This window comes from Vibrio sp. B1FIG11 (assembly GCF_905175335.1).
Lineage (GTDB): Bacteria > Pseudomonadota > Gammaproteobacteria > Enterobacterales > Vibrionaceae > Vibrio > Vibrio campbellii.
In genome coordinates this window covers 922,328-1,037,670 of the sequence record NZ_HG992752.1, presented here as the reverse complement: position 1 = coordinate 1,037,670, position 115,343 = coordinate 922,328, and the positions used below count along the sequence as shown (strand labels likewise).

Below are 115,343 nucleotides of genomic sequence, written 5' to 3'. Positions count from 1 at the left end.
AATATTCATACCGCTTAGGGTATCAACCAACTGTTGTTCAATGCCAAGATCAGCGAAATTAACGGACATGATAAACCTCATAATTTTTGGAGCGCAGAGTTTACCAGAGCGCCTTTGGTCATACTACCTTTAGCAGACAAGGCGCTATGAAATTATTGAGTTATGAATGAATTCACTAACTGTTGATGGAATTGGCTGGATTGCTCCAGAACATCTTGATAAAGCGCCGAAAACTTCCCTTCCAATTGTTCATATTCGCGATCGAGAACTTCAAATGTCGTAGTGAGGTCGGCCATACGAGGGCTTCTTTGTGACATTCGATGAAGCGCAAACTCGATGTTCTCCAAGTCTCGATAAGACTGCAGCCACCCTCCACTCCACATTCGACTGTGAAGCAATAAAAATCGTGGTGGTAACTCATCAGAAATTTGGTTATTCACTTGCTGATACGCGTCTCGGACAAACGAATCTAAAGACTGGTGACTAAATGCATGCCAGTGCTTCGCTAAGCAATGGTCCCAAAACATATCCAATGCAATTGGCGCAAAGCGACGTGATACGCCCGTAAAATGCGGTTTGCACTCTTCAACAATGGAATGGTGATCGGTGATACGATCGACAAAACGGTGGAGTTTTATGCCATTGGAAATATCAGTCTGATACTGCTTGCTTGGATCTCCCTTTACGAAATCTCCAAGCAAGTTTCCCATTAAGTGGCTATTACAGTGATCTGCAATATGCAGGTGGGCTAGAAAGTTCATTAGACGCTGTGAGTGGCCTTTTGGCTCGTCTTACATGAACTTAAGTATAACGTCTGTTGTGACGCGGTGAGAGTACTAATTGTACTTATTCGGCTTCGTCTTCTGAGCCAATGTAGTCCGACAAGATAATACCGATTTCAAGTGCATCAAGCATCTCTAGGCATTCGTCGTTGTGGTATTGGTCGCTCATTGTGACCTCCTTTGTGTTACATCTCCTGAAGCAATCTTGCTTCAATCTTTACTGCCATTTCTTTTCTTCATCGATGACAGCAACTCCTTTTTATAGCCTTTATATGACACATTCATGACAGCGAGAAGTAAAGATTTAGAAAGCTATGACAGAAATCATAAGTAAACGTTTGCGCAACATCTCTCCTAACCTACTGACTTTTAGTCAGATTTGCCGCTAATTCATATGCAGTTCATTGTTAAAATTAATCAATGTAATTGTCATTAATAGATATAACATACCGTTAGATGTGATCACAGTTCTCATAATTTGAAATCAATCAACTGCTCGTTACATATTTTGCTGATTACCATCTCATATTTTGTTTCGATAGTTCTCTAATTTAGTTCACCCCTTTTCATCTCAAATGGAGCGATTAATGAGAGAAGTTGAGTTTAGAACGATAGATAAGCTATTTATTAAAATGTCTATCAACGACAAAATCTGGGTCATTTTTCTTCTATTCCTAGTGACTCTTACTTCAGTGGCAGGAAGCCGATATTTCAATGATATTCAGCAGTTTGAAGACCAGTCTATCCTTACTGTAGAAGCCAAACTTGCGGGTATTATCCAAGCGCAGCCTCAAAGCTTGGCGAACCTAAATGGTGTGGTGAGTACAAGTAACGCCGGTGATACGACGTTCAACAATGGAACGGTAACGGCTTACGCGAAGCTGAATTCCGGTCAGGCAATCCAACTGACAGAAAACCTTTCACGCCAATTTGAGCAAGCTAAATCTGACGCCCTGACCTCTTTTCTTCTGAGCTTTCTTTGGGTGGTGCCGTTTGCCCTGTTCAATTACTGGGTTGCCACTTTCCTTGGCGGCGCACTTTGGGTGCTTTACACCACCACACAAAAGATTGGTGAAGGAGACTTAACCTCTCGTCTTGGTTTCCATCCGGGGCGAGATGAGTTTGGTACGATTGGCTGTGCGCTCGATAAATCAATGGATACGCTAACTGAATTAGTAAACAGCGTAAAAGACAATGCCAATACAATGAGCGAAACTTCTGCCGCGTTCGAACAAGACATGAAGTTGAGTGAAACTCAAATTGCGCATCAATATCAAACGCTGGATTCTGTCGCCACGGCAATGGAAGAGATGACGGCGTCAGCAAAAGAGGTGTCGAGTATTTCTCAACAAGCGACACTTCAATCAGACCAAGATGCCCAGCAGATTGAAAATAGCCGCACTCGCGTCCAAAGCGTCATTTCAGAGATTGAAACCCTTTCAAGTTACATCGAACAGGCGTCAACGTCAGTAAGCAGTTTGAATGAAAACACGACGCAGATTAATGATGTCATCACGACGATCAACGCCATCTCGGAGCAAACTAATCTGCTCGCATTAAATGCTGCTATTGAAGCCGCTCGTGCCGGTGAGCAAGGCCGTGGGTTTGCCGTAGTTGCAGACGAAGTCCGCACCCTTGCAAGCCGTACCCAGCAAGCGACGGTTGAGATCCAAGCCATGATTGAAAAGCTTCAATCTGAGAGCCGAAACATTGCATCAATTACTGAGCGTACCGTTCAGCAAGCTCAAACCAGTAGTCAATTGATCGATGAAATTGGAGGGGACGTGACTGCTATCGCTGATTCTGCACGATCTTTGATGGACATGAGTATTCAGATCTCGACGTCAGCAGAAGAACAAAGTGCGGTTGCAAATGACATTGCATCTGAGCTGTCAGATATTCGCTCACAATCCAACACCATTCGTGAAGTGGCACAGCAATCGACAGTTGGCGTAACCAATTTAACCCACGCTTCTGTTTCACTTGGCGAAGTATTGAAACGCTACCGAACGGCTTAAATACCGTTTCGCCATCAGGTAAGTAGGTTCAAATCGATACAATCTAAGGGATACCAAATGCAAAGGGCTCCGTTTTTGGAGCCCTTTTTCAGTAGGTGTTTTAACGTTGCCTAGGAAAGCACCATAGAGTTTTCCCGACTTGTAAACAAACGTGTATTTATTTAATCAAGTATGAACTGAGTAGCAAATTAATTTACTTTGAAGTGAATCGAAATAATCTTCGGAATTTGATGAAAGAATGTTCAAAGGATAGGTGTTCAGCTATTCTAGATCTTGCCAATTTAATTTTGCTGCTGGTGAACAATATGAATAATTACAAAACAAAAGACACTGAAGATCTTCAGTGTCCACTCTGCCAATGCGATGAATATATGATTTCATCCGACGGTGAGAAATTCACATGCGCCTCTTGCGGGTTCCACACGAAAAACTTCTCTTCCATCCAATGTTTACACCAAACTCCGTTTCTACAAGCCAAATTCAAACATATCCATAGCTTGAGTAACGTTTGTCATTAGACTGAGCAGCCTAAGAGCTGCTCTTTTAGTTCGTCGAGATGATGAATTCGGATAACGCGCTCGTCTTCCACTCGGTTGATTGGCGCGCCGTTGTAAAGCTGCACTGTTTTCACACCTGCGTTTAATCCAGCCTCAACGCCCTTTGGGGTGTCATCAATATACAAACAATCGCTTGGCAGAAAACCCATATTCATCGCGCTGTACATAATCAAATCAGGCTCTGGCTTCCAGCTATTCGCGTCGAAAGCAGAAAAGACTTTTCCTTTAAACGCATCTAGCAGCCCTGTTAGCTCAAGCGAGTATTCGATCTTGTCTTTCGGCCCATTAGAAGCCACACAATACTCGATGTTGTGTGAATCCAAGAATTGAATAAGACGCTTTGCGCCATCCATTGGTTTTAGGTGGCGGACAAACAGTTTCTGTAACTCCTCACGGTATTGTGGTTCAAGAACATCAATAGACACATTAACGTTCATGAGCGCTTTGGCATCACGCAGGATATCGGCCAACTTGCCACCTTTGAAATGTGCGACGCACTCTTCAAAGCTCATCTCTACGCCGTATTGCTCAAACACATTAACCAATGCCTGACAGCACAAGCTTTCGCTGTCGACCAGCGTACCGTCACAATCGAATATGACGCACTTAATATTGTTGATAGCCATACGCCTTCCCCCGCCAACAAATATCTCAAACCATTCGTTGAACAATTAACGTTGTTCTTATTAACTTATTTATTTGTACTAAATATGTATCAACATAATAGGTAAGTTTTGAAATGTTTAAACGACAGACTTGGCATTTCGTAGAAATGAGAAAAGGGAATTAACGTTTTTCTAAGCAAGATCACCGAATGAAGCCCCATAAGTTAGAAATATGAAACTTCACTCGGCAATGATAGATTGAATTAAATATCGTTATCTGGATACATAAAGCGCACTTCTATAAAGTCATCTAAATTATCCAGTAGTAATTGACTCAGGGCTGGGTCAAAGTGTTTGCCTTGCTCACGCTTGAAAAGTTCAACCACTTCCTCGATTGTCCAAGCACGTTTATAGCAACGCTCACTTAGCAAAGCATCAAACACATCCGCAATCGCCACAATACGTGCAAAGAGATGAATCTCTTCCCCCTTCAATCCATTTGGGTAGCCGGTACCGTCCCAGCGCTCATGGTGTTCATGTGCGACAACCGCAGCCAATTTGGCAATTTCGCCCTCGCGATTGCTCAGCAGTTCATAACCTTTGACGGTATGACGCTTCATGATCTCCCATTCTTCTGCGTTCAACTGACCGTTCTTATCGAGAATGGACTCCGGAACCGAGATTTTGCCCACATCATGCATTGGGCTGATCACTTCTATCATTTCGACTTCTCGGTGACTCAATCCGCAAAACTCAGCCAAAGTTGCCGAGAGTCTCGCGACGCGCTTAACGTGTTGACCGGTTTCACCGGAGCGCGACTCTATGGCTTCACCGAGAACGTGAATCATCTCCTTCTGCACATTCAAAGTACGCTTTTGCAAGGTGACGATTTTACGGTTTTTCTGATCGATGACTTTACGTTGTCTAATCGTCATGAACTGGCTAACAATCACCAAAGACAGTAAAACAATCAATGCACACGCGAACAAGAGTAATTTAATGTTCACTTGAATCGCAGGTGGTGGCGAATTGATGATGTGCGCGCTTCTTGGCACGTCGAATCGACTAATGCCGTAATGCTCCAACGCGTTGTAGTCTAATACCGCCTCAGAAATCAGTTCGTCCCCGACCTTAGTCATTGAGAGACCAAGCTTGCTCGCCATTAGCTCTGACGCAGAGTATCCATATTGTTCAGAGCGATTAACGAATCCCCCAAGAATGCCGGGCTCATCCAAATACATTTCCCACAACACAAATACCGGTGCGGCACTTTTCTTACCGACCACATGAGCCACTTCTTGGTATGAATGATACGCCCCTTTTTCCAGCTCAGTATTAAAGTGAGTCAGTAATACTGCATCGTTAGGGTCAATATTTTTTAATCGGTTGGACGCATCCGCCAAAGTCTCATCGCGAAGCTCAATTACGTTTATGCGCGGATACTTTGCCATCTCCGCAATGACACGCTTATGAATAAGCTCTGATGTCATACTACGATCAGCTAGGTAATACAGGTTTTTAATACCTGGTCGCAATTGATTAATGAGTTTGATGTTTTCTTCTACGCGGTCCTGCTCGTAGAGAATACTGCCATCTGTACTGAGGCTATCTAACGTGGCTTGTGTATTGTTTATGCCCACAGCAACAAGAGGTGTGGAACGATTTTCATTGGAGAGGTATCGCTTGGCAAACTGCAAGGCCGCATCATCTGAAATGATGACGCCATCAAAAGTATAGTCAGCATATTTGAGCTGTAAGTAGTTCGCCATACGCTCAAAGTAACCATCAGAATGCACACGCTTGGCATCCAGATATTCGATGGATAATTTTACTTCATTGTTGGTTTGCTCAAACCCTTCTTCGATCCCGTTTTGAATGTCATTCGTCCATTGGTAGGACGGTTCATACGAGTGAAGTACCAATATTCTTTTGATTTCCCAATCAGATTCATCAGCATTGACTGCGGCCGTCCCTAAGCACATTAATAGAGCCAATAAACGCGTCAAACGCTTAGTCATTTTTTACCCAGCCGAGAAAGGAGTTGTGCTTATATTAAATGTCGAAGCCCAAGCGAGCCTCGACTTGAATCAATTTTCTAAAACTATTGTTTCATACAATTTTTGATCGGCGTTCAATTTTTTCGCTAAATCTGAGACAAACTGAGTCTTATCTAAATTTTGAGAAACCACAGTGTCAGAAATAACGGTATTGCCTTCATATTGACTTACAATCGCGGCGCCAACGGCTTCGCCCTCAGCAAAACCAACGTAAAGTTCAAATTCCGGTGAGAGTATGATTTGAGTAAGGTACTCGACAATCATTTCTTGTTCATGCTTATCAGACCAACGTTGCGACTGCAAAATAGAAAACATGACCGTAAGTCGATGAAAATCGACAAGAAAGATATCTTCAGCGGTTAAACGCTGCTCTTTATCTAGTAGTAAAGACTTTTCGACAACTTGGTACGATTGCTCTTCAAGCATTCGTGTGTAGATTGCGCGGCCTTCCAAACTCTCTTTTGTTGGAAACTCAACTTCCACCAAATCATGCAACCACGCGTTTTTTCTTTTAATGCTTTCTAACTGTTGTTCGTTCATTTTCTTACCTTAAGCGCTGCTAATGATGAAACTTACAGCGAGTAAAAGACAGGACTTTGATTAGAAATGTAGTGCTCACCTGTTCTGGAGCGGTACATTAGCATGAAGCCTCTTACAAACCTAGCTAAAGTCCTGAGGTAACGCCAAATTTTGTTTTAACCGTGCACGTCTGATAAATTGAGTTAATAAATTAGCCTATTTAAGGGAAGAAAAATGAAAAAGAGCTTGCTTGCGCTTGGATTGATCACTGTATTAGCTAGCTGTAGCGACAATGAAGTCGGTGACGTGTCGCTTGGTATGTTCACAATGAAAGACATTAAAATCGGTCACCTACAAGATGAAGTGGTGACAGGTGTTACTTGTCACATCGCCTCTATCGAAGCAAACCTGAGCTTGTCCGATCCAAGTGACAGCTCTATCTCTTGTCGCCAAACTGGTGACATTACCCAGAAATGATTGCAAAAATCGATAAGAGCAAGTCTGGTGAAGTGGTCTTTAAGAAGTCGAAGAGTATCTTCTTCAAAACCATGAAAGTGCGTCGTATCTACGATCCTGAAAACCAAACATTGCTTTACTTGTCTTACACAACGAAAGAGACAGAAGGCAGCTTTAAGCACAGCCTATCAACGGTCCCATTGTACGGAACCAAAGCTTACGTCGAACCGACTGTAACTCCTACAAATTAACCCCAAATCGCTTGTAAAAACATCAGCCCGCTGCATTTTTCAGCGGGCAAATTTCTTTGTAATAAAACGCAACGAATTTCAAAATTTTGTGATACAATCCCGCCTCTTTTTTTCTCACTCAAGAACAAGCATGAAGTTTCCTGGTCAGCGAAAATCTAAACACTACTTTCCAACTCACGCTCGAGATCCATTAGTCAACCAAATCCGACAGGCGCCTAAGCTGTACCGCCCAACGATTGTCGGTGTTGGTCAAACCATCGTTGATATCGAAGCGCGCGTAGACGATGCGTTTTTAGAAAAATACAACCTTAGTAAAGGTCATTCTCTCGTTCTTGAAGAGAGCAAAGCAGACGCATTGTATGAAGAGTTAGTAGAACAAGGCCTGATTACTCACCAATACCCTGGTGATACTATCGGCAACACACTACATAACTACTCTGTTTTGGCTGATAGTAAATCAGTACTCTTAGGCGTAATGTCGAAGAACATCCAAGTGGGTTCTTTTGCATACCGCTACCTATGCCGCACCTCTTCTCGCATGAACCTTAACCACCTGCAAACGGTAGATGGTCCTATTGGTCGTTGCTACACGCTAATTTCTCAAGACGGCGAGCGTACCTTCGCAATTAACGAAGGCCACATGAACAAGCTGTCTCCGGAAAGCATCCCTGAAGAAGTCTTTACTAAAGCATCAGCTCTTGTGGTTTCTTCTTACCTTATGCGTGGTAAGAAAGAAGACCAAATGCCTCAAGCGGTTCAGCGCGCAATCGAATTTGCTAAGAAGCACGAAGTCCCTGTAGTACTAACTCTAGGTACAAAATACGTGATTGAAGGCAATGCAGAATGGTGGCAAGAGTACATTCGCGACAACGTATCTGTCGTTGCGATGAACGAAGAAGAAGGTGCTGCACTAACAGGTGAAACCGACCCTCTTGCGGCTGCAGATAAAGCACTTGAGTGGGTAGACCTTGTACTTTGTACTGCTGGCCCAGATGGTCTTTACATGGCGGGTTACACGGAAGAGAAAGTAAAACGTGAAACCACACATGACATTCTTGAAGGCTCTATCGAAGAGTTCAACAAGTTTGAATTTAGCCGTGCAATGCGCAAAGACGACTGTAAAGCACCAATGAAAGTGTATTCTCATATTGGTCCTTACCTTGGTGGCCCTCTTGAAATCAAGAACACCAATGGCGCAGGTGATGCGGCACTGTCTGCACTTCTGCACGATATGGCGGCTAACTCTTTCCACCAGAAAGAAGTGCCAGGTTCAGAGAAACACGAAGTACGTTGCCTAACTTACTCTTCTCTATCTCAGATTTGTAAGTACGCAAACCGCGTAAGCTACGAAGTGTTAACTCAGCACTCTCCTCGCCTATCTCGCGCACTGCCAGAGCGTGAAGACAGCCTAGAAGAGACATACTGGGATCGCTAAGAACCAAGCACTTAGAGCAAAAAACACGCAAAGGTCACCATTAGGTGGCCTTTTTGTTTTGATCTAGCGCAGTATTTAGTGTTTTTTGTTATGATGTAGCACGCTAAGGCGCACGAACTGCTTTACACCTCTTATTTTACCAGTATTATTCTCGCGCAAACGTTTGCGCAACACTAAACAAGCTTTTACTTGTCTAGTGTTGAACGCCACGTGTTAGCCATTTTTTGGGAGTATCCATGCTGTCTGATATTGAAATTTGCCGAAACACACCGTTGTCTTCTATCGCTACTGTCGCCGCAAACGCAGGTCTTTTGCCGCACGAACTCGATACGCACGGAAAACACAAAGCTAAAGTTCATCCCCAATGTCTTGAGCGTCTAACTGACAATCAAGATGGTAAATTGGTGTTGGTCACTGCAATTACGCCTACCCCACTGGGTGAAGGCAAAACGGTTACCACAATCGGTCTATCTCAAGGTCTATCCAAGATTAACCAATCTGTGATGGCGTGTATTCGTCAGCCTTCTATGGGGCCTGTCTTTGGTGTCAAAGGAGGCGCTGGTGGTGGTGGTTACTCTCAAGTGGCGCCAATGGATGAGCTCAACCTTCATTTAACTGGCGATATCCATGCTGTCACGGCCGCGCATAACCTAGCGTCAGCAGCACTTGATGCACGTCTCTACCATGAACAACGTGAAGGTTACGATGCATTTGAAGCTCGTACGGGTTTAAAAGCGCTGAAAATCGATGTTGAGCGAATCACATGGAAACGTGTGATGGACCACAACGACCGAGCACTGCGCATGGTAAAAATAGGCTTGAATGAAGAAGGTAAGAACATCAACGGCTTCGAACGTGAAGAAGGTTTTGATATTTCTGCCGCGTCCGAGCTCATGGCTATCCTTGCGCTAGCAAATGACCTTAAAGATCTTCGTAAGCGTATTGGTCGCATCGTCGTTGCTTATGATTTGAATGGTAAACCAGTGACGACTGAAGATTTGCAAGTTGCCGGTGCCATGGCGGTCACATTGAAAGAGACCATTGCCCCTACTCTAATGCAAACGCTTGAAGGCGTACCTACTCTGATCCACGCAGGTCCATTTGCCAACATCGCTCACGGTAACTCTTCCATCATTGCAGACCAGATTGCGTTAAAACTTTCTGGTTACGTTGTCACTGAGGCAGGATTTGGCTCAGACATGGGCTTTGAGAAAGCGTGTAACATTAAAGCATCAGCCGCTGACCGTGCACCAGATTGTGTGGTAATTGTCGCGACCCTTCGTGGTTTGAAAGCAAACTCAGGTCACTACGACTTACGACCAGGTATGGCGATTCCAGACTCTATTTTCAATCCAGACCAAGCCGCACTTGAAGCCGGATTCGAAAACCTGAAATGGCACATTAATAACGTGCATAAATACGGAATCCCTGCAGTTGTTGCCATCAACCAGTTCCCACAAGATTCAGAACAAGAATTGGCAGAGCTGAAAGCATTGATTGAGCGCTTTAACCCTAAAGTAAAAGTGGCAGTAAGCACCGCATTTGCACAAGGTGGCGAAGGCGCTATTGAACTCGCACAGCACGTTGTTGAAACTTGTGAGCAAGGCGCTCAATTCCACCCTCTTTACACCAAAAAGCAATCCTTGAAAGAAAAGCTGATGGCAGTATGTGAAGTGGGCTATGGTGCATCAAACATCGAAATGAGCGAGCTAGCGAAACAACAACTGGCACACTTTGAGAAATTAGGCTTTGATGACTTAGCGGTGTGCATTGCGAAAACCCCGCTTTCAATCACAACGGATTCAGCCATAAAAGGCGCGCCAAGTGGTTTTACCGTACCAATTCGTGAGCTGCGTTTATGTGCTGGCGCGGGCTTTGTTTACGCACTGTCTGGGAACGTAATGACTATGCCAGGCCTGCCAGACAAACCTGCATTTATGAACTTAGATCTTGATGATCAAGGCAATATTATCGGCCTTTCATAAAAACAAGAAGATTGACGAGAAACGGGAGCCATTTGGCTCCCGTTTTGCTATGAACATGCTCTAACATACTGTTTTTGAATTCCTTTACATTGTAAATCGGCTTTTGTAACTTGGAGTACTTACACCACTCTCACCACTATAGTGCACGGTCTATTTTTCCACTCCCTAATATAGTGCATCGACAACACCCTCTTCTACTGAGTGCATTGATTTTGTTGACAAAATTCTATGGCTCGAATCTTGTACTACGTTATATAGCATTACCATTTATAAGTTCAAAGGACACTCAACAACGTCACTCGAAAGCCTCCTGCAGTTGGCTAACTCCTCGGGCTTTAAGTTGCTTTCGAAGTACGTAATACAAGGGAAAGGGAACATTATGCAAGACGCACTCGCTGTAATTTTAGCTGGCGGTATGGGATCAAGATTGAGCCCTCTTACCGATGATAGAGCCAAACCAGCCGTCCCATTTGGTGGTAAATATCGTATTATCGATTTCACTCTAACTAACTGTCTTCATTCAGGTTTGAGGAAGATATTGGTTTTAACTCAATACAAATCACACTCGCTACAAAAACATTTACGAGATGGTTGGTCGATCTTTAATCCCGAACTTGGTGAATACATCACAGCCGTTCCACCCCAAATGCGCAAAGGTGGTGCATGGTATGAAGGCACAGCAGATGCCATCTACCACAACATGTGGTTACTCTCTCGCAATGATGCCAAGTATGTGGTTGTTCTTTCTGGTGACCATATCTACCGCATGGATTATGCTGCGATGCTGGAAGAGCACAAAGAAAACGGCGCAAAACTCACCGTTGCTTGTATGGATGTCCCGGTAGAGGATGCCACGGCTTTTGGCGTAATGGGCATCAAAGAAAACGGCTTAGTTGAATCCTTCATCGAGAAACCGGAGAACCCACCTACCCTGCCAGATGACCCAACTCAGAGCCTTGCCTCTATGGGCATTTATATCTTTGATATGGACGTTCTGCAAGATGTACTAGAAGAAGATGCAAAGCTTGAAGACTCAAGCCATGACTTTGGAAAAGACATCATTCCTAAGCTGATCGACACTCAATCCGTTTACGCTTATAAGTTCTGCGGTAGTAAAGGTCGTGTAGACAAAGATTGTTACTGGCGCGATGTAGGGACGATCGATTCTTTCTACGAGGCCAACATGGATTTGTTAGAACCCGTTCCACCAATGAACTTGTATCAGCCAAATTGGGCAGTGCGTACTTATGAAGCACAATTTCCACCAGCAAGAACCGTATCATCGGCGACAGGTAATGAAGGGATTTTTATTAACTCCATCATTGCCAATGGCGTCATTAACTCCGGAGGTTCCGTTCAGCACTCTGTTATCGCGTCCAACGTGCGTATTCAAGACAGCGCAACCGTCGTCGATAGTATTATTTTCGATGATGTTGAGGTGGGTGAAGGCAGCCAGCTCGTCAGTTGCATTATTGATAAACACGTTCGTATTCCACCGCACACACAAATTGGTATCAACAAAATCGAAGACGCCAAACGATTTCATGTATCAGAAAAAGGGATCGTGGTTATTCCTGAAGGTTATGAGTTCTGATCGTTTACTCAAGCGTCTATTTGCAATAATCCAAAGCAACAAAATCATATTCCCCCCACAATAAAAAAGCGCGCGATTTAAATCGCGCGCTTTTGTTATCCATTCAATCTGGATTAAACGTTACATACTGTCGACCAGCTACCGTCACTACCCGGCTCTGATGCTGTCCACCAGTTTGCTTGGTATACCACACCATTGTGAATCACTTTATCACCTTGGTTAGCGTGGCTTGGGTTACCTTGCCAGTCCGTTTGTGGGAAGTCAGGGTAAGTCACAAGGCCTGTTGTGTCACAAGTACCAGGCTCAGTACCACCGCCGCCACCAGTGCCAGAGTTTAAGTCACCGATCGGTAGGTCTGGTTGCTCAAACTTGAACGCGAACTCTTTACCACCAGAAATCACCGTGTAGTTAGCAGGGCCAGAGATTGGTAGGTAGTAAACCATGTCAAGCTCGTAAGTGCCGCCCGCTGGTAGGTCTTTCCATGCTGGTAGCGAGAAAGATACACGGTGCATTACACCATCCAAACCACCAATGTTGTTCGCACGAGTATGTCCAGAAGCAATCACGCTTAGGCCACCACCAGACTGATCTTTCGCGTTATCCGGTGCCGATACAGGAATGTCGAACTGGAATTCAGTACCGCCAGGAATCGCTTGACCTGTGTTGTTTGTAAACGTGATCTTAGGGTTGATTGGGTAGTTTTGGTCACCCACTTTAAAGCCACCAACGCTCACTGCGATATCAACAGCTTCAGTTGGGATAGCACCTGTCGCAATCTTGTTACCGTAAGGTGTTGCAGACTTAAACTTGTCGTAAATCGCTTTAGTCATAGTGTTACCCATGTGGTACTCACCATTACCCGCTGCACAAGCCTGTTCAGTTGCATCAATCGTAGTACGGTTACCATTCGCGTCTAGTACGTAACAGTTGTAGTCACCTGCTAGCTCCCAGAACATGATACCGCCGATCTCTTTATCGATAACGTAGTCCGCCTTCACTTCAACAGACGCTTTGTCTTCTGTTGATAGGAATACACTCTTCTCTGCGTTCCATAGCCATGGTGCTACTGCAACATCATCGTAGTTACGCGTGTACGTACCCACCAATTGGTCTGATGGATCGTTCACAGGATCTAGACCGTAAGCTTGAGCGTAAGAACCCCAAATACCCTTCTCTAGGTTCTTCGCGTGCCACATTGGGTTAGAGCCTGCCCCCATTTCGTTACCTTTAGGGTCAGTATCGTGCCACATGTTATCGATACCTAGAGCACCGTGACCACAGTTGTTCTTCTCACCTTCACCAGTACCTGGTGCACACTCTGATTGGTTAGGTAGTGCAGCGCGGCCCCAAAGACCATTTTCGCCACCTGTTACACCTTGCCAACCACGGGTGTAGTAAGGCACACCAATATTGATACGACCAGCAGGCATTGAACCACGGAAGTAATGGTAAGCCCAGTCAGTGTTCAAGTAACCGATACCGCCGTAAGCAGCCGTGCCGTAAACGTTCCATTGAGCAAGCTCAGAGTCTTTACCTGTATCAAACAGTGCCGCGTTGTGACCAACGTGATCGTTCCAAGCACCGTGCAAGTCGTAAGACATGATGTTCACGTAATCGAGGTACTTAGTAACATCAAAGGTTTCCATACCACGCAGTAGGTAACCCGACGAAGGCGCTGCGATAGTCAGCATGTAGTGGATGCCATCTTGTGCAGATGCTGCGTCCAGTTTCTCACGTAGGACCTTCATTAGCTCTTGGTATGAAGCCCATAGGTATGGACGACGTGGTTCCATGAAGTCTTTATCGTAAGGGTTACCTGCACCCGCCATAGACGTTGGGTACTCGTAGTCGATGTCTAGACCATCGAATTTGTATGTACGCATCATTTCAACTGCAGAAGTCGCGAACTTCTCGATACCTGCGTGGTTGATTGAACCGTCTGCGTTGGTTGTCATCGTGTAGAAGCCACCATCCGCAACACGATTACCGTCTGCGCCGAAGTGGCCACCTGTTTCAGCCCAACCACCGATCGAGATCAGCGTTTTAACGTCATGCTTTTGCTTGTAAGTAGCAAGTGCACCGAAGTGACCTTTAAAGCCTAGTGCTGGGTCTACTTCTACACCCGGCCAAGTTTTACCAGTTGCAGGGTTAGTTGGATCAGTCACGTCACCAACGTTCACTTTACCGTCTGAACCGATGCTCACAAACGCGTAGTTAATGTGAGTTAGCTGATCCCAAGGAATGTCTTTCACAAGGTAAGCCGCTTGTGGGTCATCACCACTACGCCAGCTTGTGAAGTAACCAATCACTCGACGTGGGTGATCGGCACCCATCAATTCACGGCCGTCTTTGTCGTAAATCGTACAGTAAGGTACATCCACACCAGCAGTTTGGTACAGGCCATCAGGACGACAGTTTGAAGTTACTGCACCACCATTTACTGATAGTGATACAAGGGAAGAATCTGTTGTTGCGCCAGCATCGTCAGTCGCTTTAGCATAAATCGATACCGAGCCAGCCGCTGCTGGAGTGAAATCAACAGCGTAAGGCGCAGCGGTCGCTGTACCAATCAAAGCTCCTGCGGCAAAGAACTCAACTTTAGCAACCGTACCATCCGCGTCTGCCGCAGTAGCAGAAACCGTTACCGTACCGCCAAGCTCAACAGAAGTGGTTGATAGCGCTACGTCTACCGTTGGTGCTTCGTTACCAGGTTGACCAGCAGCAACTGTAAGCGTAACAGCACTCACAGTGCTCGCTGCGTTTTTGTCGTCGTAAGCTTTAGTTGAGAACTCGTGAACACCCTCTGTCGCCGTCCATGAAGCAGTAAAAGGTGCTGCGGTTGATGTGCCAACCAATGCGCCATCAACAAAGAATTCAACTTTGCTGATTGTGCCATCAGTGTCTGCAGCGTCTGCTGCAAGGTTAACGATGTCACCAGCTGTAATAGAAGCAGACGCAGAAGGAGAAGTTAGTGAAACAGTCGGTACTTCGTTAAGTGGTGGATCAACAGGGCCGCCATCACAAGCGCCAAGGTTTTCCCACTCACCCCATTCACCTGACTGAGCAGGGTTGTTGTTTTGCGTCCAGTAGCGCGCTTTATATGCGCTATTTTCGTGCTGAACTTGGTCACCACCATTATAAACTTTCGATGAATCCCAAGCTTCTAGAGGTGTACAGTCAACGGCTGCGTAGCTGTTGAATGCCATTAGACAAGATGCAGTCAAAGTACTGAGTGTGAATACACTCTTTCCTGCTTTCCCGTTTCTAAGGTACATATTGCTCTTCCTTAAGTTATTGTTAATACAATACAAAATACGCTTTATTGTTGCGTACCTTTTACTTTTGTTTCGACGTAAAATAACTTAAGTACAAGTGCAGAATTTCACACTACTTATTTATAAATTTTCAGCAACACCTCTCAAGAATCCACTCATAGATTGCAAGAATTGACATCTTATTTTGCACCAACAACTAATTTCACTACTCAAATAAATATATCGATCGCAAATTAATAAAAAAGAGAAAAAAAGTCCTAATATTGAAATAAAGATCACTAAGCCTTTGTTGATCTGGGTGTTTCATTAAAATGTCTTTTATATTCGCGACTGAACTGTGACGGACTGCTGTAGCCTACTAGCCTCGCAGCATCATTCACTCTGCGCCCTTCTACTTGGATAAGTTCACGCGCTTTGTTGAGACGCACCTTTTTTATGTATTGCAAAGGCGACTCTAGAGTGACACTTCTGAAGGCTTGATGAAACGCAGATACGCTCATGTTCGCCTCCTCCGCCAAGGATTGTACATTCAGTTGTTCATGATATTCCTGATGAACACGATTGAGAGCTTTAGCTACGCGAGCATAAGAGCCTTCTTGATGCGCCAATTCAAAGAGAACATGGCCAGATTCGCTTACCAATGCTCGGTAAACTATCTCTTCTAAAAGCATCTCACCGAGCATGGCAACCTCGAGCTCGTCACATAACGTCGTCATCAGGCGTTTACAAGCATCAAGCATTTGCTCGTTCATTTGTACCGACTTTAACCCGCAGCGAGTGGCGTCTTCACACACATTAGTAAAACGTTGTGATTCCAGCTTCTTCACGAGTTTTTGTAGCAGTGCTGGAGAAATATCGATAGAGATACCTAGCAAGGGTTCATTGTCGACGGCAATCGCTTCACACTCGAGCGGCATCGGGACGCCAACCACCAAATAATCATCGGGTCCATAACGTACCGGACTTTGGCCAATATGGATGTTCTTGTACCCTTGCCCTAACACGATAATGCCAGATTGGTACACGAAAGGTTGGCGATTATTCCCTTTACTACTACGGTAAAACCACACCCCATCAATGGCGGTTTCTTTAATCCCTTCGAGATCGTCTAAGCCGAATTTCGTCGCGTATTGCTGCATGCTCTCAGCAAGTGTCTTCATTTTGTCACTCCATTCATTTGCCACGCACTATACTTGGAGTTCGTCACTCAGTTCCAGAGCAATGAACACAATTATGTAGGAATAGGCAACAAATTTGCAGAAATCGGCCTACTCAGCCACTCCAGCACGTACTAATATGCACATATTCACTCTCCTCACATTGGAAGCAAGAGGTATAATAATGAACTTTTCATACGTCAACCCAACTCAAATCTTCTTCGGCCAAGGCCAAATCGCTGCAATCAAAGACGCAATTCCTGCCGACCAAAAAGTACTTGTGATCTACGGCGGCGGCTCGATCAAGAAGAACGGTGTTTACGATCAAGTAGCGCAAGCATTGGAAGGCCGAGAGTGGCTTGAGTTTTCGGGTGTTGAGCCAAACCCAACCAAAGAAACACTAGATAAAGCGGTAGCTATCGTAAAAGAACAAAACGTTGATTTTATCCTAGCTGTAGGTGGTGGTTCAGTTATCGATGGTTCTAAGTACGTCGCAGCATCAGCAAAATACGACGGTGACGGTTGGGACATCATGGTAGGCAAGCATCAAGTAACCGAAGCAACACCACTTGCTGCCATTCTTACTTTGCCTGCGACAGGTTCTGAGTCAAACATGGGCGCGGTAATCACTAAGAAAGAAACGCAAGATAAATTGGCGTTCTTAGCACCTGCAGTTCAACCGAAGTTTGCAGTTCTTGACCCAGACGTAATGAAAACCCTACCAGAGCGTCAGCTTATCAATGGTCTGGTGGATGCATGGGTTCACGTTTGTGAGCAATATCTAACACTACCAACAGGCGCAATGGTTCAAGACGGTTACGCAGAAGCACTACTGAAAAACCTTAAAGTACTGGGCGATCAGTTCGCAGAGCGCGACAACGACCAATGGCGTGCCAACCTAATGTGGACAGCAAACCAAGCATTGAACGGCCTTATCGGTAGCGGTGTTCCTCAAGACTGGGCAACACACATGATTGGTCACGAGCTAACGGCGCTTTGGCACGTAGACCACGCACGTTCACTAGCAATCATCCAACCATCACTACTTCGTAACCAAATGCAGTTCAAACGCCCTAAACTTGAGCAAATGGGTCGCAACGTATTTGGCTTATCAGAAGGTGAAGATTTGGCAGAGCGCACGATTCAAGCGATCGAAGCTTTCTACCATCAGCTAGACGTCGCAACTCAACTTGAAGGTTACGGTGATGATCGTGAAGCCGCTATTGACTCAGTCATTGCACAGCTATCAAAGCATGGCATGACCGTTCTTGGCGAGAACCAAGCGATTGACCTAGAAAACAGTCGAAAAATTCTTGATCTAGCGGTCGCATAACGACTCGATCTATCAAATTACTGCCTTTTAACGGTATTGTGTCCGCGCAGACACAATACCGTTTTTTTATGGTAATTTAGCCGCACACTGACAAAACGATATAAATTGAACTTTTCTGCTAAAAAACTAACAAACAGGCGATAGTTCGATGTTGTTGTGTAAGCCGATGACCAAAAACAAACCAAGTGCTTACCAATCGAAGTGTCACTTTTTTGCTTGCTCATAAAAAATGAGCGTTTAGTCGTCTATTCAAGAGTTATTCGTATGTGGCTGATTGTCGTAGCTTGCGCGCTCATACATATCATCAGCATTAAGACTGGCCCTAAGTGGTTATTCTTTTTGACCAAACCGCTTCCAATCACTGCAATGATTGGGATGTTAATGCTGTCTCCAGCAAGTCACCTTCCCTACACCCAGTGGATCATTGGCGGGCTCTCATTGTCACTCATGGGTGACTTAATTTTGATGCACCCAAAAGACAAATTTGTTGCGGGTATTAAACTGTTTTGCCTTGCTCAAATTAGCTATGCCTTGGGTTTCATTAATATGGCGGCTTGGCATTTTACTCCATGGATTCCCTTTGCCGTATTTGGCGCAGGGCTGTGTGCCTATTTCTTTTTTAAGCCCGATTTAGGGAAAGAAAAGTGGTCGGTAGCTAGCTACATCTTTGTTTTGATGAGCATGCTTTGGATGGCATTGGAATACTACGCCAGTGGTAAAACCCAATCGTCGGCGTTCGCCGTACTAGGCAGCTTCATCTTCACCATGTCTGGTGTTGTCCTCGCCTTCGAACGATTTGGCAGTACATCGGTATTTTCTCGCCAAGTGGTGATGACAACTTATTACTCTGCACAGTTTCTTATCACCATGTCTGTCTTCGCAATTGTGATCCGTTTTCTTTAAAACTGACTATATTATCGGTTAGTTTTGTCATGAGTTATTTGCTCACCAGTTGGACAGTTTACCTCTGATAAACAGGTGCAATACGGTTAATAACTTGTTATTGTAGAAAGAAATTTATTCTAAAAGTTGGCAGCATTGAAAGAGAAAAATATCGTCGTAGAGTTTAACGGCGTAAACAAGTGGTATGGCGAATACCACGCCCTTAAAGACATTAATTTTTCAGTACACACCGGTGAAATCGTGGTCGTTTGTGGCCCTTCCGGCTCAGGTAAATCCACACTAATTCGTTGCATCAACCACTTAGAATCCATCCAAGAGGGCGAGCTCAGCGTCTTTGAGCATCCTGCAAATTCCAAAGCACAAAAACCGGGTAAAGTCGGAATGGTGTTTCAGCACTTTCATCTTTTTCCGCACCTCACGGTTTTAGAAAACCTAACTCTTGCCCCAATCCGCACTCTGAAGCTGTCGAAGCAGGAAGCAGAAGAGCGTGCAATGCATTATCTCAAGCGCGTTAACATCGAAGAGCAAGCCAACAAATACCCAATTCAACTGTCTGGTGGTCAGCAACAACGTGTGGCTATCGCACGCTCGCTCTGTATGGAGCCAGATTTATTGCTGTTTGACGAGCCAACCTCGGCGCTCGATCCTGAAATGATCAACGAAGTGTTGGACGTGATGGTGGAGTTAGCACAAAGCGGCATGACCATGATTTGTGTGACTCACGAAATGGGTTTTGCGAAAAAAGTAGCGAATCGAGTGGTATTTATGGACGAAGGTGAAATCATCGAAATGAACTCACCCGTTGCACTGTTTGAAACCCCTCAACACCCTCGTACACAAGCGTTTTTGAATCAGATTCTGAGCTACTAGCCAATGGTATTTCGAATCCTAAAACCCATTTTACAAGCCCTACTCCAAATCGCCATTCTTTTGATTGCGATCGTTTGGGTGCTTGATTCCGGCGCACAAGCGATGGGTTATCAATGGCAGTGGGAACGTGTGCCTGACTACATCGCGTTTTACGAAGATGGTGAATGGTGGCCAGCCGAGTTAATAGAAGGCCTCATCGTTACACTAAAAATCTCTGCCATTAGCCTGTTCTTCACATTAGTAATTGGTTTGGTTACCGCACTGCTGCGTCTAAGCAACTCCAAAGTTGGTAATGCGATCGGCACTACTTACGTAGAGTTAATTCGTAATACGCCATTGTTGGTGCAAATCTACCTACTCTATTTCGTGTTTGGCCCTGTCATCGGGCTAGATAGATTCAGTACCGCCGTTTTAGCGCTGTCCCTTTTCCAAGGGGCGTACACCGCGGAGATCTTCCGTGCAGGCTTAAACAGCATTCCCAAAGGTCAATTTGAGGCAGCGAAAAGCTTGGGGCTGTCCCCTCTCTTTGCGTACAAAGATGTGATTCTTCCTCAGGTACTCCAACGTACCTTGCCACCATTGACCAACGAAGTCGTGTCACTGATTAAAAACTCTTCGATTGTGAGTGTTATGGCGATCTTCGACCTCACCACCGAAGCGAGAAACATCGTTTCTGAAACGGCGATGCCTTTTGAAATCTGGTTTACTGTGGCAGCAATCTACCTTGCTCTCACATTATCACTTTCTGGCTTATCCGCTTGGCTGGAACACAAACTAGGAGCCAGTTGGCGCAAATTATAAGGAGATAACATGAAGTTATTCAAAGCGACCATTACTGCATTATTGGGGCTTGCGATTGCTTTACCTTCATTAGCCAATGAAGAAGCCGCAACACCGAACGTAGATCAAATCAAAGATCGTGGCACGTTGCGCGTTGGTATGTCGACATTCGTGCCTTGGGCAATGCGTAACAAACAAGGTGAACTGATTGGTTTTGAAATAGACGTGGCAAAACGCTTAGCCGCAGATTCAGGCCTCAAAGTCGAGTTTGTCCCAACCGCGTGGGACGGCATCATCCCTGCTCTATTAGCGAAAAAGTTTGACGTAATCATCGGTGGCATGTCGATTACTCCAGAGCGTTCAAAAAGCGTACTTTTCACTGAACCTTATTCACACTCTGGCGTACAAGTTGCCGCAAACAAAGAACTAGCAGAAGGTTTTAGCGAGTTTTCAGATTTTGACTCTCGCCGTGTGAAGATTGCCGCTCGTCGTGGGGCGTTCACAGTGCAAGTCGCGCGTGAGACTTTCCCTAAAGCGAAGATCCTTCAGTTCGATGACGACGCTCAAGCATTCCAAGAAGTACTAAACGGCAATGCACACGCAGTGATTGCATCAAGCCCGAAACCAGAGCACGAAGCGATCAAGCACGCAGACAAATTGTTCATTCCATTTTCAGAGCGTCTGTCAAAAGGCAATGAAGCCTTCGCCGTTCGCCTAGGTGAGGAAGACAAAAAGGCCTTCTTCAACCAATGGATTGAAGCTCGTACGCAAGACGGTTGGCTAGATGAACGTTACGAGTACTGGTTCTCAACGTTAGATTGGCAAGACCAAGTTGCACAAGGCCAATAGCCCTCGCAGTTACTCATAAAGTCATAAGCTGTCGCGGTTGCTCATAGCGTCAGAATAATGAGCACTTTCACAGCCATTGCAACTTTTACAATAAATACAATGACCGACTCGTTTAACGGGTCGGTATCTATCTTTACTACCGGAGTCAAACCTTGAGCGGACAAACCACCACTCGCGTTGCACCAACCAAAACCAATTCAGGCTTTTTCTTAAGTCGTTTTAACATACTTGATTGGGTGCTGCTGGCCATCTGTGCATTGGCTGGTGTTTGGCTTTATCATCGCTCTACCGTTGGCGTAAATTACATCTGGCATTGGAAAGAAGCCATTGACCTGTTGTTCACACCAAGAGCAGACGGCGGCTTACCGTATTTCTTTCAAGGCTTAATTTCAACGCTACGCCTTAGCGTCTGGGGCATCGTATTCGCGTTGGTACTAGGTACCTTGCTAGGATTAGCTCGCTTTTCTGATTCGGCATGGCTGCGCACACCAGCCAATGCGTTTATTCAATTGGTACGAAACATTCCGCCTTTGGTGTTCGTCTTCATCTTCTACTTCTTCATCTCTAACCAGTTAATCCCACTACTTGGGCTAGAAGACATTTTACGCAACTACCGCGGCGAACCTAACGCAGTTCAAAGCTTCTTCTTTGGTCCTGCTAACCTTTGGGAAAACTTAGCCTCTGGTGTCCTTTGTGTTGGTCTACTTTCCTCGGCTTACATCGCAGAAGTCGTGCGTGCTGGGTTGCAAAGCGTCGATAAAGGCCAATGGGAAGCCGCAGATTCGCTCGGATTATCATCTTGGGTTAAATACCGCTTTGTCATTGCGCCGCAAGTATTGAAAGCCATTACACCAGCACTGGCAGGTCAGACCATCTCTCTGGTTAAAGACACCTCCATCGTATCTCTTATCTCGATTCAAGAAATGACCTTTGTCGGCACAGAAATGGCGAACTCATCTGGCTACATTTTCGAAATTTGGCTAATTGTTGGCTTCGTTTACTTCCTGATTTGTTTCGGTCTATCAATGTTTTTCAGATACATCGAGAAAAAATCGGAATCTAATTCAAATTAACTCAATAGGCTTCAAAATAAGCCAGCGTAGCGCTTCAAATCGGAATTCCATCCTGTTACAGTCCTTCGCATGCTATTATTTTGGCGTTTTTCATGGAGTTAAAGAAGCAGTCCGATTACGAGCAGTACATAAGGCAGGACAGCCTTGGTGAATACTACGTTGTACTCAATCAATACACTTTTCACAGTGTTTATCAGCCTATCTTTGATAAACACCAGAAAATGATCGGTATGGAAGCCCTACTGCGCATTCGTGGTGCTGATGGTGCCTACATACGTCCCGATCTGTTCTTTACTGATAGCAGCATTGATACCCACTTTCGACTTTGCATCGAGTTCCTATCCCGAGCAATTCACATCCGCAACTTCGCTCGTCACTTTGCGGGCTCGCCGATCAAATTGTTTCTCAACGTAATGCCCCAAACGTTATTAACGCTTACCAATGACATGGGCTTTAAAGATAACGGATTACTCTACAAGCGATTATCTGAATTGGGTATGGCACCTTCTGATGTCGTCTTTGAAGTGGTAGAAGAAGCCTGTGGCGATACAGAGCTTTTGAGCCAAGCCGTAAAACTCATGCGCGCCAATGGCTTCTTGTTTGCGATTGATGACTTTGGCTCTCACCATTCTGATATGCCACGAGTGAAGCAGCTTTGCCCTGATATCATCAAGATCGACCGCTCTTACCTACTCGACTATTGCTCTGGTGACACGCTCGCGATAGCCAATGCAGTCGAACTCGCCGATCAGATGAACGCTAAAGTCGTGATTGAAGGCGTGGAAGAGAACAGCCAGCTATCCGCGATGCAAGCGCTCGACTTGGATTACTACCAAGGTTTTTATCTGGCGAAACCAAACTCGATTCACCATTGGACTGAGCAAAAAGCCCCAGCTAAGGTACTGCATTAAAAGCGATAACACAGAGACGAATTAAGTCGTTTTAGATACAAAAGCGCCGCCTAGGTTACTCACCAAGGCGGCGCTTTTCTGTTTATGTCGACTCTAATATCGAAATGAGACGTTTAGAAGAAGTCGATAGAGTTGCGGCCACTCTTAGGATCGCGAACCGCTTGAGGCTTGTCGTCTTTCTTGCCTTTCTTAGCAGATTGAGACAACGCTTCTTTCTGGGCTTTACGCTCTTTGTGTGCAGCTTTACGACCAGTCGACTTAGGGCCCTTAACGTTCGCTTTCTCGGTCTTTTTCGAGCGAGACTTTTCTTTACGAGCCGTTTGCGCTTCTTTCTTCGCCTTCTTCTCTGCTTTTTGCTCTGCAGTTTCTGGCTCAGTCACTGGCGCATCACACACAACAACATAATATTCTTGGTTGAACTCAAAGAAATCGCCGTCATACATTTTGCGACGCTTACGTGTTTCAAGCTCGCCGTTTACCGCAACGTAACCTTCTTCGATGATGTGTTTTGCCTCACCACCGCCACTCACCAAGTTTGCGATTTTGAAAAGCTTGTACAGCTCAATTGGGTGCGCGTCAACGTCGATACCGATCGCTTCGATCTCAATCTCTTCGCCTTCTAAATACTCTTCGTGTTCGTAATCTTGGGTCATGTTCGTTACTCATTTTTCTTGATGAACGGAGTTTAAACGGAATGCGTACAAATAGAAACGTGATCTTCACTCAACTTGTCCAATTGGGTATATACTCACCCAATAACTCCTTGAACGAGCGATATTTTGTCTAATAAGAACCACATTACCTTTGCCACCGCCAACCTATTGAACTTTGTCGCACCTCCTGGCGCATATTATGATTTCGAGAACATTTACTCCCTCGACGATTGGCAGGACAAACTCACTTGGACCAAATCGCAGTTCGATCAACTCAATCCAGACATCATCGGCTTGCAAGAAGTGTTCAGTATTGTAGAAACCAAAGCCTTCTTTGCAGAGATCGGTTACCAATACTTTGCCTGTGTCGATACACCGCATATCGAGGGCGACTACATATACTCTCGTCCTGTTGTTGCCGTGGCCTCTCGTTTTCCCATAGAGAGCTTTGAAGCGGTCACGTTCGATAAAGATACGCTCAATGCGTTTGGCGATATCGACGCACCGCCGTTCAGCCGCAAACCCGTTCGGGCAACCATTATTCACCCAATCATTGGGCATATCTGCGTGTACGTCACGCACTTGAAGTCACAACGCCCTGCAGACTCAGAGACACCAGAACAGGCCAGCAGACCCATTGCCCGCTGGCTATCAACACAACAACGGGGTTGGGAAGCTGCAATGCTGCGCGATGCAATGCAAAAGCACTATGCGAATAACCCGATGCCGACATTGTTGATGGGTGACATGAACCAAGCCATCACTAAAACGAGCGTTAATAACGTTTTGGTTGAACAATATAGTGACAGCGTCACTGACTTACGACTTTGTGATGGCTGGGAATTGCAAGTGGCACCATCGTTAGAATCAAGACCAGCAACACACTACCACTTCGCGAAAGGAAACGTCTTGGATTACATACTACTGTCGCAGGAGTTTGATGCGCACGCCGATGTATCCATAGCAGAAGTGACGAATTATCAAGTGCTGGATACACACCTAATTAACCCGTCTTTTGAGAGAGATAATAACGCCAGCGACCACGCCTTTGTGGCGCTGACAGTAGAAATTAAGCTTTAGCGTCGTTGTGACGTTTCACGATCTTACGCGGAATCAACTCCACCCCAGCCTTATAGCGTTTTGCTGAAGCATTGAGAGCCAGCTCCATAGCGCTGTCGGCAATCAGCTCAAATTGCTGTGGTAGCGAGTTGATTTTGATTGGCAGAAAGTCGAGTAAGCGGTTATCACCAAAGGTAGCCAAACGCACCTTACCCATCAGTTCAGGCTTTTCTAACATTACGTCCAACACGCCTTCTAGCAAGGTGTATGACATGGTCACTACCGCATCAGGTAGCTGGCCTTTTGCAATCCAACCTTCCAGTACCTTCTTCCCTTCTTCACGGGAGAAGTGCTGGCCATAGCCTACCAAAGCCTCGTTACCTTCTTGCTGGCAAGCAGAGCGGAAGCCCAGTTCACGCTCTTTAGAAACTTGAAGTTCTTCTAATGCGCCAATCAGACCGATGGACTCAATCTCCGAAGACAGTACTGATTCTGTCAGCTCAAATGCCGCATCGAAATCTTCACTGATCACACAGCAAAAGTGTTCATCATCCATAGGACGGTCGAGTGCGATTACGGGTGTGCCCGAGTTTTGCAGCTTTAAGTAATACTCACTGGCGGCAGGCATACTACTGGCGACAAACAACGCATCAATACGGCGGCTAACCAGCGCCTCTGCCACCTTCTCTTCGGTTTGCGGATTGTCGTCTGAGCAACCAATCAAAATTTGGTAGCCTGCTTTACGAGAGTTCTGCTCAATCAGTTTTGCTAAACGTGCGTAACTGGTGTTTTCTAAGTCTGGAATGATCAAACCAAACGAGCGAGAGTTGCCCGCTCTCAAAGAAGAAGCGGCGTGATCCGGTTTGTAATTGTAATGCTCAACCACCGCCATGACTTTCTTTTGAGTCTTTTCGCTGATGCGGTATTTCTGCGCTTTACCGTTAATCACATAGCTTGCCGTGGTCTTGGAAACCCCAGCTAATTTTGCTATTTCATCCAGTGTCATATTCTAAGCCCTGTTCTGTGCGCGGGATCATATTAATACATCAACGATCCTTCGATAAGTTGAATTATATGCTGAACCGATTCAGTATAAAAGCTGAAAGGATTCAGCAAAACTTAAAAATTGACGAGAGTCACCAAAATCAAGCAACACATACACGCTTTACTAGGCTATAAAAATAATAAAGCCGTGAACGGTTACCCCCTGATTTTAAAAACGGCTTCGCTGAATGCTTTAAAAAATTTGACCAATTGCTGAATCGATTCAGTCGCCTGTTAAGCAATACTGCTTCGTGAATAAATTGAGTTCAGCAACAACAGAACCACGCGTTACGCAGCCCAAACGCTGCGTAACCAAGATGAATTAGAAATAAAGACCTTAAGGCTGGAGAAGCACCATGCTTAAGCTAAGTAAAAACGACATTACCCTATCTCAATCCGCTACAGATAAGTTTGAAGCGATCAAAAACATCGCTCAAAGCCTGACAGACAAAGGTCTGGTTGAACAAGGCTATGTAGAAGGCATGCTAAACCGTGAAAACCAGAACTCAACGTTTCTAGGTAACGGTATCGCAATTCCTCACGGTACGACTGACACGCGCTCAATGGTGAAAACCACGGGTGTTGCTGTACACCACTTCCCAGAAGGCGTTGAATGGGGCGACGGCAACAAAGTATTCGTTGCTATCGGTATCGCCGCGAAATCGGACGAGCACTTAGGCATTCTTAAGCAGCTAACAAAAGTATTGAGTGCCGACGGCGTTGAAGAGCGTCTACGCAATGCGAAAAATGAAGACGACATCATCGCCCTACTTCATGGCGACGTTCAGCTAGAAGCGGATTTCGATGCATCTCTAATTCAACTGCAATTCCCAGCAAGCGACATGATTCAAATGAGCGCGGTTGCGGGTGGCCTTCTCAAAAACACGGGTTGTGCAGGTACAGAGTTCGTTGCAGACCTAGTAACAAAAACGCCAACACATCTAGGCCAAGGTCTATGGCTAGTTGGTAGTGATAAGCAAGTAACTCGCACCGGTGTTTCTTTTGTATCAACAGCAAATGATTGTGAGTTCAAGGGCGAGAAAATACGCGCTCTAGTCGCTTTTGCTGCTTGCAATAATGCTCACCAATCTATCTTAAGCACGATTTCAAAGCTTGTGTTCAACAACGAACACAGCAAGCTGCTTGATGGTTCTGCTGAACAGATCCTTGCACTGTTCAAAGGCGAAGAAATGGCAACAGAAGCGGCTGAAGATGGCAACACAGCAATCTTCAAGATCAAGAACGCACACGGCTTACACGCTCGACCAGGCGCGATGCTAGTTGCAGAAGCGAAGAAGTTCGAATCGAACATCCGCGTAGCAAATCTAGATGGCGACGGCAAAGCGGTGAACGCAAAGAGCCTAATGAAAGTTATCGCGCTAGGTGTGAAACACGGTCACCAGCTTCAATTCTCTGCTGAAGGTCCAGATGCTGCACAAGCACTTGAATCAATCGGCAAAGCAATCGCATCTGGTCTTGGCGAAGGTTAAGGGGCGAGAGAATGACAGCATTGAAAACAAACAAAGTCGTTACCATCACGCTTAACCCAGCCCTTGACCTAACAGGTTCGCTGGACTCAATTAAAGTGGGTTCTGTCAGCCTAGTTGAAAAGAGCAACCTACACGCGGCCGGTAAAGGCGTAAACGTAGCGAAAGTGCTTAGTGACCTAGGTGCAGACGTAACAGTGACGGGCTTTCTTGGCAAAGACAACCCAGAGCTGTTCCACCAGCTATTCAGCGATATCAAGGTTAAAAACGAGTTCGTTGAAGTCGAAGGCGCAACTCGCATCAACGTGAAATTGGTTGAAGCAGATGGCCAAGTGAGCGACATCAACTTCCCTGGCGTTCAAGTTACGGCAGAAGAAATCGCACGCTTTGAAGAAACCTTATTCCGCCTTGCAGAAACACACGATTACTTCGTATTGGCAGGCAGCCTACCGGGCGGCGTTACTGCAGAGCAATGCGCAGCATGGATTGAGAAACTGCATCAGCAAGGCAAGAAAGTCTTGTTCGATAGCAGCAAAGCAGCACTACGCTCAGGCATCGACGCTCATCCTTGGTTGATCAAACCAAACGACGAAGAGCTAAGTGACTTTGTCGGCGAACACCTAACCACACCAGGGCAATGCCAAGCAGCAGCGCAGACGCTAAGCGACAAAGGCATTGAGAACATCGTGGTTTCTATGGGTGCAGACGGCGTGATGTGGCTGAACCAAGGTGAATGGCTTCGCGCACAACCACCACGAATGAATGTTGTAAGCACCGTTGGCGCAGGCGATACGCTTGTGGCTGGCTTGTGCTGGGGTCACATGCAAGTGATGCCGAAAAACGATTTACTGCGCTTCGCTACCGCGCTTTCTGCCCTAGCAGTAAGCCAAGTTGGCGTTGGCCTAACCAGTCAGGAAGAACTGGAGAACATTAAGCTCCAAACCGAAGTTACCGAGCTTTACCCTAATACGAACTTAGACAAAAACTAAGGAACAGAAGGTTATCAGTATGAATATTGCCATTATTACAGCTTGTCCAAGTGGTGTTGCGAACAGCATCATTGCGGCAGGCCTACTAGAACAAGCAGCAGCTAAGTTGGGTTGGAACGCTAAGATTGAATGCCAATCAAACGTGGTTGAACCAACACTGCTAACAGACGCTGACATTGAACAAGCAGAAGCGATCGTAATTGCGGCTAACACTCCAGTTGATACTTCTCGTTTCGTAGGTAAAAAAGTCTACCAAGCAGATATCAGCACCGTTGCAAAAGACGCAATGGCTTTCCTACAGACTGCGGTTGAAAACTCAGCAACACTAGAGCAAGCAACCACAGTTACGGCACAAGTAGCATCACCAGCAGAAAGCGCATCTGCAACGAAGAAGATCGTGGCGATCACAGCATGTCCAACTGGCGTAGCACACACCTTCATGGCTGCGGAAGCGCTAGAGGAAGAAGGCAAACGTCGTGGTCACCAAATCAAAGTGGAAACGCGTGGCTCAGTAGGTGCGAAAAACCAACTGACTGACCAAGAAATCGCAGACGCAGATTTGGTCATCATCGCAGCAGACATCGAAGTACCTCTTGACCGCTTTAACGGCAAGAAGATGTACCGCACTAAAACAGGTCCAGCGCTGAAGAAAACCGCAGAAGAGATGGACAAAGCGTTTGAACAAGCAAGCGTATACCAACACTCTGGCTCTTCTAGCGCATCATCAGCGACAGAAGAGAAGAAAGGCGCATACAAGCACCTAATGACAGGTGTATCTCACATGCTTCCAGTTGTGGTAGCCGGTGGTTTGATCATCGCCCTATCCTTCGTATTTGGTATCGAAGCATTTAAAGAAGAAGGTACGCTGGCAGCAGCACTGATGAACATTGGTGGTGGCTCAGCATTCGCATTGATGATTCCAGTTCTTGCTGGCTACATCGCCTTCTCTATTGCTGACCGTCCAGGTCTGGCTCCGGGTCTTGTGGGCGGTATGCTTGCTAGCTCAACTGGCGCAGGTTTCCTTGGTGGTATCGCAGCAGGTTTCATCGCCGGTTACGCTGCTAAGTTCCTTGCCGATAAAGTAAAACTTCCACAATCAATGGAAGCGCTTAAACCGATCCTTATCATTCCTTTCGTGGCGACACTGTTCACGGGTCTGGTGATGATTTACATCGTAGGCGGTCCAGTTTCAGGCATCATGAACGGCCTAACTGACTTCCTAAACAACATGGGTTCTGACAGCGCAGTTCTACTGGGTATTATCCTTGGCGCAATGATGTGTTTCGACCTAGGTGGTCCAGTAAACAAAGCCGCTTACGCATTCGGTGTGGGTCTATTGGCTTCACAAACTTACGCACCAATGGCGGCAATCATGGCGGCAGGTATGGTTCCTGCGCTTGGTATGGGTCTTGCGACATTCCTTGCTAAGAACAAGTTTGAGCAAAGCGAGCGTGAAGCGGGTAAAGCATCATTCGTTCTTGGTCTGTGCTTTATCTCTGAAGGTGCTATCCCATTTGCAGCGAAAGATCCAATGCGTGTTATCCCATCATGTATGGCAGGTGGCGCACTAACAGGTGCACTATCTATGCTGTTCGGTGCAAAACTGATGGCACCACACGGTGGCTTGTTCGTGCTGCTTATCCCTAACGCAATCTCGCCAGTACTGATGTACTTGGTAGCAATTGCAGCAGGTACAGCGGTAACGGGCTTCACTTACGCGTTCCTAAAGAACAAATCAGAAGCGAAACAACAAGCTGCAGCTTAATCGCAAACAACGATTAAATAACAGTTAACAATGCCTCCCTCGATTTGGCATTCGACACCTCCCTCTAGCCTCGGCTTTGGGAGGTGTTTTTTATTATGCCCAAGTAACCTCGATAGCCATGGGATAACAAATACCATATCGGGTGCAAGCGCCCTTTTCTTGTTTAAGTTGGCAGTGTTTAAACCGACAATTTATTGCATTGGCACTGATTCAACATCCACATCACCGCTGCTCAAGTTCACTGTCGCATTGTAAACATTGTGTGGATCACCATGGTGTTTAAAGGTGAAGTGATACACGTTCGTAGGGGGCCAAATCTGCTTATCATCGGCTGGCATAATGTCGTAACCATCTTGTTGGTATAACTCGGTCGCCATAACATACGCCGTCGCGGTTTGTACCTGCGTATTGCGATCAACTTTAGGTTCTAGTGAAGGGTTCGTTGGGTAAGATTCACCGTTGTAACTCATCTGACGGTAAGCACCATTACTCCACACTACAAAGTCTTGCCAACCGTTACTGTAGCTGTCAATGAGTGCAATTGGTGTTCTTGTTACCGACATGCGGTTCAACACTTTGCCGTTGTTATCGAACATATACGCCGTGCAACCACCACTTCCGCAGAAGAAACGGTCTTGGAATAGCACCAAATGCTCTGCTGTGCCATCACTATTCAAATCCGCTGATCCAGTAACATAGCGAATTTTATCTGTTTCTAAAGAAAGGCCCTGTGGCATCAGAACGCTTTGGTCGATCCAAGTTGCAATTGTGGCTGCATCCGCGCTTTTTAATTCTACTGGCGCTTGAGAGTCTGCGTTATCGGTAGAGATGCCGTCTGTTGAAGAACAGCCAATTAGCGTCAGTGAGCCTAAAAGGAAGAGTCCGTGTAATCCGCGATTGTTCATTTGCGTTCGCTCTTTTATTGATGATGTGCTCTTAGTATACGCAAGATTTATCAATCGCTTGTAAGAAAATCATAAAAATCAGTGAGGTGTACACGAAACCACCAGCCCTTCTTTTCACCTTCTTCCCGCTTCTAGATTCTCGGATCTACTCCCTCTCGCATCTCAATTCTCTCCAATCAAAAAAGCCCTGAGGAATACCCTCAGGGCTTGGCAGGAATCTGACAATAAATAAAGCCAGGAAGTCCCTTATGCAGTGGTTGGTTTGATCTTAAACAGAATTGCAAACATGACTGGTACAACAATCAGAGTCAAAACTGTAGCAAAACCAAGGCCTGCCATAATCGTAATTGCCATTGAGCCGAAGAACGCATCAAACACCAATGGAATCATACCTAGGATGGTGGTCAGCGCCGCCATACTTACTGGTCGAACACGGCTGATCGCACTGTCGACAATCGCTAAGTAAGGATCTTTGCCCGACTCCAATTCAAGGTTGATTTGGTCTAGAAGTACGATACCGTTTTTCAGAATCATACCGCTTAAGCTCAATAGACCAAGGAACGCGGTAAAGCTGAATGGCATATTCGTGGTTAACAAACCAAACGACACACCGATGATAGACAGCGGAACGGTGAACCAAATAACCAATGGCTTCTTAAGTGAGTTAAACAGCAGCATCGTAATGATGAACATCAACAAGTAACCCATTGGCAGTGAGCCAAACAGACCTTCTTGCGCATCTTTCGATGATTCGTACTCACCACCCCAAGTAATTTCATACCCTTCTGGAATATGCAGTGCCATCACTTTTGGTTGAACACGAGCAAACAAGCTTGCCGCTGTATCATCACTCAGTACATCGTGGTCAGCCAGTACCGTTAGAGTACGCTTGCGGTCACGACGCTGAATTAACGGCTCTTCCCAATCCAGTTTCACTCCATCAATCACTTGATCAACTGGAATGTAGCTTTGAAGCGATGGACTCCAGATATTCACGTTCTGCAGTGATTCAAAATCAACACGTTCCGCTTCTGGCAGACGCGTCATGATAGGCAGAATATGCGTACCATCGCGAAGGAAGCCCAGTGTGCTACCACCAAACGCCATTTGTAGTGTGCTTGAAAGATCTTCTTTCGAGATACCTAAGCGGCGCGCTTTAGACTCGTTAAAAACAGGCACTAACTCTTTAGTGCGCTCACGCCAGTCATGACGGATATTACGAGCTCCCGGATCAGTATGCAGAATGTCTTCGACTTGCACCGCTAAGTCACGCAGCACTTGTGGATCTGGGCCAGTAATACGCGCTTCAATCTTAGACGCTGGTGACGGGCCGAATTCCATCAACTTGAACTGGAACGTTGGCTTGTCGAACGTCTTCGCTAAGCTGTCATCCAGCTTGTGCAGCAGCTTAAACATGTTCTCACGGTCTGTCGTGCGAACTTGGAACTGTGCGTACGCTTCGTAGCTTTTCTCTGGTTGGTAAGTCAGAGCGAAACGCTGCAAACCTTGACCAATCGAAGCTGAAACAAAATCAATGTCTTCTTGGGTACGAATGTAGCTTTCTACTTCTTCCGCGTTCTTGATGGTCTCGCGAATGTCAGTGCCTTCTGGCATCCACATATCAACGTAGAACATTGGCGTGTTTGATGGCGGGAAGAACTGTTGCTTCACACTACCAAACGCAACCACAGCACCAACGAGCAATGCCACCATGCCTGTTACCGTTAACCAGCGGAAACGAAGCGCCAGTTTAAGAGACGCACCAAACGCGACGAACAACCAACCTTTGTATGGGTCTTCGTCTTCAGCATCCGAACTCTTGTCTTCTTCTTTCAATAGAAGGTCTGCAAGGAATGGCGTTAGCGTAATCGCGGTAATCCAGCTCAAGAATAGTGAGAAGCATAGAACCCAGAACAGAGAACCCATGAACTCACCGGTCGCGTCTTGTGACAGACCGATAGGCGCAAATGCGGTAATAGCAATGACGGTCGCACCAAGCAGTGGCCACTGAGTTTGTTTGACGATATCTGTTGCCGCTTGAACTTTGGTTCGCCCTTTCTTAAGACCAACCAATATCCCTTCCACCACCACGATGGCGTTGTCCACCAGCATACCAAGTGCAATGATCAGTGCACCAAGTGAGATACGGTGCAGCTCAATGTTGTTGTAGTTCATCAAGATGAAGGTACCGAATACCGTCAACAACAGAACCAAACCGATGATCACGCCACTGCGCAAACCCATGGTGAACAGCAGTACGATGATTACGATAGCCACGGCTTCTGCCAAGCTAATAACAAACGCTTTAACTGAATCGTCTACTTCTTGCGATTGGTTGTAGAAGTAGTTCATATCGATACCAGCTGGCTTGATGGTCTCAAGGCTTGCTAGTTCAGCTTCAATACGTTGACCGACTTCTACTACGTTTACGCCAGACGCAAACGAAATACCGATGTTGATGGCTTTCTTACCGTTATACAGCAGCACATTGCCCGGCTTTTCTTGAATGCCACGGCTGATGGTTGCGACATCTTTCAAGCGAATAAGGTTACCCGTATCACGACCATGAATAATCAGGTTTTCTAGTGCTTCTACGGTGTTTAACGTACCGCTTGGGCGAATAATTAGGCTCTCGCCGTTTACCATTACCTCACCTGCAGATACCACATTGTTCTGTTGGTTCAGCAAGCCAGAAATTACATTCATGTCGAGGTTTAAAGCCGCCAAGCGATCCAATGAAATCTCAACAAACAGCATCTCTTGTTGGTCGCCAGCGATATCAACTTTACCCACGCCATCGATCAATTCGAGTTCACGTGTGAGTTGGTCTGCGTAACGTTTCAATTCTACGTAATCGTAGTCGTCACCCGTTAGCATCAGCATCACACCGTATACGTCGCCAAAGTCATCTATGATTTGCAGAGATTGAACGCCTTGCGGCAAAGTTGGTTGCAGATCGTTGATTTTACGGCGCATTTCATCCCAGATTTGCGGCAATTCATCCGGACCGTAGTCCATCTTCATACTCACCATAATCTGAGACATACCACTAGAGGACGTCGACGTGATCTTATCGATATAAGGCAGCTTACGAATCTCTTTCTCAAGCGGATACGTCAGCTCTTCTTCTACTTCTTTAGAAGTCGCACCAGGATAAGTCGCAATCACCATCGCATCTTTGATGGTAAATGCTGGGTCTTCCAATCGACCCAGTTCTAGGAACGACGTCACACCACCGACCGCTAGAATAACGATGAACAGCCAGCTGATGACTTTGTTCTTAATTGAGTATTCAGCAATGCTCATTATTGTTGTTTCTCCACCACATCCACATGCTTACCTTCGCGCAGTTTGCGTAAGCTGGAATTCACTAATACATCGCCTTGAGCAACACCTGATGACACAATTGCGCCTTCGCCATTCACTTGGTCGATAGACACTTCAACTTTAGTGACAGCGTCACCGTTTAATTTCCAAACGAAAAACTCACCAGCATGACTGCCCGCTTGAAGCGCCGTCATTGGGATGTTGTAACCATCAATCGAAGTAATACCCGCAGCGACCATGTCTACCGCAACGCTTACGCTGGTACCCGGCAGAATCTCTTGCTCAGGTTGTGGCATGGTTAAATACATTTGGTAAGTTTGCGTTTGTGCGTTTGGCTCACTGGTGTGCTCTAAGTAATCCAAAGAGTAAGATTTCGCGTCACCCGAGAACGTGGCTTGAGGCTGGTAGCTCATGCTTTGTGTATTTGGATTCACCATTGCTAATACGTTGTCTGACAATTCGATACGAACGTACACTTTGTCGCTCTGATAAAGGTTGAGAACCGGCTCACCAATCGCCACACGCTCAAAACGCTCTTTGAAAACATCCGAAACCTTGCCCGCAAACGGTGCAAACAAACGTGTGTAGTTCAATTGGTTAGTTGCGTTGTAAAAGTTTGCCTCGGCCAGTTCTTTGTTCGCCGTTAGCTCATCCAACTCCGCTTTTGAAATCATTTGGCGGTTATGCAGCTCTTCACCACGTTTAAGCTGGCGAATGGCGAGTGTGTATTGTGCTTCTGCGTCGTTGACCGCTTGCTTCTCTTTACTGTCATCTAGCTTGGCGATCATCTGGCCTTGTTTCACCGTGTCACCCGCCTTTACTAACACATGCTGAACTTCGCCTGCGCGACGAAACGCAATTGGTGTTTGCTCGGCAGGCACAACCTGACCTTTAAATGTGCGGTATTGGCTTTTTACGGGAACATCGACTGATACTGTCGAGACATACAGAGGCTGTTCTGTCACGACTTCATCCGTGCTATTACAACCAGTGAGTACCGCCAGTGCGATAGCCGATACTGTGAATAATGAACGTTTCATTAGATACCTTCCTCACGAACCCAAGCTTTCACAACTTGGCCTTCCACTAACCGTTCAACACCTGCGATAACCACGTAGTCGTTGTTATCTAAACCAGACTCCACAGCGCCATTAGCATTTAGTGACAATGTCACCTTATTTACTTGTTGTGTATCGCTGTCCATGACCCAAACTTCACCATGAGCCGCGTCTTTCGATACCCAAGCCGCATTTGGCAGCATCATCGCATTCGACACATTTTGCTTCGCAATGTGTACTTGGCCTGTCATGCCCGTTAGCAAGTTACGATCAGAAGGACGAGTAATCGTCACGATCGCTTCATAGCTGTTGGTATCGGCATTCGGTTGGGTTGAGATTTCTTTGAATGTGCCTTGGATGCGTTTGTTTGGCTCGCTGTCCATCGTCACCCACATCTCTGCATCTTTAAGTGCGTTGAGTGACACCGCTTCGGCGTAAGTCACCGGAAGAGTGAACGACACGTCCAACGTGGTGTTGTCGATTAGGTTTAGGATTTCTTGCTTAGCCGCCACCACTTGATAAGGCTTCACGTAGGTATAAGACACCACACCATCAAACGGCGCATGAATCTCTGTGTAGCTCAGGTCGGTTTTTGCTTGCTCTAAGTTTGCCAGTGCCGCTTTGTATTGGGTTTCTTGCTGGTCATAGCTATCAGTGCTGATCAGCTTCTTGTTGTACAAGCTTTTTGAGCGTTCCCATTGCGTTTTTGCTAATGCGTACTGCGCTTGTGATGCATCAAGCGCCAGCTGCAAATCTTTTGGGTCTAGCGTCGCAAGTACATCGCCCTGCTTCACCTCTTCACCCATTCGCACGATCAACTTCTCAATTTCGCCACCAACCTGAAACGAAAGTTGCGCTCTGTAGGTTGCATCTATTCGTGCAAGGAATGCATCGGAATCGGCAACCGTTAGATCATTAACAGCAAGCAATTTTACTGGTTTGATTAATGGTTCGGACGGCTCTGATACAGCTTTGTTACACCCTGTCAGCATCGTGGCGAGGCTCAATGCCACCGCTGCTCCGACAAATGTGCGCTTTAAGTATTGTTTTCGCACTGGCTTTCTCCATCGACTTTATATTTATTACACAGTCGTGCAGTATATTGATCGCAAAAAAATGATCAACATATTTTCCATGTGGATAATAAAATAATTAGTCAAAGTGTCCGGTTTCTGGTAAAAATAGGCGCGTTGATTAATATTCGGGAAAATTCGAACTATGACAGAAAGAAAGCAAGGCCGTAGAAGTGCCGAAGCCGCTGAGCAAACTAAGTGCCTGATTCTTAGAGTCGCGGCAGATATGTTCTGTGAGTTAGGGTACGAACGAGTTTCGCTTCGCAACATCAGTGAGAAAGCTGGTGTGTCCCATAGTTTGATTCGCCACCACTTCGGCAGTAAAGAGAAGATCTGGCAAGCAGTGAGCGACGGCATGGATGACTTCATGCAAAGCTACATGGCGCAGCTGGTCAACGAAATGCCAGAAAACACCCCGTCTAATCAAAAAATCTACTTGTTCATGGTAAGAATGTTGGCATTTGCACTCATGAACCCGCACCCAATCCAAATGATTGCAGATGCGATTCGCCAAGACGACGACGCCCTACTGCAATACTTCTTGCGTTCGGAAGATGAATTCGCAGCGATCTTCACTCAGCTATTCTCAGAATATAATCGAGAGTTCCCTGAAAAACCGACCGATCAATGGGAATCAAAGTGGCAAATGCTGCTGTTCGCTCATGGCGCAGTGAGCCTAACGCCGATGATGCAAAAAACATGGCCAGCGATGGCAGAAAACCGAGATAAGCTACTGATCAACCATTGGGAGCTGTTCAACACCATCATGGCGAACCAGTTTGGTATCAGTAAAGAAGACATGATTCACCCAGAACATTTGAGTGAAATCGTGATTAAGATGTGCTGTCCGATTGAAGAACTGACCGCTTAACAGGCGCCTGTTCAACAAACATAAAAATGCCGAGCACTGAGCTCGGCATTTTTGTTTGTACTTGTCGCTTCAGCGAGGAAACGAAAGGAAGCTACTTCATCGTTACTTATTCCTAAACGCAGCACTGTAGTTATGCAGCGCGTGGGAGGTAGATTCCTAGTCTCGCTGAATGACGATCTTTAATTAGCTCACTAAATAATAAGCTAATTATCCGCGGTAGTAGCGCTGTGGTACGAACGGCATTTTTTCTACCGTCATTGGTAGCATTTTGCCACGTACTTCTGCGAACAACTCTGTACCGATCGCCGCTAGATCTGCGCGTACATAACCCATTGATACTGGCTTACCTGCGTTAGGACCTGCTGTACCACTGGTTACCACACCGATCTTGTTGCCTTCTGCATCGTATAGCTCCGCGCCTTCACGCACTGGTGCTTTGGTTTGACCGACTAAGCCAATACGCTTACGAGCAACATCTTTTGTTTCGATTTGCTTAAGAATGATGTCTGCACCTGGGAAACCACCAGCACGCTCGCCATCAGCGCGACGTACTTTTTGAATACCCCATAGTAGGCTTGCTTCAACAGGCGTTGTTGTCGTGTCTAGGTCATGACCGTACAGACACAGACCACACTCTAGACGCAGTGAGTCACGTGCGCCAAGGCCGATCCACTCAACTTCTTCTTCGCCAGTTAGCTTACGAGCAAGCTCTTCTGCTTTGTCAGCTGGTACCGAGATTTCGTAACCATCTTCGCCCGTGTAACCACTACGAGAAACAATGCACTCAACGCCGAGTAGTTCAACTTTGCGAACATCCATAAACAGCATCTCTGCAACTTCAGGAGCAAAGCGTGCTAGTACCTCTGCCGCTTTAGGGCCTTGAATCGCAAGCAGTGCACGATCATCGATGATTTCTAGCTCAATGCCAGAAGGAAGGTGCGCTTGAAGATGTGCAATGTCTTGTTCTTTACATGCTGCGTTTACTACAACAAACAGATGATCGCCAAGGTTAGCCACCATCAAGTCGTCCATGATGCCGCCCTGCTCGTTGGTGAAGAACGCGTAACGCTGTTTGCCTGCGCCCAGGTCAACAATGTCCACTGGTACCAAAGTTTCTAGGAATGCTGCTGCACCGTCACCAATCAAACGAAGTTGACCCATGTGAGAAACATCGAACAGACCTGCTGCATCACGTGTGTGTAAGTGTTCTTTCTTTACGCCTAGTGGGTATTGAACTGGCATGTCGTAACCCGCGAACGGGACCATCTTTGCGCCTACTTCAACATGAAGTGCATGCAGTGGTGTTTTCAGAAGTTCTTGAGTCATTTTCGTCTCCATTTAGATAGACCCGAGAATGCTGTCGGCATTCGCATCGAATAATGTTTCCAATAATAAACACGCTTGATTCAATTTTGCACGAACAAGACATCCCTCGACTTTCAAAAGTGTGACTTTTAACATTTTAATCACAACAAAACGCACAAAAAAGGCGCTCTGTTGAGTGAGATATCATCAACAGAGCGCCATCATAACGCTTTTAAAACCAATAGCAATCGTTTGCCTTCACTATAGGAAATTTACAACTATTTATCACTATTTGGCTGTGACCCACAAAATGTGCGCGTCTTCCTCACTCACACTGGTCAACATATGACCCATGTTCGCATCGTAATACACACTATCGCCTTCGCTTAATACAACAGGCTCATAGAACTCAGAATAAAACATCACTTCACCGGATAAGATAAGCAAAAACTCTTCGCCATCATGACGAACCCAGTCTTTGTATTCATCAAAACTGCGGGCACGGATTTGGCTCTTAAAAGGCATCATTTTCTTATTGGAAAGTTGAGTCGCCAGAAGCTCATGCTCGTAGGTTTGGGTTGGGTGTGGTTTACCCTCTTTCTTCTTGGTCACATCTCTACGCCCTGTCGCCACCTTTTTCCTTGGTGGTTCAAACAGTTGCGGCATATCAATTTGCAAGCCGTGCGCTAATTTTTGCATGGCTTGGAACGTCGGAGAAATCTGTTCGTTCTCTATCTTACTTAGCGTAGAACGTGCAAGGCCAGTACGTTGGCTCGCCTCTTCTAACGTAATGCCGAGTTTGGAGCGGATATCTTTGATGCGTTGACCGAGCTTAAGCGGTTCAATATTTTGGTCTTGCTGCTCTTTCGCCAACGTCATTGACGGGTATTCATCGTAAATACTTTCTGCCATAAATCCCTCTTTAAAACTCCCTTATTCCTTTCTATTAGCATTGTGCATGAAGCCTATAGTGGATAAAAGTCCACCGAGTTAATTAAAGCGTGCTCTTGTTAACAAAACCAGAAATCTCGTTTCCTATAGGAAATTTTTGGTTGATTGTTCGTGCCGCAGGCGCTATGTTACCAACTTGTTAGATGTAGAGATGCACATTTCCGTAAGAGATTGGAGAAGGAAAACCACAATCCGACGGAGTTTTGCCCACTTATTCGGGCCGAAAGTCACTCTGTTCTGCTATGCAGTTCAGCTGTTTTGAGGACAAATGAACCACCATCGCAATCAAACAACTATTTCTACTGCGGGTTCATTTTCAGATTTGGAAGGTCAACTACCATGAACAAGAGTTACCCTAACCACAGCTTGGAAAACTTTTTCTCTACCAACCTCTCTGCGACAGATGACGCTGTCTTTGCTGGAATTCAGGCAGAATTCGCTCGCCAAAACGAACAAATCGAACTTATCGCTTCTGAGAACATCGTTTCTAAAGCGGTAATGCAAGCTCAAGGCACATGCCTAACAAACAAATACGCTGAAGGTTACCCAGGTCGCCGTTACTATGGTGGTTGTGAGCACGTAGATACAGTGGAAGCCATTGCTATCGAACGCGCGAAAAAACTTTTCAATTGTGAATACGCAAACGTTCAACCACACTCAGGCGCTCAAGCAAATGGCGCAGTAAAACTGGCATTGCTTCAACCTGGCGACACCATTCTTGGCATGTCTCTAGACGCAGGTGGCCACCTAACGCACGGTGCTCGCCCTGCACTTTCTGGTAAATGGTTTAACGCAGTGCAATACGGCGTTGACCGTGAAACACTAGAAATCAACTACGACGACGTTCGTGAGCTAGCACTTGAGCACCAACCTAAAATGATCATCGCAGGTGGTAGTGCCATTCCTCGTACTATCGACTTCGCAAAATTCCGTGAAATCGCAGACGAAGTAAATGCGATTCTTATGGTCGACATGGCGCACATCGCTGGTCTTATCGCAACAGGCGCGCACCCTAGCCCGCTTCCTCACGCACACGTTGTTACTACAACAACGCACAAAACATTGCGTGGCCCACGTGGCGGTATGATCCTGACTAACCACGAAGACATCATTAAGAAAATCAACTCTGCGGTATTCCCAGGTTTACAAGGCGGCCCACTGATGCACGTGATTGCTTCTAAAGCAGTGGCATTCGGTGAAGCCCTAGGTCCTGAATTCAAAACTTATATTGATTCAGTGATCAACAACGCAAAAGTCATGGCAGAAGTATTGCAAACTCGCGGTTGCGACATCGTAACTGGTGGTACTGACACGCACCTAATGCTGGTTGACCTTCGCCCTAAAGGTTTGAAAGGTAACAAAGCAGAAGAAGCACTAGAGCGTGCAGGCATCACATGTAACAAAAATGGCATCCCATTCGACACAGAGAAGCCTATGATTACATCGGGCATCCGTTTAGGTACGCCTGCGGGTACAAGCCGCGGCTTTGGCGCTGAAGAATTCAAACTCATTGGTAATTGGATTGGTGACGTACTGGATGGTTTGGTTAGCAACCCAGAAGGTGACGCAGAAGTAGAAAAACGCGTACGCAAGCAAGTTAAAGAGCTTTGCAGTCGCTTCCCTCTTTACCAGTAAACGATTTTTTATATCAGAATAAATCCTGACAAGTTATTTGGAGATTAAGCAATGGACAAAACACTGAAGTTTACAGATAGCCACGAGTGGGTACGTGACAACGGTGACGGCACAGCAACTATCGGTATTTCTGAGCACGCTCAAGAGATGCTAGGTGACGTGGTATTCGTTGACCTACCAGACGTGGAAGATGAAGTCGAAGCAGGCGAAAGCTTTTCTTTGGTGGAGTCTGTAAAAGCGGCTTCAGACATCTACTCACCAATCACTGGCGAAGTAGTTGAAATCAACGAAGAACTAGAAGACAGCCCAGAGCTAATCAACGAAGAACCATACGAAGGTGGTTGGATTGTGAAAGTGAAGCTTTCAGACCCATCTGAGTTGGATGACTTAAAAGATGCGGAAGAATACCTAAGCTCTATCGAAGAAGAGTAATTAGGATGAGACGAAAGCTGTCCCCTAGCATAACGATTAGTGGACAGCTTTTTTTCTAGGTTCGGACGTATAATTTAATTTATCAGTAGCGTAAATCCGTTACCCGAACCAAGGAGTAGGTAAAGGACAATGACTGAATTACTTCAAAGCCTCAGCACACAAAACGAGTTCGTTGCTCGCCACAACGGACCAAACAAATCTGACCAACAGAAAATGTTGGAAGCGATCAATGCAGTAAGCCTAGATTCGCTTATCGACGAAACCGTACCAGCACAAATTCGCCTAGAGCAGCCAATGAACTTGGCAGAAGCAAAAAGCGAAGCAGACATGCTGGCAGCAATGCGTAAATTCGCTGATCAAAACCAAATCAAACGTACATTCATCGGTCAGGGTTACTACAACACCTTCACGCCAAACGTAATCCTACGTAACGTGATGGAAAACCCGGGCTGGTACACCGCTTACACACCTTACCAACCAGAGATCTCACAAGGTCGTTTGGAATCACTTCTAAACTACCAACAAATGGTGATGGATCTTACTGGTATGGAAATCGCAAACGCGTCACTGCTTGATGAAGCAACGGCAGCGGCAGAAGCGATGACACTTTGTAAGCGTGCGGGTAAGAGCAAAAGTAACGTATTCTTCGTTGCTGACGACGTTCACCCACAAACTATCGAAGTAGTAAAAACTCGTGCGAAATTCATCGGCTTTGAAGTCCTAGTTGGTTCTCTAGATTCACTGCCAGAACAAGACGTATTCGGCGCACTCGTTCAATACCCAGGTACAACGGGTGAAGTTCGTGACCTAACGGACATCATCGCAAAAGCACAAGCGAACAAAACGCTAGTAACCGTAGCGACTGACCTATTGGCTTCTGCCCTACTAAAACCTGCGGGTGAAATGGGCGCAGACGTTGCAATCGGCTCAGCACAACGTTTCGGCGTACCTATGGGTTATGGCGGTCCACACGCAGCCTTCATGGCAACACGTGACAAGCACAAGCGTACAATGCCAGGTCGTGTTATCGGTGTTTCTATCGATGCTAACGGCAACCAAGCACTGCGCATGGCAATGCAAACGCGTGAGCAGCACATCCGTCGTGAAAAAGCGACATCAAACATCTGTACCGCTCAAGCTCTACTAGCGAACATGGCGTCTTTCTACGCGGTTTACCACGGCGCAGAAGGTCTACGCACGATTGCTCGTCGTACGCACCACATGACCGCTATCCTAGCTGCTGGCCTAACAAAAGGCGGCTTCGAGCTTGTTCACAACAGCTTCTTCGACACCATCACCATCAATACTGGTGCACAAACTGAAGACCTATACGCGAAAGCACTAGCGGCAGACATCAACTTACGTAAGTTGGGTACTCAGCTAGGTGTAAGCTTCGACGAAACCACAACAGTGGCAGACGTAGAAGCGCTATTTGCAGTATTCGGTGTGAAAGAAGAAGTGGCAGCACTATCAACGGAAATTGCTGGCAACGAGTTTGCAGCGATTCCAGAAGCACTGCGCCGCACAACAGAATATCTAAGGCACCCTGTGTTTAACACGCACCACAGCGAAACACAGATGATGCGTTACCTAAAACAGCTAGAGAACAAAGACTTCTCACTAACGCACGGCATGATCCCACTGGGCAGCTGTACGATGAAGCTGAACGCAGCAGCAGAGATGATTCCCGTAACGTGGCCTGAGTTTGGTTCGATCCACCCGTTCGCACCAGCAGAACAAGCAGCCGGTTACGCAGCACTAGCAAAAGATCTGAAAGAGAAGCTATGTGAAATCACAGGCTACGACGCATTCTCACTGCAACCAAACTCTGGTGCATCGGGTGAGTACGCAGGTCTTATCGCGATTCAACGCTACCACGAAAGCCGTGGCGAAGGTCACCGCAACGTATGTTTGATCCCAAGCTCTGCGCACGGCACTAACCCTGCGACAGCGTCTATGGTGTCAATGAAAGTGGTTGTGGTTAAGTGTGATGAAGAAGGCAACATCGACGTCACTGACCTAGCAGCGAAAATCGAGAAGCACAAAGACAACCTATCAAGCATCATGATCACTTACCCTTCTACGCACGGCGTATACGAAGAGCAAGTGAAAGAAGTGTGTGAAATGGTTCATGCCGCGGGCGGTCAGGTTTACCTAGACGGCGCAAACATGAACGCACAGGTTGGTCTAACAACACCGGGCTTCATCGGCTCAGACGTTTCTCACTTAAACCTACACAAAACCTTCTGTATCCCACACGGTGGTGGCGGTCCGGGCATGGGTCCTATCGGTGTGAAATCGCACCTAGCGCCTTTCCTACCAGGTCACATTGAAAACGGTGCAGACGGCGAAAACTTCGCAGTTTCAGCAGCGGATATGGGTAGTGCGTCTATCCTGCCTATCTCTTGGGCTTACATCGCAATGATGGGCGAAGCTGGCCTAACAGACGCAACGAAAGTAGCAATTCTGAACGCGAACTACGTGATGGAGCAATTGCGCCCTCACTACCCTGTTCTTTACCGTGGCTCTAACGGCCGTGTAGCGCATGAATGTATTATCGACATTCGTCCACTAAAAGAAGAAACAGGCATCAGCGAAGAAGATATCGCGAAGCGTCTAATGGACTACGGTTTCCACGCACCAACCATGTCGTTCCCTGTAGCAGGCACGCTAATGGTTGAGCCAACGGAATCGGAAGATCTAGAAGAGCTAGACCGCTTCTGTGATGCGATGATCGCAATCCGTGAAGAGATGACGAAGGTTAAGAACGGTGAATGGCCGCTAGATAACAACCCGCTTGTTAACGCGCCACACACTCAAGTTGACCTAGCGAAAGATGAATGGGATCGTCCTTACTCTCGTGAGCTTGGCTGCTTCCCTTCTAAAGCAACCAAATCTTGGAAGTACTGGCCAACAGTAAACCGCGTAGATAACGTTTACGGCGACCGTAACCTAATCTGCTCGTGCCCAAGCATCGATAACTACGAAGATTAATTTTTGTAGATGATCACAGATAACCAAGTTGGAAACTGTGATAACCGAGTTGGAAACCGATAACTAAATTGGAAACTAACTTGAATTAAAAAGGCGAACCGTTTGGTTCGCCTTTTTCACGTCACTATCACCTAGAAATCACTGTCACCAAATTACAAGTAGATAGAACCCCACTACATCATTTCAATTTCATCTTGAGTAAACCAGCCAGACTCTAAACTCTTCTTCTTTACAGCTTTGGGATCTTTGGTATAAGCAACGACAGCTAAACTCTTTTCTGCCCTACTACATATCACATAAAACAACCTTCTAGTTCTTGATAGAACAGAGTCTTTGCCTTCTGATTGATTTCGTATATCCGTCTGGGATAACTCTTGAGCACCAAATAGTTTTTCATAGCGGAACAGGAATCCATTTGCACTGTTATCGTCCATAATTGCCATAACACGATCAAACTCTAACCCTTTAACCCCTTGATGTGTTCCATACCCTAACTCTTCATTAATATAAAGCGCGTAGTTTGCCAAATGGCTGATAGGAGCTAAAAGAGCCTGATTCCATGCAATTGACCGTTTGCTCAAGTTCTCCTCCTCATCATCGTTTTTCAGGCTGGATGATTCTACAAGAAGAGCATTTAGTTCATCAGGAATATAAAGTAGCTTGTAAGCTTTTATCAAGAGCAATACCTGCGCTAAGGGAGGATCTAGCTCCGAGACTATGGCCCTAATTTCTTCAACCGACTGATCCGTATTTTTAAGAGTCGATATAGGATCTAAACAAAAATCCGCGTTAGTGGAGCTAATAACACCAGAATACTTTTTGATAATGTTTGCGATGGCAAACTCATCTCGAACTCTGATCGCGTCAACAAGAGGTAACAAGCTACTACACAAAAACCTTAAAGAAGCATTTGTTCCGTTAAGTAACGAATCTCTGAGACTGTCAACTGTTGCAAGTGGCAAATAAAACTTATCAAAGTTACCCCTGATAGCTGCCATTGCATGTTCCAGAGTAAGAGCTTTTATCTGATTTGGCTCAAGCCACAAAGAATCCTCTGAAATAGCTGACATCTTAGCTCTAATTGAAGCTTCTACATCTCGCTTATGTGCTGTATCAGAATCAACAATAAACAACCTAACGACTCCAAGCGACGCACCAGCTTTTGGCTCCTGCTTTTTCTTATCATCCTCTTCGCGAATACTGTTAATTAACTCTACTACTCGCTGCGGGCAGCGGTAATTAATCGTTTTCGAAGGGGTCTTCCAATCGTCAGGCAAGGAGGACTCTAGATCATGTTTCCCTCCTCCGTAGATCCTTTGCATGAGGTCTCCAAATAACCCAAGAGAAAACTTCGAACGATTCAAACTTTGAGTTTGAATGAAAGCCTCCATGAGCTCTTTTCTGGTGTCCTGGCTTTCATCGATTAAAAGTATGGGATACCTATTTGTAAGTATATTTTGAAGTAACGGGCTCTCGTTCAATAGAGTTGCAGTGATCTGTATAACTTCTTCATGAGAAACCGTACCTCTTTCGATCCTATTACTTGTAGGCGAGTACGAAAATTTTCTGACTAATCGTAATTCGTCTAATCTCGTAGCTTTAGCCTCTCTCTTTCTAATATTTTGCTGAGCTGTCTTACCGTTGATGTCTCTAGCGTTCGAGATTTTTAAGTCAAGCTCCTCGATATCAGCACTAAGTTTTGTCCTAAGCCACCCTTTAATATCTTCGGTAAACGGCTTAATCATCTCCCAAACAAAGCTATGGATTGTGGATACATGAAACAATGGATCATAAGACAAGCGCCGTTGAATCTCGTTACACGCCGCATTGGTATATGTTATGACCCCGACCCGTTGACCATTTTGGATAAGGCGACCTAAGTTCTTCTCTCGTATTTCTTGTAATACATTTACTAGAGACCTAGTTTTACCTGAACCAGCACCAGCAAATAATAGAAAGCTCTTGGGGTTATCAAGGTTTAGGTATCCGTAGATTTCATGATCGACCCCGATTAGGCTGTTAGGCTTACTCACCAATCATTTCCTCCATGATTTCAGAGGCTTGATCTTCTGGTGCCCATGTGTATTCTAAACTCATCGTCTCTAGCTCACCCTCTAGCCAAACCAGCCCCTCGCTTATGTATTCAGGAACACGCAGCTCGTTTGGTTCAACATCATATAGTAGATCTAAAGCCATTTTTGCTTTCTCTCCATCGAGAGCTTTATACATGGCATTGCAACAAGCATTTAGTGTTGTCATTTTCGTAGCCAAATGCATTTTCTTTACCATTCCAGTTGACTTACTTAGCTTCCTAAATAACTCCAAGTTCGTCAGAGCTACTGCATCTTCGAACGTATAAGGAATAACTTCTTTCGTCGTTCTCGCTTTCGGCGTAAATTTTGTCTGAATGCCATATTGGAAAGATACGCGAACGTTACTTTGAACTTTTTGCTCAGGCGGTAGGTCAAGCAGGTCGTCCAAAGTCAAATTACCAAATTCAAACCAACTTTTTAGTGTTTCACTGCCAAACTCTAAAGAAGCCCCTCTTTTCGGGCGAGCTTTTTTCCCTAGCGAGTCACACGCATCAGTATCGGTAATGACTAATGTTGGTAAACCTAGTAGCTCAATAAGAGGACGTAACCTTTGCGCATGAGCACCACCAATTTCCAATATTGAAATATAGCTTCGTCTCAAATCCTGATGATGATTGGAAATGAAATGTGGTAGAAGCATCCGTTCCGCAGCTCCCTCTACCAGAATTACCCCATTAGCAAAGAACAAGTCGCAATGAGTCGTCTTTAGATACCTTGAAACAAATTTGTTCGTGGACGATACATCAGTTTCATTTTTCTTCTCGGAGGGGAAAACTGTCGCAAGGTTCACCACTTCTGCCTGAGGAGTAGGTTGTTCTTTAGAAGCAGGTTTTCTTTTGAAATAACGAAGGGATTCAAAACCTGCTTCATAAGCAACGTAGCTAGAGTGGGTACTAATAACCATTTGGGTCGTTAAGTTAGCTTCAACGGATCCATACTCTCTAAGTACCTTATAGGCTTTACGAACAAAAACCTGTTGTACTTGAGCATGGAGGTGAGCTTCTGGTTCTTCAACCAAAACTAAATGGATAGGTTCAATCGCCGCGTCTTCTTCCGAGCGCTTTTTGCCTATTTTTCCGACCTTCAACCAACGATCTCGGAAAGTAATCAACTGAAAAATTATGTGGATCAAGTTTTTGTAACCCAATCCATTGTATTGCTCAGGAAGAGAAAATGTATTGTCACCGAAATTCTGTTTTCTAACGTCAAAGATTACGGCGGCATCATGCTCTAAAGTATCGATCGGGTTCAACCTGCTCGATAGCTTAATATCAGGATCGGTAAACCCTGGATATCCAAGCTCCTTTATTTCGCCAAGAGTTTTTTCAAAGGCTTTATCCAATCGAGAATCAAACTCGATTTGAGCCTTTTCAACTGCCTCTAACGCATCTAAATCTTCGGCCTCAGGCATATCAGATGGATTTAAATGGCGCTTGTAGTACTCGTTTAGTTGTGAAGATAAGCTGCTAGTTGACTTTCCTAAATCTGAGTGAGGGTCAGAAAAACCTCTTTGTGCTTCAATTGTATCGACTCGAAAAATACCCTTAAATGGATCAGACTCAAAACATATAGAGTCATTTGATAGCGTTTGAGTCTCATCTTTCTTGGAGGGATCAAGTAAGTACGCTTTGATTTCAAATTCAACATGTAACTTTTCTTTAAGGTAGTCTTTAAAGTCTCTAGGCCAAAGTGATAGTTGTTTATCTTTGTTTACCTTAACTACAGCATCTCTTTCACGTACATAGTTTTCTCGCAACCTATCTAAATCTTTGGGCTGATATATCAATCGGACACCTAAAGGTTCTCCATCCCACTTTAAAGTAGGGATAAGATGAGAAACTCTTTGAACTTCTTTAACATCTGCGTCTATCCAAACATCTAACGAAGGACAATAAGGTTGCCAATCAGGCAGTTCTGCTAAAGCTGCCCCCTGTTTCATCCATGATTCAGCAAACTCATTCAATGCAACCCAGTTGCATAATGTAAAATCGGTTGATGTTATTTTTTTGCCCTTATCGAGAAAGCAAATCAACGCATCTGTTGCTGATGTCTTTCCGCTATTATTCGCCCCAACTAAAAGTGTCTGCTCCTTCGCAAACTCCACGCGACAGCGCTTCAACTTTCGGAAGTTTTGAATGTCTACAAAGCTAATTTTCATGAGTTACTCATCAGATAGTAAATAAGCAATCATTTTAATATCTGATGAAATGTAAGTTGTTGATCTATGTATCAAATAAGACCTGTAATTGTTTGGCTTCTAATTCATATCAACACAGTCCCGAATCAGCCTTACTTTGCCTTCCGCGTATTCGTAACTAAGAAAACAACAACTCGTTGACGTTGCTATTAATCAGTAAAGACCTAGGCCAGAGCTTGTCATTACACGCCAAAGGAGCGGGTGCATCAACGCCCTAAAAACGACTAGTGTTTTGCGTCTACACTGTTACAAGGTCGCAAGCAGCTACATAGCCTCTTCTTTTCCTTCAACCAATCATATGCAAGCTACTTTCAAATAGTTCAAACGTCCGAGATATGATCTACGCATAAGATTTGAGATTACTTTATTTAATGCTTGGCAACCTTTTTAACTTCCTCACGAATTCAAATTACACGCAGCATTAAATTTTCATTAAAAATCAGACAAATAGAATCATAACTAGTTTCATTGGTACATACATTCGTGGCAAAAAGTGTGGATGTCCAACACTTATTCGTGGGAAAAAGTGTAGAGGTACTACACTTATTCACGGGAAAAAGTGTGGTAATGAGAACAAACAATCAAAGTATCCATTAAAAAATATTATCCGAATACAACTCTCAGAAATGAACGATATTCGACCTCTATTAACATAAAAGTATGGCTCTCTAATCATTGTAATAATGAAAAACCAGCAAAGCGCATACCACCAGCCTTATATCGATGCCATTCAACATTCCTCACAAGGCACCCAAAATAATCACCCGTACGCATATACATACCGATCATTACTAAATAAAAAGTAACTTTTTTTACTGTTTTTGTTTGTTTGCTCATATTACAACCAATTAAATCATAACTTATTGTTTTATTTATTAAATGAAAAATAGGCATTAATTAAAATTATAATAATAAAGAAATTAAATTTATTTGCTTTCAATAATAACTCGGTTATATAAACATTTGATATTAACTCAAAACTTAGTAATAAAACTCCACCTAAAAACAATTCCACCGATTAATTTTAGTTATAATATTTCCTTTAAAATCAACAGCTAATAAATTAGTCACACTGGGCGACCTCACTCAAGACTGCTATCAATAAAATACTCAGAGTGAGATTTCATTATGATAAAACTCAAACAACCCATTATCACCAACAGAGAGATAAATAGAATTGAACGCTATCAAACCGATATTAGAATTAATGGTTACAGGCCATACATTACTGTTAAGTCATCTAACAGTGTGGGGATGTGCAATATCATATTCAGTCATAAAACCCAAAGGAGTCATCATTTATTGAGTCTAGGGGAACTGTCGCTCTTTCTACATCTAGAGCACGATAAGAATGTTGTCGAAATATACGAGCAATACCCATTGCCCATTCATGAAACCCTGAACTGTGCAGAGGAACTCGATATATGGCACCCAGCTCGTTACAAAGAAAAAGATCATGCTACTAGGCTTGTTCCAGCAACGACAATGACAACAGACATCGTTGCGGTAATGAAAGACGACAGCTCTAAGGGGTATAAATTGCAACCATACAACTACAAACCCTCTGAGTCACTAAGCAACAAATACGAGTCAACGCATAAAGTTAATCGTACCAAGAAGAAATTTGAGATCGAGTGCCTATATTGGCAAAAGCAGGGCTATACGCTAGTGCAGATGACAGAACAAGACCTAAACCCAGTTCGTACATACAACCTCAAATGGCTGCGTGAGTGCTACCTGTATCCCAATCTTCTAGAAGTACCTGAGATGCTATATAGCTCTTTGTTGCTTACCCTAACTAACAACTTAATAAACAAACCCAAGGACACGTTAAGAAATCAACTTCAATTTGTATCAACGGCACATACTGTTCCATTGGAGCAAATGATGCGCCTATTTCAGTATGCCTGCTATAACTCTGATATTTCTGTGGATTTGAATACGGGAATCGAACTCTACCGCCCATTGACGATGCTAGACGAGGCCACCAATGCGCATTAATCAACGCATCGTTTCTGAACCTGAGAAAATCGACTATTTGATCGTCGATATGTGCTACGACAAGATGCTGGTAGCCGTAACGAATCTGCTAGCATCAGTGCCACTTCGTCCGTTCACTCTGGATTTAAACATTGCCTCATCTAAGGTTCAGAGTAGCACTTGGCGATTGGAAGAGAGGTCAGCCTCAGATTTGCTGTATGCAAGTGACGATGACCTTCTCGCCCATTCACAAACCAGAACAAAATGGATCGACAAACGCAATACAGCGTATGGCGTTATCGCCCCTTTAGTCGAAGACAAAGAGAAACGTTATCAGTATCTATTTGAGGACAGCTCGGGGCTCTTAGAGGAGCTAATCCATTTATCAAAGCGTAGCCGTAAATACGTAGCGGGAGCCCTCAATCGCTACTGGTTTTATGGCTCTCATAAAAATGCACTCCTACCATTGTGGCGAAACTGTGGGAGCAATCCAACGCTCCCTGACAAACCTGAAATGAATAAACAGGGCCATATTACATTAAGTGGTAAATCAGGCCCCAAGACTAAGTATGGTAATCCCTTTAGAGGCATGACTCTGCAAGATCTGGACAACATTAAAAAGTTCAGTAGAAAAATACCTTCAGGATCGAGGGTACGCTTGAGCTATCTCTATGAAGAGTTTTGCCGAACGTACCTGTACCCCAAGGTAAAACCCAAAAACATTGATGCTCACGAGTTAACAATTCCAGCACCTAGACAAGAACTGATATCTCCAGAGGTATTCAAATACCACCTCAAAAAATACGTTGGCCCACTAGTTTTCATCCGAAAAGCCGTGGGTGAAATCGGCTATCAAAAGGACAAAAGCGGCAAGCCAGGCGTAGCCAGACACGGTCTACGTGGCCCAACAGATAGGTACGAAATTGATGCGACTATTGTCGACCAATACATACTGTATCCATATGACAAGAGCGAACAACTAGCGACAGGTCGCCCTGTCATCTATCTCGTAGCAGACACTTGGAGTGGCATGTTTGTTGGCCTCCATGTCTGTTTTCACGGGCCTAATTGGCATGGAGCTTCGCAAGCGCTGTTTAATGCTCTAACTGACAAAGTAGAATTCTGTAAACGATACGGTATCGAAATATCGGAACACGATTGGCCATGTCACCATCCGTGCTCACAGTTAGTAATGGATAGAGGTTCAGAATACACAGACAAAAATATCGAGGGTATTCTCACAGGACAAGTAGGTATTCAACTTGGAGGGTTTACTGCATATCACAGAGGAGATAGCAAAGGCACGGTAGAGCAAGGATTCCGCATTTATCAGCAAACCGCGATTAATTTTGTGCCTGGACAAGTAGTTAAAACTCCACAAAAAGAGGCTCAGCACGCTTCTCGGCATGCAGCCATGAGCTTCGAGGACTTTATGAAACGCCTTATCACGTTGATTTTATACACAAATAACAATCGAGCGCGTGTCAGTAACCATAATTTCGAAATGACTCGTGACGACGTGGGATTAACGCCTAGAGATCTCTATGTGTATGGACTACAGGAAATGGTAATTCCTCGTACTACCGTATCGATTGAACAATTAAGGTTTGCTCTTTTGCCTGAAGCAACTGCGACTGTTCGTGCACAAGGTATCTATTTTAAAGGGCTCTACTACAGCTCAAACGAGGTCGTTCGTTCACAGTGGTTGGATCTCGCCAAAAACACAGGTCGATTCAAAATCCGTGTTCGCTACGATGATAACTCAACTAATCACATATGGTGCAAAAATGAAGAGAACGGTGAAATGTACCAACTAGACCTCACTGATCGCTCAGAAGCTTATAAAAACCAAATCTGGGCCAATGCTCTGCATCAGGTTGAGCTAACTAAACAGAAAATCAGCCTTCATGAAGAGCACTCTTTCTCTAATAAGTTAGATTTACTCAATGATTTCAATGAGATTGATAAAGAAACTATTGCTAAAACTAAGCATCTCAAAAAGTCTCACGCTAAATCGATCCAGCCAGGAATGAAACAGCGCACCAAACTCGTCGCCGCACTAGAGAAACAACAACGTTCTGAGGAAATCAGAGAAGTAATGAGCAATCAAAACACATCCCCACAACCAAAACGCTCATCACAAGACCTAACTGAACCTAATCTTTTTGACGACGGTGAGTAAAATGACAGTACATTATATTCCGCATCCAAACCCTGAATTACGTGGAAACCCTCTGGTTGAAGCTCTGGGCTATCCGCTATCACCACATGAATTCATCAAACTGTGCACCAAAAAACCTATCATAGATTTTGATTTGTCATGTATTCCTGCTGAACATCACCATTACTACCTGCGTTCGGCCATAGACAGTCTAGCAAGTGGTTATGTTGTCCAAGACGTGGCCCCTCGCCTGTATGACACCCTGTTCCGCATGATTGAACGCGGATATATTTATCGAAACCCACTAACGTTTGGGGACTTTAAAAAACTAACGGCTGCAAGCGACATCGACGTTAATCCAACCCAAGAGTTAGCGCTCCAGCAAACTGCCGCCCAAAGCAGCTTTCTGCTGGCAGGTCTCTCAGGCAGAGGGAAAACGGCCATGGTCGATAGCATTCTTTCTACTATTCCCCAAACTATCAAACACACTTGCTATCACGGGCAGGACTTCAGTTACGAGCAAATTGTATGGCTCAAAGTAGACGTACCAACTGCAAAGGGGCAGAGAGCACTACTGTGGCGAATCCTTGAGTCATTAGATTCCATAACAGGAGAGCATTATTACAATTCTCACCTAAAAAGTAACGTCACCACGCTAATGGTAGCCGTTCGAAAATCGCTAATTATTCATGGCGTAGGCCTTATCGTTTTGGATGAAGCTCAGAATCTATCCAAGCCTACTAAAACAGATAAAGTTGGAAACAATGAAAATGCGACTTTGCGATTTATAGAAGAGTTGTTTAACAAGATCGGCGTTCCCCTAATGCTTGTAGGTACTCTTTCCACCCTGAATCTATTCTCACAAGAAATGACCTCGGCTCGCCGCATAGGGAAAAATGGCTCACTAATCCTAGAGCAATGCGACGTTGACAGCTCATTTTGGAAGCGATTCATCAAACAACAAACACCAACGGAGTTATTGCATAACCAGCAAACAGACTTAGATACCCTTACACGCCATATTCATCACCTAAGTGCTGGTATTCCAGCTATAGCATCGAGCCTTATTCGTTCGACTATGTCTTATCTGACCTATCTTGGCCCTGAGAATCAAGATCTGAGCATCGCGGCATTAAATCGAGTATTCAATGAGCAATTTAGTGTAATAAGCGGTGCTCTCAGGGCACTAAAAAAAGGACAGTATTACCAATTTGAAGACTGCGCACCGTTAACCCTGCTCCACGAGAGTGAGGACTATTTCAATTCTGATGTGGTAACAAAAAGTTTAGCTTCAACTAAGCAACGTAAAGTACTCAGCAATAACACTTCTGAACTTACGCACCTAAGTGAAAAGCAGTTGAAAATGCTAGATGACATGTCTCCTGAATCATTGCTGCAAAAGGCCCGAGACAATGAATAACCTTTTAAAGCAGCTTCCGAATGAGCACATACGGAGCGTTCTTTTTCGAATCCATCATCAATCCCCATTTGGAACATTTTCATCAACAGCCCAACGTTTTGGGCTGAGAAGGTTCAAAGTAACGTCCATTACCGATTTACGTAAATTTGATGATGAACTGTGCTCACTCACCTCTGATAGTCCTTTTAACCAATGGCTCAGCCATGGTGGTGGAAACTATATGATGCCATTCATGACAACAGGAGAGACAAACAAGGTTCGCCGTTTCTTTCAGGGAGAAGAGCTCCAGTTTATGAGCATTCATGCACAAACTCTTCATAACAGAGTCTGGCGATACTGTCCCGTCTGTAAAGATAATGACCTCGATATCTATGGCACCTCCTACTACCACCAACCTCATCAGATAGCGGGGGTTTTCCATTGCTATAAACATGGGTGTGAATTAATTAGCTCATGCCTGAAGTGTGGTTACCAACTGTCAGATTTAGACAGAGCACCTGTTCCACCACCAGTATGCCCAGCGTGTAAACATAAGATGCAAAAAGATGAAGGGTACTTTGACGATTTCATGCAAGACATAGAATCTTTTTGCCTGTTGCTCAATCAGCAATTAGCAAAATTTACGTTAAACGACATCCAAAGGAAAAACCTAAATTATATCGGTACTTCAGAGGCGGATATAAACACATTGGCATTCAAATACAGAGTGTCAGCATGGAATCAGGAACTGTGGAATTCTCTAGGTAAAAGCAGGCTACAACGCTATTTCAAAAATACCAAAGAGCTTAAAGGGGTGACCATGTCACCGACACTCAGAACACCCCGATATTTTCTAAAGGACTCCAGCTTCAACTACAGCCCTCCACTGGTATACATCCTAGCTATGCATGCTACTGGTACTTTTCCAGAGTGATATAGCTATGTACTTCAAGGTAATCGAAGGAGAAAGCGTCTTTAGTTTAGCTGCACGGCATCATGTAGTAAGCCCATACAACTCGCTTCGCGAAAAGAACCGAGCCTTGTTTGGTCGCCCAGACATTAAGCTTAACCCGCAACTGCCCTGTTCCCTGAGCATGATCTCTCTGAAAATGAGTATACCCATTCACTACCTCTTGAATCATGGAACCATCTATCCACTAATCTCAGCCACGATACATCATGAGAAAGATAAAAACGCGCTAAGCCACGCAATGCTTTCCAATTGTGGAACGTCTGTAATGGCACTAAGTAGGCTTGTATCCTGTCGACTGAAATTAGGCAACACCCTCAAGTACTGCCCTGAGTGTCTGACTCAAGATGAATCCCAATACGGATGTGGTATCTGGCATACGAACCACCAGCTCGCAGGTGTTATGGTATGCCCCAAACACGCTACATGGTTATTGAATATATCTCTTAATGCTGATGGGCTAAACAAACGAATTGAGCCTCCACCAAGTCAGTTTGTGGGGTTTAAGCCAAGCCCAGAACCACCACCGATCACAGCAACAAAGCTATCTCTCTTCCTTTCAGAACTGAACTCTCTAGCGCAAGACGATAGCACGTTAGCGCTATCAGATCCGCATATGACCTGGTTAGACGAAGGGCACTATCTGACATCAGAAAAACACATTAGGCTTGAAAAACTATCACGCGAGTTTAATCATTATTGGTCAGCGTTATTTAAGCTCGGCGTATTACCAAATCAACTGTCTGACATTTCCTATGTGCGGAATCTGGTAAAGCCAGACAGGAACATGCATTACATCAAGCATGCGTTGCTCGGCATGCTCTTCACAGACTCCCCAAAGGAGTATTACTCAAAACCTGCTGCACTCGATACTACTCCAGCCCCGATTCAAAACAACGCACCGTCAACTGAAGATGCAGATGAAGTCGCTACGCTATTGAAAAAGGAGCTATCGCTTCGTTCTGTCGCCAAGGCGACAGGCCATTCTATGGGCTTTCTGGCAGCCCTAGCGCAACGAAATGGAATAACGGTTAAGCATCGATTCAAACAATTAAGCAATTCGCTGGTCGATAGAATATTAAAGCTAGCATTCCGTGGATTTCATCGACGAGATATTGCGAAATCGTGTGGCGTTAGCGTTGCGACTGTAGAACAGCAAATTAATTCGATGTCAGGATTAGCAGCTTGGAGAAAACGGCTCTGGTTCTGCCAAAAACGCAATCTATGTCGCCAAACCCTTAAGTCAATCATTTCCCAAAAACCAACAATAACTCGCACAGAGATTAAGCGTTCGAGCAGTTGCTACATGTGGCTATTTCGATATGACAAAGATTGGCTGAACCAGCACTTACCAAAACGAGTCTCTCCCACGTTTCACCCATCTATCGTATGGGATCAGGTAGACAAAAGACTCGCTAAACAGATTAGGCAGCAGGTAAAGAGCGCTAGATCCATATCGCATGTCGAGAGACAGGTGGACTCACAACATTCGCTAATGAAAAACAGAAAACGCTTGTCCCTATCGATTAGACAGGCAGAAAAAATAGTCAAGAAATCAAAAAATAAGGAACATTAAGAATGAAGTTTCTCGGTACATTCCAATCAGTTTATGAGATTCACGAGGTTAAACCCAACTTACGTGATATTGCGATATTTGTAACTCTAAATGATGTCAAACTCTACCCGCGCGAACAGTTTGATGAAAATGGAAACATTCACCCTTATCTAGCGCCACGCTTAAATCTCATAAAGGTAATTAAGCGGCATAACGCGGTAAAATGGTTTTTTACCCCCACAACCTACCAAGTATGGGACTATAAAGTGCTCCCCGAGTATAAGGAGCTTATTGATAAGCGACTTAACCATCACTTAAAGGCACTAGAGCTGTTTGAACAAAGCCATAACTATCTAACAGCTAGCCCTGAATCACTGCTCAAACAAAATGACAACGGCAAACTATTCAACATGTTCTGTGATTACATGTGCACATTTAACGAAGTTTCCATTGAGAGCAGAGAGATACCAACTACTGAGTGGGCGGTTTGGTTCGCAGAGGTGTCCCGCATTTATCAACAGACTGAAGAATACAAAGAAAAGCAAAGGCAGCATAAAGCGGCTATCGCTGATTGTAATATCATCAAAGACGATTACGACGAAGAAAATGATGTGTTCTACAATCGACATCACCAAGAGCGCGGGTGAACTAAGAAAAATCGGTTCTGGTGGGGAGATCTTTTACTCCAACAAGTTTAGCATAAGAGTGCTTTGAGACCCTATACGTAACCTCCAGCCCCATGACTTCGTTGGTACCCCAATGTCTGAGTGGGGTTCGCAAATAGTGAGTTTAAGTACAAAACATAGAGGCATTTCAACATAAAAAAACAACTAGTTAATTAATAATTGAATTTATAACCATAAATAAATACTATTCACCGCAATTCATAAGCCAAGAAGGATAGTACATCTTTATGCGTTGCAATGCGGTATTTGAGGGAGGTGGAACAAAAGGTATTGCCCACATTGGAGCTTTAAAAGCCATAGAAGATTATGGTTTAACTATAAACAAAGTCGCTGGGACTTCCGCAGGTGCAATTATATCAACCCTTATTGCATTGGGCTATAAAGCTGATGATTTGTATAACCCTGAAACAGGAGAAGGGAAGCTACCACACAATCTCCTAAGAATCGTATTTCCTAGAAAACGTAATTGCCTCGCACTAATATTTAAAGCAATTTTGCTTTTTCTAATAGCCTACTTAACTGTACTGTCCTTCGTCCCATGGACATTTTTCGCAGCGGTAGCTATAACTTTTGTCGTTTCATTAACATTACTAAATCTCTCAAAAAAGCTTAAGCGCCTCCCACGAATTAAGGTGTTATCTAGGGCCGTTTTATCATCGGTTACGGTAACGTCGGCTGGTATACTTCTTACACCAACCATCATCCCATTTACCTTTTTATTCTGGGGGTTTGGGTTAGTCAATACGAAAGGGATAGAAGCTTGGTTAGAGGATATGATTAAGAGCTCCCCTGCCATAGAGCGAGCTGGTATCACAAATGTAGAAGACGTTACTTTTTCTAAACTATACCACCTGACTAAGTTCGACCTAAAGTTAATATCATCGGATATAGGTACCAGAGAAATAACTGTATTCTCTCATGAGAATGCAATGACGAAAGACCTGCCAATAGTTGATGGAATTATCGCTAGTATATGCATCCCTTTAGTGTTCAAATGCAAGAAAATCACAATAAATGAGCAAGTTTACCAATTTGTAGACGGCGGAATGCTAAGTAATTTTCCTGCTTGGAGCTACCGTAAACATACACTGTTAGATGATTTAAAACATACTATAGGTATTAAGCTATCCCCATCAATAAAAGTTCGCAGAGATGTAGATAACTCAATTTCATACTTTAAAAACCTCGCTGTTACCGCTTTGTGGGGCGCCAGTGCGATCGAGAATATCAGTGTAAAAGGACTCAATCTTGTCCGAATAGATACTGGTAAAGTTGGAACTCTGTCATTTGACATGGACGCTGATAAAGTCAAGAGACTCTATGAGAGCTCTTATCACCAAACTCGACATACATTAATTAACAACTATTCGTTGTTTCCTGAAGGTGATGCAGAATCGTGGTTAGAGGACATAAGTCTATCTTTTATAAAGGCTTATGAATATTTCCTAACTAAAGTCGCCACTAACGAACTTTCAAAAGAAAAGTTGGGAACTATTGAAGAAAGACGAGCTTGTCTAATTGCAACAATAGATCAACAACTTGATATCAGTAAAATCATTTATAATTTCAACATGGATAACGACCTTGATAGACACCTAGAGTTTGATAAACTTGAAGGGGCATCAGGTATCTGCCTCGAAGAAGGGCTTCCAATTATATACTTACCTGAGCATCGCTACATCAAAATCCCGAGCGAAAGGCACCTTAACGCTAGCAAACGAAAAGCTATCGAAATGTGCTCAAATCGTAAAGCACTTGTAAAAGAAGGCTTGAAGGTTATAGTTACAATACCTATATTTAGCATTGATGAGCTATTAGAGAAGGGTGTTATTGAATGCGATGAAAATACTGGAGAAGTTCCATCGCTGCACAATATTGATTTTGAGGAAACAAGAATTCGTGGCATCAAAGCTAGAGCAGTTCTAGCAATTGACTTCAATGATTATTTTTTATACGATGAAGAAAATAAAGAGTTGAATCAGATTTTTGAATCTCATTGGAATGAATACGTACTATCCATGTTTTCTTACATCGCCTCGAAAGCTATCAGCCGTTTATCTGCACAAGTTTCAGTTGAAGAGGAGAAGTTAGCATGACAACACTAGCAACCAAGCAAACTTCAGGATCAGCATACAAAAAAGATCACCACAAGCATCTAAAAAAGATGAGCGTCACATTTGAAGAGGTGTTCTCTTGGTTCGAAGAAGAGCTAAAACATAATCCTAGTATTGAGCGGATAGAAACAAATGATAAAAAAACTGAAAAGAAGTAGCTAACCAGTTTCTACGTCGATATGCCCCTGTAAAACCGAGCCTAGCTCGGTTTTTTGTTACTGACTTTAATAGGTAAACGCAATAGGGGTCGCCTTCTACCTCCCGAACGATATATAAAGCAAACTAGTTGTTTGATAGACTAAGACAAGAGTCCATTATCAAGCTCTTTTACTGCGCTTATAGCTGTGTAAATTTCTGAATTCAACAACTCATCCCAGATATCCAAACAAGTACTGATTGCCTCATCGTCTTCATCTTCTGATGCTTCGTCATAAAGACGTTGCAACACGCTCAGGAGAGAAGATTCGCGGATGTGCATGTGTCGATGCTTAAAAAGCTCATCATGCTTATCCACTTCAACGATGTTTTTGACTAGTGCTAACAAAGAATCACTCATGTCGACAAGCATTCCTGGAAAACTTTCCAACTTCCTAAATAAATCGTAGATACAGTACCTTGCAGCTTTCGACTTAACAAACTCATTAAACAAAACCGTCGAATTATGCTTTTCCCAGTAGCTATCATATTGAACGCATCTACCCACCTGTTGCAAAATATCTCTGTCCTCATCGTTTAACAACATTATGTATGATGACTCAATTTTGCCAATTCGATCATGGTACTTATCCTCTCTTAAGAATTGGGAAAGTACTGAAGCACAGCCACTCCTCAACTCTTTACCTCCTTTAAGAACAAGTGCTAACTCTTTTTCAAATAAGTCATTGAAAAACCATCGAGCATAGATCTGTCTAGCTGCTTCTTTCCTAATATCTGCATACTGAGAGTTAAGCATACGAAGAACAAGCTCTATGTATTCATTAACATAGTCACTCTCGAAGCCTTGATTGAAAAAGTGGTTTGCACCATACCCCCCACTTATTCGAACATCATCAGTACATAATTCAATAAACTTACTATGAGCAAACGAAGTATCGTAATTTAGATAGGGCATAAGTAATTCTAAAGCCGCCATCTTAACCGCTGGGTGCTCATCAACAATCGCTTGATGAACCACATCTCTATTTTGGTTTGCAAGCAGTTCGTTTTTGGAAAAAATCCTAGCTATCGCTATGTACGCTTGCCCACGTACGCAATTGATTGAGTTATCCCTCAGAGATTTTGCTGATGCAACCTCGACTGAACGACCTTTTTCAGGATTCCAAACATTTAGTTTGTTTAATTTAGGGTCTTTGGCATAACGAGCAGAATTGGACAATAAGTGAAAAGCTTTAGTTTCCAAAGATAACGACTTACTATCGAGCAATCTAACTAAAGCACGTTCACTCTCACTATGAGGGAAATGTTCAATCACTCTCTCTAACAAGAAATCACTACAGGGAGACCAGCCATCTTTGTAATCTTCATGAGCTTTCTCTTTACTACAATCAGCTAAACCTCGAAAAAACGCGCTGATATATCGAGTGTCTATATCTTTTGGTAGTGACAAAGCAAAATTAGCGAATCTATCTGGCTCATTACAAACAGCACCTTCTAAAGTCCGAGAGAACTGTTCTATCGTCGACTCAGAAATTACTTCTTTACCTACTTGCTTCCAATTTCTACCAACAGACTGCTGTTCAGGTGTTAGAATTAGCTTCGACCAAGACCCATTAGACAATTTGTTTCCAATAGGCAAAGGTGAAGTAACCACACCTCCAGTAATCTCATACCTTGAACAAAAATCAAAAGTTGAATAATTGACAAACTTTCTATTGAGCACCTTAATCAACTGTTCTGTGGCAGTAGAGATTCGATTTTCATCAAGTTTAGGTAACAAAAAATATTGTGCACTGCCCCAATAGCTATAGCTTGAGCCTCTTCGTCTTGTCTCCAATATCCACTTGATTTGTTCTATCTCCATTTCACTTTTAAAGTGAATAATAGACTCTTCAAGTCTTGAAAAATGTTCGTCAGAACAGGACGTTGAAAACTTAGAGACTAGCTTACCAGGCAATAGCCAAACTGGCTCAAGGTATGTGTTGCCGCACGATAAGTGCGACTTCGGACTACTCAGTATCCAATCAATTACTATGTCGGAGTATGCTTTAGACAGATTCAGCAACAACCTAGCGACCAAATGTACAGTGACAGGGTTTCCTGTAGTAAGATACGGCTTAACTAGTTCGTATAATGTTTCAGAATCCGCTTCTAGGTTTTCTCCCGCCTCTTCTATCAGCTTAAAAATACCAGATGTAATGTTATTATCTGGCTCATAATCATCAGCTTGATCCTTATGAAGCCATATGAAAACCTCTTTGTAACCATCTTGTGATTCCGCTATATCAGTTATCTTCCGAAGTAAACGACCTATAACCTCTTCTGGAATATGTTCCGCGATAGCCAAAATATCTTCTAAATCTGCTGGAGACCAATTGTCACTTTGCGTCAGCTTTTGATGTTCTCTAATTTCTTCTGAATAATTGGATTTACAGATGACATCTTTGTAATGATCCAAGAGAACCTCAACTAATGACAAAGCACGTTTAGGGTCTTTCCTAGACAGAGTGCGCCAATCTATATAATTTGCTGAACAGTTTTTTTGAAGAAGTTCTACTCTTAACTCGAACATATCGTCAGAATCATCTTCAATGTTCCAACATAGACTGCGGTAGACTCCTTGATTCCAATTATCTGATACATCAACATATGGGCGTAGCGTTGCTAGCACTAAGTCTGGTTTAAGCTCTGAAATGGAACTCAGTAGGTTAATGGAAGCATCAACTAACTTTTCATCAGAACTATTCAGCCAACTCCCCAAAATTCGGCTCTCAATAAGGTATTCAATTATCTCTGGATTTTTGAAGCAACTCGTCGAGATAAACTTCCGATTTAACTCAGGATCTTTAGCTAACTTATCGATTAGCTTTCTAGCGGGAGCTTTAACGACTTTTAAGTCTTTTAGCGAGTTCAGAGCCAGGAATTTCAGGTGAAAGCGAACCTTCTCGTTAAGTAAAACGGCTTCAATACTAGAGCAGTAGTTTTTTTTGGTTAGCGTCTAACAACATATTCAACGCGTACCTGAGGTGCTCCCTCTTATTTAGAGTTTGGTTGTCAAACCCTCCAAGCTCAGATAACAGCTTTTCTGAAGATTCACTCCCTGCTCGATATAGCTTTGAACCGACTTGATAATCATATAGTGCCTGGTGTCTAAAACTTATGCGTTGCTCCTGCTTAGTTAACACTCCTACTGACAGTAAGACTTCTAAGGCCCATCGTGAACCAATAGGAAGAGAGGTTAAGGGTACAGACAAAGAGCCCTGTTTCATCATTACGCCCACTAGCTTATCAATAAGCTGTTCAGCTTCTTCCACTGATAAATGATGGGCATTTATTTGACTTAATCGATCGTCCCAAAAATTCTTAACCAGCTCTAATTTGTTATTAAAACTAGGGGCGGTCTGTGTTCGATGTGCAATAGTTAGGTATATCCCAAGCCATAACGGTATCTTAAGAATCTCTTTCTTGACAGAAGGAAGCAGCGAGTACTTCTCAAATGGCGATACAAGCGCATCTACTTTTTCTTCATCTAATAAAGATAAGGTAACTTCATGTAGTGATTCCGAAATATTATCTAGCCAACTTGATAAGGCGATATCTTCATTTAGCTCGAAATCCCTCGAAGCCAAGACGATTGATATGTCAGCCCCCTCTTTACGTAGAGCAATTGTTTGCCTAACTAACTCCTGGCATATGTGCAAAGCTACATTCGAGTGGGCTCCAGTCCATCGGATAGCATCAAGTTGATCTAATATAATCACTACTTTGCTATGGTTTGATAACGCACTTAAACTGAAAGGTGGCGAGTAAGGGAAACCCAACGCTCTCCCATATGCATCTAGGTTACTTTCTGGATTACGTCGATCAAGCCTCACTGGCACGCTGATTGCCCCTATCTCACGAAGATAATTATGAAGTTCGAGGAGTAATGAACTTTTACCAACTCCAGCTTCTGCTCTGAGTAGAGTCACGGGGTTTTCTACTAACGATTCGATGATGTAGTCCAACTCCTTCCGATTAATAAGCTGATTGCATATTAAGAATGGCTGAATTGATTCATCAAACTCTTTGGATAGGTTCTCAATAACTGAAAGTATTCGTTCATCTTCGGGAATCCCCCTAGCAACAAATCCAGCTTTTTTCAGATCATGTAGTAGATGATTCGCAGTAATCTTATTGCGTAGCTTATTGTATTCGACTGGATAATATTTAAGGAACTGGACTAACTTGGTACTGCTACCACTGAACAAAGAAGAAGCCCTATCTTCTAATTCGCTCAGGTTATGCTTATTCAGATCATAACGGATAATCTTAAAACGCTGCAAAAACAGCATAGCTTTGCCAACATCTTCTTCTGATTCAACACATAAGCCAAGGTATTCACATACTGAGCTGAAGCACTTTTCCCGTTCTTTGCTTTGTTTTACTTGATATTCGAGGAAGTCAAACGGCATTGTATTGCTGTTCAACGCACTTTCACATAAATCGCTAATTATCCGACTCGAAAGTGGTGAAACCAAGTGAAACTCTGTAGCACCTCTATCTATTTGGAAACTAGCATTTTTTAAAATGTTGGTGCTGTGGAGTTTAGATAAATGCCAGTACTCGCTATTGCCAGAGCTTGCTTTGCATTGATGGTGTTCGTATGAGCCATCATTATTGCCTATTACCAAGTCAACTCCGACTTCATCATCCCCAATAGGCTCTACAGTCACATAACTTATCTTTTCTTGTAACAGCCGTAATAACTGATACGCAATCCAGTTAGCCTCGTACCTGTTACCAAGCTTTTCTGCATACCCACCTGCTTCTAATGCCATATCGTCCGTTCTCAATATAAGCTTATACATCAATAAGATACGGCGTAACTCTACTTTTTACAATTGTTCTTCTATTCTCTTTGACAATAACGAGACAGATTACGATTTAATTCGCTTGTTTAGTAAGAATTGGCAGTTCGTAAAATGCGGTTCGCAAAGTACGGTTCGGGTTTTACGAACTGAGTAATTACTCTAAAGAGAGGGTTTTATGAAGAGAGAGTTTCCAACTTAGTTAACCAAACTTGCTGCCTTCATTAGCTTTGAAGCACTGGAGTTTCCAACTCGGTTATCGTTAAAGAGTATTCCAGCTCGTTGATTTAGAAAGCTGGCAAGTTTCCATCTTAGTTATCTGTGATCAGTAGAATCTAAATAGACAAAGGCGAACCAGTTGGTTCGCCTTTTTGTTTTGGCACAAGACTTTTAAAACTTGTTTATGGACAATTCCGTTTTAGCAAGATTGCTACTTTAACAAAGCTTGAATTAGTAAAAGTATCGATAAATTCGTTATGTGATTGTCCAGCATCACTTGATCAGATCAGCAGCACGTATAGCAAAAATACTACACGTTGCGGATCACTTCTAAACAGATTATTAGCAGACAGCCTATAACGCGAGTTTAAACCCTTCATGTGTTGCTTTGAATCCAAGCTTTTCATAGAACCTGATTGCATCAGGACGCTGCTTGTCACTTGTTAACTGAACGATTGTACAGCCTTTGCTTTTTGCCAGTTCGATAGCATGTGCGAACATTTGCTCACCGAAGCCTTGTCCACGGTAGTCACTATGGATTCGAACACCTTCGATAAGACAACGCCAACTACCAATATGTGTCAGGTAGGGAATAAAAGTAATTTGAAGCATCCCGACTAGAGAGTTTTCCTGTTCAACAACCAGTAATTCGTTGTTTGGGTCTCGTGTAATCGCTTCAAACGCTTCAATATACGCACTATTCAGCGGAACAGACGCGTCTTCTCTTTTACTACCAAGCGGATCATTTGAAAGCAAAGCAACAAGACTTTCCAAATCTTCAAAATCAGCTGAACGATACTTTAATTCCATCTATAGTTCCTTATTACTTTTGACTGCTAACGCCCGCTTAACTTGCTGCCAACTGTACCACACTCAAACGGGCCACCGTAAACACTGAACTCAACCCAAACCAAAAATGCCAAGCGTGGAGAATCACTCTTAAATGCTTTGTTATATTAAAGCAGTTACCTAACTAAACTAGCCCAATTAAACAATAAGTTGCATTTTAAATGAGAACTGGCTCTAGGCTATCGCATAACTATTGTGGTTTTGTTCTTCTAACAATGATTAGAAACTAACATACACATAAAAAATAGGTGACCATGAGTTTAAAATAACGTTTTCAATCAAAAAACGTCAGCTTATTGTAGAAAAAATTATACTTGGTGCTAGCAGCGAAAAAGTCATTATGCAGGCAACATCTGGTGGTTGGGATAGTTACAAGCATCTACCTAAAGGTAACTGGGTAATTACAGAGAACCCAAGCGGTTTCGGATCTTATTTTGGTCTATTTTTAGTTGATAATAATATAAACGATCAGTTTTTACATGATGGCAAGTGGCGTGATGGTATACAGTTTGGCTACCATGACGATACAGGGAGTCATGGTTGTATTATGACAAAGCCTTCGCCTGGTCAATCATACATAGACGGTAAACATGTGTGGGCTAAGATCCAGAAAATGATCAGAACTGAGAGTTCCAAAAAGCTACTTACATACACAAACAATCAGAATCCCAACAAATCTGATAGCACTCAGTATAAACTGACAAGCTATGGTTTTTTGGTAGTAACCGATTGACCTAAGGAAAGACAAATGCAAAGGCTATTTATTGCGATCTTACTCATTTTATTATCATCTACGTCCTTAAGTAGCCCATTACATAACAATGGTATAAGTTTCAATAATATAGAATATTGGGGTGAATACTCATTCGAAAAGTTTGGTACTAGTGAAGTAAATTACGAATGGGTGTTTAATAAAAGTTCATCGACTCTAATAATAATAAAATCGGAGTGTAAGTCATGTAAGCCATTTGACGAATCTAACGTAGCTGAGATAAATACAATAGATGATTTTAATGTGAGTGCGCTTCTTATAAATCACAAGTATGGAAATGGGATCTACCAAATTCACGAACACAACAAAAAATATAAAATTTTTAATATTCAAAATATTTCACAAGGGTATTATTACAAATTCCAGCTCGGCATACCAAATAATACCAATCAGGCTGTACTTTTTGAACAGAGCATAGAATTCTTGAGAACAATAAACAGTTTTACAATTTTTTAAAATGCTCTCTTTAATATAACGCCCTATTAAGGTGTGAGCAACTCAATACCGAAGCTCCTGCATACCACCTTAAACACCAAACGCAACGCATCCGAACGGCTTTTGCTGCTTACGTGGTGCAGAATATTCCTATGGGTTTTGCAGCAGACTTTTATAAGTCTTTTATGACCCAAATCCCCTTAATCAACTTTGTGGTCATTGCGATCCCATCTGTGATCGGCTCTTTTGCGATTGGCTATCTTATCTGCAAAACGCCCGTACTCAAGCGTATCTTCTAATAAAGCCTATATATGTGTCTTTGTCATCCCTGCGACAAAGGCACATCCAGTCGCAAGTAATCTTTGAGTTATAAATTAAGCAAAGTGCTCTCGTGCCCTAACCCCATTTACGGCCTAAATTGAGTTTAAAAACTGATAATCCATAAACCTCAGTTATGGATTATACTAAATTACGTTTATATATCATTCCAATAAAAAATAATAGAATACACACAACCTAAAGCAATGACACATTTACAAGCTCGTCATCTATGAAAATTTCCTAAAACTTTGTGACGGTATGATTAATAAATAGAATGTTTCTCTTTGCATGACATTTCACTCACTTCAAATAAGGTTTCACATGAAAAATTTATGCATCTCTGTACTCGTTTCTTCAATATTAATGGGCTGTGGCGGTAGTGATGGTAATAACGGTGGTGGAAGTCCCGATAAAGTTTCCCCACTTGACCTGGGAAATTTAACAACTGATGTTAAAAAGCAATACGCACAAGTTAACTACGATACTTTTTTAGTTATCACCGAAAGTGCTTTAGATTGTGCAAAACAAATTCAAGTTGGCGAAATCGATAATTCTTGTGAAGTTATCGACAAAGGCAATCATAACGAGGGTTTGACTATTGCAGATATATCAGGGACTTTATCTGTTAAAAAACAGAGTGATAGCATTAAGATTAGCACAGTTAAAGACATACAGTTTTATGCTCCTTTCATTAATCAGAACAAAAACACTTTTAAGTTGAATAAAAAAATATTGCTAACGCACAAAAAGAAACAAATTTCATTAAACTACCAGAATCAAATGAACAAGAAGTAAATACTCAAGAGGTCAAATCCTACCAAGTGTACTTAGGTGGTACTTTCATCTTCTCAAATGACGATGGCATGAAAACTCTCGACGCTTTTAATCATGAGTTCTATGGCTTGATTTATAGCCATAATACCAATACAGATGAGAGTCATTTTATCAGCAGCATAAGTAGAATGGTTGGTAAAAATAATGCTATGGTCGACTGGAGTACAGATAAAAACGGCATCATTAATCCAATTTAGCTAGGAGGCGAAAAGCCGAACTTAATAGCTAAGGCTTGGCTTCCCTTCAAAATCAACCAAATCTTGGAAGTACTGGCCAACAGTAAACCGCGTGGATAACGTATACGGCGACCGTAACCTAATCTGCTCATGCCCAAGCATCGATAACTACGAAGATTAATTTTTGTAGAATCTAAATAAACAAAGGCGAACCAATTGGTTCGCCTTTTTGTTTTTGGGTAAGATTTTTGTAACTCAATTTTGGACAAAACCCTGTTAGACCTTTTGCTCCAATGCGATCTCTTCGGATAACTTTAGTTTGGGGAAAACGAAGTAGATTGCCTATTGACAGGAGAAAGGCTCATATGTGTTATGCTGCATTTAGCAACATATATGATTTAACGAACAATGACAGCTCTTTATCTGCTTCAGCTTCTTTTTGAAGCTCGGCTAGTGCTGCTTCACGTAAAGCTTTAGAAGATGTTCTAAAACAAGCATCAATAGTACGTTTGATCTCTTCAATTTTAACCTGTCTCTTTTCTAGAAGCTCCGGCCTGTTAAGGTTCAGGTCATTTATTGTCAAATCTCCTCGTTCACTCCCGTTCTTTGAGAATAAGTAGGTTCCATAAGCTACGAGATGCTGTTCAGGGTCTTCATCATATGGGTTTATATAGGGAGTATCTTCATGATATTTATCTGATTTTGAGTTGTTACATTTTGGACATGCGTATCCAAGGTTTTCCCAAGCAAACATTAGTTCAGGGTATTTGTCTTCGGCTTTTGGTTTGATGTGCTCCACATGCGCAAAATCGATATGAGAAATTTTGCACTCACAATACATACATTTATCATTGTTTGCGTCCTTTAACGCAGCCTTATTAACAGGATGCTTGTAGTTGCTCGCTGCAAGGGCGGCTGGGTTTGGGCAGTTTGGGCGAAATAATCTAATCACTATTTTCCCTCCATGAATTTTTCAATAGCTTGAGGGAGTAACTTTTCAAGACCGATCTCAGCCAAATCTTGACGCATTAACGTAAATACCTGTGGGTCAGCAGAACAAGACTCATATTTTTTATTAATCGAATTTAGTTTATCTTCCACCCATATAGGCATTGTGAAAGACACGCCTAAAATTTCATCAAGCACTTCAATAGCATTCTTTGCTTGGTGATGTAAATCAAGTTGATGTGAATCAACTTTGCCAGCCGAATTATGCTTTAACGCATATACTGCGGAGTCTTTAACAGAACCAACAACTAAAGGGCTATGAGTTGAAACAATAAATCTCGCATTCGGAAAAGCATTTACTAGATCAGGCAAGACTTTTCTTTGCATTATCGGGTGTAAATGGTTTTCAACTTCATCAATAATCACTGTAAAGTCAGACTTTTCTTTAGTTGAAAACATGTAGATTTGCCAAGCTATATCTATTAAGGCGCTAATACCACCAGAAGCTGTTTCCAATACAAACTCATCATTACCTCCGTTACAAACAAAAACCACCTCCATGTTTCGAATTTCGATTTCTTCGAACCCGATACTTGCAGGTAGTATTTTTCTTAAAACATTTTGAAATCCTTCAAAATTTTGTATTTGTTCGTCATCTGATGGCATGATTGCCTTGTGGGCGTTATGAACGCCATAGCCTTGAATTACCCAGCCTATCAGGGTATTTTTCATAAAAAAGCTACTAGATTGCCCTCCATTCCCCTGATATCTTTGCATATTACTTTGAGAAACTTCTTGAAAGGCATTTTGCTTATTTTTCTTGGTGGTTGGAATACTTCCTACTTGTTGGTATTTAAATATAGGTCTATGCGAAGGTATATAAAAAGAATGAAGGTTTTGTTGTTGCTGAATCTGGACATGATATTGCGCTGAATTGCCGTTGTTCACTACTAATGGAGAATTCACATTGTTAGAGTATATAATTCTTCCAATAGAGTTATTGCTCCCTTTATCTACGCCTGAAAAAAATCGAAAGAAATATTTAACTATTCCTGTACTAGATTCTGTTTTAGGTGTAGCTAATGAAACGCTATTCCAGCCACAGTGCTTAGCTAAAATATTTAGAATGGTTGTTTTTCCACTACCATTACCGCCAGTCAATATCGTTACTCGATCATGAAATTCGATATCAACTTCTTGAAATTGTTGCCATTCGTTTAAACATATTTTCTTGATATACATACGATTCCTTATTCATGCAGTATAACAATTTATTAGCTCCCAAAGAGGGGGAATTAGACACCCCACTTTAGGATTTTTTTCGCATCCGCTGGACGCTTGGACTTAGCATAAGCGCATGTTTTGAATAGAGTATAATCATACATTCCAAAATCACGAACGAGAAAATACGACAAAGTGTGGGTATTTCCTACACACCTCACGATTGGTATTAGAAAATCTATCGAAAATTCTCGGGATGAGATGTGGGCCGTTAGCTTTCGCTAGCAAGAAAAGGGGCACTTCCGAGTTACGAAGTGCCGACTGTGAAGGTTCTGGACAAAAATGCGTAGGCATTTCCGAAACCGAAGAATGAAGCATTAGTTTAGATATGGAAAAGATAGGGCTCCTCCTATTTTTGTTCCAATTAATCCCCAACTTCACCATTTTTGATCGCAAAGATAGTTACACCTTCATCAAACAAATCTAGTTCTGAGGTATACAAGAGTCCTCGTTTACTCCACGCTTTGAAATGCTCCATGCTGTATGGTTCGTTACGTATTGAGAATTGCTCTAGTGCTGCGGTTAATCTTACTGTACGAAGAATAGACATTCTAAGGTTTGGTTTTACATCATCAAGAATATTCACCCAACCATCATCATCAAGGCTTTCACCATAATCGTCATCACATTCAACTAAGTGGGAGGCCATGATGCTCCTACTTCTAATGTAAAGAATGGCTTGGATTAAAATTTCTAGGTGCTCTGTCGCTAAAGCATCTTCCTGTTGGGCATGTTCTAGAAAAAAATCTATAGTCTGAATTTGTTCAGATATGAGAGATGTGTCAAATGGCGATGATTTTGTGCAATCTTTAATACTAATGCGAAGTTGACTGGCGTAATTTAACAATTGGTTTTGTATCACTTCAATCGCGCCATTCAGTCTCAGTTTGGCTATGTTTCGTTTCCTTCTTTCCTTCCGTAACTCGGTCTGTCGAGTTGCATAGATAGCGAACAAGGCGGCTACGAAAGCAATAACCGCTGCATTGAAGGATTGCCATACCTCCCAAGTGTTTAAGAGGTTTTGCCAGTGACCTATTTCTCCATTGAGTGGAAATAATAATGGCTCAAAAATCATGAAATATACGTAGGCTATTAGAATTAAAAAAAGCAAAGCCCGAAACATGACATTAGAAATCAGCCGATCAATACGATCTATCATTCGTACTTACCTTATTAGAAACTTCGAACTGGTAATGCCCCAGTTTACTAGACATTACATAGATAAGAAAAAGTAGGTCAAACCTCCCACTGTGATTTGTGAGGTTGAACGTTACTGACACGAAATGGGGCAAAATGAGTCACTAGGACAAGCCCCACTAGTGAGTTTGCTAAGTCACCAGTCACAATATTCCGCACAGCATACAAATAAGTTCTTATATTTTCAAAAATGATATTTAATTGATTGCATAGATATTTTTATTCGTCTTCTCTATGAATTCTTACTTGACATCATTTCAATGACTTCCTAAATATTTGCTCTTTTATGTAAGAACCTGACGCGTGGCAAGTAGATTCCTAGTCTCGCTTATCCTCGCTGGAATGACCCAACTGAGACACCGTGTGCAGTGGTTCGGTTTGTGAGTCTGAATTGATGCATCCCCACAAACCTCAAACCTCACGTTTTAAAAGGCGTACCGCGGAACTAAGTAAGACTGGTTAGCTTGCTTGTGGTTAAGCGCTCTTCCACCATGAACTCGAGTACTTCTTGATTTGGTAGGCCTTGCTGACGTACTTGCTTTGTTTATCCACTTCACAATTCGAGCTGCTCTATTTCATAAATTAATTTGTATTTATTTACGCAAATATAAACCTCGTCGTAATTGTTGTCCTAATTTAAAGGTGAACCAACAACCTAATAAGGAAATACAATGTCAGTTAGTAAACATTTAGTGGTTAACCTGTGCAGCGATACTCTTAAAAGAGTTCAAAAGCAAAAACTCAACTTGATCATCATGCAAGGCACGGCATCTAATAATCCCGACAGCCTGACTAATTCGGTGGTGGCTAAGATCTCTCATGACGATCTGTTTGAACAAAACCGTATCGAACTGCATCAGAAACTCATCGGCTTCATTACCAAATCGTCACTGATATCCGGTACACGTATTGATGCGACGACTTCACGTAACATCAATTTGGGCGACACGTTCGAGATTGCTGAAGACAACGCTTCGGTAACCGTCATAGAGCCTGATCATGTGTCAGATTCAGAAACGTTTTCGTTCGTTAACAAAGGCGATGAAACGACGGTGGGCTATTCAGTATACGGTGGTGAAAACGGTGGGAAACGCGATTAACTCACCACTTGGACAAGCTGCGATTTCAGTGGCTAAAAAGGTTCTGTTGTAGCGAACCATTGAGTTCTTAATTCAATGACGCCCCACCTTGGATGTGGGGCTTTTGCCGTAGGAGTAAATCATGAAAAAATATGCTTTGTTAGTTGCAGGGCGTTCTGAGCTGCGTCACTTGAACGATTTAGAGCGCTGTTATCGAACGCTAACTAATGAATGTAATATCCCTCCGCAGAACATATTCGTCCTCTATTACAACGGGGCGATGCATTTTGATCTCATGGATTTCAAGTACCTTCACTCTGCTCCGCTGTATTATCAGGACAATACTAGGCTAACCATTGATATTCGTGGTGAGGCGACGCCGCAAACACTCAAGCAGACGTTCTCTAAACTTGGGCTCATGCTCTCAAGTGAAGATATGTTGTATGTGATGACTTCTGGACATGGCTCTCGCAGAGAATTGCATTTGTCAGAAGAAGTGGAAGAACCTAGTGCGGAATCTGAATTGAGCTGTGCGTTAAAGCATCCGGCAATTGGCGCAGAGCTGTTCGGTCACTTGCTTGGCCAGTTACCTTCTTATCATTCACTCGTTGTTGTTATGGGGCAATGTTACAGTGGCGGCTTTCAAGATTCTGTTATGACCCATTCAACCGCCACCACAACGTTGTTTTCTGCGGCGTGTGAGGCGGATAAAGAGTCCGCAGGAGACGAGCACTTTACCCCTTTTCTTCACTACTGGATGACATCCTTGGCTAGTGCACCGCTCAGTGAGCCAAAGGTTCATCACCAGTATGCCGTTAACCATACCTTGCGATTTGATTCACCGGTAATCGGAGTCTCCGCGAAACAAACCACACTAGAAAATGAGTAAGTGTGGATGTTTGGGGTTATAAGGATTTTCTAAATTGATTGGGGGCAACACCTGAATAGCTTTTGAACATTTTCGAGAAATTAGATACCTGCCTTATTCCTACATCGAGCGCGATGTCTGTGACGGAGTTTTTCGTTTCGTGTAGCAGTGAGGCAGCTTTTAGCATTCTGAGTTTCTTGATCCAATTGAAGACGGTTATCCCCATCACGTCTTTAAACATCCGAGTTAAATAGGTTCGATTGGTGCCAACGTAATCCGCAATTTGCTTGAGTGTGAAATTGTCGTCGATGTGTGTCTCTATATAATGGCAAGCTCTTTGAACCATCAGAACGTTGTGATCATAACTGGATTCATGTTGGGCCTTTTGACAGGCGTTTATCCAGTTTTCGTGGCACAGCAAATCAAAGTGAACTGGCGTAGGTAAGCTTCTGCTGCGGGTTATCTCCCACTCTTTCAATTCAAGTTGAAACATGGTTTTCGAAGGTGATAGTGCATGGCTTATCGTTAATATCGGGTTTTGTATTTCTTCACTAGACCAACCAATTTCTGCCGTTGAAGTTTTATCGTCTCTTGAGACAATCACTAAAGCTAGGGGGTTAGTGATTTCCGGCAAGTATCGAAAATTAATAACGGAGTACCCATGCTCGGTGAGAGTCTTCTCAATATTTCTTCGCTCTACAACATTGTTTCCTAGGTAAACTATATGGTTCATTACTCGCTGCACCTTTGTGGATGTCACATGTGCAACGATATGAATACAAATTGAACAATTCTTATTTCTGCGTAAACATCTTTAGTGAATCCCCCTCAATTCAGAGTGAGATCAACTAATGCGGCGATTGGTTTACAAGTCCTTCATTGAGCCCGTGCTGCAAGGCCATCGGTAGTAAGCAAAACACTCAATTAAATCAGCAATTAATGTGAACATTGGTCGTTTGCAATAACACAAAGTGGCCGTTCAAAACGAAAATCACTACGAATTACCTAACATAGCCAAACTGCTAATCAAATTGACACTCACATTTGTAAAAACACCCCTTCCCTGAATAACTCCAACTTTTTCAATACGTTATTAATGGCACGATTTATTCATAACATCATATGCAACTTATTAAGGGAAACGACTATGAGAAGAATATCATTATTACTGGGGTCGATTTGGTTAGGAGCAAATGCATACGCAGCGCCATTCGACACCTGCCCAAGCCAGGCGTATCTGTTTCAGTCCACCCCGACCCAGATTTATGGGGTCAACCTAGTCACGGGCTCGACGACTTTGTTGCAAACAGACACTGGCATTCCAGGGAACATTAATGCTGTCGGGTTTGATTTCACCGACCGCTATCTTTACGGCTACGACACGACCGAGAACCGTGTTGTCCGTCTGGGGCAAGATTTCCAGGCGGAGGTGTTAAATGTGTCTGGTCTGCTCGGAACAGGGAATCACTTTTTCGTGGGTGACGTCTATGATCATGTGTACTACCTATATAGAAGAAACAAAGGTATATACAAAATCGATCTCGCTCCTCTCGACAGCGATCCAACCGCAACACTTTCACTAGTACAAGTAAACTCTACGGCAACACTTTCTTTCGCTGATTTCGCGTTTCACCCGGATAACGGCAATATATATGCGGTAGATACAAATACAGGGAAACTTTACAGTATCGACCGTACCACTGGCGTAACGACTCTTGTCGGCAACACCGGTGTGACGGGGTCGTTCGGCGCTGCTTACTTTGATGTTGATGCTAATCTGTATTTGTCGCGCAACTCCGACGGTAAAATTTTTAGAATCGACTTGTCTTCCGCAAGCCTTGCCGCGGGCACTATAACCGCTGTAGAGTTTGTTTCTAATGGGCCAGTATCCAATCAAAACGATGGTGCCCGCTGCGCTAATGCGCCAATCATCGATCCAAATGACCCTATCGACTTTGGTGATGCACCAGACACCTACAGCACAACATTGGCGTCAAATGGTCCTCGCCACGAAATAGACGGTTCTACCTACTTGGGCAGCGTTGCCCCTGATGGCGATGTTGGCGGGCAAGCGGATGACAATGCTGTCGACACTGCCGATGAAGAAGGGGTTGGCTTCGTGGCGGCACTCGACCCGGGTTTAAGCTCGGTGATTGAAGTCACCGCCTCCACTTCTGGCTATTTGTCTGCATGGTTTGACTGGAACCGAGATGGCGACTTTGCTGATGCGGGTGAGCAAGTCTTTACTGATGAACTTCTCTCCGCTGGTAGTAACACGCTGCCATTTATTGTATCTGACGCGGCAACTGCGGGGTCAAGCTGGAGCCGTTTCCGATTCAGTCAACAGACAGGCCTAAGCTACACCGGTGGTTCAACGTCTGGTGAAGTGGAAGACCACCCTATTACCATTACAGGTAACGGGTACTCGGTCGAGCATTTCCCGAGTGTTGACTCTTATGCTTCCGTCGCTTTTGAAGACAACTGGCCATATACGGCTGATTACGATATGAATGACGTGGTCGTCGACCTTCAAATAACAGAGACCACCCTCGCAGGACATGTCGAAATCATCAGTATTTCTGGTAAGTTAGTGGCTTACGGTGCTAGTTATCAAAACGGCTTCGCGATCCGACTACCTGGCGTCGCACGAAGCAGCATTGAAACGGCCTTAACAACGCTCAAATTCGACGGTGTTGAACAAGCTTCGAGTGGCCTTGAATCTATCTCCGATGAAGCCATATTCATTATCGGTGAAGATATGAGTGTACACGCTAGTCCAAGCGGCGGTTGTACTTACTTCAGAACCGAATCGGGTTGTGACACTGGCGCTTCGCTGCTGAACTTTTCTCTCGATATCTACTTTACCGAAGGCTCCGATCGCTCTGCCATTGCCAACATGCCGTATGACCCGTTCATCTTCGCCACACCAAATACTTATCATGGTGAAGGGCTTCCGTTCCAACCTGGACGAACATTGGAGATCCACCTGCCAGGCCAAGCTCCTACGGAACAATTCGATACGAGTTTATACGGTATCGGTGTCGATGCTAGCTTGAATGGCTCCAACAACTACTTTAAAACCGCTACCTACCTACCTTGGGCACTGCTCATCGTTGAAGATTGGGAATGGCCACTGGAGCGCGTTGATATTGTTGAAGCCTACCCTGAGTTCCAAGATTGGGCAGAATCCGGCGGCACAACAAACCAAAACTGGCATCAATCACCTGCCACTGACAAAACTTACGATCTACCATAGGGAGAGGATACGATGAAATATATAATTGCAATTCTTATGGGGGTTATCCTACTCGCGCTCACCGCCTGTGGGGGCGGTGATGGCTCTGGCGGTGGAAGCAGCGATGACGACAGCTCAACTCCGCCCCCTGTTACCATTGTTGAACCAGATGAGCCAGATGATCCGACAACAGCGCAGGACTTAGTTGTCCCAGAGGGCTTTGACTACAACCCAGTAAAACCGGGTACACTGAGTGTGGATATTAGCGGCTTTTCGACACAACGAGCGCAGTTGAGTTTGTACAAGCAATTTAGCGAAGACAACGCTGGTAACTACCGAGCTCATTACGCAAGTAAAGTGGTTTCTGTTCCATTAGCCAGTGGGAAAGTGGATTTCGACTTTAATGTATCTGACAGCCAAAAAGACTTGCTGGTCGAGATTTGGTTTTATGATGGCTCAGAGCCGGTAAAACGTGTTATCTCTGTCAATGACACTAGCTTGAAGCTGTAAGGCTTTCTAGCTATCTAGCTCTACGGGCAACTAAGCACCACTTTAAAAATCGCATGCTTCTTCGGAACATGCGATTTTTTTGAATTGGGAGAATACATCATAAATTAGGAGATCACTCTCACTCGTAGCAAGTTACCGTAACTTCCAGCAAGTCAATTCCGATTATCCTTCAAAGAGCCAAATTCACATCAGGCGTGTTCATATGTGGCGAATGGTTCATCGTCAGAATTAACATTTAACATTTAACATTCACCGCACACATAAAAAACCAACCACACATTTACCAGCAAAATAAACCTCAATAAAACCCCACCAGCCTTTAATAACAATCACATCAGTTATTATTGATATTACTTCTCAGTTGCACTAACATTCGCAACTTCTTCCTGTATGGACACACTTCCTTACAAATCAAAACTTCATAACGGAATAGTTAAATGGGCCTTATCCATAGAGCAATCGCATTGGTGCTGTGTACTCTCACCTCATTTGGATCTTTCGCGACTAATGAACGTTCGGTCACAGATGAAAGAGGAACGTTCACGATCACAAGGACACCTCAACGCGTCGTTGCTTTGGAGTATTCTTTTGTCGACGCCCTAGCCTCTGTCGGAGTTTCTCCTGTTGGCGTTGCGGATGATAAAGATGTAAACCGAATTCTTAAATCGATTCGAGACCAAGTGGCACCTTGGACTTCTGTTGGTATGCGCCCCCAGCCAAGCCTAGAAGTTATCTCTCAATTGAAGCCTGACCTTATCATTGCCGATGTTCAACGACATTCGTCTGCCTATGACGCTCTGTCTAAGATTGCCCCAACACTGCTTCTGAAAAGCCGTGGTGAGAACTATGAACAGAACCTAGATGCCGCAATGAAAATCGGTATTGTTCTAAACAAGGAACAAGAGATGAAGTCGCGCATTGAGCAACACAAAAAGGTGATGGCTGAATTCAAGACGAAGTTTGCGAGCTCCGACACTATGCAGTTCGCGGTTGCAACAGAGAAAGGCATGTGGCTACATGGCCCAAAATCGTACGCGGGAAGCGTGTTAACTTGCCTAGGTATCCAGAGCCCAATTCCAAATGAGAAAGAGCGTGCTTACGTTGAAGTGAGCTTAGAGCAGTTGCTAAAAACCAACCCGGACTGGCTTCTGATCGGACCATACAGTGAGAAAACCATCGCAGACACATGGAAACAGAGCCCTCTTTTCAATCTCCTTAACGCACGCAAGCGCCAACAGGTTGTGAATGTTTCGCCACAAGCTTGGTCTCTTAACCGAGGTATGCATGCTGCCGAACAAATCGCACAAGATCTTTCTGAATTACTAAACAAATAGATGTCTTTTATTAATGTTATGCAAAGTAGAAAAGCGCTATTTGGCTGTTTCGTTGTTTTTTTAGCACTCAGTTTGGGGACGGTTGCATCTATGATCAGCTACTCCTCTTTTGAGCTTAAGACCCACGACTTATTTGGGTTCTGGTTTAGCTTTGATGAAGCAAATATAAAACATCAGATTCTCTCATCGTTGAGAGCACCCCGTGTACTGGCCTCTCTCCTGATTGGTATCAATCTCGCGATTGCCGGGCTTCTTATGCAAGGGCTAACAGCCAATCCGCTGGCGTCTCCAAGCATTTTAGGGATAAACGCCGGGGCATCTTGTTTTATCGCTATCTCTTCCATGAATTTGGTTTTCTTGCCTGAATTACCACTTTCCGTTAATGCGTTGCTTGGTGGCGCGGTAAGCGGACTGCTCGTACTTTCTTTAGGTGGTTTCTTTGCTGGTAAGTCACATCCAATTAAGTTGGTATTGGCCGGCATTGCCGTTAACGCCCTGTTAGTTGGTATTACGAGAAGTGCATTAATCCTAGCCGATGATATGGCCTATAGCATATTGAACTGGCTGGCTGGGTCGATCGCTAACATCACTTGGGAAGACTGGGCACAACTTTGGCCTGTGAGCTTGGTTGGTATCGTTTTGACCATATCACTCGCTCGTAGTCTTAACTTGCTGACTCTTGGCGACGATATTGCGACCGGACTTGGTGTAAACCTCACCCGCACACGTGTTATTGCTTGTATTTCCGTGCTGTTGCTAACCACATCGAGTGTTGCTATCGCGGGACCTATCGCTTTTGTTGGCCTACTTGTTCCTCATATCGCCCGCAAGCTTGTCGGCACCAATCACTTTATTTTGCTGCCTGTCACCGCGATGCTTGGCGCAAGCCTTTTGGTGTGGTCTGACGTTATTTCACGCATGGTCGCGTTCCCAGCAGAAACGCCGGTCGGGGTTATTACTGCATTGATTGGTTCGCCATTCTTCATTGCACTGGCCGTTAGGAGCAAAGTGTCATGAACAAAACAAAAGCAATTACGTTAACCGTTTTATTAGTTTCTTGTGCGATAGGCAGCTTATTCGTCGGTAGTGTCTCCCTTTCCTTAAGTGACGTGGTAACCACACTATTTCACGGTGGCGACTTCGATTTCATTATTAATCAATACCGACTGCCACGTTTTATCTTAGCGATTGGCGTTGGTGCTGGACTCGGGCTCTCTGGTGCATTGATCCAAGGAGTCTTGAGAAACCCTCTCGCCTCACCAGATTTAATGGGTATCAGCGCGGGAACTGGTTTTGCTGCAACCTTGCTGCTTGTTTATGTGCCAGACGCATCATTGCCGTTACTTGCCTCTGTTGCCATTTCCGGAGGAGTTACCGCCGCGCTTGGTATTATTGGTATCAGCTATAAATACAACCCCACCCCAGCAAGGCTCGCATTGATTGGCATTGCAATCAGCACCTTCATTTCTAGCGGTATCGATTTTCTGCTGATTGTTAACCCGGTAGAAATTAATACGGCAATGGTCTGGTTAACCGGAAGCTTATGGGGGCGTAACTGGTCACAAGTACCATTGATTTGGATATCACTGGCCATCTTACTGCCTCTTGCGTTGCGACTGGCTTGGAAACTCGACTTAATGGGGCTTGGGGAAGAAGCCGCCACCACAATAGGTGCTCAACCAGAGCGCACACGCTTTATCGCATTGGTTCTTTCCGTTCTCCTTGCCAGTATTAGCGTTGCAGTAAGTGGGACGATCAGCTTCGTGGGCTTGCTATCTCCTCATTTAGCTCGCTTATTATTTGGACACAATCACAAGTACTTGCTCCCTATGTCTGGTGTGATTGGGGCTTTACTTGTGGTTGTCGCAGACGCCGCCGCTCGTGGTATTGCTCCCCCACTTGAACTTCCGGCTGGAGTACTAACTTCGCTCATTGGTGCACCTTACTTCATCTTCTTACTTCAACGCTATAAAGGTTGGAAATAATGCTTAAAACACATCAGCTGTCTGTTTCTTATGGCAAAGAAAACATTATTCATAACCTCGATCTCGACATTCCAGAAGGAAAGATCACAGCATTAATTGGCCCCAACGGAAGTGGTAAGTCGACGTTGCTTAAAACCTTATGTCGCATCAACAAACAATTTGATGGCTCACTCACTGTCTACGATAAGTCGATTAAAGATTACGCCGACAAAGAGCTGTCTCGATACATTTCATTGCTGCCCCAAGTGTTGACAACGCCAGAAGATATTACGGTGAGAAGACTCGTTGAATACGGTCGCTCGCCCTATTTATCTTACTGGGGGCGTTTGACTCAAGACGACCACGAAAAAGTAGACAAAGCCATTGCCGAAACACAGATAGAGGAATTAGTCGACAAGAAGGTAGATGCTCTATCCGGCGGTCAGCGCCAACGTGTTTGGATAGCGATGGTTTTGGCACAAGACACACCGATTGTCATGCTTGATGAACCGACCACTTACCTCGATTTATCTCACCAAGTAGAGCTGATGAAGTTGATTCAAAAGCTAAATGCGGCAGGAAAAACCGTGATTGTCGTACTTCATGATTTGAACCAAGCCTGCCGTTACTGCGATCACTTGGTGGTACTGAAGAAGGGGCAAGTTACCCATCAAGGTGCACCTGAAGAGATATTCACTCAATCGTTGCTCAAGGATGTTTTCGATCTTGATGCAATGATCATGAATGACCCCGTTTCAAACAAACCTATGTGTATAAACCTATAAAAACAATCGACATAGCCTTAATTTAAATACTCAAAACAGGATATGAAAATGAGTAAACTTCCTTTCACTCTTTCAGTATTAGCACTTTCAATCGCGAGTGCACACGCTGAGACAGATACGCAAAACGAAGGCGTACAAGAGATGGAAACCATGGTGGTAACAGCAACCCGTTATACCCAAACGCCAGATAAAATTGCAGGTGCGGTCACCGTCATCGATGCTGAGGATATTGAAGAACAATCTATCATCTCTGACGACCTGACCAGCATTCTTGCTACCTTGGTTCCGGGTATTACACCAAGTCGCCAAAAGATGTCTAACCAAGGCGAAAACCTGCGTGGTCGCCAAGCGCTCATCATGATTGATGGTGTACCTCAAGTGAACCCTCTTCGAAACGGCAACCGTTACGGCTATACGATTGATCCATCAATGGTTGAACGAATCGAGGTCGTGAATGGTGCAAGTGCGGTTCAAGGTATGGGAGCTACAGGCGGTATCATCAACTACATCACGAAAGGTGCAAAACCGGGTGATGATTGGAAACAAACGGTTGGTACTCGTGTGACTTCAAGTTTCGATAACGACAGCACTGGCGGAAAAGTTTTCTACAACGTCAGTAAGTACGATGACGAATTTGACCTGTTCTTTGGTGGTTCTTGGGATCAACAAGGCCTTTACTACGATGGTAATGGTAACCCTATTGGAATGAACGACATTCAGGGTGAAACGCAAGACAGCACAGCGACGGACATTTTCTTTAAAGGTGGCTACAACTTTGATGACGGTAATCAGCGTATCGAATTGACGGCTAACACCTATACGATCGAGGCCAATGGTAACTATAAAGGTGTCAAAGGTGATTTCGAGAATGGAATTCCTGGGACTGTAGAGCCGGGCTCTCCTTCAGGTGAACCAGTGAGCAATGAAGCTCAGTTATTCAACCTACAATACACGAATTACGATCTGGGCAATGGTATGCTTACCGCTCAGATGTTCTACCAAAACTACGATGCGGTGTTTGGTGAAGCAACGTGGTACCCAACCGAAACCAAAGTTAACGACCAAGGCGCTATCTCTTCTCAAAAGACTGGCTTTAAAGTCGGTTACGAAACCTATGACTTGCTCGACCTCGATGATACTTGGGTATTTGGCTTAGATGGCCTACATGATCAAACGGAACAAACACTCGACCAGTCAGGCTTGAATGTGACGCCTCTTATGGAATATTACAGCCTAGCGCCATTTGTCCAGGGTGACTTCCTAGTGACGGATGCGCTTCGCCTATCGACCGGCGTTCGCTATGAAAGCATCCGAGTAAAAGTAAGCGATGGTCAAACTATCTATGGCTACGGTGTCGATGGACACAACTCTGAGATCATTGGTGGCACACAGGATTCTTCAAAAGCGGTATTCAACGTAGGCGCCGTTTATACTTTTACGAATGAATTCAGCACGTTTGCTAGCTTCAACCAAGGGTTTGGCCTACCAGATATTGGCCGTATCCTACGTGGTAACTGGGTTGGTGATGCAAACCCTGGCCAAAACGGTACGCCAATTGATTTCAATACAATGCCAGCTGTAGAACCGGTTGTAACAGACAACTATGAGCTAGGCCTTACCTATCGCGGAGACAAGTTGTTTGTTAGTGCAAGCACCTACATGTCTATTGCAAAAGATGGCGCTAACCTAGCACTCAACAACAATGGTACCTACGATGTAGAACGCCAACGCACCGACATCATGGGTTACGAACTGACCTCAACCTACCAAGTGCTCGACTCAACTAAGCTGAGTGCTATGTACGCGCACGTTGAAGGTGAAGTCGATACTACAGGCAATGGCAGTGTTGACTCTGACATGGATCTAAAAAACCTGACACCAGATCGCCTACTGCTTGCCGTTAACCATAATTTCTCTGATGTGCTAGAGAGCCGAATTCAATACAACTACCTATTCGACAGCAAGAAAAGTGCAAACAATGTTGGCGCAGAGCAAAACTTTGATGGCTACGGGCTGGTTGATTTCAGTACGCATTACGACATGCGTGATAAAGGCCGTATCGCTTTTGGTATTGAAAACGTAATGGATGAGCAATACATCAACTACTTCAGCCAAATTCGTAATCACAGCTCTTACTACTTCTCTGGTCGTGGCCGCACATTCAGCTTAAGTTACGAGCTTGATTTCTAACTCTGATTTTTCTTATAAGCACTGTCCCACAGACAAAGAATGAAAATCAAAAAAGGCGAACCACATGGTTCGCCTTCTCAATTTAATGCTAGTTGATTAGTTCGCTGTTGATGCGGCGTGCTGCTCTACCATAAACACGATGACTTCTTCGTTTAAGCAAGATTTGCTGATGTATTGGCGTTGTTTACCAAGATGAAGGATGAAGCCCAAATCGGTTTGTTCGAGTTGGTCGATTTCATTCCATGCGAGGCTGCGATCGATTTTACCGCTTTTGTAGCGTACTCCGTCTGCATTCACTTCAAACACCACTTTGCTGCCACGGCTTGAGCTGATGGTTTGACGCCACAGCCACCAAGTTCTTTTGAAGTAAACGCTGCACGCTTCAATCACACTCAATACGATAAAGAACCAACCGACATAACCGTTAGGTAGCAGTTCAAACTCCAATAAAACCACACCAAAGACAAGAAACAGTATCCCTTTTAGATACGCTTGTGGGAACTTAGTTGGCTGGCTAGTTTGGTCATAACACTCGGCAAAGAAAGGCTTGTCGAGTATGTATTCTGTGGTGAATTCGAAATCTTTAGACATGTATGGTTACTTTAAGGTTTCTGTGAATGAGTATTCTTGGTTGCGCTCTTGCAACACCTGCATTGTAGCGCTTCTCAGACGTTATCTTTAGCAATTTTGATTCTGTTTTGTAAATCAATAATTCCGGGGGAATCCAGCAGGTAATCTCTCGCCTACTCTGCATCCCAATCATCAGCTTTTTGTACAATGAGTTCAACGACGCAAGCCAACTCTTTACGTTTTGGGGTTAACCCGTAATTGACGGTAACTGGAATGGTGTCTTCTTGTTTTCGCCACACAAATCCATGCTCAGATAACAGCTTCAAGCGCTCAGTCAGTACCTTACTCGATACCAGCGCTAGCTGTTTACGAATCTGGCCGAATCGCATCTCTTCTTTTTGCCCTAGTAACCATACAATGTGAGCGGTCCATTTTGTCGATATCAAGGTTAAGTATTTATCGACACTGCAATACCCCGCTGGCTGTACTTGATGATCCACTGTTGTCGGCATCGCCTTTCCTTAATTCATGCTCTGTTATAGCAGTGTAATCAAACGCGGCATCACAAACCAATAGTTACCTAAGAGTAACTAGTTACTTTTGGGAAGCTAATTTTAAATCGTAACCAACTTATCTATTGTGGCTCCAACAAGGCGAAGGGACAGGTGCGACCTACGCCAGTATTAAAAGGATGACGATATGCGTTACATTTTACTGTTTACTTATCTTGTCTCTCTTGGCTTACATGCAGAGACTCTTTATTCAAAACCACAAACCCCCTCTGAATTACATGCGTTATTTGCTCAGTACTTTGCAAACAAAGATTTGGAGGGATTAGGAACACTTTTTCATACAGACGCGGTGCTTGTTGTAGATAAAGAAGGTAATCAAGCCAAGGGCAGAGAAGAAATTAAGCAGGTATTGAAAGGCTACATGAACGGCGATGTAGACATGCTCACCAAAAGCGTTTCTATCCATATTAACAACGACGTTGCCATGGTGCGCTCTGATTGGGAAATCTCGAATGCTTTAAAGGGCAAGAATATACAAGGAACTGCGTTAGAGGTGATGCATTATGTTGACGGTGGCTGGGTCTATATTATCGATAACCCAAACGGTTTTTGATATCTCGCTTTAAACAAGATCAAACAAGGTGGTGCACTTGGCTCGCCTTGTTCGTTGATAACCACCTCTTCAGCGTTTTTGTTCAATTACAGTGTTATACGTAATCTAAAAAGCAAATTGTTGCCCCATACGCCCCACTTCAAACTCATTCAGTAACAACCCTCACCCATCATGACTTATTGACGATGCTAATTATTAGCACTACGTTTTAGTCTATGTATATTGATCGGGTTCGATCCTTATGGTGAATCAAACGATGCACTTCGAGTCACTCAAACGCACACTAGACAGCCCTCCTCTAAAGCTTCCAATTAAGCAGAGTAACGAAACTTATCGTTTCCATACCATGATCAAACCTAGTGGCTCCCAATGTAACTTGGATTGCCAGTACTGCTTTTATCTTCATAAACAGTCCCTGCTTGATCAACCCACTCGACCCAGGCTAAGCGACCACATGTTAGAGCTCCATATCAAACAGTATATAGAGGCTCAAACTGGCGATGAGGTCGTGTTTAGCTGGCAAGGAGGCGAACCAACGTTGATGGGGTTAGACTTTTTTAGGCGGGTTGTCGAACTTCAAACAAGGTACAAGAAGAAGCATCAACGCATTGAAAACGATCTGCAAACGAATGGGGTTGCGTTAAATGAGCAATGGTGTGCTTTCTTAAAAGACCATGATTTTTTAGTCGGTTTGTCTATCGATGGACCAAAAGAGATGCATGATGTTTACCGCTATAGCAAAGGAAAACATGGCAGCCACGATAAAGTAATGAGGGCAATAGCATTATTGCGTAAACATGAGATCCCTTTCAGTGCTTTGTGTGTCGTCAATAACACGAACGTTGAGCATCCGTTAGCGGTTTACCGATTTCTTCGAGATCATGTGAACGCCCGAACCATTCAGTTTATTCCTTGCGTTGAGAAAACGGATTTTACTACCTGTGCTCCGAATAAGGGCACTGAGCAAAGGCTCGTCACCAAAGATTCACCTCAATCAAAGCCGACCCACCCCGACTCTATCGTGACTTCTTGGAGCGTTGATAGCGCTAAGTGGGGTCTATTTTTAAATGCAATTTGGGACGAATGGTTCGCAAAAGATTTTGGCAAAGTCTTCGTCGATCAGTTTGAAAACTTGGTATCGATATTATTAGGGTATGGCAGCCAAAAGTGTGTGACCAGCCAGATTTGCGGTAAAAACTTGGCCATTGAGCACAATGGCGATTTATACAGCTGTGACCATTTTGTTTACCCCGAATACCAGTTAGGGAATATCCAAGATGTGCACCAAGGCGATCTCGCATTCAGTCAGCGTCAAAAAGACTTTGCTTACGCCAAGCACCAAACACTTCCTAAATACTGCAGGGAATGCCCCTTTCTTAAATTGTGCTGGGGGCACTGTCCAAAAGATCGTTTCTTATTAACGCCGGATGGCGAAACCGGCCTCCAGTACCTTTGCTCTGGCCTACAAGCTTTTTATCAGCATTCGACAAAGGATTATCCATTACTCGTTTCACGGCTAAGAGAAAACTAGACCGACGACCGATACAAAAAACAAAAAACAAAAAACAAAAAACAAAAAACAAGTTTAACGGGAGAGCTCAACTGGCTAGACGGGTTTGAAACCAATCATCGATTAGAAGGAGATAACACCTTCTTCACGCTTTTAGTCGGTTTTTAAACAAGGAAATAATCATGAAACACACCACAAGTCATTGGGTTACCGCATTCTCATTACTGTTCATTTCTACGTGTTTCGTTGTGCCCAGCTTCGCGAGTACGCTATCAAGAGCGGAAGCTACCTCTAAGAATATGCAGCCTGATATTCCAAGGAAACAACAGGAACAAGAGACAAGCAAGATACTGTCTGAGCTAGCAACAAAGAACGGAAAACGTCCCAACATCATCTGGTTACTTGTTGATGATCTCGGCTATGGCGATATTGGCGGTGTTTGGGGCGGCGGTGATGTTGTGGGAGCTGCAACTCCGAACATCGACAAGCTGGCTGCGGAAGGTTTGGCGTTGACGTCGGTTTACTCTCAACCAACCTGTACGCCAACACGTTCTGCGATGATGCTCGGGCGTCTTCCTATTCGGACGGGGCTTATTCGCCCGATCCTTGCCGGTGATAAAGTCTCCGTCAATCCATGGGAAGGTGAGGCGAGCATCGGGCAACTCTTAAGTGATGCCGGATATCACACGGTACTCACAGGGAAATGGCATACCGGTGAAGAGGAAGGTATGCGCCCTTGGGAGGTCGGGTTTGATGAGTTCCAAGGCTACTATGCATCCCAAAAAGAGATAACCCAGCAGTTCGATGATAAACGCTACCCAGACCTTGTGCTGGACGAAGAAAAGGCAGCCGCGTTTAAAAAGGCGGCGGGTCATATTGACATGTTTTACGGCCAAAAAGGCAAAGGCCAAGACGTCGTTGAAGAAACGACAAGTATTGAGCAGTTTGTTCAAGCCGACCAAAAGCTGATGGACTTTACTGTCGACAAGATTAAAGCACTGTCAAAAGAGGATAAGCCGTTCTTTATTTATCACAATTTCTTAAGAGTTCATGCTGATAACTACCCAAGCAAAGAGTTTAAAGGGGCGAGTAAAAGCAAATACCCTTATAAAGATAACGTTGTCGAGGTGGATTATTTAGTCGGTGAAGTGATGAAAGCCCTTGCTGATGCGGGCATCGAAGAGAACACCTTTGTTTTCTTTACATCGGACAACGGACCACAAAGGGACACATGGCCAGATAGCGGCTATACACCATTCAGAGGGGGTAAAGCATCGGCTTGGGAAGGCGGTGTTCGCGTTCCTGGGATCGCCTATTGGAAAGGCGTCATCCAACCTCGCCACTCAACGGGCTTATTTGATTTGATGGATTTGTTTAATACCTCTTTAACTTTAGGGGGCGTTGCAATGGACACTCTCCCAACGGATAGATACTACGATGGTATTGATCAAAGTTCGTTCCTTGTTGCTCCAAACGGTCAAAGTAAGCGTGAACATATCTACATTTGGACGCAAACCGAATTAGCCGCGATTCGAATCCGAGAATACAAAATGCACTTCCAAGCAACGCAAGAGCTCTCTGACTTTATGGGCATAGACTATTCCATTAAGCAACAAGTGGGTTTATCGCCTTGGTTGTTCAACTTGTACATTGACCCTAAGGAAGAAATGCCATTAGGACATAGGCTAAACCCTTGGCTTGCTTCCATCGCAGCGGATGCGAAAGAGCACATCAAAACGCTGAAACAATTTCCACCTAAAGACGTGGGTCTGAAGCAGTAATTTCTTTGTTCGATATCCTGCTATCTCGCTAAGGAACAAGATATGAAACGTTCTCTAATAAGTATTGCCGTTGCTTGTCTACTGGCCCCTAATTCTTATGCTGAAAACCAACTTAATGACGGAAGCGTATTGCCTTTTGCTCAACCGCCGATGGAGGGAGAAGCAAAAGCACGGCTACAAGATTCAACAATGAAATGGCCAGAACGTCCAAACTACTTACCCAATAATGCCCCTAACATCCTTATTATTCTGCTCGATGATGTTGGGTTTGGTGTTTCTAAAACGTTTGGTGGGTCTGTGGAAACGCCGACCTTTCAGCAAGTCGCTGACGAAGGCATTGTTTTTAATTCTTTTCACACGACTTCTATCTCGTCCCCTACCCGCGCCTCTTTGCTGACAGGGCGAAATCATACTCGTATCGGTAGCGGGACAATTGCAGAAAGAGCGGTGGCGTGGGATGGTTACACGGGTGTTATTCCCAAAGAAGCTGCAACCATCGCAGAAGTGTTGAAGAATTATGGTTATAAGACATCGGCATTTGGTAAATGGCATAATACTCCCGTCGTTGAAACGACCGCGATGGGCCCCAAAGACCGTTGGCCTAACGGTTATGGATTCGAGCATTTCTACGGTTTCTTAGGCGGGGAAACGAGTCAGTATGAGCCTCGTTTAACACAGAATTACGATGCTATCGAGCCCCCTATAGATAAGGGGTATCACCTCAGCGAAGATTTAGCGCAACAAGCCGTAGCTTGGCTTGAAGATCACCGTTCTTTTTCTCCAGATAAGCCATTCCTTATGTATTGGGCCCCCGGTGGCGCCCATGGCCCTCATCATGTGTTTAAAGAGTGGGCCGACAAGTATAAAGGGCAATTTAATGAAGGCTGGGACGTTTATCGAGAGCAAGCCTTCAAGCGACAAAAAGATCTGGGCATCATCCCTGAAGATACGATACTGACTAAACGTGATCCAACGATGGCTAGCTGGGAAAGCATTCCAGAAACGCAGCGCGAGTTCCAGATTCGGTTGATGGAGTTATACGCTGGCTTTGTGGAACATACCGATGTTCAGGTAGGTAAAGTGATACAAGGTCTTAGCGATCTCGGGATGAAGGACAACACACTGATTATTTATATTTTTGGTGATAACGGTTCGAGTTCTGAGGGACAACAAGGCTCAATAAGTGAGCTTCTTGCCCAGAACAACATCTCCAATACGATAGAACAGCAAATTAATGCTCTAGAGCGCTTGGGTGGATTAGAAGCTTTAGGAACTTCTGCGACCGATAATATGTATCATGCTGGGTGGGCCTGGGCTGGTAGCACACCATTCAAAGGGACCAAATTATTAGGTGCATATTTTGGCGGTACTCGAAATCCGATGGCAATCGCATGGCCTAAGTCGATAAAGCCGGACAACAATGTGCGCAACCAATTTCATCATGTCATTGATGTTGCTCCCACCATCTACGAGTTACTTGGTATCAACGCACCAGAAGTAGTCAATGGCTACAAACAAATCGCGTTGGATGGGGTGAGCTTTGCGTATACGTTCGACGATGCTAATGCTGAGAGTGTTAAAAAAGAGCAATTCTTTGATAACAATGGCAGTCGTGCGCTATATCAAGATGGCTGGATTGCGAGTACATTCGGCCCATTTATTCCTTGGAATACCCCTTTATCGGCGAAAACCATCCCTAAGTGGGACTCCGCTGAAGATGAATGGGAGCTCTACAATTTAAATGTCGATTACAGCCAAGCCACGAATCTTGCTGACAAGCATCCTGAAAAACTGAAATCGATGAAAGCCCGCTTCCTCGAGGTGGCAAAAGAGAATCAAGCCTATCCAATTGGTGCTGGTAATTGGTTGCGAATACACCCAGAAGACCGAGTTAAGACGGACTACTCAGAGTGGGAATTTACTCAACGAACAGAAAGAATGCCGGAATTTACTGCTCCTGGCATTGGACGCGAAAGTACTGTTGTTAATATCGACGTTGATTTACCCGATAAAGCAAATGGTGTGATATATGCCGTCGGCGGCGCGAGTGGTGGCGTAACACTTTATATGGAAGAAGGGAGGCTAAAGTATCTTTACAATATGATGATCATCGAACAGTACCAAGCCACATCGAAAGAGCCTATACCTGAAGGCAAGCACAAGATTACTGTTTTGACGGACATCTCCGGACCAGGGCAATCCGGCAATGTTCAGCTACTTGTAGACGGTGAAACGGTCGCCGAGGTAAAACTAGAGCGCACAGTTCCTGCTGCATTCTCTGCGACGGAAAGCTTTGACGTGGGTAAAGACCTTGGTTCTACCGTTTCTATGGACTATCACCACAGCAGACCTTTTTCATTTGACGGGACAATAAACCGCTTTAATGTCCGGCTTGGGCTTGAATAGTATTCGCTATATAGACCCAAATTTAGTCAAATGAGACGGAAAAAGTCCATGTGAATATCACACACTAAAGCAAACAAGGCGAACCATTTGGCTCGCCTTATTGTTATTTACCGATGTGACTTCTTGAGTTTTTTACTTTAGAGGGTCGTTGTCTGGCAACGCACTGTGTATCCATACTGCCAGTCGGTGTTTGATGCTTGCACCGTCTAGCTTGCTTTCAGGTAGTGGCGTGATCTGTTTTGCATCGACCAAGAATAGATAAATCGCTTTTACTCTTAGAGGTTGTGGTGACTGAGGAAGGTCAAAGCCTTGTAGTTTCGCCATCTTCCCACCAATCTCTAGTGCTTTCTTAACCAGTTTGTCTTCATTGTGAAGCTTGGAGCTTTTTGACATTGATAAATCCTCTTCTTCGCTTCAATTAAGAATACATTAAGTGTCACGCATGGCATGTTAGTAAGCTCGCATATTGATAAGTTTATGCGTTATTGCCAAGTAACCGGTTGAAAAACAACCTGAGCTTACGGATATCCGGTATACATTCCGTTGTTGAGCAATGTTGTTTCAGTTGCCCTATTTCAAGTCCTCTATTTCTGCTTTCGAAATACTCGGTTTTTAACTTCTCTAAGAGCTTCCATTGGCTTTTTCTTTGAATCAACCTCTAACAAATAAATATAAATGATAATTATTATCATGCAGTTGCTTACTTTATAAAATCCACCTGATAAGCTCAGCCCTGTTACTCAATGTTGGAGTTGAGGACTTTTAGTCAGATGAGTGACATTTCCCATCTGATTGAATAATAAATAAAAAACATAAATAACAGGCTATTAACTATGAACATTAAAAGAAGCTTCGCCAGTCTGGCAATTCTCGCGGCATTTAACGCTACGGCTTACGAACACTATTCTGTGTTTGAAGATTACATTGACCAAGGTCTGGTCACGGCAAATCAATCTCGCCTAACACAAATAGCGAAATCTAGCCAAGGGCAACTAACCGTAGCTGGTGCGTACTCATATGATCACTTAGGGCGAGTAACACAGCGTGATTATGCCGACAGTACGTTCGACTATATCTATAACGCTGAGGGGTGGTTGGAATCTGCCCGTGCTTTAATGAAACACGATTCAATCAACAGTTATGTAAGGCACACCAAAGAAAACTTCATTTCTCAATACAGTTACAACGAACAAGGTCAGGTGGAGGTTGAGAATAAGCAAGTTTTTCAGGATGAGGCGACTGACCTTAATGGTACGCCTATCGCGACGTTTCGAATTCAATATACATACAGTGCCGATGGCAAACTTCTTCAACGTCGCCAAGTACCACAAACTGGCGATGATATGTCGGTTCGAGAGTTTCATTATTCCTACCATGACGATGGTAAGTTAAGAAAGATCCGAGAGGTCAAACTCTCTACGCCAAGAGAAAAGAGTACTCTTTTACTTCAATACTATCCGAATGGCGAAATCAAAAAGGCAACTCAGAAGCTGTTCGGAAAAGGCACCAAAACCTTTGAAATGGAATATGTAGATGATGGCTCACTGATTTATGGCGTTTACTATGTAGACCCGGTTAAAGAGTGGAAAGTCGACTTAGATTTCTTTGGCCTAGCCTTCCACCCAATCAAATCAATGAAACAAACCGCTGGTGTATCGATTAGCACGTACCGCTATCAATATCAAAACAGCGATGGTGATTCCCTGCCAGACGGCGCACTGTTGGATGTTGCACTACCCGGCTTTAACCAGACGATTCAGTACACTATGACCAATAAATAACGTTCAACCGTTACCAAGACATTTCTAATAGTAACGTCATGAAAAAGGCCGAACTCTTCGGCCTTTATTGTTTATGGTGTAGAAAAGTGACAGGGTAACAATAATATTTAGGCCAATTAAACTTACTCTGCTTCAGGTCGAATAATTTTGTTGGTCAGCTTGGCAATTAACCCGCCTATCCTCCTCCGCATATCACGTCTCTCGACAATCATATCTAATGCGCCATGCTCCAGAAGGAACTCACTTTGTTGAAAGCCATCCGGCAGTTTTTCTCGCACGGTTTGCTCTATTACGCGACGCCCTGCAAACCCAATTCTTGCCTCTGGTTCACCGATATTGATGTCCCCCAGCATTGCGATGCTTGCAGATACGCCACCAAAGGTTTGATCGGTCAACACCGAAATATAGGGCAAGCCCGCACTGGATAAATGATCCAACGCTGCACTGGTTTTGGCCATTTGCATCAATGCCATCAAAGACTCTTGCATCCTTGCACCGCCACAGGCAGAAAAGCAGACCAAGCCGCGGTTTTCTTCGATGGCAATATCGACGGCCTCAACAAACTTTGCCCCCACCACAGAGCCCATAGAGCCAGCCATAAAAGAAAACTCAAATGCGCAAGCAACGATGGGTAACCCTAATAGCTCGCCTTTCATCGCAACCAGTGCATCTTTCTCTCCTGTGCTTTTTTGAGCAAGGGCGATCCGTTCTTTATAGCGTTTCTTGTCTTTAAAATTGAGCACATCTTTCGGCTCATACTCGCAGGCAATCTCGCTTCGCTTCTCTTTATCCAAGAAGCTGTCCAATCGATGGCGCGCAGTCATCCGCATGTGATGGTTGCATTTAGGGCACACTTCCAAGTTTTCTTTTAGCGCTATTCGATACAACACTTGTTCACAAGACGGGCACTTGGTCCAAACGCCTTCGGGGATCGATGCTTTACGCGTGTTAATAATGTTGTTTTTATCTAATAACTTTTCTAACCAACTCATAAGAAGCCTTTATCCAGAAACGATGTTGACGAGCATTGTATAAACCTGATTTCGGTAATAAAGTGGGCTTAATTGGCTTTATAATCCAACAAAATGGGATTAACTAAGATGCTTGATAAGATCGACCCGCAATGGCTTAAGAGTTTCCACGGTGTTTACGAGAACAACAGCTTTAAACGAGCCGCGGAGTTCTTGTGTTTACCGACATCTAATATCAGCCGCCACATTGCTTTACTCGAAGAGCAACTTGATGTGCGATTATTTGATAGAACCACAAGACGTATTTGCGCCACCGAAGCCGGAGAGCAACTCTACCTGCGCACGCAACCATTGTTCGACAAACTCAATGACGCGCTTGAAGAGGTCACTCAGCACTCGCACGAAGTCATGGGACAGCTCAATATCCTCATGCCTGATTCACCAGAGCTGGCTAAAGCTGTTGTCTCGTTTTGTACTCAATACCCTTCGATTGCGTTAAATTGCGAGACCAACCTGAGCCCGAAAGAGGACTTGCTGGACGGGTTTGACGTTATCTTAAGTTTTCATCGAGGGAAGTTAGAAGATAGCAATTGGGTTGCGAAAGAAATTAAGCGCTGGCCAAGTGTTGTTGTTGCATCGCCGAAACTGCTACAAAACTGCCAAAAGCCGTTTCAGATTACCGATTTAAAACACATCCCTTGCATCAGCAGCTTTACCGCCTTGAAAGGTACACCGTGGGTTTTCAAAACGACAGATGGCTCCTTGATAACTCAAAGAGTGGCGTCATCATTTAAGGTCAACAGCGGACAGTTCGCTAAAACGGGGGCACTGGCTGGACTTGGGTTTGCAATACTGCCCACTGGCTTTTGCCATCAAGAAATCGATTCTGGTGAGCTAGAAGTGATCAAGCTGGAATACGAACCAGAAGATTTGGTGCTGTATGCCTTTTACGCGTCGCGAAAACATTTAGCGAAGAAGATACCCGTATTTATCGAACACCTTAGAAAGCAAGCAAATGAATAACACGGGTTGATACAATACTAACCTTGTCATTTAAAAATATCGAATATTAAAGATAAGAAAAATAACGGCACTCCAAATATATTAAACAGCCGACACAGTGTGTCGGCTTATATTTCTATTTGACAGAAAAAGGCTATTTAGAAAAAGGTGTAATTGAGCGACAAATATGCGGTCATGCTGTCTGTTTCTGAAAGGATTGGGCTTTTTTTCAAATCATCTTCAAGGCTCACATAACGAACGCTACCTGAAATGCTGATTTTTTTGGTTAAGAACATATAGCCATTCAAGCCAATGAAGTAATCACCCTCATAGTCCATGGAATATTCATCAAATCGAGTACGACTCGCCTCTTCGCGAGATACGCCGTAAAGATGATTATTTAGATCCGCGCTGTTTATTTGATAACCGATTGAAGGCGTGATACCAAACGCACCCATTCTTATTGGATAGGCCGCTTTGATCTCTCCGTAATGACCATTATGAACTCCACTGATATCGGTCGCGATCATGCTTTCTAGAAACGCGGTGGTTCTGGGAAAGTTGACTCTCACCCCTGCTCCACCCATGAATGATGTCTTACGCTTGTCTAGCTTCTGCATGTCTGCATCACTCGAATCCGAAGGTCGCATAATCCTAGGATCGAAGCCCACTTTCGCAAAGTATTCAATCGGTGCACCTCGGCCATTAAAGCTGTAACTTGCTGTCGTACCCTCAACGCTCACGTGTTTATCTCGATAAACAATCGAAGGTAAAGGTGTAAACTGCGTATCCATTCCAATATATGGAGAAGGAGAATAAAGCGCACCAATACCAAGAGACAAAGAGCTATCGGCGTGAGAATAAGCGCTAAATAATAATGTCGGTACAAGTAATAAGGTTTTATTCATGTTGAGCTCCAATTTTTAATTGGGCGAGATTCTACGAATAATTAAAACCGACTCAACAAACTTTATATAATTTTATCTAAATTGTTAGTTTGTTTTATAAATGTATTTTAGGTTGAAAAATGTCGTTATTTATCAGAGCCCTCCCTATAAAATTCAGAAATAAATCATAGAAACAGAGTCAACAAAACTTGAATAAATACACCAGAGATGATCTCAATCTCGTGCTGAAGTTCGGGTATGTAAATATGCTTTTAAAAATAAAAAAGCCCGACATGGTCGTTGCCATATCGGACTTTTTTCCAATGCACTTTGGCTCCTAATGTACTTTTGTAACTAATGTACCTTTGTAACTAATGTACCTTTCGTTCCCAAAATGCCTCTGTTCTCAATGTGCTGTGAAAAGCACTACAGAATTATTGCCCTGCCGCCAACTGCATTAATAGGCCGCTAATGTAAGCACCGTATGTGCCAAGTGCATAACCTAGCACGGCCATTAGAATACCCACTGGCGCAAGTGCAGGGTGGAATGCCGCCGCAACAACCGGAGCAGAAGCCGCACCGCCAACGTTCGCTTGGCTACCTACAGCCATAAAGAACAACGGCGCACGAATAAGTTTCGCAACAGCAATCATCAGTACAGCATGGATGGTTAGCCATACGATGCCGATAAAGAAGTAACCTGGGTTGTCGAAGATTGCGGTCACGTCCATTTGCATACCAATGGTCGCAACAAGGATGTAGATAAAGGTTGAACCGATTTTAGATGCACCGCCATGCTCAAGGCTGCGTGTTGATTTAAAACAAGAAGCAATCAGCGCAAACGTCGTTACCAATACGATCAACCAGAAGAAGCCAGACGTTAGGCTGTATTTCGCCAGTTCCGGGGCATTGGTTGAAATCCAAGGTGCAATCATATCGCTGAAATAATGGGCCAGACCCGTTAAACCAAACGCAATCGCGGCAATTTTAACCAAGTCTGTTGTTGTCGTTGGACGGTCGTTTTCTTCTTGATACTTAGAAACGGTTTCTTTCAGTTCTTCAATAGATGATGTGTCTGCTTTTAGCCATGCGTCGACTTTCTTTTGACGACCAACCATGATTAACAAGATTGCCATCCAAACGTTGGCACAGATAACGTCCACAGTGATCATCGCCGAGAATAGCTGGTCGTTCACTTCGAATACTTCTTTCATCGCCGCTTGGTTAGCACCGCCGCCAATCCAAGAGCCTGCGACTGTGGTTAGACCGCGCCAAACATCACCAGACACAAGATCCGGAGAGACTTGGTCGATAATAAGAATCGCCAATGGACCACCGATGATGATACCCGCTGTACCGGTTAAGAACATGATGACGGCTTTTGGGCCAAGGCCAATGATTTTGCGAAGGTCAGCAGAAATGATCAGAAGTACCAGTGCACTTGGCAACAAGTAACGGCTAGCTACGAAGTATAGCTTAGAATTTGACGCATCAATAATACCGAAACTGTTAAGTAGTGACGGAACAAAGTAGCAAAGCAAAAGACCAGGAATGATCGAATAGAATTTTTTTAGTGCGCTGTTTTGGCTGCTTTCCGTAATGAAGATACCGCCAAGTATCACCGCTAACATGCCCATGATTACTGCATCATTAGAAATCATTATAGTTCTTCCTTTAATTTGAGCGTGAATGTCTACTTTTGAGAGGGTGAACCATACAGATAACGCATTAATGTTACAATATGTAACAGCAGAAACACTTTGAAATATCCTTGCAACATCACAACAATTGCTCGCAAACCCTTTATTTATAAAGCGATTGCGTTATTTTCATTTAACTCAAAAAAATTTCCTCATTATCGCCTTCCTATGTTTCGTGGTTTATAGTCAAGCATTAATATTTATCGGCATGATATTCACCATGCAAATACTGATAAGTTTTTGTATGGCAAAATCCCGACTCATTTCCGGCCAAAGCTAGCTTAAATAGAGCCGAAAAGCCGCTCACCTAGTTCACCCTAACTATCAGCAATAAGCTGGTTCAAAAGCTAAGAGCATGAACCAAAATCAACGCTAATGCGTAATAAAGACAGGTCTTAACTAGAGGATTTATGAATGTTTTCTTTTTTCAAAAACAATTCGGTTAAAAAGCTCAAAAAGCGTCACTCTATGCTGTGTGAGCAAGCCATGCAGGCACAGCGTCGCGGTGATATTAAAACGTACTCGTTGTTAACCGCAGAGGCAGAAGAAATCTTCGAGCAAATCAAAACACTGAATACACCACAGAACTAACGCCTTGCTAAACAGTGGAAATAATAAAGCCCAGCGAGCACGCCGGGCTTTGTAGGTTTAACGCTTTAGACCTTTTATAGTTTGTATCGCTTTTATAGTTTGTATCGCTTGAAAACGTTTTGGCTATAAAGCTTCACGTTGTCGCGGTCACTTAAAGGTCTATCAATCGCTCTTGTGGTTTAACGAACGTTTTCGTGCAATCAATCCACCTAAAAGAACGAGCAACCAATGCCATCCGATTGTGCCGCCCGACGACTCTGAATCTTCCGCTTCTTGAGCTGGGGTAAAATTGAGTTCGTTTGTAATCAGCTCATCGGTGTACGTCATATTTTCTATGGTTACCTTGCCGTTGTCCGCATCGCCCAGGCCACCTTTCTTGTACATAATCATAAAGCTGTTATCTGCATCTCTGGTCATCGGTAAATCCACTCGCCCCGAAATCTCACCCGGAACCTGAACCACTTGGAAACCGTTGATATAGATTTCTAAGATGTCGTGGTCCTCTTCTGCAAACACTGAAAGATCCATCGAGACGGTACCAGTGGGAATGCCTTCAACAATCAAAGCCGTTGACCCGTCGTGCTCTATAACTGGCGATGAAATTGAAGCTTCTGTGGTTGTCCACCTTTGAGTGCTGTACACACCACTATTCGGGAAATCGACGAGGTCACTCACCCCCTGATGCGCAGCGTTCGCCCCCAAAACATAAGCTCTTGGCGTAAACGTCGCTAGCAACGAGTTGGTATGAACTTGCACGCCAAATTCATGCATACCGACTGAATCTAGGTCGTAACTGACACTTACCTCGCAGCTTTCTCCAACTGAGAGTGTCTGACAGTTGTTATTGGTAATGCTCGCACTCATATTATTAATGGTTGGCGAGTTATGAACAAATGATGGCGAAACCTTTGAGATTTCAATCTCTTGATCTGAATTATTTGTAAGTTCAAAAGTGTGTAAGATTAAACCAAGAGAACGGACGCCCAGTACCTCTTTAGCACGGTAATTTAGACCCACTGTTTGCTGTTCGATCCAATCCTCAAAATGGCTCACATTTGTGTAAACCCCATAGGCGTTGGGCTGCGCGCACCCTTCCCCCCAACTCACAATACCCAGTTGTTCATATTTTCCGTTATTAGGGAGTAGTAAAGGTCCGCCGCTATCGCCACTGCAAGCATCTCGCCCACCTTCTTTATAACCTGCGCAGAAAGCGTCATCGCCGATCTCAGCATAACCATCATGAGGGACTTGAGTACATTGGTCCTGGTCAACAAGAGGTACATTGACTTTATGTAACTCACTGGTCTGGGAGATTTCTTCTTCTGACGGGTTCTGATCTCCCCAGCCCATTACCGTGAGTACCTGACCTACTGCCAGATTTCCGCGAGCGTAACCATCAACAAGAGTCACTTTAGACTCCGACGGAGCCTGAGCAAGTTCAATAATCGCGATATCATTGCTGACAGGCTCTTTACTGTAACTCTCATGAGCATATATATGTTCGACAGCGTAGCGATTTTTCGCTGTATCTGGGGAGGACAGATCCGATACGCCAATCACTACTTCCACGTCTTCATGACTTTTCGCTTCAATACAATGTGCAGCGGTGAGTACATATCGGTCACCAATAAAACTCGCGCCGCAGAAGTGGCCTTTATAAGCGTCCATATTTTTCGAAACCAGCGCCACCATAAATGGCCAATTACCTTGTGTTACCTCTTCACCGTTTATGATTTTAGTTTTAATGTCCGCCAATACAGACGGTGAAGACAGACTGACTGCGCAAATACCAAGTGGTAACCATTTTGTCTGATTTGTGTTCATGATCTAGCCTTTTATACACATCCAAAAAGTCGTGCAGGCTATTTTATAAAATTAACATATGAAACACAATTAACATCAAAGTGTGACAACGCTCTACTTAATTACAGGTAATTGTCTTTCACGTGGTAGAAGCTAAAGATTTGCGTTTAGTCCCTTATACATAGTTACTTATCGAATCAATGAATAGTCATGATATTGCATTTCAGTTTCGAGCAATATCATGTTCCGCCAACGAGCGAGGTAGAAAAATCGATGGATTGGATATGTTCATATATGCTTATTCTTGTGAACTGCAATCAATAAGACTTCACACATTCTATAAATAACAACAAAGGACTGTGTTATGCCACAAACGTTAGATCAGGCTGTTCAGGTTTTAGACCGAGATTTAGAGGAATTTCTACTTCGCTTCCCACTGTCCATTACGAGCGCGGGCCAATCAAAAGGTGCCATGAGGTTTTACTTGTATAGTCTTGGGGATACCGCTTTCGGAATAAACCAAGGGGTTAAGATGAAGGAGATGCGTTTCCGCCTTGGCCCAAAATCGTTAGCTAAAAACGCGAAAGCACTTCAATGTATTCATATCCCTGTCTCTCCTTTTGAACAACTTAAACCCGACTCCATTTCTAAAGTCACCCACTATGATGCTGCGGACTACTTGGTCACTACTCAATTGACCGGCTGTACCTTTGCTATCCGTAAGGCAAAAGGAGGCGGGCTTGAGTTCTTGCATGTACAACCAAAGGGGGACTTTAACGGCATGGAAGTACAACGTGCTGTCCAAAAAGAATTTCAAGTCTCTTTTGGCAGAGGAACTGGTAAGGACAACACCACTTACGGAGAAAATACTCGAGTTACGGTTATGGGCGCACGAATAAATGGGCTATGGACCGTCTATGCTCAATATCAAGATTCGAGTGGCAACGTGACAAAAGTAGACTGCATTTACAAAGAACCAAGCTCTGTGGCTTACGTTGATTAACGTCCGTTAGGCTCAAGTTCGTATCAGTCGAAAGCGTAGATAAAGTGAGTTGGCCTATCTGGCTAACTCACTATGATTACCCACCTTTTTGATAAATTTACAATCAAACAGACCCTGGTTCTTTTCCACAAAAGATCGTCTGCCCATTGCCATAGACCTCTGGTCTCCCTCTTAAAAGTCGCTTACTATGCCTGTTACCTATAACGCTTTGTGAGCCACTCATGAGCAGAAAAAATAATAAAAACCTCAGCATTCTTCTAAAACTCAACACCTTTATTTCGCCTCATAAATGGCGAGTTGCCGCGGCTTTGATTGCCCTGTTCGCAACAGCAAGTCTAACGCTATCCGTGGGTTACGGCGTTCGTATGCTGATAGACCAAGGCTTCGCCCAACAATCACAACAAGAACTCACTAACGCGATACAGTTCATCATCGGCGTGACACTGTGTATTGCTGCGGGCACGTTTTTCCGTTTCTATCTGGTTTCCTCGGTCGGCGAGCGCGTGAGTGCGGATATTCGTCTTGCGGTGTTTAACCACGTGATGACACTGCACCCTAGTTACTTTGAGACCAATAGCAGCGGCGACATTATGTCTCGGCTCACCACAGACACAACGCTGTTGCAAAGCATTATCGGGTCCTCATTTTCGATGGCCATGCGCAGCGCAATCATGTGTGTTGGTGCCATCATCATGCTGTTTGCGACTAACTTTAAGCTCACTTTGATTGTGCTGGCCTCCGTGCCGTTTGTTTTGGTTCCTATTTTGGTTTTCGGGAGGCGAGTACGCGCCCTATCTCGGAAAAGCCAAGACACGATGGCAGATGTAGGCAGCTACGCAGGTGAAGCGATTGAGCATATCAAAACCGTGCAGAGCTTTAGCTCAGAGCAACATGAGCGCGCGGCATTTGCAGTAGAAGTGGAAAAAGCTTATGAGGTTGGCAGACAGCGAGTCAAACAACGCGCGATTCTAATTTCCGGCGTTATCGTGATCGTATTCAGTGCTATTGCCGGGATGCTTTGGGTCGGCGGCAGTGACGTTATTCACGGTAAGATGTCGGGCGGCGATCTAGCAGCATTTGTGTTCTATGCCATTATGGTTGCCTCCTCCACAGCGACGATTTCAGAAGTCATGGGCGAGCTGCAAAGGGCTGCAGGTGCTACAGAGAGGTTGATTGAGATTCTACAAGTGGAAAGTGACATCACGGCACCAGCTAACCACATGCCGATCACCGACACTATGCCTGCGGAAGTAACGTTTGATTCAGTGAACTTCAACTACCCTTCCCGCCCAGACCAGCCTGCAGTGAAAGGATTAAACCTAACGGCTGAACGAGGTAAAGTGTTGGCTCTGGTTGGCCCATCAGGTGCAGGTAAAACGACGTTGTTCGAACTACTACAACGCTTTTATGACCCGCAGCAAGGGCGAGTCTTATTCGGTGGTGAAGACATTCGTCAGTTCGATCCAAACGATCTTCGTGGTCAAATGGCATTGGTGCCGCAACAACCGGCTTTGTTTAGTCACGATGTTTTCCATAATATCCGCTACGGTAATCCGGATGCTACTGACGAGCAGGTCATTGAAGCAGCGAAGAAAGCACATGCTCATGAGTTTATCGAAAAACTACCAGATGGTTACCACAGCTTTTTGGGAGAGCGTGGCGTGAGATTGTCTGGCGGACAAAAACAGCGCATCGCCATTGCTCGTGCCATTTTGAAAGACCCTAAAATCCTATTGCTTGATGAAGCCACCAGCGCACTAGACAGTGAAAGTGAACATCATGTTCAGCAGGCACTTGAGGCTCTGATGAAAGACAGAACGACGCTAATCATTGCCCACCGACTGTCGACTATCCAACATGCGGATAAGATAGCCGTGTTAGATGGTGGAGAGTTGATTGATATCGGTAACCACCAATCGTTGATGCAAAGCTGTGAGTTGTACCAGCGTTTAGTGGCGTTACAGTTTAAGCACTTAGAGTAACCATAATACAAAGCGCTATCCGTAGCGGGCTTTGTGTTTCTCTGTCGATAACTATACCTAGTCGCACTTTGCAAGCTTAGATAAAAGCAGCGCGAACAACAGCTGATGGCATCTTAAGGCAACGTTTTTTCCATCGATAAGTGCACAATTCCAGCCGATAGAAACTCATCACCAAAAGGCGTAAAGCCCAGCTTGGCATAGAAATCAATCGCATGCTTTTGCGCACCAAGATAAACACGCGGGTAACCCTTCTGCTCTGCTTTCTGAACCAGAGACAACACAATTTTTGCACCTAAGCCCTGACCTCGGAAATCGCTAAGGATGGCGATACGTCCGATGTGGCCGTCAGCTAAAATTCGTCCAGTGCCTACGGGTTCACCATTCCACAGAATCAATGAATGCATTGCCACATTATCGAGTCCATCGAATTCAATTTCCGGGGAGATAGCCTGCTCGTTGATAAAAACACGTTCACGAATGGAACGAATATGCTGTTCATTTTCACCTTCAAAAGTGACGTTTACTACTTCAATCATCATTTACCTTTTTATTGTAATAACGCGGGGAATGCTGAGATAAAAGCAGCTTGTAGCTCCCCACTTGCCGCCACTATACATAGCCTTTAGGTATTTTATAAGTGCCTAAAAACACGATTTTTGTTGAATACGTTTGAGCCCGTGTAGCAATGAATGAAACACCCAAGGCTTTGGAGAAATTCAACGTATTTACGTCACTATTTTCTTAAGAATACTTCTATGTTTTATCCGTTTCACTAACTAGAGGTTGTATGACATTTTTAACTTCGATATCACGCCCTGTAAGCGTGCACAAAACAAGTCCAGGCTCTCTTATATCGGCACGATCAATGCGTTCGCCTTGTGGATTCCAGATCGTACTCTTACCACACGTCTCCCAACCACCTGTTTTTGAAATGTGATTACTTAAAAGCACTGGTATTCTTTGTTCCACCGCGATTTCGGATAAGATAATTGAATCTGGTGCGTAGCCGCCTTCAGAAATAAGAGCACTTGCGATATAGATATCAGCCCCTGACTCTCCAGCCCGTTTGGCATGATCCTTATGAACAAAATCCGCACAGATGGCTAATGCTGCTTTGTGTCCATTAATATTAAAAAAGTAATCAGAGGAGCCAGACGAGCAATACGTTTGTTCACCTTCATGCAGATATTGCTTGGCGTAAAAGGATACACGGCCATCAGGGAAACAAATCACGGCTCCGATTGCTGGCTTTTTTGTATTGGCGTACTTGAGAGGGCAACCCACGATGACAATGATCTTGTTTTCTACAGCGGCTCTGGATAATTGTTGAAAGTTTTCAGGTTCCGGCGCAAGAGCAAGCTCCTCTGCGAGATCGAGTTCATAACCCGTAAGTGATAACTCAGGAAATACGACGACATCAGCACCATTGCACGACGACAACGCGATCATATTGATATGACTGGTAAGATTGCACTCAACCTCTCCTCTTACAACAGGAATTTGAGCCAGACTGATTGTTACTGCGGTTTTCACATTCTTTCCTTAGTAGCTTAAGCAGCGGTAAAGTATGGTTCGAGAAAAAAACGGCGGATAGAAGAGACGTATACACTCTCTATCCCAGCAGCAACAAACGTTGCAACCATGATTTCTTTACTCAAAATGCTTACCCTGCTTGTTTAACCCAAGTCACATTTTCGCTGTCCGTTGGAATCTCGAACCAAGACCAAAATAGGTCCAGCATTTCTGGTGTCATATGATAAGACTTACTGTTTAGGTCTGCGTTACGTAGAGAGGCTCTTTGCTTACATGTATCAAAAGGCACGTCGAGATAATGAACTTCACTCTCAACACCAACGTCTGATGCCCATTTGATAAAGCTTTCGCGATCTGAGCTACGCCAGAAGCCGAAATCAAAAATAACAGGGACTCCGAGAGAAAACAGTTGTTGCGCTGATTCTTTGAAGAGGTCTTGCAGTGTCGCCAATCGTTGATCGAAGACTTCACGCTCCATGTGTTCGCCATACAAAGGAATCATCCATTCATCGATAGAGAAGCGAAAAGCACCATGCTTTTCTGCAAGGGCCTTTGAATACGTTGTTTTACCAGAACCAATAAAGCCACATACGAGATAGATTTTTGTCATAGAACCCTCACTAAGTAAGGATGAAAATAACATCTGAGCGAGACATTGCAACCGCTCCAACTAAGCGTGGGGTTAATCACATTCTTATTTTTCATAGTCTTCCATCTTAATACCGTCAATCACGTAGGCCGTATGTGCTAAGTCAGAGTCAGTACTTTCAGTTTTCAGTATGCCAACCACATACACAACATCCCATATCTCAGTAAGTGCAACCCCCTCTTCAAATGACACTCGGATAATTTGGTTTGGCGGCGGTGGAGGTACATGGATACATGCCCCAAAATATGGGACCAGTAAAAAGTCTGTCACTAGATCGCTGTCCCCCTCTAGCGGAATGACAAAGCCAGCAATTTTAACCTTTTGGCCGTTGAGCTCTTCACGAACAGTGTAAAGCTGGGATTGCTGAGCAGGAACATCACTAGAGTGATCCTTCACGAATGCACTATTATTTTGGTTTCGTTCACTAAATGGAATTAAGTCTATCCAACGCAACGTGCTTATCTCTAGTTCAGGCTTAGCTATAGCAAATTGTGGCGACATGCTAACAATGAGTAACAATAAGGTGTAAGCAATAATTTTTAAATTTTTCATTGGTAACTCTTTATATTCAGATTATTTAAACACCCTTTACATAGGTATTTAATTCCACGAGAAAAATACTTAGTAACGAGGGCGAAATTCAACCCTCGTCAATTGAAAGCTTTTGTGTTCTAACTACATAAACTTTAATTCACCTTGTTTTTATATATTTTTCCATCCTTCATAATAAGAACAAATTTTTCTTCCGCATTAGCCACAAGCATTATGTCTTCTAACGGATTGCCATCGATAAGGATTAAGTCTGCTAACGCATCCTTCTCAATCACACCTAATTTCCCCGGGTATGGGTCACGCGGACCACTCAATTTAAGCAGCTGTGCATTATCGTGAGTCGCCATTTTTAATATTTCCCATGGTTCGAACCATGGTGTTAATTTTGTAAGGAATTTTCCTTGCTTGTTAGCCAATGAAGGGTCAAACAACATATCGGTACCAAATGCAATGGGAACACCGTACTTTTTCGCAAGCTCAATGCCTCTCGCCGTACCCTTAGTAACCAATTTAAACTTCGCTTCTTGGAACGAGCCAGGAGGAAAAGGAATAGCATCTTCATCGTCGAAGATCGGTTGCATGCTTAACCACGCACCTTTCTCCTTCATCATTTTGAAGGTTTCTTCAGACAAAAGGTTTCCGTGTTCAATACTCTTCACACCCGCTTTTAGTGCAGTCTGAGCTCCTTTATTCGTAAAGACATGCACCATTACATAAGTATTCCAGCTTTCCGCTACGTCAACCGCAGCTTTGAACTCCTCATAAGTGTACTCGGCAACATCAATTGGGTCATAACTTGATGACACACCACCACCAGCAGCAAGTTTTATCTGTGTAGCACCCAATCGTAGTTGCTCACGCACTCTCTTGGTTACCTCTGGAACTCCGTCCGCTACAATGGCTAAGCTATTTCGCTCAAGGTAGTTGAGCGGGTCATTGCTATTCGCCGGAACATCAAAACGACCACGATAGTCAAAATGCCCCGATGTTTGGCTGATCGGCCCACCCGAGGGGTATATTCTAGGGCCATCAATTAAACCTTCATCGCTCGCTTGCTTAATCGCAAAAGGGTTGCCACCAGCATCTCGAATTGTAGTAAACCCTCTCATCAAAGTGTTGTTCGCTCCCTTTGCGGCAACAAGGTTTAAGTAACCAAAGTCTGAATTCATTAATTCTCTCATAGAAGCATTCGCAAACATGGTATGCCAGTGAGCATCTATTAGGCCGGGGATTAGCGTTTTGCCTTTTGCGTCAATCACCGTAACCTCTTTTGGTTCCGAGATACTTCTACCCATCGCAGTAATTTTATTGCCTTCCACTAATACGCTCATACCCTTTTTAAGGTGTTTGCTTGTACCATCAAATACATTGGCATTTTTAATTAACGTCGACGATGCATTTGCACCTAAGGATATGGCTAGTAGAATAAAGCCAAATATACTCCCACCTACATTAATTCGATCTTTAGCATTGTTCATATAATCACTTTTAATTTTAAGTTAGAAATAAAAATAGAAACTTGTAAATAATTCTTCATTTAATGAGTGTGAATTAAAGTTGCTCCTACCTCATATGTTTGTAATTATAAAAACACTGCATAATATTAAAATGTCATTTTACGCCAATTGTACTAGAGTTATTTATTAGTAGAATTTTGGTTTCCACCCACTGATTGATCCCTACTTTATTGAGGTGCCATCTTCTTCACCAAGATCATACCAATACCATGAATTAGAGGAGTTTTATGAAAGCAAGTAACCTCAAAATCGCTCACCGGCGTCTCTTCTCCCATTTTTACGACGCGTTAGCTGAGCTCTCTCCAACTTTGAAAACTAAGCTAGATCATCCACAATTTAGCCAGGATGGCTTGCTGCTTGCCGATTCTTGGATATTGATTGATGAGCTTATTGCTGTGCTACAGGAACTAACTAGAGAGAAGCGACTGGATATACTAATTAAAGCCAGTCAAGAGTTTGATATTTCACAAATTTCGGAAGAACTGATCGAAGAAAATAGACCTCCAACTCTTGGTCAGGCGCTAAATATATTACTATCCAAAATATCCCACATCACATCTCAAGCAAAAGCATGGCTTAGTTATGGGGAAGATGGAAGATGGTACTTATGTCACGATAGCGGATATTCAAATCTCAGTGTGGGAAAAGCGGAGTTTGATATCTACAGAAACTTACTCTTGATTTCCTTCTGCCAACTTTACTTAGGCGAAGAGTGGCAGCCTGAGTTTGTTTGGGTCACAGCTAAAACGGAAACTTCCCTTGCTCAGTCTAAATTGAGTATTGAGGTTATTGGTCAACAGCACTTCTCTGGCTTTGCTATTCCACTATCCGAGAAAATAGAAAACCCATCTGGTATCAAGGATTGGTCTTTAAGCGAATCAATATCTTTAGTACTAGACAACTACGTCGTCGTTGAAAATATGACCACTCACTCTTTTGCAAAGCTGGTTGGCATGAGTGTCAGGACATTGCAGCGGAGACTTCATGACGAACAAGTAACATTCCGAGATCTACTACTGGATTCTAGACTAGGCTATGCGATCAAAACCTTTAAAAATGACAACCGCTTGCAAGTAGAAGAAATCGCAGCACGCTGCGGTTATAGCGATGTAGCCAACTTTAGACGGGCATTCAAAAAGCGCTATAACATGACGTTCAATCAGTATATGAATAAAATGCTGTGATACTTAGCGGCATTTTATTTATGCGGTTTAAGCTAACTTTTCTAGCGTATTATCTTCTTTAAGTAAGTTAATCAACGGCAGAAACAGTGGCTCTGGTAAATCATCTAGCCGACACCATTTCCATTGCTTACATTTATCCGGCTCTGTGACTTGTGGTTCGCCACTGGCACTCGATGCAACGACAAACAAGGTGACGTAGTGCTTACCTTCTTTCTCAAAGATATCATTCGTAAAAGTGAACTTTTCTATTGAATCAACGATTAGGCCCGTTTCTTCAAGCACTTCTCGCTTCGCACAATCTTCTATACTCTCACCAAGTTCAAGGTGCCCGCCGGGTGTAGCCCAAGTATTCGCACCATGAGATCCAACTCTCTCACCGAGTAATATTGCCCCATCACGAAGGATGATGGTCGCCACTCCAACTCTTACTTGTTTATTCATGTATCGTCCATTTCAACCCGCTACGTCCACTTTATTAGCTTGTCGAGCGTAGCATTTTAATTCGTTTATTATTGCGCTACCGTTTTAGCGTTAGGCTCTGGCTTGGACCATTTTATGATCGCTCTCAAATTCATCGAGAAGAAAATAACGTTAGCGATGATCATAGCGACACTGCCCGTCAAATAGCCAACGGCCACCCAACTTGTATTGCCGCACATCATCAATATGAATCCAATTTTGTTTTTATTACCGATCTGCCAAATCGCGAGAAAAGTGAGCACCATAGCTACCCAATCGATGCCATAGTATTGAAAGTATTGCATTTTATATTTTCCCTTTCATGGTATTAGAAACGATATAGATCACATCAGGCCTAGGAATCATATTGATACCAAGGCAAGCGACGGCAAACAGTAAAATTGAGCTCAGATCCATTTTTCTCCATGAGGCTTCATACAACATGTGTTATTTATCGGGGTTATAGTGCCGATCAATTTTAATAAATTCAAGCTATGTATAAAAATATAAACCATTAATATCAAACACTTAAATAACAATAAGCACATTAAGAGATATCTTTTTTGTTCGAGAAAAATAGCTGAAAAACATTGAAGTCACGCTTGCAGCATTGAAATATTATGTTACATTCATGCTCAACTTGATCACAACCAAGTGCCGGGAAAAGCCGACCTTGCGTAACACTCCTCTCCATTACGCAACATCCCACCAACAAAACCTAACTCATACTCAATGCCCCGTTTTGCGGAGCATGTATTTCTTGTTATTAGAATAATCACAGTGGATTAACTATGTTTTTCATATCTCATGAGGGAAAGTGGTTTCGATTTTTAATGGTGTTTATCTTCCTTGGTGCCGCAATGGAGACGGATATCTATTTACCAACATTTCCCGATATACTCAGCGATTTCAACACCAATGCTGTTATGGTTCAGCGCATTTTGAGCTACAACTTTATTGGTATCTGTCTCGGCTCTTTATTATACGGTCCTCTATCCGATCATTTTGGCCGCAGAAAAGTGTTAATGTTTGGTTTTAGCATTTTTCTTACCGCAAGCATTGGCTGTATCTTTTCGACAAGTATTGAACAGCTGCTGGCATTTCGACTATTGCAAGGCTTCGGAAGCTCAGCATGTGTGATAGTGGGTACGGCAATGATCTTCGATTTATTCGAGGAAGAATCAGCAGCAAAACTCATTTCTGACTTAAACACTTTGGTGGTTAGTCTCATGGCTTTTGCTCCACTCATTGGTGGATGGATCAGCTTACATATGGGCTACAAAGCAAACTTCGTTTTTATCGCAGTTCTCGTGCTTATTTCCGCACTCAAATGTTTCCTGTTCTTGCCAGAATCTCTCGCTGTGAACAAAAGAAAGAAACTAGCACCAAAGCGTATTCTCAGTGATTATAAGACGGTCTTATCGTCCACTGAGTTTTGGTACAACACATTAGTCACCAGTTTGATCCTTGGTGCCTACATGATTTATGTGTCAAACATGTCCTTGCTGTATATCGATAAGTTGGGGGTTAGCCCAAAGCAGTTCCCGTTTTACCAAATGGCGACACTCGGCACATTTGTCTTGGTAAGTTTGAACAACTCACGCTTGATAGATAAGTTCGGTGTTGAAAAGCTTAAAGCAACTGGCCTTGGACTGATATTCGCTAATACCCTGATATTTTTCATATCACCGTCGAATTTACTGGATTCACCAGTATTCTTAACGGCAACCATGTGTTTGTTTTCGATTGGTGCAGGCTTATCGATAGGTTTATTTTTTGCAAAATCAATGCAGGTATTTCCAGAACTCACGGGCATTGCGGCATCTCTAGTGACAGCGATAAGACTGTTTATAGTATCTGCCGCTATCGATATTGGCAGTAATGCTTACAAGGGAACATCGCAGTCAGTCGTCCAAATCATGACGCTTGTCGTTCTCGTTTTGGCTACCCTTTGGCTGGCGAATTATGTACGCATGAAAACAATGTCAGGTTTATCAGACGCCAACTAGTCACTCGAAAAATAAGGAGAGCATGTCAACGCCCTCCTTGTCACTGTAGGGTACTTATAGATTCTTAATGATCTACTTGGAACGATGTTGGGAATAAACTCGCTCCAGTTTATCCAAAAACGTATGGAGCTTAAAATATGACTCGGTTATCAGTACACTCTTGAACTGATAATCGGGGTCTTATATAGACAATCAGATAAAACAAAGGCGAGCTAAACCGCTCGCCTTTGCAATGTTGAATTTGGCAACCCAGATTAATCTTGTGGATTTTCTTTCGCGTTGATCTCTGCGTATGTGTGCAGAAGCTCTGTCAGAGTTTTCACCCAAGCGAAAACATCTGTTGGTGTGTTTTCTAGTAGCTTTTCTACTTGTTCACAATGGGTTTCCAGTGTGATTGCTTCTTCAAGACGGAATGAAATTGCATAGAAGTGCCAAAGGACTAGACGTGTCATTCGCTCGCTGTTTTGCTTCGCGTTATCCGATTCATCAAACGCTTGTTGAATTCCACTTAGCGCGATTGCTGTCATACGTAACATCGCATCCAGGCGCGCCGACAACATGCGGTCTTCACTGTCTACTTCTTCTTGATCAAAGGTAAACAGCTCGTTCATCACGTCTTCTGGTACCATTTTGCCGATCATGCGCGCACTGAACTCTTCCAGTTCATGGCGTGGCATAGTCACTAGACAATCGAATGTGTAATCACGAAGCATAAAATCACTCTACATTAGTTATCACTTTTAGGGTGCGCATTCTAAAGACTGTGGCTTCAATTACCAGCGTTTATTATCTTTGATGTAAATACAAACGCAGATAACAGAGGTTAATCGGAAGATTTACTCTTCTGAAAATACTGGAAAACTTTCCAAACAAGGAACCCCGCAACGCCAACAATTAATGCTGAACGAAGCAGAATAGGTGCATCGTGTTCTAGCTGGCTAGCATGAGGGACAATACTTGCAAATAAACGACTGGTAAAAAGCAGCCCCATCACCAACATAATAATTTTGTTCATACGATCTACCCATTCCAATACAAGCACAGCAAACAACGATCAATCTACTTGCCAACAAGGGCAAACCTGCCCTGAGTGAACGTAAAAGAATGCGCGTCTTGGGGTTAGCCGTCAATGCGTGGACGAGTAAGCTAATATTGCAAATGTGAGGGTGCGCTTAGCGATTTTGGCTACATAAATCTTAAGTGCCGCACCTTAACTACCAAAAAACTCATCTCGCCGTTCTTCGAGCCACAAGTCATAGTTTTTCATCACTTTGGAGAACTGAGTGCTCTGAATGTAACCGTTCAACCACGCTTTTAAGTTCGGGTATGGACTTTGACGAAACCATTGCTTGTCGATGCGAGCGTATTTTCGAATGAATGGCAGTATGGCGATATCAACTAAGCTCTCTTGGTTTGAGAGTAGAAAAGCGTGCTCCGTTAAACGTGATTCAAGCTTTATGAGTTCGGCTTCACACACTTGTCGCAGCTCTGTGACGTTGTCTTCATGGTAACGCTTGGCACACCCAAATGCGTTCATTGCGTGAACAAACTGAATCTCGAAAAGTTCGATGGTCTCCAGCATACGAGGCAAAGCATCAGGGTTATCACTTCTCATCAAGTTATCCGGATCATTCTTACCCAATGCCCAAATCATGATATCTAAGCTTTCTTCGAGTACTTGATTAGGAGCCAAACCATCCTTTTGCTCTGATTGAGAAATCACTAGTACAGGCACACTTCCCTTCGGTGAAGCTTCTAACATCTCCAATGGTTTGTTATCGAGCTTGATGGAACGCATTAAGACGCGTTGCTGGGCTTTGAACAATGCAAGTCGAGCTCGAATCGCGTAGGGGCAATTGTGCAATGAGTAAAGGATCGGCACAGAATCATTGTTGCTCTTGAGCGCCATCTTTAAACGTCCTTCTTAATACTATCCCGCCTTTAGAGTAGCAAAACTTCCTAGCCCTATTCCATATAGAGCCCCAAAATCTTCATTTGAAACCATTCAAACTTCAAAAAGAGGAAATAACTCTGCGGAAACTTCACCGCGTTTTGTGCTCATTGCTGTGCTTAAAATAGTAACGAAACCAATGCCATCACCCCCAGTAACACGTGAGTGAGAACCGCATGAATAGCGATGCGAAACAACTACTTGAACATTTGTGCAACCAATACGACAAACTATCACAGGACCTAGAATTCCGCCCTTTCCCTGAGTTTTCAGAAACCATTTCTCACCCATTAGGGAACTGCTTCGTTCATTGCTCCGTAGGTAGCCAACGCTTTTCGATTGTTTCAGTTAACTTCGCTCCCAAGATCAGAGGACAAGGTGTTTTTACATCATTTCTTAGTTACGTTAGAAATCACCCGTACCAGTATCAAGGCGTTGAAGTCGCTATCATTGAAAACCAACATCTGGCTAAGCGGTTACTGTCGCGGGGATGGGAATATAAATCGCTGTTTAGCCGACTCTTTTTTTCGCACAAACCGACTCTGATTAAAGACTTTCAATACACGCCGTAACTTGTGGTGTCGTTCGGTTAATCGCCTTTCAACATCTCGATAAAAGCTTGCCTTGATTGCTGAGAGCTGTCGCGATGTGTGGTGTATTCTACATGCGTACCTTTATCGGCTGTCTCTGATAACTCAATCCCCCACAGAGCATTGAACTCATTTGGTACGATAGAGTAACGCACGTCAATGACTCGCAATCCTTTGTTTGGGTCTCTGGCGATGAATCCATCAGAAAACCAACGAAATCGTTCAATGTCTTTGGCTTGCTGCGATACAGGATCCAACCATGGAAAATCTGCAGCCACATTCAACTTGGCAATGGATTCTCCGGTATACGTTTTTATTGAACTCCCTGCTCTTATGGCATCAACGTAGTAATGGTGTTCGGTTTCGTAGATGACTTTCCAAACCAAGGTATTTGCGAACGTGGGTTTGGCTTCTAATCGTTGGGGTGCATGCCGCCTTGCTTCAGCCAACGCCCAACCTGCCTCTTCTGCCCGGTCTCTTTGATACATGCCAAATGTGAGATAAGCAAGCGCCCAAACTACAGCAATACGCGGATACCGAGGGTTACGCTTCATCAGGCCAAGTATCAAAGTGAACAAGATTGGTAACGTAAAAAGAGGGTCAATCACGGAAACCGTACTCCAAGAATAACGGGTATCGGTAAACGGCCATAAGAGCTGGGTTCCGTAGCTGGTACATGCGTCCAATAAGCCATGTGTAGCGTAGCCTAATCCGCAATACCACCAGCTTTGTTTGAAGGATAATCCACCTTTTTTAGCAATAAGTGGATGTAATATCAGGGCACAGATAAAGCTTCCAATAGGGATAAAGAAAAGTGAATGTGTGAACTGTCGGTGAAATTCCAAAAACAGCAATGGATCATTGGTTGATCGGATCAATATGTCCAAGTCTGGCGCCATGCCTGCAAGTAAGCCAAGTGCTCCAGCAACCACTAAATGCTGCTTTTTACTCGCTGATAGGGACAAGGATGCCCCAATTAATCCTTGAGTTAATGGATCCACGGTTTGTTCACTCTGCTGTGCTTAAAAACGAGAAATCTTTGCCCCATAAAATCTCCGTATTTAAATAAAGGAACGACTTTAATCTGTGACTCCGAAAGCGATTGAAAAATAAAGCGTTAGTTTTAGTGTAGATGGATTAGGTTCGTTCGCGAGTTTGTCTTAAATACGACTCAGAAGTAGGGTTTGACGTTTCAACTTATGTCAGTCTCTCTATGAGTCTTCTATTCAGGTATAATCCCGCATCCAATATTTGGAGTATAAACGTCTACATCACTCAACCTTTACCACAGTCGAGGCATCTCTTGCAGCTAACCAGCTTTAAATACAAAACGCGTAAAGGCCCTGATTATCGTCACGGCGACCAAGTGTCGTTCATCGATATTAAAGAGACGTTTGGCATCGGTGGTATTCGTATTGGTAAGTGGGTGAACAATGAAGAAAAAGATCTCGCCGCGAACTTGATCTTCGATTCTTTAGCAGACTTGGCCTTTATATTGGCGCTGCCTCCTTCTGCTATTGGTCTTCGTGGTAACCTAAATCTTGCTTTCGGAACTGGGGGACGAAAAGGCGTTCAAGCGCATTACGCCCCGAATCAGCGCGAGTTGGCATTAGCGAAAAACGCAGGAGCCGGAGCTCTGGCCCATGAGTTTTGGCACGCATTTGACCATTA

At 43.9% G+C, this 115,343-nt stretch carries 94 protein-coding genes and 2 pseudogenes (2 of these 96 running past the window's edge); 52 read left to right on the top strand and 44 right to left on the bottom strand.

Features of this window, described 5'->3' with window-relative positions; all coding sequences use genetic code 11:
* Nucleotides 1-69: the beginning of a DEAD/DEAH box helicase gene (locus KHO06_RS21480; protein ID WP_038889251.1), read on the bottom strand. It extends 1,185 nt beyond the left edge of the window; the window shows 69 of its 1,254 coding nt (coding positions 1-69); its start codon is at nucleotides 67-69; its stop codon lies beyond the left edge, outside the window.
* Between the two features lie 83 nt (nucleotides 70-152).
* The gene (locus KHO06_RS21475; protein ID WP_212583375.1) at nucleotides 153-761 is read right to left on the bottom strand and encodes an ACP phosphodiesterase; all 609 of its coding nucleotides are present in this window, start codon (nucleotides 759-761) and stop codon (nucleotides 153-155) included.
* 608 nt (nucleotides 762-1,369) lie between these two features.
* Here KHO06_RS21475 and KHO06_RS21470 point away from each other — a divergent pair.
* Nucleotides 1,370-2,800, top strand: coding sequence for a methyl-accepting chemotaxis protein (locus KHO06_RS21470; RefSeq protein ID WP_212583374.1), 1,431 nt, complete (start codon nucleotides 1,370-1,372; stop codon nucleotides 2,798-2,800).
* A 514-nt stretch (nucleotides 2,801-3,314) separates the two neighbouring features.
* Here the strand turns inward: KHO06_RS21470 and KHO06_RS21465 are convergent.
* From KHO06_RS21465 to KHO06_RS21455, 3 genes are all read right to left on the bottom strand, one after another.
* Entirely contained in the window at nucleotides 3,315-3,983 is a 669-nt protein-coding gene (locus KHO06_RS21465; protein ID WP_045376554.1) for an HAD-IA family hydrolase, read from the bottom strand.
* A 242-nt stretch (nucleotides 3,984-4,225) separates the two neighbouring features.
* The gene (locus tag KHO06_RS21460; RefSeq protein ID WP_050909063.1) at nucleotides 4,226-5,980 is read right to left on the bottom strand and encodes an HD domain-containing phosphohydrolase; all 1,755 of its coding nucleotides are present in this window, start codon (nucleotides 5,978-5,980) and stop codon (nucleotides 4,226-4,228) included.
* A gap of 69 nt (nucleotides 5,981-6,049) precedes the next feature.
* The gene (locus KHO06_RS21455; RefSeq protein WP_005431602.1) at nucleotides 6,050-6,559 is read right to left on the bottom strand and encodes a hypothetical protein; all 510 of its coding nucleotides are present in this window, start codon (nucleotides 6,557-6,559) and stop codon (nucleotides 6,050-6,052) included.
* Between the two features lie 213 nt (nucleotides 6,560-6,772).
* Here KHO06_RS21455 and KHO06_RS21450 point away from each other — a divergent pair.
* From KHO06_RS21450 to glgC, 4 genes and pseudogenes are all read left to right on the top strand, one after another.
* Nucleotides 6,773-7,245, top strand: a pseudogene (locus KHO06_RS21450) (CreA family protein).
* 130 nt (nucleotides 7,246-7,375) lie between these two features.
* A complete protein-coding gene (locus tag KHO06_RS21445; RefSeq protein ID WP_038889254.1) occupies nucleotides 7,376-8,680 on the top strand; it encodes an inosine/guanosine kinase in 1,305 nt (434 codons plus the stop codon).
* Between the two features lie 236 nt (nucleotides 8,681-8,916).
* Entirely contained in the window at nucleotides 8,917-10,665 is a 1,749-nt protein-coding gene (locus tag KHO06_RS21440; RefSeq protein ID WP_212583373.1) for a formate--tetrahydrofolate ligase, read from the top strand.
* Nucleotides 10,666-11,044: 379 nt separating this feature from the next.
* Nucleotides 11,045-12,259 carry a glucose-1-phosphate adenylyltransferase gene (gene glgC, locus KHO06_RS21435; RefSeq protein WP_212583372.1) on the top strand — a complete coding sequence of 405 codons (1,215 nt, stop codon included), beginning with the start codon at nucleotides 11,045-11,047 and terminating at the stop codon, nucleotides 12,257-12,259.
* 113 nt (nucleotides 12,260-12,372) lie between these two features.
* On the opposite strand, the gene KHO06_RS21430 is transcribed toward glgC, so the two are convergent.
* Together KHO06_RS21430 and KHO06_RS21425 are read right to left on the bottom strand one after the other, a co-directional pair.
* Nucleotides 12,373-15,534 carry a glycosyl hydrolase family 18 protein gene (locus tag KHO06_RS21430; protein ID WP_212583371.1) on the bottom strand — a complete coding sequence of 1,054 codons (3,162 nt, stop codon included), beginning with the start codon at nucleotides 15,532-15,534 and terminating at the stop codon, nucleotides 12,373-12,375.
* 278 nt (nucleotides 15,535-15,812) lie between these two features.
* Nucleotides 15,813-16,694: an AraC family transcriptional regulator gene (locus KHO06_RS21425; protein WP_212583370.1), complete on the bottom strand. Its 882-nt coding sequence runs from the start codon at nucleotides 16,692-16,694 to the stop codon at nucleotides 15,813-15,815.
* A 181-nt stretch (nucleotides 16,695-16,875) separates the two neighbouring features.
* Between KHO06_RS21425 and KHO06_RS21420 the strand changes: the two genes are divergently transcribed.
* The 7 genes from KHO06_RS21420 to KHO06_RS21390 all read left to right on the top strand — a co-directional run bounded on the left by KHO06_RS21420 (nucleotide 16,876) and on the right by KHO06_RS21390 (nucleotide 23,410).
* Complete coding sequence (locus KHO06_RS21420; protein ID WP_043883406.1) at nucleotides 16,876-18,024, top strand: iron-containing alcohol dehydrogenase; 1,149 nt, start codon at nucleotides 16,876-16,878, stop codon at nucleotides 18,022-18,024.
* 264 nt (nucleotides 18,025-18,288) lie between these two features.
* Nucleotides 18,289-18,927 carry a lysoplasmalogenase gene (locus tag KHO06_RS21415; RefSeq protein WP_045373460.1) on the top strand — a complete coding sequence of 213 codons (639 nt, stop codon included), beginning with the start codon at nucleotides 18,289-18,291 and terminating at the stop codon, nucleotides 18,925-18,927.
* Nucleotides 18,928-19,062: 135 nt separating this feature from the next.
* Nucleotides 19,063-19,797: an amino acid ABC transporter ATP-binding protein gene (locus KHO06_RS21410; RefSeq protein WP_212583369.1), complete on the top strand. Its 735-nt coding sequence runs from the start codon at nucleotides 19,063-19,065 to the stop codon at nucleotides 19,795-19,797.
* A 3-nt stretch (nucleotides 19,798-19,800) separates the two neighbouring features.
* Complete coding sequence (locus KHO06_RS21405; RefSeq protein WP_212583368.1) at nucleotides 19,801-20,598, top strand: amino acid ABC transporter permease; 798 nt, start codon at nucleotides 19,801-19,803, stop codon at nucleotides 20,596-20,598.
* A 9-nt stretch (nucleotides 20,599-20,607) separates the two neighbouring features.
* The gene (locus KHO06_RS21400) at nucleotides 20,608-21,426 is read left to right on the top strand and encodes a transporter substrate-binding domain-containing protein (RefSeq protein WP_045395799.1); all 819 of its coding nucleotides are present in this window, start codon (nucleotides 20,608-20,610) and stop codon (nucleotides 21,424-21,426) included.
* A 152-nt stretch (nucleotides 21,427-21,578) separates the two neighbouring features.
* Nucleotides 21,579-22,499 (top strand): amino acid ABC transporter permease, encoded by a 921-nt coding sequence (locus KHO06_RS21395; protein ID WP_212583367.1) that lies wholly within the window; start codon nucleotides 21,579-21,581, stop codon nucleotides 22,497-22,499.
* A gap of 92 nt (nucleotides 22,500-22,591) precedes the next feature.
* Nucleotides 22,592-23,410, top strand: a complete 819-nt coding sequence (locus KHO06_RS21390) for an EAL domain-containing protein (protein WP_045373456.1) — start codon at nucleotides 22,592-22,594, stop codon at nucleotides 23,408-23,410.
* A gap of 113 nt (nucleotides 23,411-23,523) precedes the next feature.
* Here the strand turns inward: KHO06_RS21390 and KHO06_RS21385 are convergent, their stop codons facing one another.
* Entirely contained in the window at nucleotides 23,524-24,063 is a 540-nt protein-coding gene (locus tag KHO06_RS21385; RefSeq protein WP_105066083.1) for an RNA-binding S4 domain-containing protein, read from the bottom strand.
* Between the two features lie 126 nt (nucleotides 24,064-24,189).
* Between KHO06_RS21385 and KHO06_RS21380 the strand changes: the two genes are divergently transcribed.
* A complete protein-coding gene (locus KHO06_RS21380; RefSeq protein WP_212583366.1) occupies nucleotides 24,190-25,143 on the top strand; it encodes an endonuclease/exonuclease/phosphatase family protein in 954 nt (317 codons plus the stop codon).
* Here the strand turns inward: KHO06_RS21380 and cra are convergent.
* Entirely contained in the window at nucleotides 25,133-26,128 is a 996-nt protein-coding gene (cra, locus tag KHO06_RS21375) for a catabolite repressor/activator (protein ID WP_038889264.1), read from the bottom strand. The two genes, KHO06_RS21380 and cra, sit on opposite strands and share 11 nt — an antisense overlap.
* A 394-nt stretch (nucleotides 26,129-26,522) precedes the next feature.
* Here cra and fruB point away from each other — a divergent pair, with 394 nt between their 5' ends.
* The 3 genes from fruB to fruA are packed head-to-tail and all read left to right on the top strand — an operon-like array spanning nucleotide 26,523 to nucleotide 30,407.
* Nucleotides 26,523-27,656: a fused PTS fructose transporter subunit IIA/HPr protein gene (gene fruB, locus KHO06_RS21370; protein ID WP_212583365.1), complete on the top strand. Its 1,134-nt coding sequence runs from the start codon at nucleotides 26,523-26,525 to the stop codon at nucleotides 27,654-27,656.
* Nucleotides 27,657-27,667: 11 nt separating this feature from the next.
* The gene (pfkB, locus tag KHO06_RS21365; RefSeq protein ID WP_212583364.1) at nucleotides 27,668-28,642 is read left to right on the top strand and encodes a 1-phosphofructokinase; all 975 of its coding nucleotides are present in this window, start codon (nucleotides 27,668-27,670) and stop codon (nucleotides 28,640-28,642) included.
* 19 nt (nucleotides 28,643-28,661) lie between these two features.
* Entirely contained in the window at nucleotides 28,662-30,407 is a 1,746-nt protein-coding gene (fruA, locus tag KHO06_RS21360) for a PTS fructose transporter subunit IIBC (RefSeq protein ID WP_212583363.1), read from the top strand.
* 191 nt (nucleotides 30,408-30,598) lie between these two features.
* Here fruA and KHO06_RS21355 read toward each other — a convergent pair whose 3' ends face one another.
* The 4 genes from KHO06_RS21355 to KHO06_RS21340 form a co-directional block, all read right to left on the bottom strand.
* Nucleotides 30,599-31,312 carry a hypothetical protein gene (locus tag KHO06_RS21355; protein WP_212583362.1) on the bottom strand — a complete coding sequence of 238 codons (714 nt, stop codon included), beginning with the start codon at nucleotides 31,310-31,312 and terminating at the stop codon, nucleotides 30,599-30,601.
* A 246-nt stretch (nucleotides 31,313-31,558) separates the two neighbouring features.
* Nucleotides 31,559-34,618, bottom strand: coding sequence for an efflux RND transporter permease subunit (locus tag KHO06_RS21350; RefSeq protein ID WP_212583361.1), 3,060 nt, complete (start codon nucleotides 34,616-34,618; stop codon nucleotides 31,559-31,561).
* On the bottom strand, nucleotides 34,618-35,679 hold the full coding sequence (locus KHO06_RS21345) for an efflux RND transporter periplasmic adaptor subunit (RefSeq protein ID WP_077201749.1): 1,062 nt from the start codon (nucleotides 35,677-35,679) through the stop codon (nucleotides 34,618-34,620). Before KHO06_RS21345 ends, KHO06_RS21350 begins: the two co-directional genes overlap by 1 nt.
* On the bottom strand, nucleotides 35,679-36,752 hold the full coding sequence (locus tag KHO06_RS21340) for an efflux RND transporter periplasmic adaptor subunit (protein WP_045420735.1): 1,074 nt from the start codon (nucleotides 36,750-36,752) through the stop codon (nucleotides 35,679-35,681). Before KHO06_RS21340 ends, KHO06_RS21345 begins: the two co-directional genes overlap by 1 nt.
* A gap of 163 nt (nucleotides 36,753-36,915) precedes the next feature.
* Here KHO06_RS21340 and KHO06_RS21335 point away from each other — a divergent pair, with 163 nt between their 5' ends.
* Entirely contained in the window at nucleotides 36,916-37,641 is a 726-nt protein-coding gene (locus KHO06_RS21335; RefSeq protein WP_045395771.1) for a TetR/AcrR family transcriptional regulator, read from the top strand.
* Nucleotides 37,642-37,848: 207 nt separating this feature from the next.
* On the opposite strand, the gene gcvT is transcribed toward KHO06_RS21335, so the two are convergent.
* Together gcvT and KHO06_RS21325 are read right to left on the bottom strand one after the other, a co-directional pair.
* On the bottom strand, nucleotides 37,849-38,967 hold the full coding sequence (gcvT, locus tag KHO06_RS21330) for a glycine cleavage system aminomethyltransferase GcvT (RefSeq protein WP_038889273.1): 1,119 nt from the start codon (nucleotides 38,965-38,967) through the stop codon (nucleotides 37,849-37,851).
* A gap of 267 nt (nucleotides 38,968-39,234) precedes the next feature.
* Nucleotides 39,235-39,858, bottom strand: coding sequence for an XRE family transcriptional regulator (locus tag KHO06_RS21325; RefSeq protein ID WP_005431308.1), 624 nt, complete (start codon nucleotides 39,856-39,858; stop codon nucleotides 39,235-39,237).
* A 378-nt stretch (nucleotides 39,859-40,236) separates the two neighbouring features.
* Here KHO06_RS21325 and KHO06_RS21320 point away from each other — a divergent pair, with 378 nt between their 5' ends.
* From KHO06_RS21320 to gcvP, 3 genes are all read left to right on the top strand, one after another.
* Nucleotides 40,237-41,532 carry a serine hydroxymethyltransferase gene (locus KHO06_RS21320; RefSeq protein WP_005431251.1) on the top strand — a complete coding sequence of 432 codons (1,296 nt, stop codon included), beginning with the start codon at nucleotides 40,237-40,239 and terminating at the stop codon, nucleotides 41,530-41,532.
* 51 nt (nucleotides 41,533-41,583) lie between these two features.
* Nucleotides 41,584-41,964 carry a glycine cleavage system protein GcvH gene (gene gcvH / locus KHO06_RS21315; RefSeq protein ID WP_005431364.1) on the top strand — a complete coding sequence of 127 codons (381 nt, stop codon included), beginning with the start codon at nucleotides 41,584-41,586 and terminating at the stop codon, nucleotides 41,962-41,964.
* Nucleotides 41,965-42,093: 129 nt separating this feature from the next.
* Complete coding sequence (gene gcvP / locus KHO06_RS21310; RefSeq protein WP_212583360.1) at nucleotides 42,094-44,958, top strand: aminomethyl-transferring glycine dehydrogenase; 2,865 nt, start codon at nucleotides 42,094-42,096, stop codon at nucleotides 44,956-44,958.
* Between the two features lie 173 nt (nucleotides 44,959-45,131).
* On the opposite strand, the gene KHO06_RS21305 is transcribed toward gcvP, so the two are convergent.
* The 3 genes from KHO06_RS21305 to KHO06_RS21295 all read right to left on the bottom strand — a co-directional run bounded on the left by KHO06_RS21305 (nucleotide 45,132) and on the right by KHO06_RS21295 (nucleotide 50,085).
* Nucleotides 45,132-46,991 (bottom strand): UvrD-helicase domain-containing protein, encoded by a 1,860-nt coding sequence (locus tag KHO06_RS21305; protein WP_141179473.1) that lies wholly within the window; start codon nucleotides 46,989-46,991, stop codon nucleotides 45,132-45,134.
* Entirely contained in the window at nucleotides 46,984-49,209 is a 2,226-nt protein-coding gene (locus tag KHO06_RS21300) for an AAA family ATPase (RefSeq protein WP_212583359.1), read from the bottom strand. The genes KHO06_RS21305 and KHO06_RS21300 overlap by 8 nt, the downstream gene beginning before the upstream one ends.
* A gap of 711 nt (nucleotides 49,210-49,920) precedes the next feature.
* The gene (locus tag KHO06_RS21295; RefSeq protein WP_212583358.1) at nucleotides 49,921-50,085 is read right to left on the bottom strand and encodes a hypothetical protein; all 165 of its coding nucleotides are present in this window, start codon (nucleotides 50,083-50,085) and stop codon (nucleotides 49,921-49,923) included.
* 465 nt (nucleotides 50,086-50,550) lie between these two features.
* Here KHO06_RS21295 and KHO06_RS21290 point away from each other — a divergent pair, with 465 nt between their 5' ends.
* From KHO06_RS21290 to KHO06_RS21255, 8 genes are all read left to right on the top strand, one after another.
* Nucleotides 50,551-51,249: a TnsA endonuclease N-terminal domain-containing protein gene (locus tag KHO06_RS21290; protein ID WP_230682277.1), complete on the top strand. Its 699-nt coding sequence runs from the start codon at nucleotides 50,551-50,553 to the stop codon at nucleotides 51,247-51,249.
* Entirely contained in the window at nucleotides 51,239-53,410 is a 2,172-nt protein-coding gene (locus KHO06_RS21285) for a Mu transposase C-terminal domain-containing protein (protein ID WP_212583357.1), read from the top strand. Before KHO06_RS21290 ends, KHO06_RS21285 begins: the two co-directional genes overlap by 11 nt.
* A gap of 1 nt (nucleotide 53,411) precedes the next feature.
* Nucleotides 53,412-54,809 carry an ATP-binding protein gene (locus KHO06_RS21280; protein ID WP_212583356.1) on the top strand — a complete coding sequence of 466 codons (1,398 nt, stop codon included), beginning with the start codon at nucleotides 53,412-53,414 and terminating at the stop codon, nucleotides 54,807-54,809.
* The gene (locus KHO06_RS21275) at nucleotides 54,802-55,722 is read left to right on the top strand and encodes a TniQ family protein (protein ID WP_128784479.1); all 921 of its coding nucleotides are present in this window, start codon (nucleotides 54,802-54,804) and stop codon (nucleotides 55,720-55,722) included. Before KHO06_RS21280 ends, KHO06_RS21275 begins: the two co-directional genes overlap by 8 nt.
* Before the next feature lie 7 nt (nucleotides 55,723-55,729).
* Nucleotides 55,730-57,334 (top strand): TnsD family Tn7-like transposition protein, encoded by a 1,605-nt coding sequence (locus KHO06_RS21270; protein WP_212583354.1) that lies wholly within the window; start codon nucleotides 55,730-55,732, stop codon nucleotides 57,332-57,334.
* A 2-nt stretch (nucleotides 57,335-57,336) separates the two neighbouring features.
* Nucleotides 57,337-57,960, top strand: a complete 624-nt coding sequence (locus KHO06_RS21265; RefSeq protein ID WP_212583352.1) for a hypothetical protein — start codon at nucleotides 57,337-57,339, stop codon at nucleotides 57,958-57,960.
* Nucleotides 57,961-58,226: 266 nt separating this feature from the next.
* On the top strand, nucleotides 58,227-60,095 hold the full coding sequence (locus KHO06_RS21260) for a patatin-like phospholipase family protein (RefSeq protein WP_212583351.1): 1,869 nt from the start codon (nucleotides 58,227-58,229) through the stop codon (nucleotides 60,093-60,095).
* Nucleotides 60,092-60,271, top strand: a complete 180-nt coding sequence (locus KHO06_RS21255; protein WP_212583350.1) for a hypothetical protein — start codon at nucleotides 60,092-60,094, stop codon at nucleotides 60,269-60,271. Before KHO06_RS21260 ends, KHO06_RS21255 begins: the two co-directional genes overlap by 4 nt.
* Nucleotides 60,272-60,411: 140 nt before the next feature.
* Here KHO06_RS21255 and KHO06_RS26640 read toward each other — a convergent pair whose 3' ends face one another.
* The 3 genes from KHO06_RS26640 to KHO06_RS21245 all read right to left on the bottom strand — a co-directional run bounded on the left by KHO06_RS26640 (nucleotide 60,412) and on the right by KHO06_RS21245 (nucleotide 66,148).
* Nucleotides 60,412-63,030 (bottom strand): hypothetical protein, encoded by a 2,619-nt coding sequence (locus tag KHO06_RS26640; RefSeq protein WP_244858459.1) that lies wholly within the window; start codon nucleotides 63,028-63,030, stop codon nucleotides 60,412-60,414.
* A gap of 208 nt (nucleotides 63,031-63,238) precedes the next feature.
* The gene (locus KHO06_RS26635; protein ID WP_244858458.1) at nucleotides 63,239-65,089 is read right to left on the bottom strand and encodes an ATP-binding protein; all 1,851 of its coding nucleotides are present in this window, start codon (nucleotides 65,087-65,089) and stop codon (nucleotides 63,239-63,241) included.
* A 603-nt stretch (nucleotides 65,090-65,692) separates the two neighbouring features.
* The gene (locus tag KHO06_RS21245) at nucleotides 65,693-66,148 is read right to left on the bottom strand and encodes a GNAT family N-acetyltransferase (RefSeq protein ID WP_081233268.1); all 456 of its coding nucleotides are present in this window, start codon (nucleotides 66,146-66,148) and stop codon (nucleotides 65,693-65,695) included.
* A 379-nt stretch (nucleotides 66,149-66,527) separates the two neighbouring features.
* Between KHO06_RS21245 and KHO06_RS26630 the strand changes: the two genes are divergently transcribed.
* Together KHO06_RS26630 and KHO06_RS21230 are read left to right on the top strand one after the other, a co-directional pair.
* On the top strand, nucleotides 66,528-66,920 hold the full coding sequence (locus KHO06_RS26630) for a hypothetical protein (RefSeq protein WP_244858457.1): 393 nt from the start codon (nucleotides 66,528-66,530) through the stop codon (nucleotides 66,918-66,920).
* Between the two features lie 1,116 nt (nucleotides 66,921-68,036).
* Entirely contained in the window at nucleotides 68,037-68,510 is a 474-nt protein-coding gene (locus tag KHO06_RS21230) for a hypothetical protein (RefSeq protein WP_244858456.1), read from the top strand.
* Nucleotides 68,511-69,095: 585 nt separating this feature from the next.
* On the opposite strand, the gene KHO06_RS21225 is transcribed toward KHO06_RS21230, so the two are convergent.
* The 3 genes from KHO06_RS21225 to KHO06_RS21215 form a co-directional block, all read right to left on the bottom strand.
* On the bottom strand, nucleotides 69,096-69,677 hold the full coding sequence (locus tag KHO06_RS21225) for an HNH endonuclease signature motif containing protein (RefSeq protein ID WP_017040201.1): 582 nt from the start codon (nucleotides 69,675-69,677) through the stop codon (nucleotides 69,096-69,098).
* Nucleotides 69,677-70,915, bottom strand: coding sequence for an AAA family ATPase (locus KHO06_RS21220; protein WP_081233270.1), 1,239 nt, complete (start codon nucleotides 70,913-70,915; stop codon nucleotides 69,677-69,679). Before KHO06_RS21220 ends, KHO06_RS21225 begins: the two co-directional genes overlap by 1 nt.
* Before the next feature lie 403 nt (nucleotides 70,916-71,318).
* Nucleotides 71,319-72,113, bottom strand: a complete 795-nt coding sequence (locus KHO06_RS21215) for a hypothetical protein (protein WP_081233271.1) — start codon at nucleotides 72,111-72,113, stop codon at nucleotides 71,319-71,321.
* A gap of 709 nt (nucleotides 72,114-72,822) precedes the next feature.
* Here KHO06_RS21215 and KHO06_RS21210 point away from each other — a divergent pair.
* Together KHO06_RS21210 and KHO06_RS21205 are read left to right on the top strand one after the other, a co-directional pair.
* Nucleotides 72,823-73,251 (top strand): hypothetical protein, encoded by a 429-nt coding sequence (locus tag KHO06_RS21210; RefSeq protein WP_212583349.1) that lies wholly within the window; start codon nucleotides 72,823-72,825, stop codon nucleotides 73,249-73,251.
* A 121-nt stretch (nucleotides 73,252-73,372) separates the two neighbouring features.
* The gene (locus KHO06_RS21205; RefSeq protein ID WP_212583348.1) at nucleotides 73,373-74,119 is read left to right on the top strand and encodes a C13 family peptidase; all 747 of its coding nucleotides are present in this window, start codon (nucleotides 73,373-73,375) and stop codon (nucleotides 74,117-74,119) included.
* 16 nt (nucleotides 74,120-74,135) lie between these two features.
* Here KHO06_RS21205 and KHO06_RS21200 read toward each other — a convergent pair whose 3' ends face one another.
* A complete protein-coding gene (locus KHO06_RS21200; RefSeq protein ID WP_212583347.1) occupies nucleotides 74,136-74,831 on the bottom strand; it encodes an AraC family transcriptional regulator in 696 nt (231 codons plus the stop codon).
* Nucleotides 74,832-75,245: 414 nt separating this feature from the next.
* Between KHO06_RS21200 and KHO06_RS21195 the strand changes: the two genes are divergently transcribed.
* The 7 genes from KHO06_RS21195 to KHO06_RS21165 all read left to right on the top strand — a co-directional run bounded on the left by KHO06_RS21195 (nucleotide 75,246) and on the right by KHO06_RS21165 (nucleotide 84,116).
* Entirely contained in the window at nucleotides 75,246-77,354 is a 2,109-nt protein-coding gene (locus KHO06_RS21195; RefSeq protein ID WP_212583346.1) for an LruC domain-containing protein, read from the top strand.
* Nucleotides 77,355-77,366: 12 nt separating this feature from the next.
* Nucleotides 77,367-77,843 (top strand): hypothetical protein, encoded by a 477-nt coding sequence (locus KHO06_RS21190; protein WP_212583345.1) that lies wholly within the window; start codon nucleotides 77,367-77,369, stop codon nucleotides 77,841-77,843.
* Nucleotides 77,844-78,280: 437 nt separating this feature from the next.
* The gene (locus KHO06_RS21185; protein ID WP_212583344.1) at nucleotides 78,281-79,177 is read left to right on the top strand and encodes a Fe(3+) dicitrate ABC transporter substrate-binding protein FecB; all 897 of its coding nucleotides are present in this window, start codon (nucleotides 78,281-78,283) and stop codon (nucleotides 79,175-79,177) included.
* The gene (locus KHO06_RS21180) at nucleotides 79,178-80,194 is read left to right on the top strand and encodes an iron chelate uptake ABC transporter family permease subunit (protein ID WP_212583343.1); all 1,017 of its coding nucleotides are present in this window, start codon (nucleotides 79,178-79,180) and stop codon (nucleotides 80,192-80,194) included.
* Nucleotides 80,191-81,162, top strand: coding sequence for an iron chelate uptake ABC transporter family permease subunit (locus KHO06_RS21175; protein WP_212583342.1), 972 nt, complete (start codon nucleotides 80,191-80,193; stop codon nucleotides 81,160-81,162). Before KHO06_RS21180 ends, KHO06_RS21175 begins: the two co-directional genes overlap by 4 nt.
* The gene (gene fecE, locus KHO06_RS21170) at nucleotides 81,162-81,926 is read left to right on the top strand and encodes a Fe(3+) dicitrate ABC transporter ATP-binding protein FecE (protein WP_182052408.1); all 765 of its coding nucleotides are present in this window, start codon (nucleotides 81,162-81,164) and stop codon (nucleotides 81,924-81,926) included. Before KHO06_RS21175 ends, fecE begins: the two co-directional genes overlap by 1 nt.
* 48 nt (nucleotides 81,927-81,974) lie before the next feature.
* Complete coding sequence (locus tag KHO06_RS21165) at nucleotides 81,975-84,116, top strand: TonB-dependent receptor (protein WP_212583341.1); 2,142 nt, start codon at nucleotides 81,975-81,977, stop codon at nucleotides 84,114-84,116.
* A gap of 96 nt (nucleotides 84,117-84,212) precedes the next feature.
* Here KHO06_RS21165 and KHO06_RS21160 read toward each other — a convergent pair whose 3' ends face one another.
* Both KHO06_RS21160 and KHO06_RS21155 read right to left on the bottom strand, forming a co-directional pair.
* Nucleotides 84,213-84,707 carry a YcxB family protein gene (locus KHO06_RS21160; RefSeq protein WP_212583340.1) on the bottom strand — a complete coding sequence of 165 codons (495 nt, stop codon included), beginning with the start codon at nucleotides 84,705-84,707 and terminating at the stop codon, nucleotides 84,213-84,215.
* A 152-nt stretch (nucleotides 84,708-84,859) separates the two neighbouring features.
* Nucleotides 84,860-85,198: a helix-turn-helix domain-containing protein gene (locus KHO06_RS21155; RefSeq protein WP_212583339.1), complete on the bottom strand. Its 339-nt coding sequence runs from the start codon at nucleotides 85,196-85,198 to the stop codon at nucleotides 84,860-84,862.
* Between the two features lie 187 nt (nucleotides 85,199-85,385).
* Between KHO06_RS21155 and KHO06_RS21150 the strand changes: the two genes are divergently transcribed.
* The 4 genes from KHO06_RS21150 to KHO06_RS21135 all read left to right on the top strand — a co-directional run bounded on the left by KHO06_RS21150 (nucleotide 85,386) and on the right by KHO06_RS21135 (nucleotide 91,508).
* Nucleotides 85,386-85,811 (top strand): nuclear transport factor 2 family protein, encoded by a 426-nt coding sequence (locus KHO06_RS21150; RefSeq protein ID WP_212583338.1) that lies wholly within the window; start codon nucleotides 85,386-85,388, stop codon nucleotides 85,809-85,811.
* Nucleotides 85,812-86,052: 241 nt separating this feature from the next.
* Nucleotides 86,053-87,342 (top strand): anaerobic sulfatase maturase, encoded by a 1,290-nt coding sequence (locus KHO06_RS21145; RefSeq protein ID WP_212583337.1) that lies wholly within the window; start codon nucleotides 86,053-86,055, stop codon nucleotides 87,340-87,342.
* A gap of 161 nt (nucleotides 87,343-87,503) precedes the next feature.
* Entirely contained in the window at nucleotides 87,504-89,102 is a 1,599-nt protein-coding gene (locus KHO06_RS21140) for a sulfatase-like hydrolase/transferase (RefSeq protein WP_212583336.1), read from the top strand.
* Nucleotides 89,103-89,144: 42 nt separating this feature from the next.
* A complete protein-coding gene (locus KHO06_RS21135; protein WP_212583335.1) occupies nucleotides 89,145-91,508 on the top strand; it encodes an arylsulfatase in 2,364 nt (787 codons plus the stop codon).
* Between the two features lie 132 nt (nucleotides 91,509-91,640).
* Here the strand turns inward: KHO06_RS21135 and KHO06_RS21130 are convergent, their stop codons facing one another.
* Nucleotides 91,641-91,901 (bottom strand): DUF5062 family protein, encoded by a 261-nt coding sequence (locus KHO06_RS21130; protein ID WP_005376453.1) that lies wholly within the window; start codon nucleotides 91,899-91,901, stop codon nucleotides 91,641-91,643.
* A gap of 440 nt (nucleotides 91,902-92,341) precedes the next feature.
* Between KHO06_RS21130 and KHO06_RS21125 the strand changes: the two genes are divergently transcribed.
* Entirely contained in the window at nucleotides 92,342-93,289 is a 948-nt protein-coding gene (locus KHO06_RS21125) for a hypothetical protein (protein ID WP_212583334.1), read from the top strand.
* 122 nt (nucleotides 93,290-93,411) lie between these two features.
* Here KHO06_RS21125 and accD read toward each other — a convergent pair whose 3' ends face one another.
* On the bottom strand, nucleotides 93,412-94,281 hold the full coding sequence (gene accD / locus KHO06_RS21120) for an acetyl-CoA carboxylase, carboxyltransferase subunit beta (RefSeq protein ID WP_212583333.1): 870 nt from the start codon (nucleotides 94,279-94,281) through the stop codon (nucleotides 93,412-93,414).
* Between the two features lie 108 nt (nucleotides 94,282-94,389).
* Here accD and KHO06_RS21115 point away from each other — a divergent pair, with 108 nt between their 5' ends.
* The gene (locus KHO06_RS21115) at nucleotides 94,390-95,283 is read left to right on the top strand and encodes a LysR family transcriptional regulator (RefSeq protein WP_212583332.1); all 894 of its coding nucleotides are present in this window, start codon (nucleotides 94,390-94,392) and stop codon (nucleotides 95,281-95,283) included.
* 137 nt (nucleotides 95,284-95,420) lie between these two features.
* Here the strand turns inward: KHO06_RS21115 and KHO06_RS21110 are convergent, their stop codons facing one another.
* On the bottom strand, nucleotides 95,421-96,170 hold the full coding sequence (locus tag KHO06_RS21110) for a MipA/OmpV family protein (protein WP_212583331.1): 750 nt from the start codon (nucleotides 96,168-96,170) through the stop codon (nucleotides 95,421-95,423).
* Between the two features lie 413 nt (nucleotides 96,171-96,583).
* Nucleotides 96,584-97,810 (bottom strand): DUF819 family protein, encoded by a 1,227-nt coding sequence (locus KHO06_RS21105; protein WP_005431261.1) that lies wholly within the window; start codon nucleotides 97,808-97,810, stop codon nucleotides 96,584-96,586.
* Nucleotides 97,811-98,263: 453 nt separating this feature from the next.
* Between KHO06_RS21105 and KHO06_RS21100 the strand changes: the two genes are divergently transcribed.
* Nucleotides 98,264-98,440 carry a DUF6435 family protein gene (locus KHO06_RS21100; protein ID WP_005431313.1) on the top strand — a complete coding sequence of 59 codons (177 nt, stop codon included), beginning with the start codon at nucleotides 98,264-98,266 and terminating at the stop codon, nucleotides 98,438-98,440.
* A gap of 162 nt (nucleotides 98,441-98,602) precedes the next feature.
* On the opposite strand, the gene KHO06_RS21095 is transcribed toward KHO06_RS21100, so the two are convergent.
* Entirely contained in the window at nucleotides 98,603-100,264 is a 1,662-nt protein-coding gene (locus KHO06_RS21095; RefSeq protein WP_212583330.1) for a serine protease, read from the bottom strand.
* Nucleotides 100,265-100,607: 343 nt separating this feature from the next.
* On the opposite strand from KHO06_RS21095, the gene KHO06_RS21090 reads away from it, so the two are divergent.
* Together KHO06_RS21090 and KHO06_RS21085 are read left to right on the top strand one after the other, a co-directional pair.
* Entirely contained in the window at nucleotides 100,608-101,246 is a 639-nt protein-coding gene (locus KHO06_RS21090; RefSeq protein WP_005431268.1) for a hypothetical protein, read from the top strand.
* 221 nt (nucleotides 101,247-101,467) lie between these two features.
* Complete coding sequence (locus tag KHO06_RS21085; protein ID WP_212583329.1) at nucleotides 101,468-103,228, top strand: ABC transporter ATP-binding protein/permease; 1,761 nt, start codon at nucleotides 101,468-101,470, stop codon at nucleotides 103,226-103,228.
* Nucleotides 103,229-103,341: 113 nt separating this feature from the next.
* Here KHO06_RS21085 and KHO06_RS21080 read toward each other — a convergent pair whose 3' ends face one another.
* From KHO06_RS21080 to KHO06_RS21060, 5 genes are all read right to left on the bottom strand, one after another.
* Nucleotides 103,342-103,764: a GNAT family N-acetyltransferase gene (locus tag KHO06_RS21080; protein WP_212583416.1), complete on the bottom strand. Its 423-nt coding sequence runs from the start codon at nucleotides 103,762-103,764 to the stop codon at nucleotides 103,342-103,344.
* A 217-nt stretch (nucleotides 103,765-103,981) separates the two neighbouring features.
* A complete protein-coding gene (locus KHO06_RS21075) occupies nucleotides 103,982-104,761 on the bottom strand; it encodes a carbon-nitrogen hydrolase family protein (RefSeq protein ID WP_212583328.1) in 780 nt (259 codons plus the stop codon).
* A gap of 130 nt (nucleotides 104,762-104,891) precedes the next feature.
* Nucleotides 104,892-105,371: an ATP-binding protein gene (locus KHO06_RS21070; protein ID WP_212583327.1), complete on the bottom strand. Its 480-nt coding sequence runs from the start codon at nucleotides 105,369-105,371 to the stop codon at nucleotides 104,892-104,894.
* Between the two features lie 84 nt (nucleotides 105,372-105,455).
* Nucleotides 105,456-105,911, bottom strand: a complete 456-nt coding sequence (locus tag KHO06_RS21065) for a DUF3299 domain-containing protein (RefSeq protein ID WP_045420842.1) — start codon at nucleotides 105,909-105,911, stop codon at nucleotides 105,456-105,458.
* A 185-nt stretch (nucleotides 105,912-106,096) separates the two neighbouring features.
* Complete coding sequence (locus KHO06_RS21060; RefSeq protein WP_050910084.1) at nucleotides 106,097-107,440, bottom strand: amidohydrolase family protein; 1,344 nt, start codon at nucleotides 107,438-107,440, stop codon at nucleotides 106,097-106,099.
* A gap of 266 nt (nucleotides 107,441-107,706) precedes the next feature.
* Here KHO06_RS21060 and KHO06_RS21055 point away from each other — a divergent pair, with 266 nt between their 5' ends.
* Nucleotides 107,707-108,663 carry a helix-turn-helix domain-containing protein gene (locus KHO06_RS21055; RefSeq protein WP_212583326.1) on the top strand — a complete coding sequence of 319 codons (957 nt, stop codon included), beginning with the start codon at nucleotides 107,707-107,709 and terminating at the stop codon, nucleotides 108,661-108,663.
* Nucleotides 108,664-108,690: 27 nt separating this feature from the next.
* Here the strand turns inward: KHO06_RS21055 and KHO06_RS21050 are convergent, their stop codons facing one another.
* The 3 genes and pseudogenes from KHO06_RS21050 to KHO06_RS21040 form a co-directional block, all read right to left on the bottom strand.
* Complete coding sequence (locus KHO06_RS21050) at nucleotides 108,691-109,104, bottom strand: NUDIX hydrolase (RefSeq protein WP_050909557.1); 414 nt, start codon at nucleotides 109,102-109,104, stop codon at nucleotides 108,691-108,693.
* Nucleotides 109,105-109,172: 68 nt separating this feature from the next.
* Nucleotides 109,173-109,427, bottom strand: a complete 255-nt coding sequence (locus KHO06_RS21045; RefSeq protein ID WP_005533194.1) for a hypothetical protein — start codon at nucleotides 109,425-109,427, stop codon at nucleotides 109,173-109,175.
* A 4-nt stretch (nucleotides 109,428-109,431) separates the two neighbouring features.
* Nucleotides 109,432-109,539 (bottom strand): annotated as a pseudogene (locus tag KHO06_RS21040) (LysE family translocator); the annotation flags it as partial.
* Nucleotides 109,540-109,913: 374 nt separating this feature from the next.
* Between KHO06_RS21040 and KHO06_RS21035 the strand changes: the two are divergent.
* Nucleotides 109,914-111,131 carry a multidrug effflux MFS transporter gene (locus tag KHO06_RS21035; protein WP_045420692.1) on the top strand — a complete coding sequence of 406 codons (1,218 nt, stop codon included), beginning with the start codon at nucleotides 109,914-109,916 and terminating at the stop codon, nucleotides 111,129-111,131.
* A 254-nt stretch (nucleotides 111,132-111,385) separates the two neighbouring features.
* Here the strand turns inward: KHO06_RS21035 and KHO06_RS21030 are convergent, their stop codons facing one another.
* The 3 genes from KHO06_RS21030 to KHO06_RS21020 form a co-directional block, all read right to left on the bottom strand.
* Nucleotides 111,386-111,844, bottom strand: coding sequence for an exoribonuclease R (locus KHO06_RS21030; protein ID WP_212583325.1), 459 nt, complete (start codon nucleotides 111,842-111,844; stop codon nucleotides 111,386-111,388).
* 110 nt (nucleotides 111,845-111,954) lie between these two features.
* Complete coding sequence (locus tag KHO06_RS21025) at nucleotides 111,955-112,146, bottom strand: hypothetical protein (RefSeq protein ID WP_038889301.1); 192 nt, start codon at nucleotides 112,144-112,146, stop codon at nucleotides 111,955-111,957.
* Between the two features lie 195 nt (nucleotides 112,147-112,341).
* The gene (locus tag KHO06_RS21020; protein ID WP_212583324.1) at nucleotides 112,342-113,040 is read right to left on the bottom strand and encodes a glutathione S-transferase; all 699 of its coding nucleotides are present in this window, start codon (nucleotides 113,038-113,040) and stop codon (nucleotides 112,342-112,344) included.
* Nucleotides 113,041-113,258: 218 nt separating this feature from the next.
* Here KHO06_RS21020 and KHO06_RS21015 point away from each other — a divergent pair, with 218 nt between their 5' ends.
* Complete coding sequence (locus KHO06_RS21015) at nucleotides 113,259-113,654, top strand: hypothetical protein (RefSeq protein ID WP_077263157.1); 396 nt, start codon at nucleotides 113,259-113,261, stop codon at nucleotides 113,652-113,654.
* A 17-nt stretch (nucleotides 113,655-113,671) separates the two neighbouring features.
* Here KHO06_RS21015 and KHO06_RS21010 read toward each other — a convergent pair whose 3' ends face one another.
* The gene (locus KHO06_RS21010) at nucleotides 113,672-114,673 is read right to left on the bottom strand and encodes a metal-dependent hydrolase (RefSeq protein ID WP_212583323.1); all 1,002 of its coding nucleotides are present in this window, start codon (nucleotides 114,671-114,673) and stop codon (nucleotides 113,672-113,674) included.
* 302 nt (nucleotides 114,674-114,975) lie between these two features.
* Here KHO06_RS21010 and KHO06_RS21005 point away from each other — a divergent pair, with 302 nt between their 5' ends.
* Nucleotides 114,976-115,343, top strand: partial view of a CLCA_X family protein gene (locus KHO06_RS21005; RefSeq protein ID WP_212583322.1) — the start only. Its footprint extends 424 nt past the window's final position; only the first 368 of its 792 coding nucleotides appear in the window; the start codon lies at nucleotides 114,976-114,978; the stop codon falls past the right edge of the window.

What these genes read in the sequence shown, in the direction of transcription:
- KHO06_RS21475 (WP_212583375.1), bottom strand. Translation starts at nt 761, where the DNA reads ATGAACTTTCTAGCCCACCTGCATATTGCAGATCACTGTAATAGCCAC.
- KHO06_RS21470 (WP_212583374.1), top strand. Translation starts at nt 1,370, where the DNA reads ATGAGAGAAGTTGAGTTTAGAACGATAGATAAGCTATTTATTAAAATG.
- KHO06_RS21465 (WP_045376554.1), bottom strand. Translation starts at nt 3,983, where the DNA reads ATGGCTATCAACAATATTAAGTGCGTCATATTCGATTGTGACGGTACG.
- KHO06_RS21460 (WP_050909063.1), bottom strand. Translation starts at nt 5,980, where the DNA reads ATGACTAAGCGTTTGACGCGTTTATTGGCTCTATTAATGTGCTTAGGG.
- KHO06_RS21455 (WP_005431602.1), bottom strand. Translation starts at nt 6,559, where the DNA reads ATGAACGAACAACAGTTAGAAAGCATTAAAAGAAAAAACGCGTGGTTG.
- KHO06_RS21445 (WP_038889254.1), top strand. Translation starts at nt 7,376, where the DNA reads ATGAAGTTTCCTGGTCAGCGAAAATCTAAACACTACTTTCCAACTCAC.
- KHO06_RS21440 (WP_212583373.1), top strand. Translation starts at nt 8,917, where the DNA reads ATGCTGTCTGATATTGAAATTTGCCGAAACACACCGTTGTCTTCTATC.
- glgC (WP_212583372.1), top strand. Translation starts at nt 11,045, where the DNA reads ATGCAAGACGCACTCGCTGTAATTTTAGCTGGCGGTATGGGATCAAGA.
- KHO06_RS21430 (WP_212583371.1), bottom strand. Translation starts at nt 15,534, where the DNA reads ATGTACCTTAGAAACGGGAAAGCAGGAAAGAGTGTATTCACACTCAGT.
- KHO06_RS21425 (WP_212583370.1), bottom strand. Translation starts at nt 16,694, where the DNA reads ATGAAGACACTTGCTGAGAGCATGCAGCAATACGCGACGAAATTCGGC.
- KHO06_RS21420 (WP_043883406.1), top strand. Translation starts at nt 16,876, where the DNA reads ATGAACTTTTCATACGTCAACCCAACTCAAATCTTCTTCGGCCAAGGC.
- KHO06_RS21415 (WP_045373460.1), top strand. Translation starts at nt 18,289, where the DNA reads ATGTGGCTGATTGTCGTAGCTTGCGCGCTCATACATATCATCAGCATT.
- KHO06_RS21405 (WP_212583368.1), top strand. Translation starts at nt 19,801, where the DNA reads ATGGTATTTCGAATCCTAAAACCCATTTTACAAGCCCTACTCCAAATC.
- KHO06_RS21400 (WP_045395799.1), top strand. Translation starts at nt 20,608, where the DNA reads ATGAAGTTATTCAAAGCGACCATTACTGCATTATTGGGGCTTGCGATT.
- KHO06_RS21390 (WP_045373456.1), top strand. Translation starts at nt 22,592, where the DNA reads ATGGAGTTAAAGAAGCAGTCCGATTACGAGCAGTACATAAGGCAGGAC.
- KHO06_RS21385 (WP_105066083.1), bottom strand. Translation starts at nt 24,063, where the DNA reads ATGACCCAAGATTACGAACACGAAGAGTATTTAGAAGGCGAAGAGATT.
- cra (WP_038889264.1), bottom strand. Translation starts at nt 26,128, where the DNA reads ATGACACTGGATGAAATAGCAAAATTAGCTGGGGTTTCCAAGACCACG.
- fruB (WP_212583365.1), top strand. Translation starts at nt 26,523, where the DNA reads ATGCTTAAGCTAAGTAAAAACGACATTACCCTATCTCAATCCGCTACA.
- pfkB (WP_212583364.1), top strand. Translation starts at nt 27,668, where the DNA reads ATGACAGCATTGAAAACAAACAAAGTCGTTACCATCACGCTTAACCCA.
- fruA (WP_212583363.1), top strand. Translation starts at nt 28,662, where the DNA reads ATGAATATTGCCATTATTACAGCTTGTCCAAGTGGTGTTGCGAACAGC.
- KHO06_RS21355 (WP_212583362.1), bottom strand. Translation starts at nt 31,312, where the DNA reads ATGAACAATCGCGGATTACACGGACTCTTCCTTTTAGGCTCACTGACG.
- KHO06_RS21350 (WP_212583361.1), bottom strand. Translation starts at nt 34,618, where the DNA reads ATGAGCATTGCTGAATACTCAATTAAGAACAAAGTCATCAGCTGGCTG.
- KHO06_RS21345 (WP_077201749.1), bottom strand. Translation starts at nt 35,679, where the DNA reads ATGAAACGTTCATTATTCACAGTATCGGCTATCGCACTGGCGGTACTC.
- KHO06_RS21335 (WP_045395771.1), top strand. Translation starts at nt 36,916, where the DNA reads ATGACAGAAAGAAAGCAAGGCCGTAGAAGTGCCGAAGCCGCTGAGCAA.
- gcvT (WP_038889273.1), bottom strand. Translation starts at nt 38,967, where the DNA reads ATGACTCAAGAACTTCTGAAAACACCACTGCATGCACTTCATGTTGAA.
- KHO06_RS21325 (WP_005431308.1), bottom strand. Translation starts at nt 39,858, where the DNA reads ATGGCAGAAAGTATTTACGATGAATACCCGTCAATGACGTTGGCGAAA.
- KHO06_RS21320 (WP_005431251.1), top strand. Translation starts at nt 40,237, where the DNA reads ATGAACAAGAGTTACCCTAACCACAGCTTGGAAAACTTTTTCTCTACC.
- gcvH (WP_005431364.1), top strand. Translation starts at nt 41,584, where the DNA reads ATGGACAAAACACTGAAGTTTACAGATAGCCACGAGTGGGTACGTGAC.
- gcvP (WP_212583360.1), top strand. Translation starts at nt 42,094, where the DNA reads ATGACTGAATTACTTCAAAGCCTCAGCACACAAAACGAGTTCGTTGCT.
- KHO06_RS21300 (WP_212583359.1), bottom strand. Translation starts at nt 49,209, where the DNA reads ATGAAAATTAGCTTTGTAGACATTCAAAACTTCCGAAAGTTGAAGCGC.
- KHO06_RS21295 (WP_212583358.1), bottom strand. Translation starts at nt 50,085, where the DNA reads ATGAGCAAACAAACAAAAACAGTAAAAAAAGTTACTTTTTATTTAGTA.
- KHO06_RS21285 (WP_212583357.1), top strand. Translation starts at nt 51,239, where the DNA reads ATGCGCATTAATCAACGCATCGTTTCTGAACCTGAGAAAATCGACTAT.
- KHO06_RS21280 (WP_212583356.1), top strand. Translation starts at nt 53,412, where the DNA reads ATGACAGTACATTATATTCCGCATCCAAACCCTGAATTACGTGGAAAC.
- KHO06_RS21275 (WP_128784479.1), top strand. Translation starts at nt 54,802, where the DNA reads ATGAATAACCTTTTAAAGCAGCTTCCGAATGAGCACATACGGAGCGTT.
- KHO06_RS21270 (WP_212583354.1), top strand. Translation starts at nt 55,730, where the DNA reads ATGTACTTCAAGGTAATCGAAGGAGAAAGCGTCTTTAGTTTAGCTGCA.
- KHO06_RS21265 (WP_212583352.1), top strand. Translation starts at nt 57,337, where the DNA reads ATGAAGTTTCTCGGTACATTCCAATCAGTTTATGAGATTCACGAGGTT.
- KHO06_RS21260 (WP_212583351.1), top strand. Translation starts at nt 58,227, where the DNA reads ATGCGTTGCAATGCGGTATTTGAGGGAGGTGGAACAAAAGGTATTGCC.
- KHO06_RS21255 (WP_212583350.1), top strand. Translation starts at nt 60,092, where the DNA reads ATGACAACACTAGCAACCAAGCAAACTTCAGGATCAGCATACAAAAAA.
- KHO06_RS26635 (WP_244858458.1), bottom strand. Translation starts at nt 65,089, where the DNA reads ATGGCATTAGAAGCAGGTGGGTATGCAGAAAAGCTTGGTAACAGGTAC.
- KHO06_RS21245 (WP_081233268.1), bottom strand. Translation starts at nt 66,148, where the DNA reads ATGGAATTAAAGTATCGTTCAGCTGATTTTGAAGATTTGGAAAGTCTT.
- KHO06_RS26630 (WP_244858457.1), top strand. Translation starts at nt 66,528, where the DNA reads ATGCAGGCAACATCTGGTGGTTGGGATAGTTACAAGCATCTACCTAAA.
- KHO06_RS21230 (WP_244858456.1), top strand. Translation starts at nt 68,037, where the DNA reads ATGAAAAATTTATGCATCTCTGTACTCGTTTCTTCAATATTAATGGGC.
- KHO06_RS21220 (WP_081233270.1), bottom strand. Translation starts at nt 70,915, where the DNA reads ATGTATATCAAGAAAATATGTTTAAACGAATGGCAACAATTTCAAGAA.
- KHO06_RS21215 (WP_081233271.1), bottom strand. Translation starts at nt 72,113, where the DNA reads ATGATAGATCGTATTGATCGGCTGATTTCTAATGTCATGTTTCGGGCT.
- KHO06_RS21210 (WP_212583349.1), top strand. Translation starts at nt 72,823, where the DNA reads ATGTCAGTTAGTAAACATTTAGTGGTTAACCTGTGCAGCGATACTCTT.
- KHO06_RS21205 (WP_212583348.1), top strand. Translation starts at nt 73,373, where the DNA reads ATGAAAAAATATGCTTTGTTAGTTGCAGGGCGTTCTGAGCTGCGTCAC.
- KHO06_RS21200 (WP_212583347.1), bottom strand. Translation starts at nt 74,831, where the DNA reads ATGAACCATATAGTTTACCTAGGAAACAATGTTGTAGAGCGAAGAAAT.
- KHO06_RS21195 (WP_212583346.1), top strand. Translation starts at nt 75,246, where the DNA reads ATGAGAAGAATATCATTATTACTGGGGTCGATTTGGTTAGGAGCAAAT.
- KHO06_RS21190 (WP_212583345.1), top strand. Translation starts at nt 77,367, where the DNA reads ATGAAATATATAATTGCAATTCTTATGGGGGTTATCCTACTCGCGCTC.
- KHO06_RS21185 (WP_212583344.1), top strand. Translation starts at nt 78,281, where the DNA reads ATGGGCCTTATCCATAGAGCAATCGCATTGGTGCTGTGTACTCTCACC.
- KHO06_RS21180 (WP_212583343.1), top strand. Translation starts at nt 79,178, where the DNA reads ATGTCTTTTATTAATGTTATGCAAAGTAGAAAAGCGCTATTTGGCTGT.
- KHO06_RS21175 (WP_212583342.1), top strand. Translation starts at nt 80,191, where the DNA reads ATGAACAAAACAAAAGCAATTACGTTAACCGTTTTATTAGTTTCTTGT.
- fecE (WP_182052408.1), top strand. Translation starts at nt 81,162, where the DNA reads ATGCTTAAAACACATCAGCTGTCTGTTTCTTATGGCAAAGAAAACATT.
- KHO06_RS21165 (WP_212583341.1), top strand. Translation starts at nt 81,975, where the DNA reads ATGAGTAAACTTCCTTTCACTCTTTCAGTATTAGCACTTTCAATCGCG.
- KHO06_RS21160 (WP_212583340.1), bottom strand. Translation starts at nt 84,707, where the DNA reads ATGTCTAAAGATTTCGAATTCACCACAGAATACATACTCGACAAGCCT.
- KHO06_RS21155 (WP_212583339.1), bottom strand. Translation starts at nt 85,198, where the DNA reads ATGCCGACAACAGTGGATCATCAAGTACAGCCAGCGGGGTATTGCAGT.
- KHO06_RS21150 (WP_212583338.1), top strand. Translation starts at nt 85,386, where the DNA reads ATGCGTTACATTTTACTGTTTACTTATCTTGTCTCTCTTGGCTTACAT.
- KHO06_RS21145 (WP_212583337.1), top strand. Translation starts at nt 86,053, where the DNA reads ATGGTGAATCAAACGATGCACTTCGAGTCACTCAAACGCACACTAGAC.
- KHO06_RS21140 (WP_212583336.1), top strand. Translation starts at nt 87,504, where the DNA reads ATGAAACACACCACAAGTCATTGGGTTACCGCATTCTCATTACTGTTC.
- KHO06_RS21135 (WP_212583335.1), top strand. Translation starts at nt 89,145, where the DNA reads ATGAAACGTTCTCTAATAAGTATTGCCGTTGCTTGTCTACTGGCCCCT.
- KHO06_RS21130 (WP_005376453.1), bottom strand. Translation starts at nt 91,901, where the DNA reads ATGTCAAAAAGCTCCAAGCTTCACAATGAAGACAAACTGGTTAAGAAA.
- KHO06_RS21125 (WP_212583334.1), top strand. Translation starts at nt 92,342, where the DNA reads ATGAACATTAAAAGAAGCTTCGCCAGTCTGGCAATTCTCGCGGCATTT.
- accD (WP_212583333.1), bottom strand. Translation starts at nt 94,281, where the DNA reads ATGAGTTGGTTAGAAAAGTTATTAGATAAAAACAACATTATTAACACG.
- KHO06_RS21115 (WP_212583332.1), top strand. Translation starts at nt 94,390, where the DNA reads ATGCTTGATAAGATCGACCCGCAATGGCTTAAGAGTTTCCACGGTGTT.
- KHO06_RS21110 (WP_212583331.1), bottom strand. Translation starts at nt 96,170, where the DNA reads ATGAATAAAACCTTATTACTTGTACCGACATTATTATTTAGCGCTTAT.
- KHO06_RS21105 (WP_005431261.1), bottom strand. Translation starts at nt 97,810, where the DNA reads ATGATTTCTAATGATGCAGTAATCATGGGCATGTTAGCGGTGATACTT.
- KHO06_RS21100 (WP_005431313.1), top strand. Translation starts at nt 98,264, where the DNA reads ATGTTTTCTTTTTTCAAAAACAATTCGGTTAAAAAGCTCAAAAAGCGT.
- KHO06_RS21095 (WP_212583330.1), bottom strand. Translation starts at nt 100,264, where the DNA reads ATGAACACAAATCAGACAAAATGGTTACCACTTGGTATTTGCGCAGTC.
- KHO06_RS21090 (WP_005431268.1), top strand. Translation starts at nt 100,608, where the DNA reads ATGCCACAAACGTTAGATCAGGCTGTTCAGGTTTTAGACCGAGATTTA.
- KHO06_RS21085 (WP_212583329.1), top strand. Translation starts at nt 101,468, where the DNA reads ATGAGCAGAAAAAATAATAAAAACCTCAGCATTCTTCTAAAACTCAAC.
- KHO06_RS21080 (WP_212583416.1), bottom strand. Translation starts at nt 103,764, where the DNA reads ATGATTGAAGTAGTAAACGTCACTTTTGAAGGTGAAAATGAACAGCAT.
- KHO06_RS21070 (WP_212583327.1), bottom strand. Translation starts at nt 105,371, where the DNA reads ATGACAAAAATCTATCTCGTATGTGGCTTTATTGGTTCTGGTAAAACA.
- KHO06_RS21065 (WP_045420842.1), bottom strand. Translation starts at nt 105,911, where the DNA reads ATGTCGCCACAATTTGCTATAGCTAAGCCTGAACTAGAGATAAGCACG.
- KHO06_RS21060 (WP_050910084.1), bottom strand. Translation starts at nt 107,440, where the DNA reads ATGAACAATGCTAAAGATCGAATTAATGTAGGTGGGAGTATATTTGGC.
- KHO06_RS21055 (WP_212583326.1), top strand. Translation starts at nt 107,707, where the DNA reads ATGAAAGCAAGTAACCTCAAAATCGCTCACCGGCGTCTCTTCTCCCAT.
- KHO06_RS21050 (WP_050909557.1), bottom strand. Translation starts at nt 109,104, where the DNA reads ATGAATAAACAAGTAAGAGTTGGAGTGGCGACCATCATCCTTCGTGAT.
- KHO06_RS21045 (WP_005533194.1), bottom strand. Translation starts at nt 109,427, where the DNA reads ATGCAATACTTTCAATACTATGGCATCGATTGGGTAGCTATGGTGCTC.
- KHO06_RS21035 (WP_045420692.1), top strand. Translation starts at nt 109,914, where the DNA reads ATGTTTTTCATATCTCATGAGGGAAAGTGGTTTCGATTTTTAATGGTG.
- KHO06_RS21030 (WP_212583325.1), bottom strand. Translation starts at nt 111,844, where the DNA reads ATGCTTCGTGATTACACATTCGATTGTCTAGTGACTATGCCACGCCAT.
- KHO06_RS21025 (WP_038889301.1), bottom strand. Translation starts at nt 112,146, where the DNA reads ATGAACAAAATTATTATGTTGGTGATGGGGCTGCTTTTTACCAGTCGT.
- KHO06_RS21020 (WP_212583324.1), bottom strand. Translation starts at nt 113,040, where the DNA reads ATGGCGCTCAAGAGCAACAATGATTCTGTGCCGATCCTTTACTCATTG.
- KHO06_RS21015 (WP_077263157.1), top strand. Translation starts at nt 113,259, where the DNA reads ATGAATAGCGATGCGAAACAACTACTTGAACATTTGTGCAACCAATAC.